Below are 115,343 nucleotides of genomic sequence, written 5' to 3' on the forward strand. Positions count from 1 at the left end.
CGACGACGGCTCGGGCGCCGGCCAGGAGGGTCCCGGCCCGGTCCGTACCGAGGGCGGAGAGGACCACGGAATCCCCGTCCACGACGGCGGCGACACTGGCCGCGTCGTGCACGTCGGCCGCCACCTTGCGCAGGTTCGGGGAGTCGGGCAGGGCGATCTTCTCGGGATTCCGCGCGATGGCGGTCACGGTGTGACCACGTCGCAGCGCCTGTCGAGTGAGGGCGATTCCGGTCTGGCCGGAGGCCGCGAGGACGGTGAGGTTCATGCCGAGAACGTTAGGGAGGCCATCACTTAACATCAAGTGCATATATCTGAATCGATGATTAACCCAGACGCAATCGCACACCAGGCGCGTGAGCGCGCAGCGACGCCCGGCCGTACCCCGGAGGGGGCTCCGGTGATGAGTTTTCACGCCCGGACCCGTCACACCTACGACGGGACACGACGAGGCGGAAGGATGACGTCATGAGGGCGGACATGCGGCTGGAGGAGCTGGGCGTGAACGGGCTGAGCGAGGTCGACGAGGCGGATTTCTCAGGGCTGGCCGAACGGCACCGGCGGGAACTGCACGTGCACTGCTACCGGATGCTCGGGTCGTTCGAGGATGCCGAGGACACCGTGCAGGAGACGTTCCTCCGTGCCTGGCGGCGGCGGGAAACCTTCGAGGGGCGGTCGACGTTCCGGGCCTGGCTGTACCGGATCGCCACCAACGCCTGTCTGGACCAGCTCGCCAAGAGCCGTCCGGAACCCGCGAGCGGCGGCGAGGTGCCGTGGCTGCAGCCCTACCCCGACCGGCTGCTCGACGAGCTGCCCGCCGCCGACGCCGGCGAGCCGGAGGCCGTCGCCCTCGCGCGGGAGACAGTCGAGCTCGCGTACCTGGTCGCGGTCCAGCACCTCGCGCCGCGCCCGCGGGCCGTACTGGTCCTGCGGGACGTGCTCGGCTGGCCGGCGAAGGACGTCGCGGAGCACCTCGGGGACTCCGTCAACTCCGTGAACAGCGCGCTGCAGCGGGCCCGCGCCGGCCTGCGGGAGCATCTGCCCGCCGAACGGCAGGACTGGACCGGCGGCGAACAGGACGCCGGGACACGCGAGTTGGTACGCCGTTACACCGAAGCCAGCGTGGCCACGGACATCAAAGGCCTCACCGCGCTGCTGCGCGACGACGTCCGCTGCTCGATGCCGCCCACGCCGGGCCTGTACGTCGGCCGCGACGCGGTGGTGAACGACTGGGTCACAAACGGCTTCGAGGGCATGAAGGGCCTGCGCGCCGTACCCACCTCAGTGAACCGGCAGCCCGCCGTGGCCTTCTACCTCTGGCAGAAGCAGGAGGGTGCGTACCTGCCGCTGACGATCGACGTCCTGCGCGTCACCGGCGGAGCGATCACCGAGATCACCACGTTCCACGACGACCGGTTCCCACGGCTCGGGCTGCCGCAGCGCCTGCCGGCGGACGGCACGGAGTAGTCCCGGCGTTCGGCGTCCCAGGTTCCTTCTCCCGGTCAGTTCGGGGGCTGCGTCGCTACGGCGGCATCCGGCTCGACGGGGTTCCTGCGGCGCCGGATGTGTCGTACGCACTCGACCACTCCGGTTACGGCGAAGGCGAGCCCCACGCCGACAGCGATGGCAAGGAACGTGTTCTCCTGGAAGAAGACGCCACCGACGTATCCGGACAGTGCCGTATAGGCACTCCACGTGGAGGTGGAGATCGCCACGTACAGCATGAACTTGCGCAGCGGATATCTCACCATTCCCGCCGTTCCCGTGGCGAGGTAGCGGCCGACCGGTACGAAGCGCGTGGAGACGAGTACGAAACCGCCGCGCGCTTCGAGTTCGCGCTCGAACCAGTCGTACGCCTTTCGGCGCTTGCTACCGACCGGCAGGCGCTTCAGTACGCGTTCCCCCGTCGAACGGCCGATGGAGTAGGGAACGAGGTCGCCGAGAAATGCGCCGACCGTCGTGGCGACGATGACGAGCACGATGTTCGTCTGCCCGGTCGCGCCGGCGACGCCTGCGATGATCACGACGGGTTCACTCGGGATCAAGGGGAGGAAAGAGTCGAGCAAGGACACCGCGATGAGTACGGCATAGAGTGCGGGCGACGCTATTAAGGACTCTGCGAGGTCTATCCAGTCCGGCATGTACGGCCTACTGCTTTCATCTGGTCGGAATTCCCTGGGCGACTACTTCCCGGATGCCGCCTTCCCCGGTGACGACTTCCGGATGACGACTTCCGGATGATGACTTCCGGGTGATGACTCCACCGGTGATCACCGATCACCTGTCAGGTGGCGGGTGCCGTGGTGAGCATCCAGTGGCTGAACGCGGCGTAGCGCTGCGCGAACTCGGCCGCGTCGCCGGCGCGTTCGACGGCCGCGGAATGCTCGCGCACCGCCGCGAAACGGGCACTGCGGGCATCCTCGTAGGCGGTGAGGCCTTTCCCGAGGTCGGCTTCGGCGCTGAGGCTGCCACGCAGGACGCCGACGTCCTCGATGCCGAGGGTGCCTCCGGAAGCGATGTGGGGCGACAGCCCGTGCGCGGCGTCGCCGACCAGAGCGACGCGCGCGCTCGTCCAGTGGGACAGCTCCGGGACCAGCATGACCTGGTTTTCCAGGATGGATTCCTCCGGCGTCTCGGCGATCATCGACAGGAGGTCGTCGTTCCAACCGGCCTCGGCCAGATTCCGCGCGCGTTCCAGTGCGCGTTCGCGCTTGCTTCCGGTGAGCGGTCCGGCATCGAACTGGTTGACCATCCAGACGGTCCGGTCACGGGCGACCTTCGCGTACCCGCCGCGGGTTCGGCGGTGGCCGACGGTGAGCACGGTGGCGTCCGCGCTCCGGTCGCCGGACGGCACGATCGCGCGCCAGGCGTAGTGGCCGGAGTGCGCGGTGGCGTCGCTTCCCGGCACCAATTGTCTGCGTACGTGCGAGTGGACGCCGTCCGCGCCGATCAGCAGATCCGTGCGAAGCGTTTCGCCGTCGGCGAGGTGCACGACGACGTCGGATCCGGTCTCGGTATATCCGCTCACGTGGGCGTCGAGGCGGATGCGGTCGCGACCGACGGTGTCGGCGAGAAGGTTGTTCAACTCGGGGCGCGGTACGAGGAGGAACTGGTGATCGCTGTCGGTGTAACCGGGAGCCCGGACCGGGTCGCCGACGGGATTGAAGAACCACGTGTTCTGTTCGATGCCCATGTCCCTGATCGCCGGGCCGATGCCGAGATGGTCGAACTCCCGCAGCGCATTGGCCCACAGACCGATACCGGCGCCGACGGCTCGAATGCGCGGTGCCTGTTCCAGCACTAGGACATCATGCCCGATGAGTTTGAGGGAGGCCGCAGCGGTGAGCCCTACGAGACCGCCGCCGACAATCACCGTGAATTTCTTGGACAACGTACTGACTCCTTCGCTTGACGGACGAGGGGGGCCGAATTCGCCGCTGGGCCGCTGGGAGTGGAGACTTCCCGGGGCGTGGCTCGACACTAGGAGCATTCACCGCTTGCTTCAAATGCAATTCAGGCAATGAGTCATTTACTCGGATGCATTTGGTGGCGGTGAACGCAACCCCCGAGGCACGCCACGGAAGCCGCTGCCCGGCGACTTGCGGGTGACGATGCGCTCTCACCCCGATCGCGCCGCGGGGAGCCGCCCGATCCTGTTCCGGATGACAGAGGACGGTGTCTACCGGTCGCAGTTCGTGACCGGCACGAGCAACGGCGGTCTGACGGCTCATCCCTGCGGGGACCGCTTCCGTCGGGAGAGCCGCATCTTCGGCGGCGCGTACGACGACGCCCCGCCCCAACAACGCCCCGTGTACGGCGCGTTGAACTACCGCCGCAGTCCGATCGGTGGTGGCACAGAGGTCGAATCCGCGGCCCGTCGTCTCCCGTGCCCGGTCGAATGGCATCCGGGGTTTCGCCTCAGCGTGGGCGAGTTACGACGTCACCCGGGCTACCGCGGACCGGAGTACGTCGGCCTGGGGGCAGAGGAGGACCATCGTCTCGGCGCCGGCCGACCGTGCGTGTTCGACCGCCACGCTGATGAGCGTACGGGCGATGCCCCTGCCTCGATGGGCGGGATGCACCAGCACACCGCCCAGCCCGGCGGCGCGGCGCGCCGCGCCGCGCCGCGCCGTCCAACGTCATGTCCCGCAGCAGCCACCCCGCGGAAGCGACCGGCCGGCCCGCGGAGACGGCCGTGAGGGTGTGTTCCCTGTCGGCCCACACCACGCTGCCGACCCCGTCCACCTCGAAGGGGTCGGGCAGGCCGTCGTGGAGCGCGGTTTTGCCATCCGGAGAAACGGGGCCCGGCGCGAGGCGGCGAAACGCCAGGTCCAGGCATGCTGCGCCCGCCTCGGCGGCGATCCCCCGCCCCTGGGTCCGCGGGTGCACGGCGAACCCGATGTCGACTCCGTGCCGGGCCCGGTTACGCAGTCCCACCCGGCCGAGAAACGTGCGCGTCGCGGCATCCCTGACCGCGAAGTCGCCGTAACCGTGTCTGCTCCAGTGGGCGACGTGGTCCTCGCACATGGCCCGGGCCGCGGACCGGCTGTCCGCCCGGCCGGTCGCCAGCCATCGCATGACACTGTCCTGGCTGACCACGGCTTCGAAGAGGTCGTCGCTGTCACCACGGCGGATCGGTTCCGTCACAAGCCTCTGGGTGCGCAGAACAGGTCCCTTTGTACGGGCCACTCGGCAACTCCTCTCGATGGAATCGATGGGGACGCGTCACGAGCTCGACAGCAGGTCCCGGACCACCGTGGGCTGCAGTGGGCCGGGGCGCCATGGTCCTGCGCGCCGACGAGGTACCCCGGAGTCGCGGTCTTGTACTGCGACAGTGCGGCAGGGGTCGCTGCCTGCGCGGTTCCGTGCTGGCGCGTGGTCGCCGTCGGCCACGCCTGCGGGTCACTCGTTGAGATGCAGCACGGCCGCGTCATGTGGATCTCAGTCCACCGGTTTGTTTCTGTACTGGGCATCCCACCGCGCTCACGCCTCAGGAGTCCCTCCGTGCGAGTTCCCCGCTTTACGCAGGCCCGCCTCCCTCTTGCCGCTCTGCTGGCCGCCGCCTGCATGGCTGCTCCCGTGCAGGCGCCGGCCCACGCCGTGGACGGTCCCGCAGGTCGTGACCGCGCGCTGCGGCAGCAGTTGCAGGACCTGACCACCGCGCCAGGCGGGCCTCCCGGAGTGATCGCCGTCCTCAAGCGCGGATCCCGTGCCGAGGTCTACCGGGCGGGCGTCGCCGAGACCGGCACCGACCGTCCGATCGAGGTCACCGACCACATGCGTATCGCCAGTACGGCCAAGGCGTACAGCGGCGCCGTCGCCCTCCGGCTCGTCGACGGCGGGGATCTGCGCCTGAACGACACCATCGGCAAGGTGCTCCCCCGACTGCCGCACGCATGGCATCGCGTGACGCTGCGGCAGCTCCTGAACCACACCAGCGGACTGCCGGACTTCAGCGCGGCCCCGGAGTTCCTGGCTCTGGTGACCGAGAACCCGCGCCGCCGTTTCGACTCCCGCCGGCTGCTGGACTTCGTGGCCGGCGAGCCGCTGGCGTTCCGTCCGGGGGCCCGGTACGCCTACTCCAACTCCGACAACATCGCCGTGGCGCTGATGGCGGAGGCGGTGACGGACCGGCGCTACGAGGATCTGCTCGACGAGCTCGTGTACCGCCCGTTGGATCTGCGCAGCACCAGCCTGCCGCAGGGTTTCCGGATGCCCGAGCCGTACATGCACGGCTACGACGTCACCGCGCAGAACGTGCCCGAGGACGTCAGCGAGGTGCTGGGTACGTCGGGCGTGTGGGCGTCGGGCGGGATCATCTCGACTCCGAAGGACATGACGGCCTTCGTCCGCGGTTACGCCGGTGGAAAGCTGATCTCCGACCGGACGCGCCGTCAGCAGCTGAACTGGGTCGACGGCGCGTCCGAACCCGCGGGTCCCGGCCGGAACAAGGCCGGTCTCGCCCTCTTCCGGTACGCCACCCGCTGCGGCGTGGTGTACGGGCACACGGGCAACTTCCCCGGCTACACCCAGCTGATCGCGGCCACCCCGGACGGCAAGCGGTCACTGACCGTCTCCCTCACCACCCAGGTCAACAAGTCGACCGAGCCGGAACTTCTGGAGCGGCTGCGGACCGTCGAGGAGAACTTCGTCTGCGCGCTGCTGCGCAGGCCGTGAGCGGACGCAGTGACGCGGCGCGACCGGCTTGAGCGAGCAGGTATCAGGTGCCCAGGTAGCAGGTGCCCAGGTATCAGGTGCCCAGGGGTCAGGTGCCCAGGGGACAGATGTCCTGGCGTCAGGTCGCAGGTGGGCCGCCGCGCCGGAAGAGGCCGCGCGTCGCGGTGAAGGCGAGGGCGAGCAGGCGGGGCCACGTGGGGCGGACGGCGTACCGGGCGAAGCGCGTCGACAGGTCCAGCCAGCCCCGTTTGCTCGTCATCAGCAGGTGGCCCGGGGAGGTGAAGCCGCTGACCACGATGGACTTCTCGGCGTTCTCGTAGCCCAGGAGGTTGCCGAAGTTCCCGCGGCCGGAGACGAACTCGCGGCCCTCCTCGTTGCCACCCCAGATGAGGTAGGGGTTCGTCCAGATCACCGGCGGCATCGTGTTGACGCCGACGGCGCCGTAGCGGAGGTCCGTGACCGCGCGGTCGACGGTGGCCGCGTGCGTCTTCCTGGTGTCCTCGTCGATGAGGATCGTCGCGGCGAGGGTTCCGAGGAGGTTCTCGTTGACGAACTCCGCGGCCGCGGGAAGGAACGTCCCGGCGTCGGGTGCGACGTCGAGCGCGACCTCGCTCATGACCTGGCAGAACGCCTCGTGGTCGAGCGCGAAGCCCTCGGTGCCGACGTCCTCGATCACCATGACCTGTGAAGCGGGGCGGCCGTCCACGGGCTGGATGAGCCGCCCGTCCGGGTAGGCGTCGCGGAAGGCCTCGAAGGTCTTGTCGACTCCGGGGTAGCTGGTGCTGGAGCCGGGCGTGAGGTCGCGCAGGGCGACGGTGATCGCGTCCAGTAACTGCCGCCGTTGCGGCCAGTGCCGGCTCGTCACCAGGGTCTGCGTCCGGCCGCAGATCGAACCGCCGCTGATCGTGACGATGGTGGCGATCTGGAGTGCCTGGTGCCGGATCTCCCGGTCCGTCCACGGACGGTCGCCGGGGACGACGACGCACGGGTTGTTACCACCGCACTCGGAGACCAGCTCCGTGTCCGTGGCCTTCATGATGGCTTTGGCGGAGGCGGTCCCCCCGGTGAAGTAGATCTTCGAGAGGCGGGGCTCGCGGGTCAGTGCGGGCCCTTCGGCGGCGGGGCAGAAGGAGGCCGCGTGGACGTCCACGAGCGGTTGCAGAACCTTCTCCCACACCCGGTCGGCGTCCTCGTTGAGGTGGTGGGGCTTGTGGACGACCACACAGCTGTCGACGAAGAGGGCCCGGACCATCTCGAAGGACGACGCGACGTTCCCAGCCCCCAGGACGGCGACGATGCCACCGGGCTTCGCGTACGGGTCCACCCTGCGAGGCTCTCCGACGACGCGCAGCACGTCGGTCCGGTCGCCGTTGAGCAGGCGGTCCTTCCCGCGCGGGGAGACCAGGACGTCGAAGCGGCCGTCCCCGGCCGGGGTGACCGCCAGCGGCTGGAGCGGGCGGGCGCGGACCAGGCCCTCGTACAGGTCGATGGCGGCCGCGATGTTCGCGGCCATCGGCACCAGGACCCGCTGGATGCTCGTGCCCACCTGGTGGGCGTCGGCCGGGTCGGCCGGGTCGATGCCCTTCGCTCGGCAGTCCGCCGACATCAGCTCGTCGAAATGCCGGTCGATGTTCGCCTGGACCAGGCGGAGCAGCCTCAGCCGCTCCGTCGGCGGCGTGGCCCGCCACCGGTCCGGGTCGACCCGGTCGACGGCTTCCGTGACCTCTGCGACCTCCATGACGTGCCCCTTCCCTCGGCCGGCGGCAGCATGACCCGTCCGGATACCGGCAATAGTGGACCGGCGGTACATTGAAATTAATGTACCGCCGGTCCACAGTCAATGGACCGGCGGTCGACTATTCTCCGGGGATGGCGACCTTCCAGCGGGCACGGAGCGACGAGCAGCGTGCGGTACGTCGGCGGAGCATCCTGGAAACCGCGGCCGGCATGCTGGACGAGATGCCGGTGGCAGCGGTGAGCCTCAACGAACTCAGCCGCCGCGTCGGGCTGGCGAAGTCCGCCATGACGCGCTACTTCGAGTCGCGTGAGGCGGTCCTGCTCGATCTGCTCTCCGAGGAGGCCACCCGCTACCGGGCCGATGTCACCGAGACGCTCCCCTGGTGGGCCGACCCGTCCGCGCCCGCTCCGGAGCGGGCGCGCCAGGTCGCGGCACGGCTGGCCGGCACGTTCGCCGCCCACCCGATGCTGTGCGAACTGCTGAGCGCGCAGCACGCGATCCTTGAGCACAACGTCTCCGTCGACGTCGCGGCCCGGTACAAGCGGTCCTCGCGCGACGCCATCCACTGGCTGGCCGAGCGGCTCCGCGACCTGCTCCCCGAACTCGACGACGAGCGGGCGCTGCGCGCCGCGCACATGGTCATCATCCTCGTCGGCGCCTTCTGGACCCGCAGCCGCCCCGCCCCCGCGCAGCTCGCCGCCTTCCAGGCCGACTCAAGTCTGGCGTTCATGCACCCGGCCTTCCCCGAGGCGTTCGAGGCCGCGATCGGCACCTTCCTCACAGGCCTCGTCGCCGAGAACGCCGACGCGGCCTGACGCGGCACCGCGCGTGCAGCGGTGGGTACGACGGCGTGTGCGACGGCGTGTGCGGCGGCAGGGGCCATACTGGTAAAGGCATTGATCTTCCACAGAACGGTTCCATGGCTAAGAACAGCAGCTCAGCGACGACCGTCCCCGGCACCGTGTGGCTGGCACGCGGGCGTCACCTCGGGGCCGATCCCGAGCAGGACGTGCGACGCAATCTCATCGCCCTCAAGGCGGCCGGGGTCCTCGACGACTTCCTGGACCTCGATCCCGTGGAGGCGTCCCGCTCCACCGTCCTGCACCCGCGTGAGGCGTCCGCAGCGCCCGGCCCGTCGGCCCGCCGGCTCTTCGAGGCCCGCTGGCGCGTGGCGGACGGCGTCATGGTGCGCGCACAGCTGACCACGTACGAGCATCGGGGCCGCCGTACGGACGACGAGGCGGTCAGCTGGGTCCTGGCCGCCGAGGCGGACCTGCCGTGGGACTTCCGATGGCCCTCGCCCGCCACCATGTTCTGGCCCGACAGCGACCGGGTCGCCTGGGATCACGACGCGGTGCCCGGTGTACGTCTGCGGGCGGCGAACCACCTGCCGACGGACGACAGCGAGCTGCGCCGCCACCTGCGGGACTGCACGCGCAACACCTGGTACATCCATGTCGTGGTGCACGAGGCCATGACGCCGGACGCGAGCGGGCAGCGGCCGGTCTCCGCGTTCCTGCCGCCGAGCCTGCGCCACCGGGTCGTCGAGCACCGGGCCACGCCTGCGCAGTCCGAGACCGCCGACTTCGCGATGAAACGGGAACTGGGTGTACGGATGCCGCGCGGCGGCGCCGTCGTCCTGCCCGTCCAGCCGCGGAGCCGGGACCACGACGCGGAGCATTTCAGCGTGCACACGGTCTTCCTCGACGGCTCCGAACCCACGGAACTCCTCGCCCTCATCGAGGAGTTCGCCGGTCTGCCGCGCCCTCTGCCCGACGGCGCCGAGCAGGCCCTGACGCAACTGCGCCAGGGCTGGCACCTGTTGACCCCGGAAGAGGAACTGGCCCACGCCCGGAGCATGGCCGTCAAGTACGCCGAGGCCCTCGACGCCATGACCAAGTCCTGCGACCTCTACCGCGAGGCGGCCGACGCGGCACAGGCCGCGCTGGCCGAGTTCACGAACGGCAACGGTACGCCCCGGTCGTCCGCCGCGGAGACCCCCAGGCCGATCAGCTCACCCTTCAACGCCATCAAGAAGGGACTCGACCGCCTACGGGACCCGAACAGACAGGACGTCTGACACATGAGCCGCGTCGTCGTGTCGTGCGGCACACCGGTCATGCCCGTCCGGTCGGTGGCGGCAGTCCCTGTCCGGCCATCCGCCGGCTCGCCGAGGCGGGGCACTCCTGAAAGACTCCGGAGGCACATCCATGCTTGCGTCCTGGTACGACGAACAAGGCCCCGCCGCCGATGTGTTGCGCGTCGGTGAACTGCCCGACCCCCACCCCGGCCCCGGCGAGGTCCGCGTCCGCGTCTCCGGCGTCAACCCGGGTGACACGAAGAAGCGCCGCGGCTGGCTCGGCTCCTCGATGCCGTACCCGAGGGTCGTCCCGCACAGCGACGCCGCCGGCGTCATCGACGAGGTGGGCGCGGGAGTCGACGCCCGGCGCGTCGGACAGCGGGTATGGGTCCACGGCGCCCAGTCCTACCGCGCCTTCGGCACCGCCGCCCAGTTCACCGTCGTACCCGGTCCCCAGGCCGTCCCGCTCCCCGGCCATCTCAGTGACGAACTCGGCGCGAGCCTCGGTATCCCCGGCATCACCGCCCACCGCGCGGTGTTCGCGGACGGCCCGGTCGACGGCCGCACCGTACTCGTGCACGGGGTGCTCGGCGGCGTCGGCTCCCTCGCCGCCCAGCTCGCCCGCTGGGGCGGCGCCACGGTCATCGGCACCGTCCGCCGCGGCGGCGATCTGGATCGCGTCGACCCGGGGGTCCTCCCCCACACCGTCGCTCTGGACGCGGCCGATCCCGCGGCCGAGATCCGCTCGTTCGCGCCCGAAGGCGTGCACCGTGTCGTCGAGGTCTCCCTGTCGGCCAACGCGGATCTCGACAACGCGGTCACCGCACTCGACGCCGTCATCGCCGCCTACGGCACCCACGCCGACCGCACCGAACTCCCCTTCTGGCCACTGCTGTTCAACAACGTCACCCTCCGCCTGCTCGGCAGCGACGACTTCCCCGCGGCGGCCAGACGGCAGGCCGCCCGTGACCTCACCGCGGCGGCCGCGGCCGGCGCCCTCACCGTCGACATCGGTGACCGTCACCCGCTGGAGGACATCGCCGAGGCCCACGACCGGGTCGACGCGGGCGGGCGCGGCCGGGTGCTGGTCACCGTCAGCCCTTGAGGCCGTACCCCGTACACCAGTTGCCGCGGGGGAAAACCAGGTGGCCTCGGGGAAGCTCCTGGATACAGTCGGGCAGTGCCTGAACTGACACAACTGCACGCCGACCACGCTGCTGCGGTCCTGGCCTTCGAGCTGGCCAACCGCGCCTACTTCGCGGACGCCGTTTCCGACCGCGGTGACGCCTACTTCGACGAGTTTGCCGACCGGCACAGCACCGCGCTGGCCGAGCAGGAGGCCGGCGTCTGCGCCTTCTATGTGCTCGTCGCCGACGACGGCTCGGTGCTCGGCAGGTTCAACCTGTACGACCTGGAGAACGGCACCGCGCATCTCGGCTACCGCGTCGCGCAGCACGTGGCCGGCCGTGGCGTGGCGACCGCGACCGTGCGGGAGGTGTGCCGACTGGCGGCGTCCCGGCACGGACTGCGCACCCTGCGGGCGGCCACCTCACATCGGAATGCCGCGTCCCGGGCGGTACTGACCCGTGTCGGGTTCGTGCCCGTCGGCCCGGCCGACCCGGCACACCTCGGCGGCAAGGCCGGCACCTGGTACCAGCACGATCTGCAGCCGCAGCGGAGCCCCGCCGACGGGTAGAAGGATGCGCGGCGGCCGCATGTCGTCATCTGTGGGACAGGGGACGATATCGCCATGGCGGACGGCACGCCGTCGGACCAAGCTGTTGGTGGCGGTCCAACCGGGTGCGCCGACAGGAAGTGGAGAGCAGCAGCATGTCGATCGATCTTGTTACGGCCGCGGGTGTGACGGTGCCCGCCACCCAGCTGGTGCGCGAGGCGACGGAACTCGTCCGGGACACCACCGACGAGCTCATCTACCACCACTCGCGCCGGGTGTACTTCTTCGGCAGCCTCCAGGGCCGCGAGCGTGACCTCAGCTTCGACGCGGAACTGCTCTATATCGGGGCGATGTTCCACGACGTCGGTCTGAACCAGGAGTTCCATGACAGCGGCCGTCGGTTCGAGGTGGACAGCGCGGCCGAGGCCAGGCGGTTCCTGCAGGCCCACGGCGTCCCCGAGGACAGCGTCCGCCGCGTCTGGACGTCGATCGCCCTGCACACCACCCCCGGCATCCCCCCGTACATGGAACCGGAGGTCGCGCTGGTCACCGCGGGGGTCGAGTACGACGTCCTGGGCATCGGGTACGACAGCATCTCCGCCGAGGAGCGCCGTGCCGTCGTGGCCCTGCACCCGCGCCCCGACTTCAAGCGCCGCATCCTGGACGCCTTCACCGACGGCATCCGCTCCAAGCCCGAGACGACCTTCGGCAATGTGAAGGCGGACGTGCTGGAGCACTTCGTCCCCGGTTTCGAGCGGGGAGACTTCGTCCGGACGATCCAGGACTCCGCGTGGAAGGAGTAGCCCGCCCTCGGCGCACGGTCGTCGTCGTGGCGTTCGACGGGGTGCAGCTCCTCGATGTCACCGGACCCGTGGAGGTCTTCACGACGGCCAACCGCTACGGGGGCGACTACGACGTGCGGGTCGTCTCGCCGACCGGCGAATCGGTCACCACCTCGTCGGGTCTGGTCATCGGGGCCGGCGAGCCGCCTGTCGGACTTTCTCGGCGCCACAGCACCCTGCTGGTCGCGGGACGGCAGGACTGGCGTGCGGCGGTGGCCGACACCGCCCTGGTGACCTTGGTGGCGCGGATGGCCGGACAGGCGGAGCGTGTGGCGTCGGTGTGTGCGGGAGCCTTCCTCCTCGCCGAGGCCGGGATCCTGGACGGCCGCCGCGCGGCCACGCACTGGGAGCTCGCGGCGCAGCTGGCCGCCGCCTATCCCCGGGTCCGGGTGGAGGACAACCCGGTCTTCGCGCGGGACGGGCATGTGCTCACGTCGGCCGGTGTCACCGCGGGCATCGACCTCTCGCTGGCCCTGGTCGAAGAGGACCGGGGTGCCGAGACCGCCCGCGCCGTGGCCAGGCAACTCGTCGTGTTCATGGCCCGGCCCGGTGGGCAGGCGCAGTTCAGCGCCCGGCTGACTCCCCGGCAGCCGCGGCATCCGGCGGTACGCCGGGTGATGGACCGCGTCACCGAGGATCCGGCGGCCGGCCATACCCTCACCGCGCTGGCCGCCGAGGCCGGGCTGAGCGGCCGCCATCTCGAACGGCTATTTCGCGCCGAGGTCGGTATGACGCCCGGACGGTACGTGGAGTCCGTCCGGGTCGAGGCCGCCAGGACACTCCTCGAAGCGGGTACCGGGACCGTCGAGGAGGTCGCCCAGCAGGCGGGATTCGGCTCGTCGGAGTCCTTGCGACGCGTCTTCCAGCGCGTCCTCGGTACCGCTCCGACGCAGTACCGAGCCCGGTTCCACAGCACGGCCGCACCCTGACAGCCGGCCCGGACACGGGATCTGCGCGGCCGCGCCCTTGCAGCCGCACCCGATCAAAGGATCTGCTCGGCCGCACCCTGACAGCCGGCCCCGGTCAGGGGCTCTGCACGCCGGGACCGTTGTCGCCGCTGAGGTTCCAGCCGTATTCGGCCTGCGCCGACGGCGTCCCGAGGTCCACGGGGTTGTGCGCGGCCGACTTCGAGGCCGTCAGGCCGGCTGCCGCACCACGCAGCAGCCATACCGCGCCGCCGTTCCTGACCGTGCCGAGGTCCTCCCCCGGCGCGCCCGCGGTGAGGTCCGCCTTCCCGTCACCGGTCACATCCAGCAGCCGGACCGAGCCGCCGAACACGTCGTTCTTCTCGGCGACCCCCGGCACGTTCGCGGTGTCCTGGTGGAACGCCTGCGCGCCCGTGCCGGTGAGCCCGCCCCTGCCGCCCTTGAGGAGCACCACGGAACCGGCCCTGGCGACCGAGCCGATCGCCTCACCGGGGACGCCCACGGCCAGGTCGGGGTACCCGTCGCCGTTCGCGTCGCCCGCGCTCAGGCGCGCACCGAAGGCGTCGTTCTTCTCACTCACGCCGGGCACGCCCGCGGTCTGCTGCGTGATGGTCTGCGTACGCGTCTGGCTGGGACCCGCGGCCGAGCCGTAATAGATCTTGACGGTCCCCGGGTCGTCGACCATCTCCGTGTCGCCGCCCGGGAATTCGCGGGTGGCGAGGTCGGCGTAACCGTCCTGGTCGAAGTCGGCGACGGCCGTGGCGGACGCGGAGGACAGCCGCTGCGGGACGGTGGACAGGCCGTCCTTCGTGCCTCGCCACAGCTTGCCGCCCTCGGCGTGGTTCTCGTAGACGTAGAACGTCGCGAGGTCCTCGATGCCGTCGCCGTCGAAGTCGCCGGCCGCGGTGGAGGAGATGCTGTTGTCCGTGCTGAAGGCCAGCAGCGGCTGCTTGCGGGCGGGGGCGCCGGTGCGGTCGAACGGGCCGTACAGCACGTCGCGGTAGTCGTAGTCGTCGCCGTTGCGCAGGAACAGGTCCGTGTGGCCGTCCGCGTCGAAGTCGCCCGCGGTGATGTCCTCGCCGACCTCGGCGTTCGCCGGGGCGCCTGCGACGCGGACGGAGTCCTGGCCGGAGATTCCCGTCCTCCGCCCCCACAGGACGATCACCGATCCGCTGATGTTGTCCTCCGGCCGGTACTCGCGGCTCGTCACGGCCAGGTCGGTCAGGCCGTCGCCGTCCAGGTCCCGGGGAACGAGCGCGTAGCCGAACGCGCCGTTGTCGGCGGGGGCGCCGGGGACACCCGGGGTGTCCTGGGTGATGACGGTGGCGTGGGCCGTGTCGAGGCCGTTCGCCGAGCCGTAGGTGATGGTGAGGTAACCGGCCCAGGCGTGGCCACCCACCGTGGCGCCGGGTGCGGCGACGGCGATGTCCTGGTAACCGTCGCCGTTGAAGTCCTCACGCACGGCGGTGGCGCGCTCCGCGGCGGACGCGGTGCCCGCGACGATCTGCACACTGAAACTGCCGGTCAGAGCGGCGACCACTGCGGTCGATACGGCCAGTCTGCGGATACCCACAAGTCCTCCTGGAAGCACGCGGCTTCGAGGCCGCTCACGGGTGACGTTCGCCTGTGAGACATGCGGGAACGGCCGATGGTTGCGCGGCGAACACGACGTGAACGGATGACACCGGTCACGCCGAGTCAGTGGGCCCCTGCCGGCAGGCGCATGTGGCTGAGCACAGCACATGTCCCAGGCCGTGTACGAGCAGAGACCGTGTTCAGCTCTGCGGTGCTGTGCGCTCTTCGTCGCGCGGTACGGCGTATCCGGGCACGGAGGGCCACCGCACGGTCAGGACGACGGACTCGTCCTCCGCGACCCAGGAGTGGTCCACTCCCTGGCCCCACACGACGTAGTCGCCCTGTTCCTCCAGCAGCACGCTACGACCGGGGAACTCCATGCGGAAGCGGCCCGAGACGAGCACGAGGAGAGCTGTCCGCACCTCGCCCTCCACCCACTGCGCCCGTTCCTCGCCCCGTGGGTGAACGCCCCACTTGACCTCCAGGGCATCGCTGTGGCGAGGGTCGCCGTGCTCCTTGAAGTGTCCGAGCAGCCAGCCCCGGTCCAGGGCCGCGTCCTTGCCGGCGTTGCCCACGTACACACTCTCTTCCATGCGCCCGAACGCTAGCAGCCGACGTCAGCGCGGCACGGGGTGCGGCCCCGGCCGGATCGGCCTCGCTCACCGGAGGGAGTCGACCAGCAGTCTCGCGGCCACCTCCGCTCCGTCGGTGTGGATCCTGGGGCCCAGATCCGCCGCCCTCGCCCGCGTCCCGGGTGCCAGGGCCGTCTTGACCGCGAGGGTGAGTGCGTCGTCGGTGAGTGTCGAGCCGTCGAGGGCCGCGCCGATGTCCAGGGCCGCCACCCGGCTCGCCCAGTAGGGGTTGTCCGCCAGTTGAAGTGGGACCACCACCTGCGGCACGCCCGCGCGGGCCGCCGTCAGCGTCGTACCGGCGCCGCCGTGGTGCACTACCGCGGCCACCCTGCCGAACAGCGTCCGGTGGCTGACCTCGCCGATGGTGAAGCAGTCGTCCCGGTCCTCGGCCACGTCCAGGTCCGCCCAGCCGCGGGAGACGAGGACGCGCTGCCCCTGTGCGCGGAGCTCCTCGACGGCCCTGCGGGCGATGTCCGGTGCCGGGCGCAGGCTGCCGAAGCCCACGTAGACGGGCGGTGCGCCGGCGTCGAGGAACGCCAACAGGTCGGCGGGGAGCGGGCGTTCGTCGGGCAGGCCCCACGCGCCCGTCTGTATCACGTCGAGGTCAGGGGTGTCCGGCCACCGGCCCAGGACCGGGTCCGCCGCCAGCCACGGCCGGTCGGAGTAGACGTGGTCGCGCACGTTGTCCACGGGTGACAGGCCGAGCGCTGCCCGGTGGCCGTTGAGTGTCTCGGCGAACTGCGCGTTCACCTGCTGGGCGTCCAGCTTCCACCGGGTCAGGTTGTCGGCGGTCTCCGGTTGGGGCCAGCCCGGCCGGGGCGGCGGCGCATGGTGCGGTGACGGCAGGTTGACCGCCGAATAGCTCGCGTACACATAGCGGATGCCCGCGGCCTCGGCCACGGACCGCGCTCCGATCTGTGCCAGGCCGGCCACCACGAGTGCGTCGCACCCTTCGACCGCCGCGGGCAGGACGTCGAACTGCGCGTCGACCAACTCGTTCCGGTAGCGGGACAGTTCGGCTGCCGGGGGCAGACTTGTCCCGCGCATCATGGCCCGCACGGGCGGCCCGACCGGGACCAGGCGCACACCGATGTCCGCCAGCCGCCGCACGAACTCCTCGTCCGGCGGGGCGCACATCCGTATCTCCACACCGAGCGCCTGTAACCGCACCGCGAGGGCCACCAGCGGTTCGACATCGCCGCGCGTCCCGTATGTGGACAACAACACCCGCATCGTGCACCCTCTTTCGCTCCGGCCTGCCACGCGTTCGGCCCATGCCTGCCCATGCGCATCCGTGGCCACACGGGTTTCACCCGGCACCGGTCGACGACGGCTCCTCGGCCCGAGGCGGGTGTGCGCCGCCGGGTACGGCGCCGTGGTGGCCGACGCGGACGATCCCGTCGCTCCACGCCCTCTCGCGCGGGACCGGCCCGATGGCTACCGTGATCGTCGGCGTGCCTTCAGACCGACGGACCGACGCCGGTCCTGGGCGCCCGTACCCGCCGACGCGTGCAAGGTTCCCTGTCGTCAACACAACCTGAGAGCGGCTCAATGCATAGACCGTCCGCGCCCGTCCCCGATGTCTCGATCATCTTGCCCTGCGCCGGATTCGGAACCCGCTTCAGAGCGCCCTACTCGAAGGAGCTGCACTGCCTGGCTCCCGGGGTCACCGTGCTGGACCGCAGCCTGGAGGCCGTCGTCGAACTGGCCAAGAGCGGACTCAATGTGCGCCTGGTCGTCGTGTTCGGGACGCACAAGCTGGACACGGTCAGCTATCTGACGCGCTACGCCGACACCCTTCAACTCGTCTTCGTCCACCAGGACCAGTCGTTCGAACCGGACCTGGACGGCGCGATCCGGTCCGCCCTGCCCATGACGCGGGGGCCGGTGGCCCTTGTCCTGCCTGACATCGTTGTCTCCGGTCCGGGAAGCGCCGGCAGTCTTTTTGCCGCCCTGCAGCAGGTGGAGGTGGCGGGTTGGAGTGTGGTGGCCGCCGAGGAGCGGGATCCCGACACCCTGCGGCAGATGGGCGCGCTGGCCCTGGTCGGGGGTGACGGCGTCACGACGGTCGCGGCGGCCACCGACAAGCCGGTGGATCCCGCGGCCTTCAACGCGTTCTGGGGCATGGTGGCGGTCACCGAGGACGAGGCACACCGCTTACCCGACGTCGTGCGAAAAGGGGCGGACAGTCCACTCGTCGGGGCGGTCGCCCTCCTGGTGGAGGGCATCGTCAACTACAACACCGTCGACGGCTGACACGCCGATGCGGCGGGCAAGGGCTCACGCCGTTGCCCGCCGCGGACGTCCGGCCGGTTCAGCTGTACGGGATGACCAGCACCGATGTGTCCGTGCCCGTCTGCAGTTTCGACGAGCCGTTGCCGATGGCGTTCCACACTTCGAGGCGTACGGTGCCGCCGTCCAGGTCGCCTGCCGTGCCCGTGGACGCCTTGAGGCCGCGCGCCTGCGTGTACTCCTCCCAGCCGGAGACCGGGTCGGTCGCGAAGTAGTTGTACGTCTCGGTGCGATCGAAACTGCCGTCGCCGGTCAAGTCGTAGCTGATCCGGGCCTGTTGGCCGAGTCCGACGGCGGTTCCCGCGTCCACCTGGAGCCGGAACGCGCTCTGGGCGCCGGGGGTGAGGGTGCCGTCCACACCACGGACCTCGTAGACGAGGGGCTGGTACGGGGTGCCGTCGTGGTTGGTGCCGCCGGCGGAGGCGATGGTGTCGCTGCCCGCCGTGCCGCCGGTCGCCGTGGTCAGTGCGCCGCCGGTACGCAGCTGGAAGGTGTTGCCGTTGCCGGTCGGCGGGTCAGGATCGGGGTCGGGATCCCCTGAGCCGGTACCGGTGCCGGTCGCGGTGGAACGGGCCGGTACGGCAAGGGTCTTGCCGTCGGAGAAGGTGACGGTACGGGCCGTCGATCCGTAGTTGTGGGCGGCGTACGTCCGGGCGGTGCCCTTGGTGAAGACGGCCGAGGTGGGGATGTCTCCGGTCACGGTGGCGTCCGGGGCGCCGACGGTGTCGAGGGTGTTGATCCAGTGGTAGGTGTGCGCCTTCGACTCCCCCTGTTCCGGGGTGTAGCCGGCGTTGCCCGCGTCCCACTTGGTCTTGGCCGCGCCCGGGTCGGCGAGGGACTGGAACTCCCAGAGGATGTCCCGCCATTCGACGGCCGGGCCGCCGTTCTCCCGTTCCATCTCGGCGATGTTGCGCCGGATCGCGGCCTTCTCACCGCCGAGGTGGAGCGAACCGCCGGTCACGGGAAGGACGTTGATGCCGTGGATCTCCTCGGGGTTGGCGGTCCACCAGGTCGCGTAGGCGGCGCCGCTGCCCCAGACCATGCCGGCCGTGTCCTTGGTGAACGAGGACGGGAAGACCTGCTCGTCGGCGTCGAACCAGTACTGGGCGATCGACTCCGACTCGGTGGTCAGCAGATAGGTGCCCAGGTCGCGCAGCGAGGTGTCGCCGGTGGCGGAGCCCCACAGGACGAGGGCCGCGCTGAGGTTGGTCGACTCGGAGGACGACTCCTGGTTGTTGCCTGCGGCGAAGCCCTGGTGCCCGGAGGCCCAGCTGTGGCCCGCGTAGACGTCGAAGCCGCGCAGGAAGGGGTAGGCGGTGTCGGTACGGCTGGGGTTGGCGGCGTCCCGTACGAGGGCCTTGACCATGCCGCCCCAGGCGGAGTCGGCGGCCCAGCTCTGGTCGTACTGGGCGACGATCGCCGCCGCGTACACGTAGTAGCTGTAGTGGAAGTGGTGGTCGTTCAGCTCGGTGTCGCTGCCGTAGGAGGCGGGGTAGCCGGTGAGCGTCTTCCAGTCCTTGTCATAGCTGAACTCGTTCGCGCCGCCTGCCGTGAACCAGTCCTGGAGCTTGCCCTTCATCAGTCCGAGGAGCTTGTCGCGGGTGCCGGTCTCACCGATCTGGTCGGCGAGCGGGACGAGTTGGGCGAGACGGCCGAGGGCCTTGCCGGTCCAGTAGGTGTCGGAGGCTCCGGAGAACGGGTCGGAGGCGTTCACGACCTCGTTCAGATAGCCGCGCAGCCTGGCCGTGTCCACGCCGCTCGACTTCGGCAGCCCCGGCAGTACGGCCGACGCCTTCTGGCTCGTGGTGAAGGAGGCCGACTCACGGACCTTCATGGTCCCGCGCGGCGAGACGTAGGTGTACGAGGTCAGGGCGTCCGTGGTGTTCAGCCACTGGTGGCGGTAGAGGGCCTGGAGCGTGCCGCGCTCGGTGCCCTCCTTCGCCTCGGTGGTGAGCGTGTAGGCGGCCTTGACGGTGCCACCGGCGTAGCTCCAGGTCGCCTTGGAGTCGGTGACGAAGCTGTAGGCGTACTTCTTGAAGGTCGCCAGGGCGTCGGTGGACGGCAGCACGGCGACGGAGAAGTAGTCCTTGGAGCCGAGGCCGGCGGTGACGGTGGAGCCGGCGACGTTCCAGTCGCTGCCGGTCGGCGCGAAGAGGGCGTAGTGGTGTCCGGCGACGGTGATGCCGAGGACGTTGCCCTGGTCGGCGAAGACGGCGGGCGCCGCGGCGGTGGTGATCTGGGCGTTGCCGCCCGTGCCCTTGGCGTATACGAACGGGGAGCCGTGGCCGATCGTGGTGCGCAGGGTGCGGGTGCCGTCGGACCACTGGGGGGTGACCGTCCAGTCGGACCAGCTGTCGGCCTTCGTGTCGGGCGAGTTGAGGCCGGTGAGCCCGATGGTGAGGTCGCGCTTGTGGGCGTACTCGTACTGGCGGCCGTCGCCGACGATCGCGGGGGTCGTCGGATAGCCGACGTCGAGGCCGCCGGACGCGGCCTGGTAGGTGAGGGGGTGCCCGTACATGGGGGTCGAGTACGGGTTGTCGCCGTAGCGCTGGAAAGCGAGGGAGGACCACCAGTCGTTGGTGGGGACGGGCTTGTCCTTGGCGGCGGCGGTCAGCTTGGGGGTGACCGGCGCTCCGGTGTTGGTGGTGGGCCCCGATGTGCCGGCGGGCCGGGTGTCGGAGTAACTGCCGGAACCGACGGGCACGGTGGCGGCTGCCGCTGGTACGGCGGCCGGGCCCAGGCCCACGGCGACAAGGGCTGAGGCCAGGAACAACCCGGCTGCCGGCCTGATGTGGGGGGGATGGCATGCGGCACCTCAAGTCTCGCGCGACGGGTGCCTGAGAGCGCTCTCAGGTGAGCGCAACGTAAAGCCTTTGTAATGGACGTGTCAATACGTTGAACACAACGGGTGCGGCATGGCAGTGGCGAACGTGTGGTGCGTTCGCATCTTGACGGGGTGACGACGGTCCGGAGGCGGCCTCAACCGCTCTTCCGCGCCGTACCCAGGTCCAGATCGCCGTACACCATGTGGTGGTCCGAGTACCGCGTCGGATGGACGCGGTGAGCGAGCGGACCGATGCCGCGCAGGAAGATGTAGTCGAACTTGCTCTGCCAGTCGGTGGTCGGCTTGCAGTCGCCGGAGTACGAGGAAGGCAGGCAGCCGGGGTCGACGTCCGTGGCCAGTTTCCATATCGGGGCGAGTTCGGGGGCGCTGGACACGGCGTTGAAGTCGCCGATGACGATCGCGCGGTCGTGGCGTTCGATCTCGGCGGCGAGTATGGCGGTCTGGCCTGCTCGGACCGCCTCCTGACGCCGTTGCGCGAGGTGGGTGTTGAAGAGACGGACGGACTGACCGCCCACGGTCGTGGTGACCGCCAGGTACCCTCGGTCCTCGGATCCGCCGTCCGGATACTCCTTGCGGACGACGTCGGTCATGGGCGCCGCGGAGAGAATTGCCTGCCCGAAGGCTCCCGGGCTCCACGGCAGCCCCCCGCAGCGGCCCCAGTTCTGCAGCACCGACCCGTATGCGACGTGATAGACCAGCCCGTGACGGCTCTCCAGATAGTCCCGGGTCCGCTCGACGTCGCGCACGCACGCCTCTTGCATACCGATGACCTGCGGGGCGTACCTGGCGATCTCCGCCGCGCGGTCGGCGCTGCTCTCGTCGCAGGGGTTGCAGATGTTCCATGTCATGACGCGGTTCGGTACGACGTCCGCGGTGGCCTCGCTCCGCAGCGAGTTGGCGAAGGGGCCGTCGACCGGCCCGCTGCGGCCGAGGAGGACCAGGCAGGCCAGGACCAGGACGCCCACGAGCAGACGCATGCTCCTCGTCAACACGATCCCCTCCTCGATGCGTACGTCCATGAACGAACACTTCCGTGAACGTGTACGTCCGTGAACGTCTACGTCCGTGAACGAGCGCGTCCACGAGCCTGTACGTCCATGACATTCGCCGTCTTCACGGACGAGGGTATTCGAGAAATTCGTGGACTTCCCTGGGCCCGTCGGCTCGGAAGCGGCTTCGCCGTGCGTGGGTAGGGTCCCCGGCATGGGTGACGACTGGCGGACGGACCGGATCGGAAGTGCGCTGCGGGGTGCGAATCCCACCGTTCTGCGGCGTCTCGAAGCGGGCTTCGCGGTGATCGGGGACGTTCAGTTCCTGCCGGGCTACGCGGTGCTTCTGACGGATGACGTGACGGTGGGGCGGCTGTCGGAGCTGCCGAGAGTGAAACGTATGGCGTTCTTGTCCGACATGGATCGCCTCGGCGAAGCGGTCGAGCGCGCGTGCGCCCGTCTGGATCCGGCTTTCCGGCGGGTGAACCTGGAGATTCTCGGCAATACCGACGCCTATCTGCATGCGCATGTGTGGCCGCGGTTCGCGTGGGAGCCGGCGGAGCACGTCGGCCGGCCGGTCTGGCTGTATCCACGCGAGAGGTGGAGCGACGAGCGGTCCGCGCTCGGTCCACGGCACGATGCGCTGCGGACGGTGATCGGCGAGGAGTTGGACCGGTCGGGGCCGGCGCGCCGACGCTGACGCTGACGCTGACGCTGACGGGGCGGCCTGATCACCCGGCCGCACACCCAATCCCTCTTCCCCACCGACCACTTCGCCTCGTCCGCTCGCCCCCGCGCAACCCACTTCACCGCTTCCGGTGACGCCATGACACCACGACACCTCTTCTCCGTGACGCCGGGCAACAGAGTGCTGCACGAGGTCTGGACAGGTTCCTGTGAGCGTGTTGTCATACCGCAGGCAGAGGGTTTCCAACGTTGGAAAGGCCGTACCCGAGCACCCCGTTACCCTGCTTCGGCAGTCGGACGCGGTGCGGCCTCAATGCGAGGAAAGGTTCGATGACACGACACGGCACCCGCCCCAGAACCAGGAACAGAGCCAGAGTCCGAGTGCTGGCGCTGTTCGCCATGGCGGCCCTCGTGCTGCCACCGAGCGGAATGCTGCCCGTCGCGGCGGCTTCGGAGTCGGCGAGCGGAGCTTCGTCCGCGTCCGCCGCCGAGCAGGCCGCCGTGGTGACGCACGGCCTCAAGGGCGAGTACTTCAGCATGTCGGCGCCCGGTGCCCGGGACTTCGCCGAACTCGGTGGTACGACGCTCGACCCGCAGATCAACTTCTCCGGTCTCACCGACACGTTCAAGGAGCTGACCGGCAAGACCGAGCACACCACCGCCCGTTGGACGGGCCAGATCGAGGCGCCGGCCACGGGTGACTACACCTTCTACGCCATCGGCGACAACGGCTTCCGCCTCTGGATCGACGACCAGCCCGTCATCGACCACTGGGTGGGCGACTGGGACAAGGAACAGACCAGCCAGGCCGTCAAACTGACCGCCGGCGAGAAGCAGTCGTTCCGGCTGGAGCTGTTCCAGGACACCGGCGGCGCCAACATGTACCTGCGCTGGTCGACGCCGACGCTGGCCAAGCAGGTCGTGCCGATGTCCGCGTTCACCCCGCCGGCCGACTTCGAGGTCTTCCCGGTGGAGTACACCGTCGCCGAGAACGGGACGCGGCTGCGCGCCCGGTTCGAGGGCAAGGTGGGCAGCCTCCAGGCGGTCAAGGACCATCTGAAGGTCGAGGCCGACACGACGGCCATGCCGATCAAGTCGGTCACGTCCGTCCCCGGGGACTCCTCCTCCGTCTACGTCAACCTGTCGGAGCCGATCCAGAAGGCCCAGCTGGTACGGGTCTCCTACGACGGTTCCGGCGGTCTGACGGTCGGTGGCAAGGCCGTACCGAAGGTCATCCGGTACGCGGAGAACGCCTCCACCCACCGTCTCACCACCAAGTGGGGCGACAAGGTCGACAAGAAGCACCCGCTGCCCGAGTACCCGCGTCCGCAGCAGAAGCGGTCCAAGTGGGAGAACCTCAACGGGCCTTGGCAGTTCAGCGCCGCCAAGGCGGGCGAGGAGCCGGTCTTCGGCAAGAACCTCGGTGAGAAGATCACCGTGCCGTTCCCGGTCGAGTCGCAGCTGTCCGGCCTCGAACGGCACGAGGACCACATGTTCTACCGGCGGGTCGTCGACGTGCCCAAGAGCTGGAAGGTCGGCAAGGACAACCGGTCGAACCGGCTCAAGCTCAACTTCGGCGCCGTCGACTACCAGTCCCGCGTCTACGTCAACGGCAAGAAGGTCACCGAGCACACCGGTGGTTACAACGCCTTCAGTGTCGACATCACGGATGCCCTGAAGGGGAGCGGCAAGCAGGAGATCGTGGTCGCCGTCACCGACACCGGTGGCGCGGACCAGCCCATGGGCAAGCAGTCCACGAACCCGGGCGGCATCTTCTACACGCAGACCTCCGGTATCTGGCAGACCGTGTGGATGGAGCCGGTCGCTCCCGCGGCGATCGAGAACATCGTCACCACGCCCGACATCGACACCGGCACCCTCGCGGTGACAGTGGACGCCGAGGGTGCGTCCTCCGCCGCCCGCGTCGAGGCCGTCGCCCGTGACGTCCACGGCAAGGTCGTCGGGAAGGTCAGCGGCGCGGCCGACAAGAAGCTGACCCTGCCCGTGGCGAAGCAGCACCTGTGGAGCCCCGACGACCCGTACCTGTACGACCTCGACGTGACGTTGACCGACGGCAGGTCGAGCGACAAGGTGCGCAGCTACTTCGGGATGCGGAAGATCGCCGTGGAGAAGGTGGGCGGCTTCAACAAGCTGGTCCTCAACGGCAAGCCGGTCTTCTCCCTCGCCACCCTCGACCAGGGCTTCTGGCCCGACGGTCTCTACACCGCGCCCAGCGACGACGCCCTCGCCTTCGACCTGGAGGCGCACAAGAAGCTCGGCTTCAACGCGGTGCGCAAGCACATCAAGGTGGAGCCTGCGCGGTGGTTCTACCACGCCGACAAGCTCGGTCTGCTCGTCTGGCAGGACTTCGTCTCCGGGAACATCACCAACGAGACCGGCCAGAAGGCGTTCGTCGACCAGGGCCGCGAGGTGATGAAGCAGCACCACAACTCGCCCGCCGTGATCGGCTGGATCGTCTTCAACGAGGGCTGGGGCGAGTGGAACCGCGAGGAGACGGGCCGTATCACCGAGGCCGTCCAGGCCGCCGACCCGTCGCGTGTCGTCAACGCCCACAGCGGTGTCAACTGCTGCAACTCGAAGGGTGACTCGGGCAAGGGCGACATCATCGACCACCACGACTACAACAACGACGACCCGCCCTTCCCCGACGACAAGCGGGCCGCCATGGACGGCGAGCACGGCGGCTTCACCCTCCGCTCCCCCGGCCACATGTGGCCCGGTGCGCCGACCGTGATCTACAGCGGTGTCACCACCAAGGCGGAGCTGACCCGCAAGTACGTCGAGAACACGGAGAAGTTCTACGTCGAGCAGGCCGGCGCCGAACTGTCCGGTTCGGTCTACACCCAGATCACCGACCTGGAGAACGAGCTCAACGGTCTCTACACGTACGACCGGCGCGACATCAAGATGGACGCCGCCGAGGTACGGAAGGTCAACCTCAAGGTGATCGCGGCCGGTGCCGCGGCCGGTACGAAGCAGAAGCTGAAGGGCGGGCACTGGACCCTCGACGAGGGCACCGGCACCACCGCCAAGGACACCGGGCCCGGCAAGAACCCCCTCACGCTCCGCGAGGGTGCTTCCTGGACCGACGGTGTCAACGGCAGCGCTCTGAAGTTCGACGGCCAGAAGCAGTACGCGGAGACCGCTGGTCCGGTGCTCGACACCAGTGGCAGCTACTCGGTGTCCGCCTGGGTCCGGCTCGACGGGATCCCCGGCAACTACGGCACGGCCGTCAGCCAGGACACCCGCGCCCTGGCCAACTCGTTCTACCTGCAGTACGGACACGGCAACTTCGCCTTCAGCACCCCGGGTGAACGCCGCGCCCAGGTGGCCGTCGCCGCGGAGACGGGGCGCTGGTACCACCTCGTGGGCGTCCGGGACGCGGCCACCAACGAGATCAAGCTGTACCTCGACGGGAAGCTCGCGGCGACGACCACGGGCGGCGCCGCCCTCGGGAGCACCGGCCCGCTGACGGTCGGCCGGGCCCACTGGGACGGCACGAACGTCGACTTCTGGAACGGCGCGGTCGACGAGGTCCACGCCGTGGACCGGGCACTCAGCGCCGAGGAGGTGAGCGCCCTCCACGGCGACGAGAAGCCGTAACGGACAGCGCGCACACCGGTTGTCCCTGCGACTGTCCTGGTGATGGTCCCGGTGATGGGAGGCTTCCTCCCGTCGCCGGGACCATCGCTGTGTGCGGCCGTACCAGGGGCACGGGGTCTCACGGAGTCACGCCGTCCCCCGCGTAGAGGTAGCCGCCCGGCCGGGCGGGGTCGGCGATCAGGAGCACCTGGTCGCCGGTGCGCGGTATACGCAGTTTGGAGACGACCGTCCGGAGCGCGACCGTGCCGGTGGCCGGGCCGGACGGCTGGACGACCAGGTCCACGACCGGGTCGAAGTTGACCAGCCTGCCGGTGTCGCCGATCGACACCACGACCGCGGGGATCGTCGGCACTCCCATCGCCAGCAACTGCTGCACGTTCACACCGGAGTTGTACGCGCCGATCGACTGCTGCACCTTGGCGAAGTCCTCGCTGCCGAGGAACGCCCGCGTCGCACGCCCGTAGAAACCCTTGCCCTCGGCCACCTGCCCCGCGATCTCGGCGGCCCGCTCCTCGCGGCTCCTGCGGCGCTTCCCGAAGATTCCCATGCTGTGTCTCCCCTTCTCTGTCCTGGCCCTGACCAGGACAGTAGGGAGGAGGGATCTCCTACCGATCCCAGGTTCGACCGCTTGTTCCACCACCACGTAATCTCGGGCCATGCCGTCCCCGAGCCAGTCGCCGCCGACCCAGTCGCCGCCGGCCGACGAACGCCGTCCGCGTGCCATGGTCATCGACCGTGCGTGGCGCGGTCTCGGCGCGCGGTCCGGCCTGGAATCGCTGAGCGGCCCCGGCGGCGCGCCGCTGACCCGGACCGTCAAGCTGATCGTGCTGCCGCTGATCATCAGGCCCGCGCTGCGGCCCGAGCTCGCCGCCGACTTCCTCGGCGCAGGAGAGACCGCTCAACTCGACTCCCTGATGAGGGAGTCGGGTGCCCTTCTGCACGCGACGGCGCAGTGGTTCACGGTGCTCAAGAAGACGCGGCGAGCCCTGGGGATCACAGCGGGCAACCCCCAGGATCTCTATTTCCAGCGCTGCTTCGAGCTGGCGACCGAACACGGGCCTCCCGCCGCCTCCGCCGGTGCGGACACGGTGGCGCGCAGCGTGGTCGAAGACATCGCGGACGCGGGCGGCGGGCGCACGGTGGAGGCGTTGAAGGAGTACCTCGACGACGCCGACCGGCGTACTCGTCTCGACGCACGGCTCGCCGCCGCATGGGATACCCGGTGGGCCGTCCCGAACGCCGACGCGGGCGAGTCGGCGTTTCACCTGGCAGCAGAGGTTCTCGATGCCGTCGCCAGGCCCGGATCGGGCACTGACGTGGGCACGGACGCGGGTTCGTCGGCCTGCTCCGCCATGCTGGCAGCCGGGCACGGGAGCCGGCTCGGGCAGGCCGTGCGGACCGGCACCGATGGGGTCTGGGGGCGTGCCGACCTGCCCGCGCACCTGGGGCTGAGCGCGCATCCCGTGCCGAACCGGCCCGAGGTCGGTCACGGCGCGTCGACCGCCACGCTCCCGGCGCCGTTCGACCGCACCCTCTTCGAGCGGCTCTTCACCGTGCTCCAGGCATCGGCGCACCGCGAGGAACTGCCGGCGGTGCCCGAACTCGTCCGGCGCGAGGTCGGCCGCAGCTGCGCGCCGCTCGGCCTGTACGACGAGAGCCTGCGCGTCGCCGTCGTCCTGGGGGGCCGACTCGCGGTGGGCCTCGATCCCCTGGGTCTCGATCAGCGGGGGCACCATCCGCTGGGCCCTGGGGAGACCGAGCCTGGCCGGACGGCGGCGCATCGCATCGTCAACAGCCGTTGGCAGCGGGAGGCTTCGGTCCTGCGGGCCCGCAGAATGACGGTCTCCTCCCGGCCCGACCCGGACGGCGGGCAGCTGAGCGCCCTCGCCCAGGACCTGCGCACCCCTTGGGTGGCGTACATGCGACGGCTGTGGGTGCGGCTGCACGGGCGCGATGTCCGTGACGCGGCGCTGCCCGACGCGGCGTCGGCCTGGACCGTGCTCGACGGGGTCGCCCGCTCGGTGATGATGGACCACCGCGCGAGGGTGCGGACGGCACTGCGCGCCCTGTCGACGAGCACCGCAACGGCGCGGGTGGCGGCGGCGCACGAGCCGAGGAGCGCATGATGCCGGGGGCAGGCGGCGGCACCGGCGTCCGTGTCACGCGGGCCGCGGACGGCACCGTACAGATCGCCGTTCCCGCCGCGCCGGGACCCGCGTTCGTCCGAGCCGTTCTCGATGTCGCCGGTGCTGTCCTGACCTGGCCGGTCCTCGGTACAGCCGCCCTTCCCGCAGCGGAGGTTCACGATCCCGGCCGGGCGCAGCAATGGCTGTGGGCGGTCTACGGCGAACGCACCGCTGCCGCCGTGCACGCTCTCGCGGCGGTGCCGCCGGGAGTCTCAGTCGATGTCGCGCCGCCGGAGTCGCCGGAGTCGGAGACCGCGCTCGCGGGGTACGCCGCCCGGCTCGCCCTCGGCCACTGGGCGGCCCGGTGGTGGCCCGCGTCGTACACGGACGGCATTCCCGCGCTCGAACCGGACTTGCTGGGAATGGAGTTGGCCGCGCTCACCCATCGCTGCCAGCAGCTCTTCGACGATCCCGAGGACCAGCCCGACGGTGATCCGGCCGAACTGCTGGAAACGCATCAGGCCGCGTTGGACTCACTGGTCCGGTGGTGGCAGGCGGCGCGGGAGTCCGCGTCCGGCCCGGTGCGGCAACTCGACGGTGTCCTACGGCTGATCGACGACGCGGCGGACTGCGCCGGAGTGGCGGGGGACGCGGTGCGCCGGCTCCGGTCGGCCCTGGAAACAGGTGCGCCGTACGACCCGCGCGGGTCGCATGAGCTCCGGACTCCGCTCGGCCTCGGCAGTCTGTTCGCCCGCTCCGGCGGCTACGCCCTCGCGGCGGGTGAACGGCTTGTCCCGGGCGGCCGGGTGATCGCCCGGGGTTCGGGGACCAATGACTGGCGCCGCTACCCGCCCGGTTTCGTCGACCCGTCCGAGAGCGCGGTGTCCTGGACCGTCTCCGCGGTCGGCGCCGGAAGAGTGATCGAGGTCGAGGCCGTCGCCGACGTCGCGGCGCCCGTCGGCGGCGTGCGACTCGCGGCGGAGGTCCGTGTGGAGGGCGGACCGCCGACCCTGGTGTCACTCGCCCGCCGCGGCGATGTGTGGGCGGGCCGGGCGGACCTCGATGTCCCGGCTTCACTGCCGCCGCGTACCCGTGTCGAGGTCGGTGTCCTGTTGCCCGGCTTCGACCCTGACCCTGACCCCGAGCTCGACCCCGAAGCCGACACCGAACCCGGACCGGGCCCCGGTACCGACGGCGCCGACGGGCGCGCCGACCGTGACGCCGTCCGCGCCCTCGCGCGACACCGGCTGGCAGCCGCGGCCCTGCCCGAGCCGCAGGGCACGTACCCGCAGCCGTTTCCCGCGCCCTTCCTCGCCGAGATCGTCGCCGCCGCCACCGCTGACGCAGGGGAGGACTTCTGACCCATGCGGAACGACGAACCGGACACCGAACCGCAGGACGCTTCAAGGCCGCAGCCCCAGCCGCAGCAACCCCCGACGCTGTACGGGGAGCCCTTCGACAGCGGCTTCGAACGCGCCGAGCACCACCAGCTGGCCCCGGACCTCCCCGCCGCACAGGCCGTCTACGCCGAACTGCTCGCCGTCGCCGAGTCGTTCGAGGACTCCCCCGATGTGCGGTTGCTGCGCGGACATCTGCTGTCGAACATCGCGGCGGTGCAGTTGACGGCCACGGATCTGCCCGGTGCGGGCGTCTCCGTCCAACGGGCCCTAGGTCTGGTGCGTGGTCTGGCGGACGTGCCGATGGGGCCGCGAGGCCGCCAGCTGTGGCTGGAGATCCTGCTCAAGACACTCAAGGCCGACGCCGAGCTGTCCCGCCGGACCGGCGATCTGGACGCGGCACTGGCGACGGTGGAGGAAGCGGCGGCCCTGCTGCCCGGGTTCGACGACCCCGAGGGGCTGCGCACCGCCGAGTTCGGCCTCGCCCGGGTGCATCTGCTGCTGGACCGCAGCGAGTGGGGCGCCGCCGAGGAGCTGGCCTCGGCGCTGCTGCCCACCACGCCCGCGATCGAGTCCCAACTGCTGGACTGCCTGGGAGTCATCTGCGCCTCGACCGGGCGGGTCCAACCCGCCGAGGACTGGTTCGCCCGCGCGGACGAGGGGTATCTGGCGCTGGGTGACACCTCCGGGCGTCAGCAGGTGATCTCGCATCGGGCGTACGCGGCGATGCGCGCCGGCGACCTCGACCGGGCGGAACGGCTGTACGCCGAGGCTTCCGCGATCTTCGAGCGGCAGGGCCGGTTCGAGGATCTGGCGGTCTGCGAACAGGCCCGCGCCTTCCTCGCCGAACACCGGGACGACCCCGGCAGGAGCGAGGCCCTGACGGCATCCAGTCTGGCCCGTTTCGAACAACTCGGCGCCATGATCGCCGCCGCCGACACCATGCTGCTCGGTGCTCGGCAGGCCTACGAACGCGGTGACATCGACGAGATGAAACGCCTCGCCCAGGGCGCCCGCGACGTGTACCAGGAGCGCGCACTGTACGAGCGCTGCGCCCAGGTGGACCTGATGCTCGCCAGGACCCTTGAGGACAACCTGAACCGGACGGACCACGGCGGCCACGAGCGGAGGTCGGTGGACACCGCGCTCTCGCTCGCCCTGCCCGCCGCGCTGGCACTGGAGGCCGCACGCTACGACTTCGCCGGCGCGCACGCGCGGAGCCAGTGGCTGCAACTGGCCGACGACGCCATGCGGTTGGCCTTCCGGCTCGCCCTGCGCCGCCAGGACCAGGGCCTGATCTTCGAACTGGTGGAACACCGGTGTGCGGGCGCGTCGCTGGTCCTGAGCCCCGCGGACCGTATGCCCCAGGACGTCTTTCCGGACGCCGCGATGAAGACGTACGCGCCCGCCGACGACGACAGCCCGATGGCGCTGGGCGGTGTGGCGGCCGAGGCCGCCGCCTCCGTCGGTCTGCGGGTCGCGCCGCCGCCGAGGGTGCGGATGGCGGAGGGGACGGGCCGTACAGCGCTGCAGGAGTACATCGAGGCGGCCGAGTTCCGCTATCACCGGCGGATCGTGAGTGAGGAAGAGGTGCCGTTCTGGTCGCCGACGAACTGACGCACCCGAACCCGCCGGTGGTCCAGGTCCGGCTGGCCGACGCCGGAGACCTCCATATGACATGGACGTGGGTCAGCGGGGTCCAGGGGTTCGGCACCGGGTACGCACCCGCCGCCGACGTGGACGAGGCGATCCGCGCGCTGGGTGCGGCACTGCCGGGCGTGGGCCAGGACGGGGTCGGAGGCGAGGGCGCGGAGGGGATGCGGCGCGCGTTCGAGTCCGGCGCGCTGGCCTCGTACGAGGAGGAGCGCCGCCTCGCCCGCCTGCTGGCCGAGGCGTTGTGGCCGCCGGGTCTGACCGACCAGATCCACCAGGTGTCGGCGCGTCTGGGCCGTCCGCTGATCCGCCTCCAGCCGTCACCCAGGGTCGCCCAGGTGCCGTGGGAGCTGCTGGCCGTGGGCGCTGTGAAGGGTGATGGCGATGTCCGGCTCATCGATCTCGCGGACATCGCCACGTCGGTGCCGGCCTCGCTGCGGCGGCCCGGCGCCGCCAGTTCCAGCTCAGCGACCCCGGACGCCGATACGGCCTCGGACGCCGTCGTCCTCGTCCTGGACCCCCGCGTGCCCGGTTTCCGTGCCGACTCCCAGCTCGGATCGGTTCTCGGACGGCCCGGTTCGGACCCCGCGCTGCTGTCGCTCGTACAGCGCCGCCTCGACACGGGAGCCGTCGTACCGCCCGTCGCCACGCCCGCCGAGGCCCTGCGCCGTACGGACCTGGACCGCGACTGGCTCAGCGAGGTGCTCCGCAGGGGCCCACGGCGGCTGATGTACGTGGGGCATGTGAGCGGTGCGCCGGTCGAGGGCGGCCGGAGCGAGGACGTCACCCTCCATCTGTGCTGCGGCCCGCGGACCACCGGACTGACCGAACCGGTCCGCGCCCACCGGCCGTTGTCGGCCAAGGACCTCCTGCTGGGTACGCTCCCGCTGCGCGCGGACGGCGTACCGGGAGCGCAGTTGTGGCCCGCACCGGAGCGCGTCGCGCTGATCGCCTGCGAGAGCGGCGGCGATCTCCGTTTCGCCGAGTCGTTCGGCCTGGCGTCCGCGATGATCCACAACGGGGCCCGGCTGGTCACCGCCACCCGCTGGGTGCTGCCGACCAGCTTCGCCTTCCACCGGCTGGCCGGTCTGCCCGAGGCGGTTCGTCCGCTCACGGACGTCGTCATCGCCGTCGACGACGCCCATGAGCATCCTGATCCCGTGCGGCACCTCGGTGCCTGGCAACGGGAGCAGCTGGACCGCTGGCGCACCGGCGGCAGGATCGAGCACGCGCCCCTGCTGTGGGCGGCCGTCACCTGCATCGTCAGGTGAGAGGGTCGAGGGCGTGCGTCGTCAGGTGACAGCCGGGGGCTCGTGCCTCGTCAGGTGACGGGCAGGAGGCCGTTGAGAAAGGCCGCTCCCAGCGCGATCGCGGCGATCCCGGCGAGCAGCAGACACATGACGAACCTGACCGCCGCCGCCCGCTCGCGGCGGTCGTGGTCGAGGTCGGGGGTGAAGACGGCCGGGTCGCCGGGCGCGTAGTGGATCGTGAGGTCGCGGTCGAGGGACAGAGCGGGCCGTGCGATGCCCTCCCGGCACAGCGCGGTGACGTGGACCCCCTCGCGGGTGGTGAAAGCGACGACGGGCGCGTGATTGACGATCTCGTCGCCCTCTCCGTCGGTGTGCACGTCCTTGGTCACGGCGACCACGCGGCCAGGAACGGCGACCGCCCCGTCCAGCAGAGCGGCGCGGGCGCGCGCGTGCTGCCGGTCCCGGCTGAGCGCGCCGACGACGAGCAGGAGCCCTCCGAGGCAGATGAGCCCGTCCGGCCAGCCACGCACGACGAACGCCTGGACGACCAGCCCCACGAACAGCAGGAGGAGCATGCAGTGCGGGCCGCCCAGCCCCCGCTCCTCCCCCGCCTTGTCCAGCATGAGGTGGAACCGCTCCGGGCGGCGGCGCGGATAGCGCACGGGGAACTCCTGGCCCACCCAGGCCGCCGCCACGACATGGCCGTTGCGTCCCGTGTGCCGCAGCCTGAACTCCCGCCCGGTGAAAGGGTCCTGGAAGGCGACGGTCACCGGGATCCCGGGCCTCTTGGAGTCGCCGTGGGCCGGCCGGTGCACCTCCACGACCCGCGCCGTCACCCACACCGCACGCTGGGGCCGCGTCAGCCGGGCGAGCGAGCACGCGTAGCCGACCAGGGCGGTGCCCGCGGGCACCGTCCACCACAGTTCGAGCGTCCCCTGCACATTCATCCGGCGACGCTCCCATCGCGGCGGCTCCTACCGATCCCAGGTCGGGCCGGGGCGTGACGCCTTCCGTGGTGGGCCGGCGACGACCGTTGATCCGTACGGCCAAGCGAGGTGATCACTCGATCGTGAGTTCCTGCCGTCCTCTGCCCGGTATGTCGTGATGCTGGGAGGAACGGCGTGCGACCGGCGCCGTCCGGATGTGCTGTGGGTGGGGAGTGGCGTGACGCGAGCGACAGAACGACGCGGGGGCCCGGACGAGCGGGCCGTCCTGCTGGTGGCGGGCCTGGCCGAGCTGACGGTGAGCACGGTGGGGTCGGCCCTGGGGGCCGTGCGGGGGCTGCTGCGGCGCTCGGACGCCGCGGAGCTGGCGGCGGAGGCCGAGCACGATCTGCTGGCGCGCGGGCGCCTGGTGCTGGACCGGTATGCGGCCGTGCCGCCGGCGCACCTGGAGATCCTCGCCCGGCGCGCGTCGGCCCGGCGGGCCTCCGATGACGTCTGACCGATCGGAGCCGGCCGCGTTCAAGAGCCGCGTCGACGAGGTGCTGCACGCCTACGTCGCCCAGGAGGCCGGGCAGTTGGCGGCGATCGATCCGGCGCTGGGACCGGTGGCCACGCAGGTGGAGGCGGCGGTCGCGGACGGCAAACGGCTGCGGGCGGCCTTCTGTTACTGGGGCTGGCGCGCGGTGGGACAGCCGGACAGCGACGCGCTGGTGCGGGCGGCGGCCTCCATGGAGCTGGTGCACGCCGCCGCGGTCGTGCACGACGACCTCATCGACGACAGCGCGTTACGGCACGGGCGGCCCACCGCCCACATCGCGCTGCGCGGTGCCGTACGCCGTCGCCCGCGGGGCGTCGCCGCCGCCAGGTCGCTGGCGCTGCTGGTGGGGGATCTGCTGATGGGACTGGCCGGGCAGCTGTTCGCCACCAGTGGGCTGCCCGCTGCCTATCTGGCGCGGGCCCGCCCGTTGTGGTCGGTGCTGGCCCGTGAGCTGATCGCGGGTGAGTGCCTGGAGATCCTGCGGACCGGCGACGAGCCGGACGTCACGGCGTCGCTGAAGGTGATCCGGTACAAGACCGCCAAGTACACCGTCGAACATCCCCTGTTGATCGGCGGCGCCCTGGCCGGGGCGGGCCAGCGGCTGCGCGAGGGCTACTCCGCGTACGGGCTGCCGCTGGGCGAGGCGTTCCAGCTGCGGGACGACCTGCTGGGCCTGTTCGGGGACCCGCGTCGGACCGGCAAGGCCAACGCCGACGACGTACGCGGCAGGCGTCCTACGGCCCTGCTGGCGGAGACCTGGCGTCTCGCCGGTGCCGACGACCGGGAGCGGCTGCGCGCCCTGCTGGGCCGGCGCGACCCGGACGGGGACGGCCTGCGCGCGGTACGCGAGGTGATGCTGCGGCTGAAGGCACCCGACCGCGTCGAGGCCATGATCACCGCTCGGGTCGAGGAGGCTCTCGGCGCGCTGGACGAGCTGGACGTCCCCGCGCAGGCGGCCACGGCCCTGACCTCGCTGGCCCACTCGGCGGCCGCCCGCCTCTCCTGACCCTCACGAGGACCCCTGCCCTCAGAAGGAGCCCTGCCATGAACCACACCGAGGCATCGATGGACGCCCTGCGCCGGTCCGGTGACGAACTCGCCGACGCCACCGTCGCCACACTCTTCGAACGCGGCGAGGTGGGCAAGTTCAACACCCTCATGCGGTACGTCTCCACCGTCGGCGCGCCGCTGCCGGACGGGCTGCCCGAGGTGGCCCGGGAGTACCTCCGGGAGACGAGCGCTCCGCCGGCCTGGGTCGACTGGGGGGAGATGGAGAAGGCCCGGTTGTTCTTCATCGACAACAACGTGCACATCTCCACCGCCCTCTCCTTCGCCTCCATGCCCGCCTGTTACGTCGTCCCGCACGTGGCGCAGCTCCTGTCGGCCGCCCACGGGCTGAAGTACCCGTCCAAACGGATGGCGGAGACCGGCCAGTTCACGGTCTACCTCATGCAGCCCGACGCCTTCGAGGCCGGCAGCCGCTTCATTCCGGCCGCCCAGAAGGTCCGCCTGCTGCACGCCTCCATCCGCCACCACCTGAAACGCGAGGGCCGCTGGGACACCGAGGCCCTGGGGACGCCGATCTGTCAGGAGGACATGATCGGCGGGCAGATGTTCTTCTCCATGCTGGTGCTGGACTCCCTGCACCGTCTCGGCATCCACATGTCCACGGAGGGGGCCGAGGCGTACTACTACGCCTGGCGGGTCGTCGGGGCGATGCTGGGTGTCGACCAGGAGGCCGTCCCCAAGTCCCTCGAAGAGGCCCGCCGGTTCCTCGATCTGTACATGGTCCGGCACATGGGTCCTTCCGAGGAGGGCGCGCACCTGACGCGGCAGCTCATCGACCTCTACGAGGAGGTCGTGCCCGGCACCTTCTTCGACCCGATCGTCTCCGCGCTGATCCGCCATCTCGTCGGCGACACCTGCGGCGACTGGCTCCAGGTGCCGCGCACCCCGTGGGACACGGTCGTCAAGGCCGTACCCCATCTCCTCGGCGTCCTGGAGACCATCGAGGACCGCTCACCGCTCGGCGCGTGGGCGCTGGACCGCCTCGGCCACCTCACCACGGTCCTCGAACTGTCCTCCCTCACCCGCGGACGCGTCATGCACTACGCCATCCCCGAACAGCTGAAGAGGGACTACGGAGTCTCCGACTCGGTACGCCGCGCCCAACGATGGGCCCCGCCCGCGGCGACGGTCCCCTACTGACCTGCCGCCGACCGCAGCGGCTGCGGCTGCGGCTGCGGCTCCGAGGGCGGGGGCGGGGTCGGTTCGAGGGCCGATTCGGGACGGGCGTCGAGCCGGGTGCGGAGTTCGGTGCGGAGTGGATCCGTGTCCGGGAGTGCCAACTCGTCGGTGAGGGTCAGGGCCCGTGTCCAGGCGGTGCGTGCGGCGTCGGGGCGGGCCGTGACGCGGTGGATGTCGCCCAGACACAGCAGGCCGGCGGCCTCGCTCTGCCGGTCGCCGGTCCGGTGGAAGAGGTCGACCGCCTGCCGGTAGCAGTCGACGGCCTGCGTGTGTCTGCCCAGATGATGCTGGATGTAGCCGAGGCTGTCCCAGGTGTGGGCCTGTCCGTTGAGGTCTCCGGTCTCCTGGGCGAGGTCGAGGGCCCGCCGGCAGTGGACGAGGGCCTCGTGGTGCTCGCCGAGCTGGGCATTGAGCCAGCCGATGTGGTTGAGGGCTGCGGACTGACCGGCCCGGTCGGCGGCGGCCCGGTAGTGCCTGAGGCTGTGTCCCGCGTGGTGGAGCGCCTGCTGGGGGCTGCCCTGCGCGGCGGACATCCGTGCGAGGTGCTGGTGGGTACGGGCCTGTCCCGCGTCACTGCCGAGTTCGGCGAACAGATCGAGGGCGCGCAGATAGTGGCCGCGGGCGTCCTCGCCGCGGTCCAGCCGGTCCAGGGCGAGCCCGAGTCCCCGGTGCGCGCCGGCGAGGCCCGCGCGGTCGCCCTGTCGGCGGGCCGCCTCCAGGGCGCTCGTCTGCAGGGCGGCGAGCACCCGCCAGTAGCCGTGCCGGTCGAGGAAGGTGGTGAGGGCCGCCGCCAGTTGCCAGCCGTGCCGGTCGAAGCCTTTCGCGCAGGCCCGCTCCACCGCGGCCGCGAGCACGGTGTGCTCCGCGGCGAACCAGGCCTGCGCCTGCTCGTGGTCCGCGAGTGCCTCGGGGGCGGCGCCCGGCCCGGCGGGTGGCAACGGGACCGGGTTGGGCCGCGGGGTCAGCAGTACGTCGGCGGTGTGGGCGGTGTGCAGACAGTGGTCGAGCAGCCGGCGCAGCGCGGTGTGCCGGTCCAGGTCGCTGTCGAGCGTGGCGACCAGTTCGGCGGCGTACACGCGCAGCAGGTCGTGGAAGGTGTAGCGGCCCGGCGCGTGTTCGGTGAGGAGGTGGCCGCCGACGAGTTCGGCCAGCAGGGCGACGGCGCGGCTCACCGGTATGCCGCCCAGCGCGGCGATGGCCGGCAGGGCCGCGTCGGGTCCGGGATGCAGGCCCAGCAGCCGGAAGAGCCTGGCCGCTCCGGGGCTCAGCGCCTCGTAGGACCAGGAGAACACGGCACGCACCTGGCTGGTGGCCTCCCCGCCGTCCAGGGCGTCGAGCCGGTTGTCGGCCCGGCGCAGTTCCTCGGCGAGTGCGGCGAGCGGGAAACGGGGGCGCGCCGCGGCGCGGGCTCCCACGATCGCGAGGGCCAGCGGCAGTCCCGCGCACCGTCGGACGATCTCCCCGACCGCGGCGCGTTCCGCGTTCACCCGGCTCGCGCCCAGTCGGCCGGTCAGCAGTTCCCGGGCCTGGCCGGACGTGAGGAGGTCGACGGTCAGCAGCTGGGCGCCTTCGGCCACGGCGAGGCCGGTCAGCAGGCGCCGGCTGGTCACCAGCGCCAGACAGCCGGGCGCTCCGGGCAGCAGCGGACGGACCTGCTCGGCGTCGCGGGCGTTGTCCAGCACCACCAGCACCCGCCGCCCGGCCAGCAGGCTGCGGTACAGGCCGGCCTGTGCCTCAAGGCCGACGGGGACACGTGCCGGCGGTATCCCGAACGCGTCCAGGAATCCCCGTACCGCCTCCGCCGGGCCCATGACCGATCCGGCGGAACCGAAACCGCGGAGATTCACATACAACTGTCCGTCGGGGAAGGCCGGTTGTGCCCGGTGTGCCCAGTGCACGGCCAGCGCGGTCTTGCCCACGCCCGCGGTGCCGGACAGCGCCGAGATCACCACGGCCGACGGCTGGACCGCCGCCGACGCGAGGACCAGGTCGAGTTGCGCCAGCTCGTCGCCGCGGCCCGTGAACCCCCGTACGCCCATGGGCAGTTGGGCGGGGATCGCTCCCGGCCACCGTGCTGTCACGGGCGGGGACTCCGGCGAGAGCTGCGGCGAGGGCCGTGTCGGGAGGGAGGTGTGGGGGCCGGGTTCGGCGGTCTGCCGGTGTGCCGTCCGCCGGGTGGGTGCGGGCGGGTTCGCGCGCAGGACGGTCCGGTGTGCCTCGCGCAGTCCGGGACCGGGGTCGGCGCCCAGTTCCTCGGCCAGCCGGCGTCTGACGGTGGCGAAGCGGTCCAGCGCCTCCGCGCCGCGCCCGGCCGCGTGCAGGGCGCGGATCAGGGTCTCGGCCAGGGGCTCCACCAGCGGGAACTCGTCGAGGAGATCGGTGAGCGGACCGATCACGGTGACGGGATCGCCGACCCGCGACTCGACGGCGGCCCATCCGACGGTGAGGTCCACGTACTGGCGCCGCCATGCCTCCCTCACCCGCTCCGCCCACTGGCCGCCCACGTCGGCCAGGGGTTCCCCGTGCCACAGGCGCAGCGCCTCGCGCAACAGGGCCGCGCGGTCGTCGTCCGTTCGTCCCGTCTCCCGGGCGCGGTCCGCCAGCCGGCGGAAGCGGAGCACGTCCACCTGGTCCGGGGACGCCTGCAGAAGGTAGCCGCCCGAGCGTCGCATCAGGCATAACTGGACGTCCCCGCCGTCGTTCGCGGTCTGCTCGCACAGGCGGCGGAGCCGGGCGATGTGCGCGTGCAGGGCCCGCCTGGCCCCGTCAGGAGGGCGCACTCCCCAGACCCGCTGGATGAGCACGTCGGCCGTGACGGGCCGGCCGGCGTCCACCGCCAGCGCGGCCAGCACGGCCCGGCGCTGCGGCGGTCCGATCTCCACGGCCCGCTCCCCCGCCACCAGCTCCACCGGACCCAGCAGTCTCAGTTGAATCACGAGTCCGCACCCCCGCACAGATCTGCCCCACACACCCCACGCATGGCTCTCGCTGGGCGACAACCTATCGACAACGTTTCCACCCACACACGCAGCCCACGCTGACGAATCAGGTCGGTGTCCCGTCGATGAGCGGCGGCGGTCGCCGAGGCTCGATCCAGGGGGAGGCACCATGACTTCTGCGGACACCGCGGACTCGACGGCGGCGGGTTCGGCGATCTCCTTGCCGCAAGGGGGCGGCGCTGTCAGCGGGTTGGGGGAGAAGTTCGCCCCCGACCTGTTCACGGGGACGGGCAACATGTCCGTACCGCTGTCGATACCCGCGGGGCGTCAGGGGGCGACGCCGTCGCTCGCCCTCGGCTACAGCACCGGCAACGGGAACGGGCCGTTCGGGCTCGGCTGGCAGCTGGGACTGCCCGGTATCTCGCGCAAGACGTCGCACGGCGTTCCGAGATACCGCGATGCCGCCGGGCCGGGGGACGACGACGCGGCCGATGTGTTCCTGCTGTCGGGTGCCGAGGATCTGGTGCCGGTCCTCGGCACGTATCCCGGCCGGGTGCGCTACCGGCCCCGTACGGAGGGGCTGTTCGCCCGGATCGAGCACGTCAAGGACGCGACGGGCGACTACTGGGAGGTCCGCGGCAAGGACGGCTCACTCAGCAGGTACGGGACACGGCGTCCGGCGGGAGCCACGGACAGCTGGCGGGATCCGGCGGTGACCGCCGACCCGCACGACGCGGGCCGCGTCTTCGGCTGGCAGCTCACCGAGACCGTCGACCCGCTCGGCAACCTGGTCCGCCACGCCCACCTCGCCGACGCGGGCACCGAGCAGGGCAGGTCGTGGTCCCGGCCGCTGCTCGCGGGCATCTCGTACGCCGACTACGGCGACCGGGCCGACCCCCGGTTCCTGGTCTCCGTGGACTTCGTGTACTCGTCGCGCCCTGACCCGTTCTCCGACCACCGGGCGGGCTTCGAGGTGCGGACGTCCTTGCGCTGCGACGTGATCCGGGTGACAACCCACGCCGTGGACGGGGTGGCACGGGTGGCACGCGAGTACCGACTCGCCTACCGGCAGGCGGAGTTCAACGGGGTGTCACTGCTCGCGAGCGTGACCGAGGTGGGGATCGACGCGTCGGGGGCACCCGCATCGGACCCGGCCTCGGCATCCGCTCCGGACCCGGCCTCGGCGTCCGCGGTGGTGCAGGAGGAGCTGATGCCTCCCCTGATCTTCGGGTACTCGGGCTTCGACCCGGGCGGACGCAGGTTCTCCGCGGTGACCGGCCCCGGCTTTCCGGCCGCCGCGCTGAACAGTCCCACGCTCGCCCTGGTGGACCTGCACGGCGCGGGCCTGCCCGACGTCGTGGAGCTCGGTCCGGCGGCGCGGGTGTGGCGCAACGCGGGCGGCGGGCGGTTCGAGGCGCCCCGCTCGATGGCCGCAGCGCCGCCGCTCTCGCTCGGCCGGCCCGGGGTGCGGTTCCTGGACGCCGACGGCGACGGCCGGCCCGATCTGTTCGCGCCCGCGGCGGGCGCCCCGGGCCCGGACGGCGGCCCCGCCGCGGGCTACTTCCCGATGGCCTTCGCGGGCGGCTGGAGCCGCCGCGGCTTCACCCGCTACCGCCGGTCCCCCGGTGCGGGCGTCGACGACCCGCAGGTGAAGCTGGTCGACCTCGACGGCGACGGGCTGACCGACCTGATGCGGTCGGGCACCCGCCTCCAGGCGTGGTTCAACGACCGTGATCCCCGCAAGGCCTGGCAGCGCACCGCGGTCGGCGCCGGCGGCCCGCCCGTCGATCTCGCCGACCCGCGGGTGCGGCTGGCCGACATGACCGGCGACGGCCTTCAGGACCTCGTGCTGCTGCGCAACGGGAACGTGGCGTACTGGCCGAACCTCGGGCACAACAGATGGGGCGCGCGGATCCAGATGCGCGACGCGCCCCGCCTGCCCGACGGTTACGATCCGCGCCGGGTGCTCCTCGGGGACGTCGACGGGGACGGCGCCGCCGACCTGCTGTACGTCGACAGCGGGCGGGTGCTGCTGTGGGGCAACCGGTCGGGCAACGGCTGGAGCGACACCCCGGTCGTCGTGCGCGGCACCCCGCGGGTGTCCGGCACCGACGTGCTCGAACTGTCCGACCTGTTCGGCACCGGGACGGCCGGGCTGCTGCTGAGCCGGTCGGCGGGGGTCTCCGGCGGGCCGCACGCGCGTTTCCTGGACTTCACGGGCGGGGTGAAGCCGCATCTGCTCACCTCGACGGACAACAGCCTCGGCGCGCTCACGCGGGTGACGTACGCGCCGTCGACCCAGGAGTACCTGCGCGACTTCGCCGACCCGGCCACCCGCTGGCGCACCCCGCTGCCCTTCCCGGTGCACGTGGTGACGAGGACCGAGGTCGCCGACCGGATCTCGGGCGGCACGCTGGCCACCGAGTACCGCTACCGGCACGGCTACTGGGACGGCGTCGAGCGGGAGTTCCGCGGGTTCGCGCTCGTCGAGCACCTGGACACGGAGACGTTCGGCGGGGCGACGGGAGCGGGTGTGCCGCAGGGCCACCACGCGCCGCCCGTGCTCACCAGGAGCTGGTTCCACTGCGGGCCCGTCGCCGCCGACGAGGCCGGCGACTGGACCGAACTCGACCTGCGCCACGAGTACTGGCAGGGCGACCCACCCATGCTGTCCAGACCGCCGGAGCAGCTCGCGTTCCTGGCGGGACTGCCACGGGCGGCCCGCCGTTCGGCGTTGCGCGCCCTGCGGGGGCAGGTGATGCGCACCGAGGTGTTCGCACGGGACGGCGGCCCGCTGTCCGACCGGCCCTACACGGTGACGGAGACCCTGTCGGGCGTACGGGAGGAATCGGCAGGGGAGGAAGTGGTCGAGGCCAGGGGCGAGGACTCAGCCGTACGGGAGGAATCGGCGGGCGGTCCTCCGGGCCGGGAGCGGGTGTTCTTCCCGTTCTCGCTCGGCACGCGCACGACGCGGTGGGAACGCGGCCCGGAGCCGATGACCCGGTTCGCGTTCCCCACCGGGTACGACGCGTACGGATGCGCCACCGGGCAGCTCTCCGTGCCGGTGCCGCGCGGCCGTGACCCACTGACCGTCGCCGGGCCGGACGAGACGCCCGAGCCCTACCCGGCCACGTACGCGACCACGGAGTACGCGCGCCGGGACGACGCCGAGCACTACGTCGTGGACCGCGTCGCGCGCACGTCGAGCCACGAGGTCGTCAACGACGGTCGGCTGCCGGTGCCGTCGCTGCGGGACGCCGTGGCCGGCGGGACACCGCCGTCCGGGGTCTCGCTGCGGGTGATCGGCCACACGCGTACCTACTACGACGGCGCGGAGTTCACCGGGCTGCCGCTGGGCACGCTGGGCGCGTACGGACTGCCGGTGCGCTGCGAGTCGCTGGCGTTCCAGGACGGCTTCCTCGACCTGCTGTACCCCGCCGACGACCCCCGGGCGGCCGGGCCGCGCCCGCCCTACCTGGCAACCGGTGACCAGGCCGACTGGCCGGCCGAGTATCCGGCCGCCTTCCGGGACTCGCTGCCCGCGCTCGCCGGATACACGCACTACACGGACACCGACGTGCCCGGCTCCCCCGGCGGCTACTACGTGACCACGCAACGGCACCGCTACGACACCCAGGAGCCGGGATCGACACCGCGCGGTCTGCGGACGGCCTCGCTCGACCCGCTCGGCGCGCGCAGCCAGGTCGCCTACGACCGGCACGCCCTGTTCCCCGTCCTCGGCACGGACGCCGTCGGACTCACCACCGCCGCGGAGTACGACCACCGCCTGCTGCGCCCGCACACGGTGACCGATCCGAACGGCAACGCCACGTCGGTGACGTTCTCCCCGGCCGGACTCGTCACCGCGACCTGGACCCGGGGCAAGAACGGCGAGGGCGACCGGGCGGCACCGGGGACGGCGATGAAGTACAACCTGCACGCCTTCCCGGGGAGCGGACAGCCGGCGTCCGTGCGCACCGTCAGGCGGGTGCACCACGAATCGCAGACCGGGATTCCCGCCGAACGCCTCGACGACGTGCTCGTGTCGGTGGCGTACTCGGACGGCTTCGGCAGGCCGCTGCAGACCAGGACACAGGCCGAGGACACGCTGTTCGGCGATCCGTCCTTCGGCGGGAACGTCATCCCGGGCGGCGACCTCGCGCCGACGGGCGACTCGACGGGCCGCACGAGGGCACCGGACAGCCCGGACAACGTGGTGGTGTCCGGCTGGCAGGTGTACGACAACAAGGGCCGGGTGGTGCAGAAGTACGAGCCCTTCTTCTCCACCGGCTACGACTACGCGCCGCCCCTGGACGCCCAACTCGGCCGGAAGAGCGTCATGTTCCACGACGCGAGCGGGCGGGTCGAGCGCACGGTGCACCCGGACGGCAGCGAGCAGCGGGTCGTCTTCGGTGTCCCGTCCGACCTCGCGGATCCCGACCGCGCCCTGCCGACGCCGTGGGAGTCGTACAGCTACGACGCGAACGACAACGCCGGCCGCACCCACGGCGACGCGGCCTCGGCGTACCGGACGCACTGGGACACCCCGTCGAGCACCGAGGTCGACGCGCTCGGCCGGGTCGTGCGCGCCGTCGCCCGCCGCGGTCCCACCGCCGCCGAGTGGCTCACCACGGCGTCGGTGTACGACGTCCAGGGCAATCTGCTCGGCATCACCGACCAGTTGGGGCGGGCCGCCTTCGCCTACCGTTTCGACCTGGCGCACCGGCGCTGGCGGGCGGACAGCCTCGACGCGGGCCGGCACGACAGCGTCCCCGACGCCCTGGGGCAGGTGGTCGAGGCCCGGGACAGCAGGGGTGCGCTCGTCCTGGGCGCGTTCGACCCGTTGCACCGGCCGAGCCAGGTCTGGGCGAGGGACGACCACGGCGGGAGCGTCTCCCTGCGGCAGCGCGTCTCCTACGGCGACGCCGGGACCGCCGACCAGCGGCCCGCGGAACGCGACGGCGCCCGTGGCCGCAACCTGCTCGGCCGGGCCGTCCGCCACTGGGACGAGGCGGGACACGCCGGTGTCGAGTCCGTCGACTTCAAGGGCAACGTGCTCCAGAGCAGTCGCCGGGTGATCTCCGACGCGGCTCTCCTGTCCGTCTACGACCGGGCGGCCTCCGACGGCTGGCAGGTGCGGCCGTTCCAGCTCGACTGGACGCCCTGGCCCGGCCAGACGCAGGCCCAGCGCGACGCGCAGCTTCTCGAACCGGCCGAGCACGTCACCTCCAGCGAGTACGACGCCCTGAACCGCCTCAAGCGACGCTTCCTGCCCGCCGACACGGAGGGCAGGCGGCACGTGCTGTACCACTCGTACAACCGGGCGGGGGCGCTGGAACAGGTGCAGCTCGACAGCACGGTGCACGTGCGGCGCATCGCCTACGACGCCAAAGGACAGCGGTCGCTGATCGCCTACGGCAACGGCGTGCTGACCCGCCACGCCTACGACCCTGACACGTTCCGGCCGACCCGGCTGCGCACCGAGCGCTACAGCCTGGTCGAACCCATGACCTTCCGGCCGACCGGGCCCGCGCTCCAGGACGTCGGCTACGCGTACGACCTGGTCGGCAATCTCACCGAGGTGCGCGACCGCACCCCCGGCAGCGGTGTCCCGGGCAACCCCGAGGCGGCCGCCGTCGCCGACCCGGTGCTGCGTGCCCTGCTGGCCGGCGGCGACGCGCTCGACCGGCGCTTCACCCACGATCCCCTCTACCGGCTGCTGTCGGCGAGCGGACGCGAGTACGCGGCCCCGCCGCAGGGGGAACCCTGGCCGGCCACGCCGCGCGGCACCGACGTGACCCGGGCCCAGACGTACAGGGAGACGTACGACTACGACGGGGCGGGGAACCTGCTCACCCTCACCCACGCCGGCGCGGGCGGCTTCAGGCGCACGTTCACGGCGGCGGACGGCGGCAACCGGCTGCGTCGCATGACGACCGGCACGAGCGGAACGAGCGGGACGAGCGGGACGACACCGTACGACTACACGTACGACGCGGGCGGCAACCTGCTGTCCGAGACCACGTCCCGCCACTTCTCCTGGAACCACGCCGGCCGGATGACCGCGTTCGCGACGCAGACCGCCGGGGCCGAACCGTCGGTGCACGCCCAGTACCTGTACGACTCGGCCGGTGCGCGGGTGAAGAAGCTGGTCCGCAGACAGGGCGGCGCGGTCGAGGTCACCCACTACATCGACGGGACGTTCGAGCTGCACCGCTGGGGCGGATCGCAGAGCGGCCGGAACAACCACGTCCACGTCATGGACGACCACCGGCGTGTCGCCCTGGTGCGGTTCGGCAGCGCCCGTCCCGACGAGGGCGGGCCCGCGGTCGCCTACCACCTGCCGGACCACCTCGGGAGCAGCACCGCCGTCCTGGACCAGACCGGAGCCCTCACCAACCGTGAGGAGTACACCCCCTACGGGGAGACCGGCTTCGGCAGTTACACCCGCAAGCGCTACCGCTTCACCGGTGCGGAACGCGACGAGGAGAGCGGTCTCGCCCGCCACGGCGACCGGTACTACCTGCCGTGGCTGGCGCGCTGGTCGGTGCCCGACCCGGCGGGGCCCGGGGGCGCGCTCAACCTGTACCAGTACTGCGCGGGCGCGCCGCTCCGGCTCGTCGACGGGTCGGGCCGTGACTTCACCGTGGTCGCCGACTGGGAACGCCGGACGATGGTCCTCGGCATGGTGATCGTGGTCTCCACCCCCCTTGAGGAGCAGCAAGTACTCAAGGCCAAGAAGGCGTTCGACACGGCGGCCCCGTTCACCGACCAGAACGGAATGACGGTCACCTTCGATGTGCGGGTGCGGCTCCAGGTCCTCAACAAGCGGGCCGTACCGGAACCCGGCACCGTGAACTACCGCGGCAACAGGTACCTCGCGGAGGCCAGGAAGGGATACACGCCCGAGCCCGTCGGGGACGACCGGGCGCGCCCCGGTGACACGTACGTAGGCGGGGTGACCAGGTTCGGGGGCGGGGGCGGGGGCGTCTGGATGAACAGGCACCGCCGCTACGGCGAGCTCGGAAACTCACCTGATCTGGTCAAGCACGAGATCGGTCACCTCTACGGCCTCGACGACAACCGCGCGGGCGCGACCGGCCGTTACTACGTCGCGGGCGGGGTGATGGACCCCAAGGAGCTGTCCGACGCGCACGGAAACGGTGACCCGACGGGCAAGGACCTCTTCTCCATCAGGAAGGAGGAGGTCTCCGCGATCGTCACCTTCCTCCATGACTACCGGCCCGAGATGCAAGACAGGAAGAGTCCCGGCTTCGTGGACCTGACGCCACAGGTCAGGTTCGTCAACAGCTTCGGTGCGACGACCTCCTACAGCAGCCTGGGCGAGGCCAGGGCCGCCTTCGAGAACGACCGGAGGACCGCCGAGGAGCTGCTCCGCGAGACGCAGGGAGCACAGGACCGTGCGAGGCAGATGATCGAAAGCCATTTCAACTCGTCGAGACAGCCCGCGCCGCAACCCTGACCGCCTCGGAGACGCCGGCGAGGCGTCGTCCCTGGGCCATTGCCGTTCCTCGACGAGAAGGAGAGAGCAGAAGTGACCGTTACCGTACAGATCACAGGGCCGGCCGCGAACGCGGTGGTGCGACGCACGGTCGTGGTGACCGCGCAGGTGAACGGGCTCGTCCCGCAGGGCGGTGACCACGACCCGTACGACATCCTCAACACGGTCATGGTGACCGTCGCCGGGCTGCCCGCGGTCCAGGCGACCGCTTCGGGCGGGGGCTGGACGGCCCAGGTGCCGTTGCCGGCGTCCGTCGCGCCGGGCACGCAGATCCCGGTCAAGGTGACCGCCAACTACCGTGCGATCGGCTGGTACGTCCCGTACCCCGAGCAGTGGCCCGACGTGTGGTCCGCCACGTCCACCCCGGTCAGCGTCTCCCAGACCGTCCAGGTGCAGGCGGCGTCACCACCGGTCTTCACCTGGTCGGCCCCCGCCGCGGGCAGCACGGTCGACCTGTTCGAGGGAAGCGGGCAGATCACCGCCCAGTTCGATGTCACCCGCGCCCAGATCGCGCCGCTCACCATCACCATCACGCGGGACGGCACGGCCATGCCCGTGACGTCTAGCGGTGTCGCCTCGTACCGGATACCGGTCAGTCTGCTGCCCATGCCGCTCGGGGCGCGGACCGTGACGATCACCTGCACGGATCCCGACGGCCTGACCGCGACGCAGACCCGCACGTTCACCGGCCGTGACGCCTCGCCGCCGAACCTGCAGGTCTCCCCCGTCACCGTGTTCGGTGACAGCGGGGGCGCCGCCACCGCGCCCCTGCAGGGGACGGCTCCCGACGCGCAGAGCGGTATGACGGGCGGCAGCGCCAAGGTCGAGTGGGCGCTGTCCCCCACCGGCACCAGGACCCTGGCGAAGCCCGGGGCGGGCGGTGACTTCAGGAACTGGACCGCGGACGTACCGCTGACGGGGTTCGGCGCGCACACCGTGCATCTGTGGGCGACCGACAACGCGGGCAACGTCACCGTCAAGGACGTACAGGCCACGGTGATCAGCTCGTACGTGCCCGAGTCCCTGGAGCAGCGGCTGGACGAACGCGAGTATCTCGCCGCGCTGCTGTCCTTCGCGCACGAGCAGGTCAACGTGCCGGGACCGCCCGCCGCGCCGCTGGACACCGCCACCCTGGTGGCGGCGCTCGGGCAGCCGCTCGACCGGCTCAGCCAGCCTCTGTCGGCCGAGGCCGACCTGGGCGGCCACGAGGTCAACCAGCTGCGGATACCCGTCGAGCTCCTGCGGGCCCGCATCGCGGCCACGAACACACCCACCACGCCCGGTTCAGCCCTGGAACAGGAGTACCGCGGCACGGCGTACGCGTCCCTGCTCGCCTCCGCCGGGACCTCGTACGCGGAACTGCGGCTGGCCAGGGGCGCCGATGCCACGACCCGCCGGGCGCTGGCCGACCGGCTCGGCATCCGGCTGCGCGCGACGACGCCCGACGAACTCGACCAACTGCTGGTCGACGGTCCCGCCCTCACCGAGGCCGGCCTGGAGGCACTGTTCGGCCTGCCCTCGACGACCGCGTCCGATCCGCTGCGTGTCCCCGGTGTGCCGCTGCTGCTCGGCTGGCGGCTGTCCGCCCAGTCGCTCGCCTGGGCCGGACAGGACCAGCACCCCGATGCGCCCAGGGCCTTCGAGGTGCTCGCCGATCCCGATGTGATCGACGCGGCCGACGTCGTCGACGGGCCGGCCGGCGAGCCCGTCCGCAAGCTGCTGACCGACCGGGCGCAGGCCCTCTCCGCGTACCGTGCGACGCTGTCCGCGCTCAGGACGGGCAGGACACCGGCGGCCGCCCTCACCGCGATGCTCACGCTGGCGCAGCCCGGCCTCGACCTGGCCGCCCTGGCCGCTCAGGACGCACAGGGTGCCGACATCGGCGGTGCCCTCGCCGCCCGGGGTCTGAGCCGGGACGGCTTCCTGTATCTCGGGCGGCTGAGCGCGCTGGCCGGCGCCGGAACGGTCACCACGGCCGAGTGGGACGACGGCCTGGTCGTCCTCACCGGTGCCTACAAGCGCCGGCAGCTGTACCCGGCCTGGCGGGCGGCGGAGTCGGGTTTCGTGCTCTCGCCGGACTTCTTCGTCACCGGCGGCGCCGGGCCCACGCCCGGCCCGTACCGTGCCGAGGGCGGGGCGCGTGCCGCCTGGCAGTCCGTGCTGCGTGCCAGGATCGCCCAGCGGGAGGCCCTGCGCGAGGCCGACGCGCAGGCCGTGGCCGACGCCGAGCAGACCGCGCTGCCGATCCTGCGTGACGCGCTGCTCGCCGACCTGGCCGCCACGACCATGGCGGCGGGCGAGGTGGGCGAGTCGATGTCGGCGCGGTTCCTCGTCGACATGCTCGCCGGCGGGACCCTGCGCACGACCCGTATCGGGCAGGCGGTCGAGAGCGTGCAGTCACTGCTGTCCGCGAAGCGGTCGGGGGAACTGGCCCCGGACCACCCCGCGGCCGGCTGGACGTTCAGGAACGGACCCGAGACGTTCGCCGCCGCCTGGGCCTGGCTGGGCGAGCAGGGCACCTGGCAGGCGGCCACCACGGCCTTCCTGTTCCCCGAGCGGCACCTCGACCCGGCCCTGCTCGTACCGAGCACCAGGACGATGACACCGGGCACGCCGACCCTGCCGCTGGACATCCTTTTCGCGCAGGTCAGCGGGCCGGGAGCCACGTTCACCGCCGGTACGGCAGTCAAGTTGGCGGCCGACTACCTCACGGCGAGGAGGATCTCCCTCCCCGCCCCGTACACCTATCTCGATCCGCAGCGCAGGGCCGCCCACCAGACCGCCCTGGCGAACGCGTCGAGCGGGATCGAGGCCGTGCCGAACACCGGGCACGCCGACAACAGGGAGATCTTCTGGGCCGTGCCGATGCTCCTCGCGCAGCGCCTTCAGGCGGCCGGGGACTACCGGGCGGCGCTCGACTGGTACTGGATCGTCCTCCCGTACGACCTCACCTCGCCGACCTCGATCTACAGCCGTATCAACAGCGAGACACTGTCAAGCCCCGATCTGACCTTCCCGGCCAACTGGACCGCCCATCTCGACCCGTTCGCGCTGGCGGACTCGGCGTCCGCGAAGCGTCCCAAGCCCCACACCCGGTACACCCTGCTGTCGATCATCAGATGCCATCTCGACTACGCCGACGCGGAGTTCACCAGGGAGACCGACGAGTCGGTCGCGCACGCCCGTACCCTCTACGTCACCGCCCGCCGGCTGCTCGGCTCTGCGGCCCTGGTGCCGCAGACACCGACGAACCTCGGCGAGCCGGCGCTGCCGGTCCCGGAGGTCCGCACCCTGCGCACCCGGGTGGACATGCAGCTGGCCAAGCTCCGCCAGGGCCGCAACATCGCGGGCATGCCGCGCACCCAGGGCCTCGCGGCCGCGACGGTGAGCCGGCCGACGCCGTACCGCTTCAAGGTGCTGCTGGAACGGGCCGGGCAACTCGCCGCCCAGGCAGCCCAGATGGAGGCCGGGTACCTCGCCGCCCTGGAGAAGTACGACGACCGCAACCTGCGCGTCTACGACGCCCTCAAAGCGGTCGATCTGAGCGCGGCGCAGGCCAGGGTGGCGCTGAGCCGGGTCGAGGAGGCCAACGACGCCGTCACCGCCGCCACGGCGCAGTTGACGAAGGCCGAGACGATGTCCGCGTCCTTCGCCGCCGCCCTCGACGCACCACCGAACAGGTACGAGCAGGACCTGCTCGACGACTACGGCGAGATGCGTGACATCAGGGACGCGATCACCGTGGCGGACACGGCTCTCGCCATCGCACAGGCGGCGTCGTCCGGAGCCAGCCTGATGGACGCGATCTTCAGCGGTGGCGCCCGGCAGGCCCTCGCCATCTCGATGAGTGCGACCGCGGCCGTCAAGGGTGCCTTCCAGATCCAGCAGAACCATCTGGAGGCGCAGCTGCAGGCCGATCAGCTGCGGGCCGGTATCGAACAGCGCAAGGACGAGTGGCGGCGGCAGCAGGTGGCCGCCCAGCAGGACATGCAGATCGCCGCCGCGCAGATCACCGTGGCGCACGACCAGGTCACGATCGCCGAGCGGGAACAGGATGTCGCGACGCTCCAGCACGACCAGGCGACGGCCACCCTGACCTTCCTCAACGGCCAGTTCACCAACGCCGACCTGTACCTCTGGATGAGCAACACCCTCGGCGGGGTGTACCGCTACTTCCTGCAGCAGGCCACCGCGACGGCCCGGCAGGCGCAGGCCCAACTGGCCTTCGAGCGGGCGGAACCCGCCCGGGTGCTGATCCGCCAGGACTACGGCCAGTCGCCGGCCGAGATGACCTCGAACGCCGGTCCCGACCGGCGGGGCCTCACCGGTGCGGAACAGCTCGCGCAGGACCTGGCCCGGCTCGACGAGTACGCCTTCAGCTCCGCGCGCCGGCGCCTGAACCTCTCGCAGACGTTCTCGCTGGCCCGGCTGATGCCGGTGGAGTTCCTGGAGTTCCGCCGTACGGGCACACTCGCCTTCGCCACCCCCACGGCCCTGTTCGACAGCGACTTCCCCGGCCACTACCTCCGGCTGGTCCGTCAGGTGCGCACCAGCCTCGTCGCGCTGGTACCGCCGGACCGGGGAATCCGCGCCACACTGCACTCCAACGGCATCTCGCGGGTCACCACCGGCCGGGACGGCACGTTCCAGGAGGTCGTGGTGCGCAGTGATCCGGGGGTCGTCGCCCTGACGTCGCCGGTCAACGCCAGCGGGGTGTTCGAGCTCGACGCCCAGTCGGACATGCTGCTGCCGTTCGAGGGCAGCGGTGTCGACACCAGCTGGGAGTTCCGGCTGCCGCCCGCCGCCAACCCGCTCGACTACTCCACCATCGTCGACCTGCTGGTCACGGTGGACTACACCGCCGCGTACGACGACACCTACCGCGAGCAGGTGGTCACCCGCCTCAACGCCGACCGGGAGCGTGGCGCCGACTGTGTGTTCAGCCTGGCGAGGGACTTCCCCGACCAGTGGTACGACCTCAACAACCCGGCCGACCCCGCCGCGAGGCCGGTCACGCTCCCGCTGCGTGACGTCGACTTCCCGGCCGGGATCGAAGGGCTCACCACCGCGGCGGTCGCCGTTCGGCTGTCGGGCGACGCGCCGGTTCCCGACACCGCGATCTCCCTGACCCGCGGTGCGACCGGCGGTACGGCGACGGCGACCAACGGCCTCGCGGGCACCCGGCGGGGCAACGCCGCGGCCTGGAACGGACTCCTGGGGGCCGGCCCGGCCGGCGACTGGCGGCTGAGCTTCGACGCGGGCGCCAGGACGTTGTTCGAGTCGGGCGCACTCGACGACATCCTGCTCGTCGTGAGCTGGACGGGGGAGGCACCCGCCTGGACGCTCTGACCGGCCCGTTTCCCGGTGACCACGGCGCACCCCCTGCCCTCCCTGGTCAGGGCTCGATGTTCTCCAGGTCCTGGAGGAGGCCCGGCCGCTCCGGTTCCCAGCCGAGTGCCTGCCGGGTACGGGCGCTGGAGGAAGGCTGGTCGGTGGCGAAGATCGGGCCGAGCGGACCGTACGTCTCCTGCGGTACCGGCTCCACCGGCAGGCCGAGCCGTCGGCCGATGACCGCGGCGATGTCGCGCACCCGGTCGCCCTCGTCGGCCACGGCATGCCAGGCGGAACCGGCCGGCCCCCGCTCCAGAGCGAGCCGGAAGAGGACGGCCGCGTCGAGTGCGTGCACCGCGGGCCACCGCTGTGTGCCGTCGCCCAGGTAGCCGGAGACTCCGGTCCGGCGCGCGGTCTCGGTCAGCAGGCCGGCGAACCCGCCCGCCCCCTGATGGTGCACCGTGCGGGGCAGGCGCACGGCCGTGCTGCGTACCCCTCGTGCGGCCAGGTCCAGGATCGCCATGACCGTGCGACCGCGACCGCCCACCGGACCGTCCGTCGGCAGCGGGTCGGCCTCGGTGGAGGCACGGCCCGGCACCCACGGCGTACCGGAGACGGTGACGAGGGGGCGGTCGCTTCCGGCGAGTTCCTCGCCGAGGGTGGTCAGAGCGGTGGTCTCCTCGGCGACCGCCGCGGCGAGGGCTTCGGGACTGCTGAAGTCGTTGCGGAACGCCAGGTGGATCACTCCGTCGGTCCGGGCGACGCCGGTCCGCAGGACGTCCAGGTCGGCGAGACCTCCCCGGAGCGGCTCGGCGCCTGCCGCCTCGGCGGCCCGCTCCGACGCTTCGGAGCGGGCGAGCGCAAGGACGGTGTGACCGTTGCCGAGCAGTTCGGCGACGACCGCGGTACCGATCAGGCCGGTGCCGCCGGTGACAAAAACGCGCATGGAACTCTCCCGCAAGTGATGGGACTCTTGTCCCATCACTGTACAGGTTGATGGGACAAGAGTCCCGTCACGTATGATCGGCGCATGGGTCGATGGGAACCGGGCGCACGCGAACGCCTCGTCATGGCGGCTGTCGATCTCTTCATCGAGCAGGGATACGACGCCACGACGGTCGCGCAGATCGCCGAGCGCGCCGGAGTCACCAAGAGCACGTTCTTCCGGCACTTCCCCGACAAGCGCGAGCTGCTGGTCGCCGGGCAGGAGACGCTGAGCCGGCTGCTGACCGAGGGCATCGCCGAGGCGCCCGGTACCGCCAGCCCGCTGGAGGCGGTCGCCGCCGGCCTTGAGCGGGCCTCGGGCGCGATGGGGCCCATGAACCGCGAGCTGGCCCCACGGCTGAAGGCGGCCGTGGCCGCCAGCACCGAACTGCAGGAACGCGACGTCCTCAAGAGCGTCAGCCTCGCGGCCGCGATGGCGGCGGCCCTGACCGCCCGCGGCGTCCCGGGCCCGACAGCGGCCCTCGCGGGCGAGCTGGGCATGCTGGCCTTCAAGCGTGGGTTCGCCGAATGGTCCGAGGGCGACCGTGACGCCGAGGACGAACTGGCGGGACACACCCTGGCCGCGCTCGACGAACTGCGCGCGGCGAGCGCGACGCTGGGCTGAACCGGGCGGGCCCGAGCCCCGGGGCCCGCCCCCTTGTGCACGCCCGGGTCGCGTCCGGCCCCGCGAGGGGGCGACGACCGACAGGCGCGCGCCAGAAGGCGATTACGAGGTCAGCCGGGTGAGGACCGCGTCGATGACCAGTTCCGTCGAAGCCACCATGTCGACCGCCGCCGGGTCGAGGAGCCACTGGATCTGGAGGCCGTCCATGACGGCGATGATCGCGTTGGCCGCGATCAGCGCGCGCTCCGCGTCCGCCTCGCCGTCGCCCAGTCGGCACGTCTCGGTGACAGCGTCGGCGACGAAGCCGCGCAGACCGGCGTAGCGGCTGCGGAAGTAGTCCTGGGCCGGGTGGTCGTCGGTGACGGACTCCGCGGAGAGCACGGCGTAGAGCCGGACGATGCCCTCGCGTTCGGCGTTGCGCCGGGCGGTCTCGACGAGGTGGTGCAGGAACCGCAGCCCTTGCGGACGCTCGGTGCCGAGTTGCTCGATGTCCGTGTCGTCGCGCAGTTCGAGCACGCTGGTCAGCAGCAGCGACTTGGAGCGGAAGTAGTGCAGGACGCCTGCCTGGGTGAGGCCCGCCCGCTCCGCGATCTCCGCCAGGGAGGCGTTGTTGTAGCCACGCGCCGCGAACGTGTCCATCGCGATGTGCAGGATGTCCTGCTGGCGCTGCCGGGCTTCGGGGCTGCGGGGGACGCGGGGCCTGTCACGGGCCCCGCGAGTGGCTCGGCCTACCGACTGGTCAGTCACCCGCTCACCATACGCTCCGCCGCCGGGCTCACGAATGATCTTGCCTGGGCTTCGCGCATGGTGACGCAGACCACTTACTAAGTGTTTAGTAGGTGTGCTTTCATGGCGCCGTCGTACCGCCTCGCCACGCCGGCCCGGCGGCACGCGTGCACTACCCCTTCGCACCCCGGCCGTTCCGCCGTCTCCCTGACAACGCGGCGGGACGGCCCGGGTCCCCCACGCGTCATCGACCGAAGGAGAGCCGCACCCGTGTCACACCTCCGTCTCCGAAGAATCCGTTCATCACGGGCAGGGGTCGCCGCCGCGCTGACCCTGACCCTCGCCGCCGCCGGGCTCGGGCTCACGGGCGGCGGCACCGCACACGCCGCCGACCCGGTCGCCCAGGTCTGGGTGACCACCGGGGACGGGGCCCGCAAGCTCAGCTCCGACGGCACCCTCACCTTCAACGGCTCGCCGCAGGGCACCGACGTGCGCATCGACGGCAACCAGCGGAGCCAGCGCTACACGGGCGCCGGCGCCTCGGTCACCGGAGCGTCCGCGCGTCTCGTACAGGGGCTCCCCGCCGACCGGCGCAACGAGCTGATGCGCTCCCTGTTCTCCACCTCTGGCGACGGAATCGGCCTGTCCTACCTGCGCCAGCCGCTCGCCAGCACCGACTTCGACGCGTCCAACAGCCCCTACTCCTACGAGGACACCCGCGGGCAGTTCTCCATCGACCGGGACAAGGCGGAGATCATCCCCGTCGTCAAGCAGGCCCTCGGCGTCAACCCGTCCATCCGGTTCATGGGGACGCCCTGGTCACCGCCCGCCTGGATGAAGACGAACAACTCACTCAACGGCGGCAGCCTGCGGACCGAGAACTACGGCGACTTCGCGGACTACCTGGTCAAGGCGATCAAGGCCTACGGCCAGGAGGGCATCACCCTCACCGACCTCACGGTGCAGAACGAGCCCGAGAACCCGACGAGTTATCCCTCGATGTCGATGAGCTCGGCACAGCAGGCCGACTTCATCCGGGTCCTGGACCAGCGGCTGACCGCGGCCGGGCTGCCGACGAACCTCCTCGCCTTCGACCACAACTGGGACCACCCCAACTACCCGCTCGACGTGTTCTCCCGTACGAACGGGATCAGCCGGGTCATCGGCGCCGCCTTCCACTGCTACGCCGGCAATCCCACCGCCCAGCAGCAGGTTCAGAGCACCGGCAAGCGCGTCTTCTTCACCGAGTGCTCCGGCACCGACAGCGACAACACCGCCAACACCTTCGCCGACAGCCTGCGCTGGCAGGCCGAGAACCTCGTCGTGCAGAACATGCGCAACGGCGGCGAGACCGTGGTGACCTGGAACCTCGCCCTCAACCAGAGCGGCGGCCCGCACCAGGGCCTGTGCGGCACCCGGTGCAACGGTGTGGTGGAGATCGCCAACGGCAACGTCACCCGGGGCGCGGAGTACTACTCGCTCGGCCACATCAGCAAGTTCGTCAAGGTCGGCGCCACCCGGATCGGCTCCACCAGCCCGGGAGGCGGCATCCAGAACGTCGCCTTCCAGAATCCGGACGGCACCCGCGTCGCCTACGTCGTGAACACCGGCGGCACGCAGCGGTTCTCCCTCACCGACAACGGCCGCTCGCTGGCCTACACCCTGCCGGGCGGCGCGGTCGCGACCTTCGTGTGGAACCCGTCCGGGAGCGAACCGACCGGTCCGATCGACACCAGTGCCTGGTACCGGGTGACGAACACCAACAGCGGGGCCTGCCTCGACGCCACCGACTGGGGCACCGCCAACGGCACCCTGCTCCAGCAGTGGTCGTGCGGCGACGGTGCCAACGAGAAGTGGCAGTTCCGCTCCACCGGCGACGGCTACTACCAGGTCGTCAACCAGCACAACACCAAGTCCTGGGACGTCGACGGCGGCACCGGCGCGACCGCGGACGGCGTCAAGGTCCACCTGTGGGACTACACGGGCGGCACCAACCAGCAGTGGCGTGCCGAGTCGGTGGCCTCCGGGACGTACCGCTTCGTGGCCCGGCACAGCAACAAGTGCCTCGCCGTCGACGGATCGTCCACCGCCAACGGCGCGAAGCTCTCCCAGCAGACCTGCTCCGGTTCGGCGGCCCAGTCCTTCCGGCTGACCTCCTGATCCACCGCCCGGCACAGCGGGCGACGGCCACGTACGGCCGAGCTGAGCGTTCAGGCGGTGACGACGGCACGAGCACACCGTCGCGGCGAGGCCCGTACCGATCTCACGGTACGGGCCTCGCCGCACGTCCGCGGCTCCCTCCGCGTTGCCTCCGATCTCGCGAACTGCCTGCTCATCCCTTGTTTCCCGGCAGCGCGCACCGCGGGCAACAGGAAACCCGTCGACCCCGGTCGAGCAGAGAGGCAACTCTGTGTGCATCAGCACAGGGCGTGTCCTGCTGAGGGGAGATCTGGGCCCATGAGACGTGCGCTCATGTCTTGGTGCGCGGTGGTGGCGATGGCAGCGACAACCGCGACCGGTTGTACGGACGGTACCGGCGGCGACGGGAACGACGAGGGGCGCGACCGGACACAGCGGACCACGCGGACCCACCCCGCGGCGTTGACCTGGCAGCAGGAGGTCCGCGTCGCCGACGCGCTGCAGCGTCTGACCAAGCAGTGCATGGGCCGCCACGGTTTCGCCTACTGGGAGGACCTCGGGCTGACGCTGCTGGAGAGCCGTCCGGTGCGCTTCGTCCAGGACGACGTGGCATGGGCTCGTACGTACGGGTACGGCAGCAGGATCGAGGCGAAGAGTGCGCGGGTGCGGGAGAGCAACCCCAACGGAGCGTACCGGCAGGGCCTTTCCTACTCCCGGCGCGCCGCCTTCGACGTCGCGCTGGACGGTGGCGACAGCGCCCGGATGCTGACCGCGTCGCTGCCGGGCCGCGGGGAGATCCGCAAACGTATCGGCGGCTGCACACAGGAGGCCGAGCGCACGCTGTACGGGGACCCGGCCGAATGGTTCCGCACCAGCAAGACCGCTCTGGGCCTCAGCTCCCTGTACGGGAAACAGCTCATGGAGGACCGCCGGCTCAGCGCTGCCGTACAGGCCTGGTCCCACTGCATGAAGAAGGCGGGGCAGCCCTACGAGGACCCCCAGGCAGCCCGTGACGCCGTCCGGGCGGAAACCGGCCGGCTCGGTCCGGCCCACTCCGACGACGCGTTCACCGGCGAGCGCGCGACCGCCGTCGCGGACGCGACCTGCGCCCGCCGGGTCTCACTGCGGGCCGTGGCCACCGAACGCGAGACCCGTTACCTGGACCGACTGCGCGACCGGTACGGCGAAGACATCGACGCCTACCGGCACTTCGGCCGACGGGCCTACGAACGAGCGGTGCACATCGTCCCGGAACGGGACTGACGTTCGTGCCCCGGCCCCATCCACCACGCACCGCTGCCGGACGACCGGGAGAAGTCCGGAGTACCGGCACCGGCGCACCTCCACCCTGCACCACCGACACAACAACGAGGGAGAACATCATGCGCAAGTTCACCGTCACGGCGGCGCTCCTGGGGCTCACCGCCCTGGGCCTCGCCGCCCCCGCCACCTCGCACGCCGCCGGGAGCGGCGTCGCCGGTCCTGTGTGCGACAGCAAGTGGGGTGCGCGCAACGGCAACATGTACGCCTGGGACGCCTTCGACTGTGCGGGCTCCCCCCTGATCGTCGCCTCGGGGAACAGCGCCAACTGGGGTGGCGCCAACGACAGGGCCTCGTCCGTCATGAACCGCGGCTTCACCGGCAACCTGTCGATCGTCAAGTTCTACTTCCTGGAGAACTACACCGAAGGCCACACCTGCCTCTACCCGGGCGAGTTGTACGCCGACAACCTGTCCGACAACTTCTTCACCACCGGACCGACGGTGAACGACAACATCAGGTCGCACCAGTGGGTGAACGGCGGCTGCGGGGCCACCCTCACCTGATCCGGCCGACCGGCACGGGCGGTCCGCGGCCGACGGTCCCGGACCGCCGACGGATGGTTTCGGACGGGGGTGTTCACGCCACACCGGGGAAAGACTTGGCTGTCCCGGTCGCCACGGAAGTAACCTTGGCTGTCGCCGTCTCACGGCCGTACTGCCATGGGGGACACCGTGGGAGATCCGCAGCGCGGACATGAATCCGATCAGCAGAACGACCGGAGCCGGAGCGCGCCGACCACGCCCTCCTTCTCCGCGCAACTCAGACGCCTGAGACAGGAACGCGGCCTGTCGCTCACCGATCTGGCACGCCGGACGCACTACAGCAAAGGCTATCTGAGCAAGATCGAGACCGGCACGAAACGCGTGACCGTCGATGTCGCCCGCCTCTGCGACCAAGCACTGCGCGCAGACGGCGAGTTACTCAAACTGGTGCAGCGCGCGCAGGGTGAACCGTCCCCGGACGGCAGCACCGGTGACCGGATCGGCGCGGCCGAACGCCGGTCCGGTGGAGCGTGTCCCTACCGCGGCCTGTCGGCGTTCACACGACAGGACGCGGACTGGTTCTTCGGCCGGGAACGTGCGACGGCCGCTCTGGTGGAACGCCTCTTCGAACGGGTCGGAAACGGCCCCCTGACGCTGCTCGCCCCCTCGGGCGCGGGCAAGTCGTCCGTACTCAACGCCGGTCTCGTGCCCGCTCTGCGGCGCGGCGACTTCCCGATGCTGGGCGCCGACCGGTGGCCGCTGGTGACCCTCACTCCCACCTCCCGGCCGCTGGACGAGCTGCTGGAACGCATCGCGAAAGCGGTGGGTGAGGACCTCGGCGTCACCGCGGAGGAAGCCCGTCGCGACCCCGACGCGGTGCGGCACTCCTTACGCGCGAGGTCGGAGGCGACGGCTTCCGGGGACCGGCCACCCGCGACCTGGCGGCCGGTGGTGATCGTCGATCAGTTCGAGGAGCTCTTCACCCTCTGCTCCGACGAGAACGAGCGCCTTTCGTTCGTCCGCGTGCTCAGCGCCCTGTCGACCTCCCGGCCCGCGGACGGCACGTATGTCCCCGCCGTCGTGGTGCTGGGCGTGCGCGCCGACTTCACCGGCGACTGCCTGGGGCTCCCCGACCTGGTCCCGGTGTTCGCCGACGGGCTGTTCGTCCTGCCCCCGATGTCCGTGGCGGAGCTTCGCGAGTCGATCACACGCCCGGCGGAACTCGCCGGTCTGACCCTGCAACCGGGCCTGCTCCCGCTCCTGTTGCGCGACGCCGGGCTGCGCGAGGAAGCGGGTACGGACCCGCGCGGAACGCCGCACGACGGCGGTGCGGGAGCCGACGAGACACCTTCCGGAGCGTTGCCGCTCGTCTCCCACGCCCTGCTGGCCACCTGGGAACGGCGCGAGGGCGACGTGCTGACCGTCGCCGGATACCAGCGGGCCGGCGGGATCCAGGGCGCCATCGCGCGGACGGCCGAGAACGTGTTCACCCGGCTGTACCCCGCCGAGCAGAAGACGATCCGCCGCATCCTGTCCCGACTGGTGTTCGTCGCGGACGAGGCCGGGGCGACCCGCCGCCGGATGAGCAGGGCTGCCTTGATGGAGCAGTTCGCCGACGCGGACGGCGCGGAAGGGGCTCTCGACGCCTTCGTGCGGGCACGGCTCATCACTCTCGACAGCGACACCGTCGAGATCGCCCACGAGGCTCTGCTGCACGCCTGGCCGCGGCTGCGCGAGTGGATCCACGCGGACCGGGCCGGACTGCTGCTGCACCAGCAACTGGCCCATGCCGCAGCCGAATGGGAACGTGAGAACCACGACCCGTCCGCCCTGTACCGCGGCACCCGGCTGGACACCGCGCGTTCCTGGGCGGACGAGACCGACGGCTGGAGCCGGCTCGGCCCCGGCGAGACGGCCTTCCTCCGGATGAGCCGGGCCGAGCAGGACACCCGCCGGAAGCAGGCCAGGCGCCAGGTCCGGCTGCGCCAGTCCCTGCTGGCCACCCTCGTCGTCCTGCTGGGACTGGCCCTGACCGCCGGAGGCGTCGCCTACCAGCAGCGTACGGGTGCCCTGGACCAGGAACGCGTCGCCCGGTCCCAGGCGTTGGCCGTCCGGTCCGCCTCCTTGGCCGGGGGACAGCCGGAGGCATCGATCCTGCTCGCCGAGCAGGCCTACCGGACCAGCGCCACCGCCGAGGCACGGGGCGCATTGCTGAGCACCCAGTCCCAGCCCTTCTCGGCGCGGCTCAACGGCCACCGGGGGCCGGTCAACTCGGTGGTCTTCACACCGGACAACCGGATGCTGGCGACGGGCAGTTCCGACGGCAAGGTCACGCTGTGGCGAGTGCGCGACCGCCACCCGATCGCCTCGTTCTCCGCCTCCGGGCCCGTCCGCGCGATCGCCTTCAGCCCCGACGGCCGCACGCTGGCAGCCACGTCGACGGACGGGCCGGTGAGCCTGTGGGACACCGCCGGCCGGCGCCAAAGGGCGGTCCTCCCCGACAGCACCGGAGCCGCCCGGTCCGTGGCCTTCGATCCGCGCGGGCACGTACTCGCCGTCGCGGCCCCGAACGGCACGATCTCCCTGTGGGACACCGGGCAGCCGCACCGGAGGATCGTCACACTCGCAGGGCACGAGGGGCCGGTCCACACCCTGGCCTATGCTCCCGACGGCCCGAGCCTGGTCTCCGCCGGCGCCGACCGCACCGTACGGCTGTGGGACACCGACCGCGGCCGGCCGCGCGCCGTGCTGAGGGGACACACCGACGAAGTACTGGGCGCGGCGTTCTCCCCCGACGGCCGCAGGGTCGTGTCGGGAGGCACCGACCGGACCGTGCGGCTGTGGGACGTACGCAGTGGGCGGCTCCGCGCGACGTTGTCAGGGAGCAGCGACGACATCAACGCCGTCGCCTACACGCCCGACGGTACGACCGTCGTGGGCGCGGTCGGTGACGGGACGACCAGGCTGTGGGACGCGCGCAGCAGCCGACAGACCGCCGTGCTGGTCGGCCACACCGACTACGTCATGGGGGTGGCCATGACGTCCGACGGCGCTCTGCTCGCCACGGCCGGCTTCGATCAGTCCGCTGTCCTGTGGGACCTCGAAGGCCCGGTGCTGACGGCCCGTCCGTTCACCGAGGTGTGGCAGGCCCAGTACAGCCCCGACGGGAAACTGCTGGCCACCGCCGACGCCGACCACACGGTGCGGCTGTGGGACGCGAGCAGACGCCGGCTCGTGGCGACCCTGAGGGGACACACCGAGACGGTCTTCTCGGTGACCTTCGCACCCGACGGGCACACCCTCGCATCGGCGGGCTCCGACGGCGCGATCCGGCTGTGGGACGTGGCCCGGCGCAAACACCTGGCGACTCTGACCGGCCACACCGGGCAGGTCTTCTCCGTGGCCTTCGCACCCGACGGACGCACCCTGGCGTCGGCCGGTGCCGACCGCACCGTACGTCTGTGGGACGTGACCCGGCGCTCGTCCGTCGCGACACTGACCGGCCACGAGGACTTCGCCAACGATGTCGCCTTCAGCCCCGACGGCCGGACCCTGGCCAGCGCCGGCGACGACCTGACGGTACGGCTGTGGGACGTCTCCGCACACCGCCGGATCGGCACGCTCCACGGCCATACGGGGGCGGTGCGCAGCGTGACCTTCGCCCCTGGGGGCCGGACCCTGGCCAGCAGCGGGAACGACGGCACGATCCGTCTCTGGAACGTTCGTGAACGCCGCTCGGACGCGACCCTGACCGGACACACCGGCTCCGTCCGCGGGATCGCCTTCTCCCCCGACGGCCGTACGTTCGCCAGCAGCGGCACCGACCGCACGGTTCGGCTGTGGAACGTCGCCGGGCGACGGCAGTGGGCGACGCTGACGGGGCACACCAACTCGGTGTGGAGCGTGACCTACGCCCCGGGCGGGCGCACCGTGGCCAGCAGCAGCACCGACGGCACCGTACGCCTGTGGGACCTCGACCCCGCGGCGCGGCTGGCGGAGATCTGCCGACTGCGTGCTGACATCGGGGACGACGCGCGGCGAACGCTCCTGCCCGGTGTCCCTCTCTCGGACGGGCCGGCCTGCTCGGCCCCTCCCGGCTGACGGACGACTGCCCTGTTCGGACGGGGTTTCCCGGTGTTTCCCGTTGCCCATGGGAACGGGGAGACGCCCGGACCTCGACGGGCGGGCGGTGCGGTGCCCAGGCTGTTGAACGGCTGCTTCCTTGCCACGTCGTCGACGCCGACAGAATACGGGGGTTTCGGCATGGTCCGCCGAACCGGTCTCATCCGCACACTCGTCCTGTTGCCGGCCCTCTTCCTCTGGACGCCGGCGGCCGTCGCCGCCGCGAGCCCTCCCGCCTCCGCCGAGCGGGAGACCGCCGCATGCGGCCCGCTGGCTCCCGGTGCCTCCGCGGCCGCCGAACGCGCGATCGCCGCCGCGTGCGCCGAGGTCGCGGCAGGCACCTGGTACACGTGGGGAGGCGGCCACGGCGCCCAACCCGGTGCCACCTACGGCCAGATCGACCCGACCGACCCGGACAGTGCGCACGACCCCGAGCGGCTCGGCTTCGACTGCTCGGGCCTCGTCCGTCACGCCTACGCCAGGGCCGCCGGCTCGGACATCCTCAACGGCGTCGCCAGCTCGCAGTACTACACGCACCGCGCCGCCGACCGCTTCACCGCCGCCCAGGGACTCGCCCCGCTGCTTCCGGGCGATCTGCTCGCCTGGGGCACCTCGAAGGACCTCCACCACATCGCCATCTACCTGGGCGCGGGCAAGATGGTGGAGGCCAAGGAGTCCGGTACGAAGCTCATGGTCAGCGATGTCCGCCTGAACAGCGATTACTTCGGCGCGGTCCGCGTCGAAACCGGGACGGTCACCGGTCATGTCCACCAGACCTGGGGAACCGGCGTCTGGACCAAGGCCGAACCCGCCATCGCGGCAGCCAGGGTGTACGCCTTCCCCCACTCCACCACGATCCGTGTCCAGTGCCAGAAGCACGCCGAACGGGTCACCGCCGAGGGCTACACCAACGACGCGTGGTCCTATCTGCCGGACTACAAGGCCTGGGTGACCAACATCTACATCAAGGGGCCGGCGTGGCTCGACGGGGTGCCGGCGTGTCCCACACCGACGCCCGGGGCGTGAGCCACTGCGCCTCGTGGACCGTGGCGACGGCGACCGGTGGTGACAAGAGTCAGCCGGACCTCGTCGCCCTGAGGAACCCCTCGGTCTCGTGCGGTTCGCCGGAGCGCGCGCGTCGGCGGGTACGCCGTGCCGCCTGGGGTACCGGCACTCGCCCGCGGGCCGGTAGTACATTGAGCCGGAACGGGCGTTGCAGCCCACCCGGCAAGGGCGTCAGGCGGCCAGGCGGCCGCAGAGCAGGTTGCCCGGTTCTGCGGGATCGTCGCTGATCCAGAACTGGCGCCACAGCAGCGCGAACTCCTCGCGGCTGAGGTAGCCGTCACCGTTCAGGTCGAGCAGTTCGAAGACGCCCGTCATGTTCACGGACCGTCCGTTCCAGGTCTCGACGAGGTGGCGGTGCTCCTCCGGTGAGATACGGCCGTCACCGTCGGCGTCCACCGCGTCGAAGACGGTCTCGGCGGTCGCGGTGACATCGGCGACCATCGCGGGCAACCTGTCGACGAGCAACAGCAGTTCGCCCAGGTCGACCGCCCCGTCGCCGTCGGTGTCCCCGACTTCCAGCAGCGCCGCCCACCAGCCCATCAGCAGCGCCTCGACCCGCGCGCGCAGTTCCGTCCCGGCGCCCACACCCGGCAGCTCGCTCCAGCGTGCGACGAGCGCCCTGAAGTCCTCCTCGCGCAGGCGGCCGTCGCCGTCCGCGTCGAATGCGGCGAACATCTCCGTGAGCTTGCGCTCCTGAAACGCACTGGCCATGAGCAGCCTCCCCAGCCACGAACCCGAAACCGAACCAGAAAGCCGAACCTCGCAACGCCCGATCCCCGAAGCAGCGTTGAAAGTCCTACAAAACAGGCGACAGCGGTAACTGTAGGGCGGAACGTGTCACCAGCCCCACGGGCACATGCGCCCGAACGCTCACCCGTTCGCCGCCCGTCGGCCTGGCCCGTTCCCTCCGGCGTCTTCGACTGAGTACTCCGGCCCGAGTCGACTGAGTAGGTCGTCCGATGCCCTGCCGAGCGGCGGCTGCTGAACTGTCGTCATGACCAAGGACATGCCGCCCGCCCGCCCCCTGCGCTCCGCCACCCGCACCGCTGCCACCACCGGTTCGGCGCTCGCGGTCGTGATCCTCCCCCTGGTGGTCGGAGCCCTCGCCTCACGGGCGATCGGAGGTGACCCGATGGCTTCGGTCAACGCCATGATGACGGGCGGGGGAGAACGCGCCCGGCTCTCCCGCAGCCAGCTCCGCACCTACCGCGGCCGGGCGCTCTCGACAGCGCGGAACGCATGGGACAGGTCGCCTCGGTTGACCGTTCGCAAGCCGCTCCGGCCGCGGCGGCCCCTCCGACCGCTCCGACGCACTCTCGCCGAGACGGGCGGACCGGTCAGCGAGTGAGAGCCGCCGGTTCGAGCAGGTGTCCGGCAGCGACGCGCCAGACCGACACGACGGCCTGGTGTGTGACCGCGTTCGCCGCCTCGATCCCGGTGGGCAGCTGCAGCGGCGCACCCACGTGGACGTGGAGGCGCGGGCGGCGGGCCGGTGCCGTCAGGACGCCCGCGATGTGCTTGGCACGGCTGCCGGACGCGACCCGGCGCGCTCCGGCCTGACCGATCGGAACGACGGGGGCGCCGGAGGCCAGGGACAGTCGCGCGGGGCCGCTGCGGAACGCTTCGGGCGCGGCCTCGGCGGCGTCCGTCCGGCGCGGAAGCCGCCCCTCGCCGTAGATGAGGACGTGGCGGCCCGCAGCCAGCGCTGCCGCAGCGGCGTCCAGGGAGTCCGCCGCCCGCGAGGTACGGCGGTGTACGGGAACATGGCCGTCACGGTCCAGGAGGTACCGCAGGACGGGTACGCGCCACAGTCCGGCGGTGGCGAGGACGACCGGTTCGATGTCCATGGAGCGCAGGGCGGCCAACACGATGGCGGGGTCCGCCGGCGAGGTGTGGTTGGCGACGAGGACGGCCGGCGCCTGGAGGGTGGTGACGTCGGTGGAGGTCGTCAGTCGCCCGAAGGCGGGGACGACGGCGGCGGCTAGGCGACTGAACACGCAACTCCTGCGTTCGGGCGGCGGATCGACGGTGAAGCGATCGATGGTGAAGCGATGGGATTCATCATCGTCCCGGGACCGTCCGAAGCCCTGAGTCGACGTACTCATCCGGTCCGTCGTTGCCGTACTCACCTGCGCACATGCTCACGCCCCGACCTGCTCACCGGCCGTCTCAGGACGCCTGTCCCGTCAGGCGTACGCTGTCAGCCCTACGGACACGGCCGGCCGTACGAAGACAGCCGGGAACAGAGCCAGGAACACCGCCAGGGGGAGCACTTGAAGGCTGAGGCGACGCAGATCTGGGACTCGGCACTCGACTCGGTCGTGGTCTACGCACAGGGCGCGCTCTGTCGGCGCGTCGCGCGGGGCGGTGTGCCGCCGGACGGCAGGGTGCGGATCACCGGGCTGCCCCGGGCGTTGGGCCCCGGCTCCCTGGCGGCCCGCGTCGTCGGTGCCTCCGGGGTGCGGGTGGTCGAGGCGCGGGTCGAGGTCGACTCCGTACCCAACGACGGTCCTGCGCCTGATGAGTTGGAGCGTGAGGTGGAGCGGCTGCACGAGGAGTGTGCGGCAGTACGGGCGCGCCGGGACCGGCAACTGGGCCTCGTCGAGGAGGTCCGGGGACTCCGTCCGATACCGCCCGCCCCCGACCCCGAGCGCGACGACCCGCCCCGTCCCACTCCGGTCGACGCGTGGCTGGAACTGTCCGACTTCGTGGACGCGCGGCTGGCCGATCTGCACGCCCGGCTCGACGCGTCGGAGGAAGCGCTGCTTCATGCCGAGCACGACCTGAGCGTCGCGGTGGACGCCCTCGCCCGTTCCTCCACCGACACTCCCCCGGCGCATGTGTCGACCACGGTCTCGGCCCTGGTGACCCTCGCCCGCACACCTGACGGACAGGCCGCGGAGCAGGACACCGACGTGGAACCGGAACCGGAAGTGGAAGTGGAGCTGGAGTACGAAGTGCCCGGCGCCGTCTGGATCCCCGCCTACCGGCTGGACCACCGGCAGGGCGACGGCAGCGGTCGGCTGGTGCTGCGCGCCTCGGTGGCCCAGCGGACCGGCGAGGACTGGAACTCCGTACGCCTCTCGCTGGCCACCGCGGACCTTCGCCGCCGCACCGATCTGCCCAGGCTCCGTTCGATCCGTATCGGCCGTCGTCAGCCCGCTCCCGCGCCGTCCGGCTGGCGGGAGCCGCCCGCGGGGCTGTCCGACCTGTTCACCGGGTACGACGTCGCGGCGCCCCGCACCGCGGCCCCGCGCACCTCGGCCCGTGGCACCCGTCCGGCCGCCGCGCGGAAGGCCGCGGTGATGCCGCCCATGGCCGCCGGGGCGGTCGGAGCCGTTCAGGCGTACGACACCGGGCCACACGCCTCCGCCGTTCACGCACCACAGCCACCACAGCCGGCACCGGCACCGCAGGAATACGGTCCTGCGGCACCGCCACCGGTACCGGCACAGGCGGCCTACTTTCCCGCGCCGCCCATGCCTCGGGCGGCCTACGGCGCCCCGCCTCCCCCGGCTCCCGGCAGCTCCGGCTCGTCCACCGTGCCGCCGTCGGCCCCCGGTGGCCCGCCGGCCCTCGCGGCACCCGTAGCACCCGTGGCGCCCAGCGGTGCGATGCCGGCCGCACCACCCGTCGGCCCACCGCACCCCAGTGGCGCCGAACTCGACTACGCCGCCCTCGTCCTGGCGGGTCCCGAGGAACAGGCCGGTCGCCGAGGCCTGCTCTTCCCGGACTCGTCCTTCGACCCGGTGGCCACCGAGCGGCGCCGCGACGCCGAGTCCGTGGCATCGCTGCCGCTGCCCGGCCACGCCGTGCGGCCCCGTGAGTCGGCGGGCTCCTTCGACCACCGCTTCGACGCGCACGCGCGCACCGACATCCCGTCGGACGGCACCTGGCACACGGTGACCATCACCGAGATCCCGGTCGGCCTGCGGACCGAGTACCTCTGCGTGCCGTCCGTGGAAGAGACCGTCTACACGACACTGGTGCTCTCCAACGCCACCGATCAGGCGCTGCTGGCCGGACCGGTGGAGGTCACCGTCGACGACGACTTCCTCCTGACCACGGCGCTCCCCACGCTCGCTCCCGGCGGGACGCGCAGGGTGGGGCTCGGGCCGGCGGAGGCGATCCGTGTCACGCGCCGTACGGAACTGCGCGAGTCGTCCTCGGGGCTGCGCAACACCACCACCGTGCTCGACCACCGCGTCCACGTGGAGCTGGTCAACCGGCTGGCACGGCCCGTCGCAGTCGAGGTCCGCGAGCGCGTACCGGTCACTTCCGACCCCGACATCCGCATCGACGAACGGGCGGACTGGACCACCCCGGAGGAGGGCGCGGGGCCCGACACCCTCGCACCCGGCACCCGCGTCCGGCGGGTGGAGCTTCCGGCCCAGGGCTCCGCCACGCTCGACGGCGGCTACGAGATACGCATCCCGGCCGGCAAGGCCCTGGTCGACGGCAACCGCAGGAGCTGACACACCCCATGTCCACGGATGCGCAGCCGATCGCTCTGCCCGTCACCGCCGTCACCTGCCTGGAGGACCGCTCCCTCGTCGAACGCGGCGCCGTCCTCGATCTCCGGCCCGGCGTCCAGCGGCTGCGGCTCGGCCCGGTCAGCGCGCTGGCCGTCGACCGCTCGCTCCACGCCGAGCTGACCACCGGGCACCCCGCCACGGTCCTCGACGCCCGGATCGTACGCACCTGGGAGCCGCGCGGCCCCGGGCCGTCCCCCGCCCACGACTCGGCGCTGCGCCGACGTGTGCACCTGCTGGAGGAGGAACAACGCGACCTGGGACGGGTACGCGATCGCCTCCTCGTCCGTCTCGATCTGCTGGAGCGGCTGGTCGCCGACCTGTTGCGGGAGATCGGCCGGAGCGCGGGCTCCGGCGCCGCCGACCGGCCCCGGTGGACCGGCGAACTGGACCGCACGGACACCGAGCGCGACACGTACGGTGAGCAACTCCGCGCCACGGAAAGCAGGTTGACGGCCGTCGGCGTCGAACTCCGCGAGGCGCGACACGTCCTGCACCTCGCGGAGGACAGACCCACCGAACTGGTCGGTCATGTCGAGCTGACCGTGGAGGCCGAGACCGCCGGACCGGTCGGGTTGCGCCTGAGCCATCTCCTGCCGTGTGCGCTGTGGCGACCTGCCTACCGGGCCGTACTCGACGGCGGACGTCTGACTCTCGAAACGGACGCGATGGTCTGGCAGCGGACCGGCGAGGACTGGTCGGACGTACGCCTGACGCTGTCGACGGCACGCTCCGCGCTGGCCACCGAGCCGCCGCGACTCGGTCAGGACAGGCTGACCCTCCGGGACCGCTCGTCGGCCGAACGCCGCACGGTCGACGTCGAGTTGAGGGAGGAGGAGATCGGGGACCTCGGTCAGGCCCCGGTGCTCGGCCAGTCCTTGGCGCTCGGCCTCCCTGGCGTCGACGACGACGGTGAGACGCGGGTGTTCCGCGCTGCCACGCCGGTGTCCGTCCCCGGCGACGGCCGCGCCCACCGGGTACCGCTCTCCGCCTTCACGACGGCGGCCGGCACCGAGTACGCCTGCTCGCCCGAACTCTCCCCACTGGTCACCCAGGTGGTGCGGTTCGACAACCGGTCCGGGCACGCCCTGCTCGCGGGCCCCGTCGACCTGGTCCGGGGCAGCGGCTTCATCGGCCGCGGAACGCTGGAGTTCGCGGCTCCGGGGGCACCCGTCGAGCTGGCCTTCGGCAGCTCGGACGACTTCCGGGTGGTCCGGCACACCGAGGAGTCCCGTACCTCCGCCGGACTGTCCCAGCGCACGGTGGTCACCCGCACGGCGCGCCTGCACCTGTCCCACTTCGCCGGCCCGGGAGATCACGACGAGCGCGCCGTCGTCCTCCGGGAGCGCGTCCCCGTCTCCGAGGTCTCGGGAGTCGAGATCCGCGTACGTACGGACGACTGCTCCCCCGCGCCCGACGTCCTCGACGCCGAGGGCATCGCCCGCTGGAACGTCACGGTCCCTCCCGGCGGCCGCCGCACGGTGACTCTGGTGTACGAGATCTCGGCGAGCAGCAAGGTGACGGGCATCTGACCGGGCTGCCGACCGGGCCTCTCGCACAGGCCGGGCCCCGGGAGCGAGTGGCCCTCGGGAGCAGGTGGCCCCCCGGGGGCGAGTGGGACGCCGTTCTCCCGCTCCCGAGCGGCCCTCCCGTGCCGATCGGCGCTCAGGCCGCCGCCCGGTCGGGCGGGAAGGGGACGGGGTAGGGCTCGGCGAAGTCCGCGGAGCGGCTGACCTCGCGCCACTTCTGATCCTCCTCAAGAAGCCGCCTGTCGAGGCTGATGGACCCTTCGGCCGCGTTCACGCCGAGCGGCAGGTGGTCCGGGATGTCGTGGCGCTTGGCCACCCGGACGAGGATCTCGGCGGCGCGGACCGGGTCGCCCGCCGGCCCCTCGGCTGTCTGGCGGACGCGTGTGTTCATGGCTCCGACCGTCTGCGCGTACGCCTCCGGGACAGCGTGGACGGCCATCGAGGAGCCCGCCCAGTCGGTGCGGAAGCCACTCGGCTCGACGACGAGCACCTTGATCCCGAGCGGGGCCGTCTCGGTGCGCAGCACGCGGCTGAAGCCGTCGATCGCGAACTTCGCCGCCTGGTAGGAGGCGATTCCTGGACTGCCTCCCACCCGGCCGCCCATGGAGGAGATCTGGACGACCAGGCCCGCCTTCTGCTCGCGCAGGATCGGCAGGGCGGCCTTGGTGACGTTGTACACGCCCCAGAAGTTCGTCTCGAACTGGGTACGGAAGTCGGCGTCCTCCGTGGTCTCGATGGGCGACACGTTGGCGTACCCGGCGTTGTTCACCAGGACGTCGATGCGGCCGAAGTGCTGTATCGCCTCGCCGAGCGCCGAGCGCGCGGCTTCGGGGTCGGTCACGTCCAGCCGGATCGGCCGTACCCGGTCGCCGAAGTCCGCGACCAGGTCGGCGAGTTGCTCGGGGTCGCGGGCGGTCGCGGCGACGAGGTCGCCGGCTTCGAGGGCCGCACGGACGAGGGCGCGGCCGAGGCCGCGTGAGGAGCCGGTGATGAACCAGGTCTGTTGCATGCACTTAGCGAAACACTGTTGCGCTAATAACGCAACCGCGTTCCGCTAGGATCGTGTGATGACCCCCTCGGAGTTCCAGCGCGCACGCTCCCCCGAAGCCAAGCGGCTGCGCGAGGCCGCCATCCTCGACGCGGCCCGGGCCCTGGGGGCCGAGCACGGCATCCGGCAGGTCACCCTCACGGACATCGCCGCCAGGACCGGGATGCACAAGTCGGCGCTGCTCCGGTACTTCGAGACGCGCGAGGAGATCTTCCTGCGGCTCACCGCGGCGGGCTGGCAGGAATGGGCCCCGGCCCTGTCCGCGAGGCTCCGGGAGATCGAGGAACCCGGTCCGGCAACCGTGGCGCGGGCGTTCGCGGCGACACTGGCGGAGCGCGGGATGTTCTGCGACCTGCTCGCCCAGGCACCGCTCAACCTGGAACGCAACGTCTCGGTCGACGCGGTGCGCGAATTCAAGCTCGCCACGCTCGCCGCCCGCGAGGACATTTTCACCGCCCTGGACGAGCAGTTGCCCCTGCTGGACCGCGCCGGCGCCCTCGACGTGATCGCCACCGCCGTCGCACTCGCCGGCGCGTTCTGGCAGATCGCGACACCGGGCCCGGAGATCGCCGAGCTGTACCGCAGCGATCCCCGCCTGGCCCACGCCGTCCTTGAGGTCGAACCCCGCCTCACCCGCATCCTCACCGCGACCATCAGCGGCATGACGGCGGCACCCGCCGCACAGCACCTCCGACCGCACTGAGCCTCCGACGCTGACGGCACCCCGAGCCGATCGTTATGATGTTCTGAATCGCTCAAACGAACATTCGGGGTGGAGCACAGTGCGGGAACCGGTCGATCGCAGGCGTCAGCGCATTCTCGCGGCGGTCCAGTCCCGCGGGGCCGCACGGGTCCGGGACCTCGCCGACGAGTTGCAGGTCTCGGTGGTGACGGTGCGCCGGGACGTGGAGGAGCTGACACGCGAGGGCAGACTGCGCCGCGGACACGGCGTGGTCCGTTCGACGCTGCCCGCGCAGGAGATCCCCGCGAGGGACCTGGCGCACGGCGACCGGGTGGCCGTCGTGGTGCCGGAGCGGCACTCGTACCTGACCGAGACGCTGCACGGCGCCCGCTCGGCGCTGGAGGAGGCCGGGATGCGCATGGCCCTGCACATCGCCCCCCAGGTGGCCGGCGCCGAACGCCCGCTGGTGGAGCGGGCGCTGGCCGACGGTGCCCGCGGTCTGCTGCTCGCGCCCCGCTGGCACACCCTGGCCGCGGAGCTGGCCGACCACGGCTGGCTGGCCGAGCTGGAGGTGCCCACGGTGCTGATGGAGCGCAGGCCGCGGCAGGGCAGCGTGGCGCACACCCTGGACTCGGTCTGCTCGGACCACTGGTACGGCGCGCACCTCGCCGTCGAGCACCTGGTGGGACTCGGTCATCGGCGGATCGTGTTCGCGACCCGCGAGGACAGTCCGACGGCGCGCACGCTGAGGGCCGCTTTCACGAGCATCGGAGAGACCCATCCGCTGCTGGAGGAGTGGGCGTGGACGCTGATCTCCGCGCAGGCCGGACGCGAGGGGCCGTACACCGCGGACGAGACGGTGGATCTGCCGCGGCTGCTGCGCCGGGTGCGGGCGACCGCGGTGGTGCTGCACAGTGACGTGGACGCTCTGATGGTCGTCCAGCGCCTGGCGGACGACGGGGTGCGGGTGCCCGAGGACTGCTCGGTGGTGGCGTACGACGATGTGGTGGCCGCGCTGGGGACATCCCCCCTGACCGCGGTGTCCCCGCCCAAGGCGGAGGTCGGCCGGGCCGCCGCCGAACTGCTGACGCGACGCCTCCGTGAGGGCGGGCAACAGCCCGCGCGCCGCGTCGAGTTGCTGCCGCGGCTGATGGTGCGGGGCTCGACGCGACGGGCCGACGGCACGCACGGCACGGACGAGGGCGGCGCCTCAGCTCAGCGAGCCTCAGACGAGTGAGCGTTTGAGCGTTTGTTTTTCTTCTGATCGATCTATTGACCGTTTGGGTCGGCAGCATTGAGTATTCCCGTGTCCCGAACAGTCGTGTCCGCAGGGACGCGGACACGCAGGAGCCGCGGGAGGCGCCCATGCCCGGACGACCCGATCGTCGTTCCGTGCTCGCCGCGATGGCCGCCGTACCGCTGACAGGAGCCGTGGGCGCCTGCAGCGGAGGGAACGGAGCCTCGTCGGCCGGCACGGGCCGCACCACACGCATCACCTTCTGGTCCGCCCTGCGCGGCAGCCAGGAGGTGGTCGACGCCTTCAACCGCACGCACAAGAGCGTGCAGGTCGACTTCCAGCAGATCCCGTCCGGCGGGCAGGGCGGCTACGCCAAGCTCAGCAACGCCGCACGGGCGGGCAACGCGCCCGATGTCGCGACCATCGAGTATCCGCAGGTGCCGGGGTTCGCCATCGACGGGGTCGCCCGGGACATCACCGATCTCGTCAGTGACTCCCTGCGCCGCAAACTGCTGCCGCAGGCGCTCGCCCAGACCACCTTCGACCAGCGGGTGTTCAGCGTCCCGCTGGACGTCGAGCCCATGGTGATGCACTACCGCACCGATCTCTTCGACCGGTACGGCCTCCAGGTGGCGCGTACCTGGGACGAGTTCGCCGAGCAGGCCCGCGCCGTGCGCCGCAAGGCGGCCGACCGTCGGCTCGCGCTGTTCCCGACGGACGGGATGACGCAGTTCGCCGCCTACGCCTGGCAGGCGGGCGCCCAGTGGTTCGACACCTCGAAGGGAGCCTGGAACGTCTCCCTGGCCGACGCGCCCTCCCGGCGCGTCGCGGAGTACTGGCAGCGGCTCATCGACCGCGACGACGTGTTCGTCAACGCCGTCGAGAGCCGCCAGTCCGACGCGCAGATCGGCAACGGGCTGGTCCTCACCCGGCTCAGCGGCGCCTGGGACGCCGGCGCGCAGATGAACGCGCGGCCCGGACAGAAGGGCCAGTGGCGCATCGCCCCGCTCCCCCAGTGGGACGCCGGCAGCCCCGCCGTCGGCACGCACGGCGGATCGACGTTCGCCATCACCAAGGACAGCCGCAGACCCGAGGCCGCGATGGAGTTCATCGAGTGGCAGGTCTCCCACCCCGACTCCCTGCGCGCCCGCCTCTCCAGCGGCACCAGCAGCCAGTACCCGGCGGCCCTCGACCTGGTCTCCGTGGGCCGCAAGGCCTTCGACCGGTCGTACTACGGCGGGCAGGACATCTACGGCCTGTACGAACAGGAGGCGGAGAAGATCGGCGAGGGCTGGCTGTGGGGGCCGCGGATGAGCGCCACCCAGCGGGTCATGCAGGACTCCTTCGCCCGCGTCGGCGGCGGCCAGGGCTCGCTGACCGAGTCCCTGCGCACCGCGCAGGAGGGCACCATGCCCGACCTCAAGGCCCTGGGCCTGTCCACCACCCAGCGCTCCACCTGAGCCGACGAGAAGGCAGGTGACACCGCATGACCACCACCGCTCAGCCCCGGGTGCCGACCGACACGTCCCGCGTCGGCGACCCGGCCCTCTCCCCCGCCGGCCGGCGTGCCCGCCGGACCGCCGGCCGCCGCCGGTTCGGCGCGGTCGTCGTCCTCATGGGGCCGTTCTTCGTCCTGCTGACGACGGTCTTCCTGATCCCCGTCGGCACGGCCGTCTACCTCAGCTTCTACAGCGACGACCAGCCTGGGCTCGGCTTCGGCCCCGAGAACACCGTCTTCGTCGGACTGCGCAGTTACGCGGCCGTCCTGAGCGACCCCACGTTCCTCGGCGGGCTCGGCACGGTCGCGCTCTACTGCCTCATCTACATCCCGCTCATGGTCGTCGGGGCGCTGGTCCTGGCCCTGCTGCTGGACTCCGGGGTGGTGCGGCTGCGGGCCGTCGCGCAACTGGGCCTGTTCCTCCCGCACGCCGTGCCCGGCCTCATCGCCGCGCTGATCTGGCTGTACCTGTACACCCCCGGCATCAGCCCGATCATCGACCTCTTCGCCCGCGCGGACATCACGATCGACTTCCTCGGCATCCACGCCGTCATCCCGTCCATCGTGAACATCGCCCTGTGGAGCAACCTCGGCTACAACATGGTCGTCTTCTACGCCGCCCTGCAGGCCGTGCCCCGCGAGGTGATCGAGGCCTCCGTGGTCGACGGCGCGGGACCCGTGCGCACGGCGCTCCAGGTCAAGACACCGCTGGTGCGCGCCTCGATCGTCATGGTGGCGATCTTCACCCTGATCTGGGCGCTCCAGCTCTTCACCGAGCCGATGCTGCTCAGCCAGTCCTCGCCGATGATCAGCTCCCGCTTCTCGCCGAGCATGTACATCTACGACGCGGCCTTCACCCGCAACAACTACAGCCTGGCGGCGGCCGCCTCGGTGGTCCTGCTGGTGTGCACGATCACCCTGTCCTACGGCGTCACCCGCTTCACCAGCCGTGCCGACGCCGAGGAGGCCCGATGAGCACCACCGACAGTTCCTTCCTGCGCCCTCGTCTGCTGGGGCGGGCGACGGTCAACGTGGTCGTGGCGGTCTCCGTCCTCTACACCCTGCTCCCCGTGCTGTGGCTGGTGCTGGCCGCGAGCAAGAACCGGGACGCCCTGTTCAGCAGCGACCTGCTGTCCGTGGGCGGCTTCTCCCCCGTACGCAATCTCCAGGACCTGTTCGCCATGGACGGCGGCCTGTACAGCCGCTGGTACCTCAACAGCCTGCTGTACGCGGTCCTCGGCGCCGCGGTCGGCGCGCTGCTGAGCGTGGCCTGCGGGTACGCCTTCGACAAGTACCGCTTCCAGCACAAGGAGAAGCTGTTCGGTCTGGTCCTCGCGGCGGTCATGGTGCCGCAGACGGTCCTCGCGCTGCCGCTGTACCTGATGGCCTCCGAGGCCGGTCTCGTCAACACCTTCTGGGCCGTGTTCATCCCGGTGCTGTTCAATCCGTTCGGCGTGTATCTCGGCCGTATCTTCAGCCGGGGGTACGTGCCCGACGAGGTGCTGGAGGCCGCGCGGGTGGACGGGGCCGGCGAACTGACCACGTACGTGCGGGTGAGTCTGCGGATGCTCGGCCCGGGTCTGGTCACCGTCTTCCTCTTCCAGCTGACGGCGATCTGGAACAACTTCTTCCTGCCCATGGTGATGCTGTCCGACCAGGACCTGTATCCGGTCAGCCTCGGCCTCTACCAGTGGAACAGCTCGGCGTCCGTGTCGCCCGAGTACTACTCCGTGGTGATCATGGGATCGTTGCTCGCCGTGCTGCCCCTCATCCTCGCCTTCGTCCTGCTCCAGCGGTTCTGGCGCAGCGGGCTGACCGCCGGAGCCGTCAAGTGACCTCGCACGCCCCCTCCCCGAGTGGCCCCGGGCCCGGTTTCCGGCCCCGCGCCGCCCTGGCCATGTCCCAGGACGCCGCCGCGGCCGTCCTCGACAGCGCGTCGCTCGACGCCTTCCGCCGGGTCTGCGACCTCGCCGCTCCACCGGTGCTGGACGATCTGTCGACGCCACGGGCGACATCGCTGCTGGCCGACGTCGACCTGCTGATCACCGGCTGGGGCTGCCCGGTCCTGGACGAGGAGGTGCTGCGCGCGGCACCGCGGCTGCGGGCCGTGGTGCACACGGCGGGCAGCGTGCGCGCGCATGTCACGGACGCGTGCTGGGAACGCGGGATCGAGGTGTCCTCCGCCGCCGCGGCCAACGCCCTGCCGGTCGCCGAGTACACCCTCGCCATGATCCTGCTGGCCGGCAAACAGATCCTGGAACGCGGCCGGGACTTCAAGGCGTCGAGGAGGAGGGACGACTGGCTGCGCACCCCTGACACCATCGGCAACTACCGCAGCACCGTCGGTATCCTCTCCGCGTCGCTGATCGGCCGCCGGGTCGTCGAGCTGTTGCGCCCGCACGACATCGAGGTCCTGCTCCACGACCCGTACGTGAGTGACGCGGACGCGGCCGAACTCGGCGTGCGGCGCGTCGAGTTGGCGGAGCTGTTCGCCCGCTGCGACACCGTCAGCGTGCACACCCCGCTGCTGCCCACCACCCGGGGCCTGGTCGGCCGCGCCCTGATCGACTCGATGCCGGCCGGGGCCATGCTCATCAACACCTCCCGGGGAGCCGTCATCGACCAGGAGGCGCTCACCGACGCCGTCCTGGCGGGCCGGATCCGGGCGGTGCTGGACGTCACCGACCCCGAGGTGCTGCCGCCGGACCACCCCCTGTGGGACTGCGAGAACGCGCTCATCACCCCTCATCTGGCGGGTTCCCAGGGCAACGAGTGGCGGCGGCTGGCCGACCTCGCGCTCGCCGAGACCATCCGCTGGGCGTCCGGCACCGGATTCCTCCATCCCGTACGACGCGAAAGGCTGGCGTTCCTGGCATGAGCATCCGCATCCCCTTCGAACTCCCCCCTGAGGACCGTGCGTCGAGCCCGTACACCGGTTACACCCGGGCCCACTGGGAGGCCGTCGCGGACGGTCTGCTGGCAGCCGCGTGGCAGTGGGGCACGCCGGGCCGGGCCCTGCTCGACCTGCCGGGCCGGCCTTCGCGTTCGGGAGTGCGCTCCGACGGTCTGGAAGGCTTCGCCCGGACGTTCCTCGCGGCCGGCTTCCGGGTCGCGGGCGCCGGTGGCGAGGACCCGCACGGCTGGCTGGAACGCTACGCCGACGGGCTGGCCGCAGGCACCCTCTCCCCGGGCCGCGACGACACCGAGTCCTGGCCGCTGATCCTCGACCACGACGTCCAGGGCCAGCCCATGGTCGAGTCGGCGTCGGTCGCCCTCGGTCTGCGGCTGACGGCGCCCTGGCTCTGGAAGCGTCTCGACGCCGGCGTGCAGGACCGGGTCGAGGAGTGGCTGCGCGGCTCTCTGCGCCACGTGCCCGCCCCGAACAACTGGTACCTCTTCCCCTACACGGTCGCCGGTTTCCTGGAGTCGGTGGGCCGCGGCGACGCCGAGACGGCCGCGGTACGGCAGCGGGCACTGGAGCTGATGGAGGGCTGGTACCGGGGCGGGGGCTGGTACGCCGACGGGGACGGGCGCGCCTTCGACCACTACAACGGCTGGGCACTGCACCTGTACCCGGTCCTCGACGCCCACCTCGGCGGCGACGCGGCCCTTCTCTCCCGATACGGCGACCGGCTGCGCGAACACCTCGACGGCTTCGGGCTGATGTTCGGCGCGGACGGGGCGCCGATGCACTTCGGCCGGTCGCTCGCCTACCGCTTCGCCGCGTCCGCCGCCGTCGGCCTGGGTTCCCTGACCGGTCACACGCCACTGACTCCGGGTGCCTCGCGCCGCCTGGTCAGCGGAAGCCTGCAGCACTTCCTCGACCGCGGGGCGCTGACCGACGACGGTCTGCTGAGCCTCGGCTGGTACGGGCCGCACGACGCCACCCTGCAGACGTACTCCGGACCGGCCTCGCCCTACTGGGCGTCGAAGGCGTTCGTCTCCCTCCTCGCCCCCGCGGACCACCCCCTGTGGAGCGCCACGGAGGAGCCCGCGCCGGTGGAGGAGACCGACCGGGTACTGGCCCTGCCCGCACCCGGACTGCTCGTACAGTCGACTCGGGCGGACGGGATCGTACGGCTGCACAATCACGGCAGCGACCATGTACGGCCGCACGAGCCCGAGTCGGCCGACGGGGACGATCCGCACTACGGCCGGCAGGCCTACTCGACCCGGACCGGCCCGACGGCGTCCGGGAACACGGCGGACAACCACCTGTCGGTGGAGGTCGGCGGCCGACGCAGTGTGCGGCGCCGGATCCACCCGCTCGGCGCGGGACACGGCGACGGCTGGGGCTGGGCCGCTTCGTGGCACCGGCCCGTCTTCGTGGGCGGCCCGCCGATGGTTCCGGGGCTGCGCGTGGAGAGCGTGACGGTGGTGCGGGGGCCGTACGAACTGCGGGTGCACCGCGTGGTGGGAGCGCCCCCGGGGGCCCGCCTCACCCACACCGGGTGGGCGACCGGGCCGCAGGAGCCGCTCGTCTCGGCACTGCACGGGCTGCACGGCTGGAGCTCCGAGCCGGAGACGGTCCGGGCGCCGCAGGGCACCGCGTACGTGCCGTGGGCGCAGCTGCCCCGCCTGGCCGGCGAGACGGACGGCACCTCCGTGCACGTATCCCTGGCCGCCCTCACCGGCGAACCGGGACCCGGCCCGCTCGCGGAGGCCGTCACGCACGTGGTGGCCGACGCCGCCGGCGTCGAGGTGGTGTGGGCGGACGACGGTACGCGTACACGGGTGTCGTTCGAACCGGTCCGGGTGACGCACAGGAGGAGTTAGCTCCCCCCGTGCACCGGCCGGTGCTCCCGTGCGCCGGGGTGCGTGGCCGGATTCCCTCCGCCGTCGGGGGCACGAGGCCGCACGCTGGGTATTCCTCTCCCCAAGGATGGCTTGCGGCGTTGGGGGGACTGGCACTGTGGCACGCCTGTCGTGGACGTCAGGACCGCCCCGCTCGTCCTTCTCCCGCAGACGGCACACCGTGCGGCGGCTGCGGGACCAGGGGCTCTACGGGCCCAGGTTCCGTGACGTCCTGCCCGCGCTCGCCGGTGCGGTCGTGGTCGTCTGCGCGGTGGCCGCCGGGCTGGCGGTGGGGTACCGCGTGGGCGGGCCGGTCGTTCCGGTCGTCGGCGTCTCCGTGCCGGCCCTCGTCGTCGCCGTGGAGATCCGGCGCCGGCGGCCGGGCGCACGTCGTCGGCGCGGGCGCTACACCGCGGACGAGTTACGTGAACTCGACGTGCAGGGGCTGGCGTTGGCCGTCGCGCGGATGTTGCGGCGGGACGGCTGGCGGGTGCGGCTGCTGCCTGCGCCGGACCGGCCCCGGCTGTACGCGCGGGACTCGGCGGGCCGGCAGCTCGACGTGGCGTTCCGGCCGGTGGCGGAGCCGCTGCCGGACGAGGCGCTGCCGGACCCTCGCACCCGCCGTCATGCGGACGGGCCGCGCCTCCAACTGGTCGTGCACCGGGGTGTTTTCAGGGACCGTGACATCCGATGGGCCCAGCGCCAGGGGGACACCCGGCTCGTGAACGGCTCCACGCTCGAACGCTGGGCGGAGGGGACGGGCTTGAACGAACTGTTCGACCCACCCTTGTGGGACTGAGTCCCCGGCCATGACCGCTCTCCATCCGTCTGCACCCCGGCGGGGGTGACCCGCGCAGTTCCCCGCGCCCCCAAAAAACGGGGCGGCGCACCAGCCCACCCACCTGCGGCCCGGTAGGGGTGACCCGCGCCGTTCCCCGCGCCCCCAAAAAACGGGACGGCGCACCAGCCCACCCACCTGCGGCCCGGTAGGGGCGACCCGCGCAGTTCCCCGCGCCCCTGGAAGACGGGGCTGCGCCCCGGTCTTCCAGCGCCGAGGACGACGACCAAAAAACGCCGCCCCGCCCCACCGCCTTTCGCCCCTCAGGGGCGCGGGGAACTGCGCGACCAGCCCCCACCGGCCCGCCGGACGAACGACGAGGAGCCGGACCTCAAGGGGCGCGGGGAACTGCGCGGCCAGCCCCCACCGGCCCGCGGACACCCTCAGGGGCGCGGGGAACGGCGCGATCGGCCCCCGCCGGGCCATCGGGCCGCCGGACGAACGACGAGGAGCCGGACCCAAAGGGGCGCGGGGAACGGCGCAAACGCCCCCACCGGCCGCAGGGCCACCGCACGGCCCGTCGTCGTGCCGGCGCAAGCTACCGGCATACTCAGGACGCGCCCGCACCCGCGGACGCGAGAAGCAGGAGGTAGGCGATGGTGTCGACACCGGGGGCAGAGCGGGCAGAGCCCCGGAAGGTCACGATCAACGACGTCGCCAGGTCCGCCGGAGTGTCCCGGCAGACCGTGTCACGCGCACTCAACGACAAGGACGAGATCGACGGCGACACCAAACAGCGCGTCCTGGACGCAGCCCGCGCCCTCGGCTACCGGCCGAGCCGGTTCGCCCGGGGCCTGGTCCGCCAGGACACCATGACCATCGGCCTGGTCATCCCCGATCTGCTCAACCCGTTCTTCACGGAGGTCGCCGCCGCCGCCCTGGAGGCCGCCAGAACCCGCGGCTGGCATGTCGTCGTGTACGACACCGCCGACCGCGCGGAGGAGGAGCGCGGCACACTTCAGGTGATCAGTTCGCAGGTGGACGCGGTGATCGGCTACTTCAGCTGCCCCGAGAGCGAACTGGAGGCGTTCACGCGCGGCATGCCGGTGGTGCTCATCGGCCGCGAGGGCAGGTCGACCCGGTTCAGCTCGATCCGGATCGACGGCCAGGAGGGCGTCCACGCAGCCGTCGCGCACCTGGTCGCGAAGGGCCACTCCCGGATCGGCATGCTGGACCATCACACGAGGGCCGAGCCGAGCATCCGGCACACGTGGTTCACGGCAGCCGCCACGGCCCACGGGATCGACCCGGGCGCGGTGGTCGGCGCGGACCAGACGGCCGACGGCGGCGGCTCGGCGCTCCGGGAACTGCTCTCCGCGCATCCCGGCGTCACCGCGGTCTTCACGTTCAACGACATCATCGCGATCGGCGCCCTGCGGGAAGCCCGCCGGCTCGGCAGGAGCGTCCCGGAGGATCTGGCTGTCATCGGCTTCGACGGACTGCAGCTCGGCGCACTCGTCGAACCGCCGCTCTCCAGCGTCGCCCTCGACACCCGACGCCTCGGCGCGCTCGCCATCGAGCAGGTCGCACGGCTGCTGTCCGAGCCGCCCCCGCTCGCGATCACGGACCTGGTCGTACATGCCGAGCTGCGGCTCAGCGGGTCCGCGTAGCAGACTGTTCGGCGACGCGTCCGGCGATCCGTTCGACGGCCTGCTTAACACGCCGGTAACGCGCGAGACCCGAATGTCTTGACATTGAACCGCGCCGAAGCGCAGACTTCCGACCACTTCGCATTGCACTTCGCGACGTTTCTCCGAGCTTCTCCGTGAGCGCTCCCGTGAGCGTTCACGGGAGCGCTCACAAGTACCTGAACAGCGTTGCGTCCCGTCCCTTCCACCCATAGGGCAGTCCGCCCGAGGGATCAGCATCGAGCCGCCTAGCACCGTCGCTAGCCGTTGTCTGGAACGGAAAATATGAGCAACACAGTCACGCGCATCCGCCTCGCCGTCGTCGCCGCGGCCGCCGGTGTCCTCGTACTCGCCGGATGCTCGTCGTCCGACTCGTCGGGCAGTTCGTCCGCGGCTTCCTGCGAGCCCGCCAAGGGCAAGGTGACACTCCAGTACTGGAACACGGTTCCGGGCATGGACGACGTCGTCGCCCTGTGGAATAAGAAGAACCCGGACATCCATGTCGAGACGAAGAACATCTCGAACGACCAGTACGGCACCCTCGGCAACGCCCTCAAGGCCGACAAGGCGCCGGACCTCGCCCAGGTCGGCTACGACCAGCTGCCCAACCTGCGCACGCAGAACGCCTTCGTGGACGCCTCCGACTGCTCGGCCGCCGCGAAGGCCAAGTCGAAGTTCGTGCCGTGGACGTGGTCGCAGACCAGTTTCGGTGACACCGGCGTGTTCGCCCTCCCGCAGGACACCGGCCCGATGGCGCTCTACGTGCGCAGTGACATCTTCGAGAAGTACGGTGTCGCGGTGCCCAAGACCTGGGACGAGTACGCGGCGGCCGCCCAGAAGCTGCACAAGGCCGATCCGGACCTGGACATCACGTTCTTCGACCCGAACAACGCCGAGTGGTTCAACGGGCTCATCTGGCAGAACCAGGCCAAGATGTACGGCTACTCCGGCGACAAGTGGCATGTGACCGTCGAGTCCGAGCAGAGCAAGCAGGTCGCCGAGTACTGGCAGAAGCTGATCTCCGACAAGCTCGTACGCACCGACCTCGCCAACGGTTCGACGCAGATGTACGCCGCGTACCAGAAGGACCAGATCGCCAGCTACGTCGGCGCGGCCTGGGGCTACAGCATGTTCCGCGACAACCTGCCCAAGCAGGCCGGCAAGTGGAGCATCGTTCCCATGCCGACGTGGGGCACGAACGGCGCCTCCGGCGACTGGGGCGGCTCGACCGTCGCGTTCATGAAGGGCGGCAAGCACCTCTACGAGTCGGTCGAGTTCAACACCTGGCTGAACACCGACCCCGAGGCGCTCGCGCTGGAGAACAAGCTGGGCGGCCTCTACCCGGCCGCCAACGCAGGGCTGCAACTGCCCGCGCTGTCCAAGGGCGTGCCGTACTACAACAACGAGAAGATCTTCGATGTCTTCGCGGACTCGTCCAAGAACATCGACACCAGTTTCACCTGGGGCCCCACCCAGAAGACGGTGAACCTCGCGCTCCAGGACGCGATGGCGAAGGCCGCGGCCGGCGACGGCACCCTCAGCGACGCGCTCTCGGCCGCCCAGAGCGCCGCGGTGAAGTCGATGAAGGACCAGGCGATCCCGGTCACGGCAGGCAAGTGAACGCGACATGACCGACCTCGCTGCCCGCACGACGCGCGTGGTGACACCTCCGAAGGGCCGCCGCCGTCTCCCCGACGGCGGTGGCCCCCGGGCCGGCACCATCACCGCGTTCCTGCTCCCCTTCTTCCTTCCGTTCGTGCTGTTCTACCTGGTACCGGTCGGCTACGCGCTCTGGCAGAGCTTCCGGGCCGTGCACCGCACCGGCGGTCAGTACGGCACCTCGTACACGAGCTTCGGCGGCTTCGAGCAGTACCAGAAGGTCTTCGAGAACACCGAGTTCTGGTCCAGCATCGGGCGCATCGGACTGTTCGGTGTCGTACAGGTGCCGGTCATGCTGTTCGTCGCCCTCATCATGGCGCTGCTCCTCGACACCCCCCTGCTGAAGCTCAAGTCGGTCTTCCGCATGACCGCGTTCATGCCGTACGCCGTACCGGGTGTCATCGCCGCGATCATGTGGTCGTACCTCTACTCACCGCAGCTCAGCCCCGTCGTGGACCTGCTGAACGGCATCGGTCTCGACCCCGACTTCCTCGGCCCCGGAGCCGTACTGTGGTCGGCGGCGAACATCTCCACCTGGCTGTGGACCGGCTACAACATGCTCATCATGTACTCGGCCCTGCAGTCGATCCCGCAGGAGCTGTACGAGGCCGCCAAACTGGACGGCGCGAGCAACTGGGCCATCGCGTGGCGCATCAAGGTGCCGATCATCGCCCCGTCGATCGTCCTCACCACGGTGTTCTCCATCATCGGCACGCTGCAGCTCTACGCGGAGCCGGCCGTGCTGCGGCAGATCTCCTCCAACATCTCCAGCACGTTCACGCCGAACATGCTCGCCTACGCGGTGGCGTCCGGGAACAACTACCAGCAGGCCGCGGCGATCTCGGTGGTCATCGCAGTCATCACCTTCGTCCTGAGCTTCGGATTCATGCGCCTGACGTCGAAGAGGGCCGGCCTGTGAGCAACGCACGTGTGAACCGTGAGAGCCGGGGCAGCCGCACGGCGGCCATGGCCCTGATGCTCCTGCTGGCCATTTATTTCCTGCTGCCGATCTACTTCCTGATCGTCGCGGCCACCAAGCCGCAGGGGGACCTGGCCACCACGAACGGGCTGGCGTTCTCGCACTTCAACCTGTTCGACAACCTGCGCGTCCTGTTCACCCGCAGCGACGGCATCTTCGGGCGGTGGGCCGTCAACACCGTGATCTACGCGGTGCTGGGCGCGGCCGTGGGCACGCTGATCTCCGCGCTGTGCGGGTACGCGCTCGCCAAGTTCCGTTTCCGCGGGCGGGAGTTCCTCTTCTCCGTCATCCTCGGCGGTGTCCTCGTCCCCACCACCGCGCTGGCGCTCCCGCTGTTCCTGCTGTTCTCGGCGACCGGGATCGTCAACACCTACCTCGCGGTGTTCCTGCCCAGCATCGTCAGCCCGTTCGGCGTCTACCTGGCCCGCATCTTCGCCAACGCGGCCGTTCCGCAGGAGCTGATCGAGTCGGCTCGGCTGGACGGCGCGGGTGAGTTCCGCACGTTCTTCTCGGTGTCGTTCAGACTGATGACACCGGCCCTGGTGACCATCTTCCTGTTCCAGTTCGTCGCCATCTGGAACAACTTCTTCCTGCCGATGGTCATGCTGCAGAAGGAGTCCCTGTTCCCGATCACCCTCGGCCTGTACCAGTGGAACGGCCAGACCGCCCGGGCCCCGCTCCTCCAGCAGTCCGTCATCACCGGCTCGCTGGTGTCGATCGTGCCGGTGATCATCGTGTTCATCCTCCTGCAGCGGTTCTGGCGCACCGGTCTCGCGGCCGGTTCACTGAAGTGACCGACCGCGCTTCATCCCCTCCCGCCCGTACAGAAGGTTTCTGCCGCCATGAGCAACTCCGCCGTCTTCGTGCCCCATTTCCACTGGGACCGGGAGTGGTACGAGCCGTTCCAGGTGTTCCGGCACCGACTGGTCACCGCCCTCGACACCGTACTGGAGACGGCCGAGTCGAACCCTGACTTCCGGTTCACCGTCGACGGGCAGATGGCCGCGATCGAGGACTATCTGGAGATGCGGCCGGAGAACCGCGACCGGCTCGGCGCCCTGGTCGGCGACGGCCGGATCGCCGTCGGGCCGTGGCTGATCCTGCTCGACGAATTCCTCTGCTCCGGTGAGACCATCGTCCGCAACCTGCAGATGGGCTGGGCCGCCGCGGCGGACCTCGGCGGCGCGATGCCGGTCGGCTATCTGCCGGACATGTTCGGCCACGTGGCGCAGATGCCGCAGATCCTCGCGCGCGCCGGGATCGAGCACGCGGCCCTGTGGCGTGGCGTGCCCGGTTCCGTCGAGGGGCACGCCTTCCGCTGGCGCGCGCCCGACGGCTCCGAGGTGCGCACCGAGTTCCTCTTCGACGGCTACGACAACGGCCTCGACGTGCTGCTGGTGCCCGACCGGATCGGCCGCGCGCTCGGCGACTACGCGGAGATGACGGCCGACCGGTGGGGCACCGACCCGGTCCTGGCGATGGCGGGAACCGACCACAACGCACCCGACCCGCACCTCGCGGCCTGGCTGCGGCAGGCGTCCGGCGAGGGACGCGCCATCACCATGGCGACCCTCGTCGAATACCTCCGCGAGCATGTGCGCGGCGAGGTGCCGGCCGTCGTCACCGGGGAGTTGCGCAGCCACTCACGCGGCAACATCCTCCCGGGCGTGCTCTCCGTACGGCTCGGCCTCAAGCAGCGGATGGCCCTCGCCGAGCGCACGGTCGACCACGCCGAGCGCATGAACGCCCTGTGGTCCCGGCGCGACGACACGCGGTTCCTCGCCCTCGCCTGGCACAAGATCATCGAGTCGACCGCGCACGACTCGGTGGTCGGCTCCGGCACCGACGAGACCTGCGACCAGGTCGCCGCACGCCTCGCGGAGGCCGCACAGACCGCGCGCGCCGTCCGGGACGCGGCACTCGCCGAACCCGCCGCCCGGGTACCGAGCGACGGCCATCTGGTCGCCAACCCGCTGCCGTTCGGGCGCACGACGCTGGTCGAGGTGGATGTCGTCGCCCCGCCCGCCGGTACGCGTCTGGTCGCGACCGGAGCCGACGGCTCGGCGCACCCCGTGCAACTGGTCTCGGAGGCGCCGACGGTCCTCAGCGACGAGCGCATGGACGCCTCACAGCTCGAACGCGTGCTGCGCCGTATCCACCGCCGTGAACTGTTCGGCCGCCTCATCGACCACTACGACCTCAGCCCCGGTTCGCTCGTCTTCCACCTCGCCGAAGTCCCGGCCGGGGGACCGTTCGACCTGCTCATCCTGCGCAAGGAGGTCGCCGCCGCTGCCGCCGCGCATCCGGGCGAGTGGCGGGTACTGACGCTGGAGGAGCCGCGGGCCACCGCGCTCGTCCCCGTCGAGGTCCCCGCGTCCGGACTGACCGCGTTCCGGGTCGAGCCGCACGAGGACACCGCCGGCGCATCGGGCCCGTACGCGCCCACGCGGACCTCGTACGCGACGGCGACGGATCGTACGCTCTCCAACGGTCTGGTCGAGGTCGCGGTCGCCGCGGACGGCACGCTGGACATCGTCGGCGCCGACGGGACCGTGCTGCGCGGTGTCGGTCGTCTCGTCGACGGCGGTGACCGCGGTGACAGCTACAACTACGCTCCCCCGGCGCACGACGTCCTCGTCCAGGACCCGGTGCAGATCACCGTCGACGTCCTCGAAGACGGCCCGCTGCGGTCACGGCTGCGGGTCACCCGCTTCTACGCCTGGCCCGTCGCCCTCTCCGGCGACCGCGACCTGCGCGACGGACGGACCGTGCCGACCCCGGTGGAGACACTGGTGGAGGTACGGGCCGGTGAACCGTTCGTGCGTGTCTCCACCTCGTTCCTCAACCAGTCGGCGGACCACCGGCTGCGCTTCCACGTGCCGCTGCCCGAGCCGGTGACCACGTCCTCGTCCGCCGGACAGTTCGCCGTCACCGAACGCGGACTCACCGCCGAGGGCGGCTGGGGCGAGTACCCGCTGCCGACCTTCCCCGCCAGTACGTTCGTGTCGGCGGGCCCCGCCACGGTCCTGCTCGACCACTCCAGCGAGTACGAACTCGTCGGCGAAGGCACCGAACTGGCCATCACACTGCTGCGGGCGATCGGCTCGATCAGTGTCAACATCCATCCGCTGCGCGACGAGCCCGCTGCGAGCGAGATCCCCGTGCCGGGTGCGCAGGATCTCGGCATGCGCGTCGAGAACCGCTTCGCCGTGGTCCCGTCCGCCACCGGCTGGCGCGGGGCGGACGCGGTGGCTCTCGCCGAGGAGTTCCGGGGCGAGGTGCTCGTCACCCGGGGAACCGGGACCGCCGGAGGCCAACTGCCGCCGCAGACCGTCGGGTTGCGTGTCGACGGGCAGGACGTCCTCGTGTCGAGCATCCGCCGTGTCACCGACGACGAGGCCGGGAGCGGCACCGAAGTACGGCTGACCGCCCTGCGCGACAGCGCGTCCACCGTCCGCGTGACGGGTGCGTTCTCCGAGGCCACCACCGTGGATCTGCTCGGCCGGCCCCTCTCCCGTACCGAGGCCGTGAACCAACTCGAACTCGAACTCGGGCCATGGGAGATCCGCACGGTCGTCCTCCGGTAGGACCCCCTCCGCCAGAGGGCCCCCTCCGCCAGGGGACCGTCGACACACAGAAAGAGTTGTGACCTTTTGTCCACCGTGCCCTTCCCCCATGTCTCGGACCTGGTTTCGGACCTCGCACCAGGGCGTGGCGCGCTGCGCCCGGCGCGCTCGTGGCTGCGCTCCGACGCGCCCTCGCTCTCGCTGAACGGGCGCTGGCAGTTCCGGCTGTCGCCGACCGCGTCCGGACCGGAGGACTTCGCGGCCGACGGCTTCGACGACCACGGCTGGGACAGCATCCCCGTGCCCTCCCACTGGGTGCTGGAGGGCGACGGGGCCTACGGCCGGCCGATCTACACGAACATCCAGTTCCCCTTCCCGATCGACCCGCCCCACGTCCCGGACGAGAACCCGACCGGTGACTACCGGCGGCACTTCACGGTTCCCGCCGACTGGGCGGAAGCCGAGCGCGTGGTCCTGCGCTTCGACGGCGTCGAGTCGCTGTTCCGGGTGTGGGTCAACGGCACCGAGATCGGCAGCGCGAGCGGCAGCCGGCTCGCCCACGAGTTCGACGTCACCTCCGCGGTGCGCACAGGCGACAACGTCATCGCCGTACGGGTGCATCAGTGGTCGGCGGCCAGCTATGTCGAGGACCAGGACCAGTGGTGGCTGCCGGGCATCTTCCGCGATGTCACGCTCACCGCCCGGCCGGTCGGGGGGATCGAGGACGTCTGGCTGCGGACCGGCTTCGAGCAGGATTCCGGGCGGGATGAGGGGCGGGGCGCGGGGCTGGTCGAGGCGGAGATCACCGCCGGCGCCGCCGCGTTCCCGGTCACCCTGCGCATCCCCGAACTCGGCGTCGAGCGTGTCTGGGCCGCGCCGGGCGACGTGGCGCCGTTCGCTGTCCCGGGCGTGGAGCCCTGGTCGGCCGAGGTGCCCCGCCTGTACGACGCCACCGTGTCCACCGCCGCGGAGAGCATCGCGCTGCGGGTCGGTTTCCGCACGGTCGGGATACGCGGCGACCAGTTCCTGGTCAACGGCCACCGCGTCGTCTTCCACGGCGTGAACCGGCACGAGGCGCATCCCGAGCGTGGCCGCGTCTTCGACGAGGAGCACGCCCGCGAGGACCTCGCCCGCATGAAGCGGTTCAACGTCAACGCCATCCGCACCAGCCACTACCCGCCGCACCCCCGGCTGCTCGACCTGGCCGACGAACTCGGCTTCTGGGTCGTCCTGGAATGCGACCTGGAGACGCACGGCTTCGAGAAGCTCGACTGGGCGGGCAACCCGAGCGACGACCCGGCATGGCGTGAGGCCTACCTGGACCGCATCCGGCGCACCGTCGAACGCGACAAGAACCACCCGAGCATCGTGATCTGGTCGCTCGGCAACGAGGCGGGCACCGGCGGCAACCTGGCCGCCATGTCGTCGTGGGTCCACGCCCGCGACCCGGAACGCCCGGTGCACTACGAGGGCGACTACACCGGCGAGTACACGGACCTCTACTCGCGCATGTACGCGTCGGTGCCGGAGACCGAGCAGATCGGCAGCGACAACGCACGCTCCACGCTGCTGAACTGCACTCCCGCGCAGAGTGCACGGCAGCGTACGAAGCCGTTCCTGCTGTGCGAGTACGCGCACGCGATGGGCAACGGGCCGGGCGCGTTCGACCAGTACGAAGCACTCGTACGGCGGTATCCGCGGCTGCACGGCGGCTTCGTGTGGGAGTGGCGCGACCACGGCATCCTCACGACGGCTCCGGACGGGACGGCGTACCACGCGTACGGCGGTGACTTCGGTGAGGTCGTGCACGACGGCAACTTCGTGATGGACGGCATGCTGCTGACCGACGACGTCCCCACGCCCAGCCTCCATGAGTTCAAGGCGGTCGTGCAGCCCGTCGAGTTCACCTTCGAGAGCGAGGGTGACGGTGACGGTGACGGCCGGGACCACGGCAAGGTCCAGGGTCACGGTGAGGTCGTGGTCACCAGCCTGCGGCACACCGCCGACACCTCCGACCTGCGCTTCCGCTGGCGTGTCGAGCACGACGGCATCCCCGTGGCCTCCGGCGTGTTGGACGTCCCCGCCGTCGTGGCGGGTGGGTCGGCGCGGGTGCCGCTGCCCACGGTCTCCGTCGCCCACGACGCCGAGACGTGGCTGACGATCGACGCGGTCCTGGCGGCACCGACCACCTGGGCACCCGCGGATCACGTGCTCGCGTCGGCCCAGCTGGACTGCTCGGCACCTCGTCGCGTGCCCGCTGTCCGGTCGCGGGCCGCTTGGCTCCCGGGCGACGGAAACCTCTCGCTCGGCATCGCCGAGTTCACCGGTGGCTCGCTGACGCGCCTGGCCGGACGCGAGGTGAGCGGGCCGCGACTGGAGCTGTTCCGCGCGCCGACCGACAACGACGAGAGCCCGTCCGACGGGGTCGAGGAGAGCGACGCGAGTATCGCCGGGGTGTCCAACGCCGAGCTGTGGCGTCGTGACGGTCTCGACCGGCTGACGACACGGCGGATCTCCGTGGCACACACCGCGGACGCCCTGCGCACCGTCGACAAGGTCTCCTCGGCGAACTCCGCGTCCTGGGTGACGGTGGAGTCCATGTGGTCGGTCGAGGACGGTGACCTGGAACTGCGCGTGGAGATCGAGCCCTCGCGCGGCTGGCGGACGGTGTGGCCTCGCATCGGGATCCGCTTCGAGCTGCCCGACGGCACGGCTGCCGTCGACGGGGCGGACTGGTTCGGTCTGGGGCCGCTGGAGTCGTATCCCGACAGTCTCCGCGCGGCCCGCACGGGCCGGTTCTCCGCCACGATCGCCGACCTCTCGGTCGATTACGCGCGCCCGCAGGAGACCGGGCACCGTTCCGGGCTGCGTCGGCTCACACTGGCGAACGGCGCGAGCGAGGTGCTGCGCATCGACGCTCTCCCCGACACGCGCGGGCGCCGGCCCGGCTTCACGCTCAGCCGCCACACCCCCCAGGAGATCGCCCTCGCACGTCACCCCTTCGAGCTGGGCGACTCGACGACGAGCCACCTGATCATCGACGCGGCCCAGCACGGGCTCGGCTCGCGCTCGTGCGGACCGGACGTGTGGCCCGAGTTCGCGCTCCGCCCCGAAGCGCGCACGATCAGGTTGCGGATAGCGGCGACGGGTTGAGATTCCGGCGCAGCCCACCGTCACGCGGTGGGCTGCGCCGGAACCCTGGGGATCAGCGCCGGAATCCTGGGGATCAGCCCGTTATCGAGTCCAGTTGTTCGGCGGCGGGCCGCAGCGCCCACAGGTCTCCGCCCGGCGGCTCCTCCAGCAGTGGCACGGCCCGCCTCGCCTCGCGGTCGCCGGCGTCCGCCGCCGCGTGGACGACGTCGCTCGCCGCGAACCGGCGGAATTCGAGTTCCGGGTGCGGCCAGGCGACGCGTCCCGTGGCCGCCGGAAGCAGATAGCGCACGGCCTTGAACAGGCTCTGGCCGGCCGGCCCCCGGTGGCGCCACAGGTCCACGCCGACGTGCTGCCCGATGGCGGCGAGTCTGGTGTACGCGACGAGGTCGAAGGTCGAGTAGTGCCAGCTCCTGGTCCGGGTGAGTTCCTGGGGCTGGCTTCCGTCCGCCGCGATCTGGGGGTCGATGCGTGTGACGGCCGCGTCGCGTACGGTCCGGCGGGCCAGGTCCGTCTCGCCGGTGGCGGACGCCAGACCCGCCACCAACAGGTCGTAGAACGTGCCGTGGTTGTTCGCCGCCGCCGCTTCCTGCCGGCCGAAGTCGCTGTTCGTCAGCCAGTCGAGGAAGTCGCTGTTCCACTGCCGCATGCCGACTCGGTCCGCTCTGCTCCAGGCGGGCGCGCCGGACTCAAGGATCGCGACGGCGTCGAGGACCGCCGTGTAGGACTGCGAGAAGTCGATGATGCCGATGGCCCGGCCGTCGTACTTGCAGGGGATGAACTGGGCGTGGTCGAGATGCGGGTTCATCCGTGTGGCCGATGCCAGGAACCAGGTCCGCAGGACCTGTGCGGCCTTCTCGGCGTACTGCCGCTTTCCCGTGTAGTGCCAGGCCAGCGCGAGGTCGTACGACGAGTCGAAGACGTTCTCCAGATCCAGCCGGTCGGTGCCCGAGTCGACCTCGGGATTGCGCTCGCCGTCCCGCTGGACGTACGGGCAGCCCCAGGGGTTGTCGGCGGTCGGCGATCGGCTGGGCCACCAGTAGGGGGCCTGGCTCAGATAGTCGTGTGCATCGCCGCTGGGCGCGGGCCTCGGCTTGTCGACGACGGTCCACGGGCCCTGGTCCAGCCACTTGTCGGCTCGTCCGGTCAGATACGTGACCGCTCTGCGGAGTTGGGGGTCGCCGTGCCGGAGGCGCACCTTGGTCTGCTGGAGCCGTCCGCCGTCGAGGACGACGGTGTGGGGCCGCGCGGCACTTGAGTGATCGGTCCGTGCGTGCACAGTCCCTGTGTGCGCAGCCCCCGGGTGAGCGGAGGCTGCGGGGGCCAGCAGGCCGACGAAGAGAGCCATGGACGTCAGAACGGCGAGACGGCGAACTCGTTTACCCATCGATCCTCGTTCGTGTAGGCGAATGAAGTTCATGGATGGAGACGATGTGAGGTTAGGGGCGATGCCCGGAGTTGGCAATGGGGCTGCGCGGGCCGGTGGTTGCGGCCCCGGGAGCCCCGCGGGCGCGCGGCTGTCACGCCGGGCCGCTGCCAACTGCCCCTTCCGCCGGATCTCTTGACACCCCGCGCTCCCGCCTCAACACTCCGTCACGGGAGAGTGGGAGAGCGCTCTCCCGACGATCTCCCGGTCGAGCGTCCCGCGCCACGGGCCGCCCCGCACAGTTCCCCCCATCGACGTCCTCAGGAGGTCTCCATGCCACGGAGATCGCAGCTCGTCTCAGGAAGCCTGATCGCCGGCGCCCTACTGCTGACCTCGCTCGGTCTGGGCGGTGTCGCCGCCACCGCCGGCACTCCCCCACCGCCGGGCGGCGCGACAGCGGCGTCCAGCACGCACCGAGCAGGCCACATGGGCACCATGGGCCACACCATGGCGGCGTCGACCGCCGCCTCCCCGGAAGACCCCGACGGCGACGGTTACATCCCGGCGAACCCGCCGGTGACCGGCGTCTCGCCGTCCACGAAGGAGCCGCCCCACCGCTACTTCCACGAGTTCCAGGCCAACTGCTCGGTGAGCCACACCAAGCCGGACGACCCGATCGTGTATCCGCAGCAGCCGGGCAAGTCCCACGACCACACCTTCATGGGCAACCGGTCGACGAACGCGAACAGCACGACGTCCTCGCTCGACGGGGCCACCACCACCTGCAACGCGCCCGGCGACCGGTCCGGCTACTGGATGCCGACCCTCTTCAAGGGCGACCAGCCGGTGTTGCCCGTCGGCCCGCAGGTCATCTACTACAAGGCGGGCGTCACCGACTACACCAGCGTGCGCCCCTTCCCCAAGGGCCTGCGGTTCCTCGTCGGCAGCCCTACCCAGAGCCGGGAGGAGTTCCGCGGGCACCGCGGCTTCGTCGAGGGCTGGGAGTGCGGCGACAGCTTCTTCAACGTCGACTTCCCGACCAACTGCCCCAGCCGTCCGGACGTCAAGCTCAACATCCGTTTCCAGGCGCCCAGTTGCTGGGACGGCCGGTATCTGGACACACCGGACCACAAGAGTCACATGGCCTACCCCGTGGTCAACCCCGGCACGAACAACAACATCTGCCCCACGAGCCATCCGGTCGCCCTGCCGATGGTCGAGTTCAAGATGGCCTGGCCCGTCAACGGCGATCTCTCCCAGGTGAAGCTGGCCAGCGGACCTAGCTGGTCGTTCCACTACGACTTCTTCAACGCCTGGGACGCGCCGACCCTGAACGCGCTGGTCGGCCACTGCCTCGTCGGTGGTCTGCAGTGCGACGCGCGCGGCTACGACCAGACGCACCCCGAGGCCGGAGCGGCGCTCGACGAGAACTACGAACTGCCCTGAGCGAGCCGCGCCCTGTCTCGTACCGGGCGGCCGGGCCGGACCACCCCGCCACGGTCCGGCCGCCCCCTCCACCCCCACACCGGAGACCGCATATGAGCCCCACTCCCACCCGCACGCGCCGGATCGCGGCGCCTCTCACCGCAGGGCTGCTGGCCGCCGCAGCCCTCTCCCTGCCCGCGCAGCAGGCGCACGCCGCCGGCAGCGTCGTCAGGGTGACCGGCTCCCAGGGCAACTGGCAGCTGACCGTGGACGGCAGCCCGTACCAGGTCAAGGGCCTGACCTGGGGTCCGGCCGTGGCCGACGCCGGCCGGTACATGCCGGACGTCAGATCCATGGGCGTGAACACCGTCCGCACCTGGGGCACCGACGCCTCCAGCAAGGCCCTGTTCGACTCCGCGGCGGCGAACGGCATCAAGGTCGTCGCCGGGTTCTGGCTGCAGCCCGGCGGCGGTCCGGGCAGCGGCGGCTGTGTGAACTACCTGACGGACACCGCGTACAAGAACCAGATGCTCGACGAGTTCCCCAGGTGGGTCCAGGAGTACAAGGACCATCCCGGTGTGCTGATGTGGAATGTCGGGAACGAGTCGGTGCTCGGCCTGCAGAACTGCTACAGCGGTGACGAGCTCGAACGCCAACGCAACGCCTACACCACCTTCGTCAACGACATCACCAGGAAGATCCACGGGATCGACCCGAACCACCCGGTCACCTCCACCGACGCATGGGTCGGCGCCTGGCCCTACTACAAGCGCAACGCGCCCGACCTCGACCTGTACGCGGTCAACGCCTACAACGCGGTGTGCGACATCAAGTCGGCCTGGGAGCAGGGCGGTTACACCAAGCCGTACATCGTCACCGAGAGCGGTCCTGCGGGCGAGTGGGAGGTGCCCGACGACGCCAACGGGGTCCCCCAGGAGCCCACCGACCAGGCCAAGGCTGCCGGATACACCAAGGCGTGGGGGTGCGTCACCGGCCATCGGGGGGTCGCGCTCGGCGCCACGATGTTCCACTACGGCACCGAGTACGACTTCGGCGGGATCTGGTTCAACCTGCTGCCCGCAGGACAGAAACGGCTGTCGTACTACGCGGTGAAGCGCGCGTACGGAGCCGACACCTCGCGCGACAACACTCCCCCGGTCGTCTCCAGCCTGTCCGTCGAGGGTGACGCGGGCAAGGTGCAGGCCGGGCGTGACCTGACCCTGGCGGTCGGCGCGAGCGACCCCGACGGGGACGCGATCTCGTACGAGGTCCTGGACAACAGCAAGTACGTCGACGGGGGCGGGCAGCTCACCCCGCGGCCGCACACCGATCTCGGCGGGGGCCGGCTCAGGGTCACCGCGCCCGACCGGCCCGGGGTCTGGAAGATCTATGTCAAGGCCACGGACGGCAGGGGCAACGTCGGCGTCGAGACGCGCTCGATCCGTGTGGTGCCGCCGGTGGCCGACGGCACCAACCTCGCGCTGAACAAGCCTGCGACCGCCTCCTCATACCAGACGGGCGGCGGCGACTGCCCCTGCACCGCCGCGGGCGCCGTGGACGGGAAGAACGACACGCGCTGGGCCAGTGACTGGAGCGACCCGCAGTGGCTGCGGGTCGATCTCGGCACGCGGAGCACGTTCAGGCACGTGCAGCTGGTCTGGGAGACCTCGTACGCCAGGGCGTACACGATCCAGACGTCCGACGACGGTCAGAGCTGGCGGACCGTGCGCGAGGTGACCGACGGCAACGGCGGGGTCGACGACTTCGACGTGTCGGGCACCGGCCGCTACGTGCGCGTCAACGGCACCGCGCGCGGCACCGGTTGGGGCTACTCCCTCTATGAGTTCGGCGTCTACGGCTGAGCTGCGGGGTGACCGGCGCCGTAGGTCGGTCCGCACCCCGGGAGCATCCTCGGGAGAGCGCTCTATCCGGTTCACGACGGGTGCCGTTAGGGTGCGGGCATGAGCAGACAGGCCCCGACCCTGGAGGATGTGGCGCGGGAGGCAGGCGTCTCCCGCGCCACCGTCTCCCGCGTCGTCAACGGCGTCCGCAACGTCGACCCCGCCATCCAGGAATCGGTCCGCCAGGCCATCAGCAGGACGGGTTACGCGCCCAACCAGGCGGCCAGATCACTGGTGACCCGGCGTACCGAGACCGTGGCGCTCGTGGTGTCCGGCGCGGGTGACGTCTCCGAGGAGGAGCAGAACGCCTTCGCCGCACGGGTGGTGACGGATCCGTTCTTCGGCCGGGTGGTGAGCGGGGTCGTGGGCCAGCTGCGTCCGCGCTCGATGCATCCGGTGCTCATGTTCGCCGAGACCGACGAGGCACGGCAGGACGTCGTGACGTATCTGCGGCAGGGCAGCGCGGACGGGGCCCTCGTCGTCTCGACGCACGCGGACGATCCGCTGCCCGCGCTGCTGGCCGGGGCGGGGCTGCCCGCCGTGCTGTTCGCCCGGCCCTCCCGGCCCGTCGCGCTCAGCTATGTCGACCTCGCCCACCGGGACGGCGGACGGCTGGCCGCCGAGCATCTGCTGGGTCGCGGCTGCCGACGCGTCGTCACCGTGTCCGGCCCGCTGGACGTGTCAGCGAGCCAGGAACGGCTGGCCGGGTTCCGCGACACGATGGCCCGCCATGGTCACGCGTACGTCCCGCTCGCCCAGGGCGGCTTCACCGTCGACAGCGGCATGGCGGCCATGACCGAACTGCTCGCCGAACACCCGGACGTGGACGGGGTGTTCGCCGCCAACGACCTGATGGCTCAGGGCATCTGCCAGGTGCTGCGGGAGCGGGGGCGGCGGGTGCCGCACGATGTCGCGGTCGTCGGGTTCGACGATTCGAGCGTGGCGGTCACCTGCCGGCCACCGCTGACCACCGTCCGCCAGCCGGTCGAGGACATGGCGGCGGCGATGGCCCGCCTGCTCGCCGAACACATCGGGGGCGTACGCACCGAGCCGACGTCGATCATCTTCGACCCCGAGCTGGTGGTACGGGAATCGGCGTAGGGCCGGTAGGGCTGTGGCGCCGGGCGGGGTCAGCGGCGAGGATGTTTTTCCGGCAGCCGGCCTTTGGTGGCCGGCCTGTGGCGTCGGCAGTCGGCAGTTGCGACCCGAGGAGTCCGTGATGGGTTCACACGCGGCCCCGCACCATCTGAGGCCTCCCTTCCTGCTGGTGTCCGTGACGGTCGTACTCGTGGCCGCGTTCCTGTGGCTCCCCCGCGCCGACGGCGCGCCCGCGAGGACCGACGCCTGCGGTTCGACGGCCGTACGTCTGCCCCGCGGTGACTGTGGCCCCTTCTGGCAGGTCCTCGCGGAGGACTTCAACGGCGACCTTGTACCGCTCGGTTCGTTCAGCGACTGCGATCACCACGCCGACACCTCAGGCGCCTACTTCGGAGGGCTGCGCGGCACGTTCCGCGACAACTGGTGGGCCTATCCGACCGGTTGGCCCGACACGGCCAGGAGCCGGGGCCGCGAGGTGGTGGGCGTGTACCACCCGGAGGACACCGTGAGCGTGGGTCCCGCGCCGGACGGCGACGGACGGATGTTCATCCGGATGTGGCGTCCGGCCGACGGCGGTCCCGTGCACTCCGCGGCAGTGGTGCCGCGTGCGGTCATGGACATGACCTACGGGAAGTACTCGGCACGTATCAAGGTGACGAAGGCGGCGCCCGGGTACAAGTCCGCCTGGCTGCACTACGGCGGCGGCTGCGAGATGGACCACCCCGAAGGCGAGTGGACCGGTCCGCTCTCGTCCTTCCACCACCCCTGCGGGGGCGGTGAGCAGGGCTACTTCCCGGGCAGTGACGACTGGACCGACTGGCACACGGTGTCCACGGAATGGACTCCCGGCCATGTCCGGTTCTTCGTCGACGGCCGCGAGACGGGCCACGACACCCGAGGCGTGCCGGACGGTCCGCTGTCCTGGGTGATGCAGAACGAGAGCGCCCTGGAAGGGCCCGGGGCGGCGCCCGGCAGCAGCGCGCAGATCGACATCACGTGGGTGGCGGCGTACGCGTACGGGTGGAAGTGATGTGCGGCCCGCACCTGAGCAGCGAAGCGCGCAGGATGTTACTTGCTCAGTCGAACCGCAGGATGCGTGGGGCGAAGGTGCCCTCGGGGCCGTCCGCGCGGCCGACCGACCACACGGTCTCCGTGCCCGGCACGGTCGTCGCCCGGAGCGTCCAGGATTCGCCCTCTCCGGCCACCGCAGGTTCGCCGTACCCGGTGAACGACTGGCCGTTCCAGGCGAGGAAGTCCGGCCCGGGGACGAGCGGCGGGGTACTGCCCGGCGGGCCCCACTTCTGCGAGCGGGCCACCGAGACCCAGCCCAGCGAGCCGGACGCGGTGGCCGCCAGTGACTCGACGGAGCCGAAGTCGGTGGGCACGGACACCGTGTTCCACGTCTGTCCGTCGAAGCGGACGAGCAGGGGCGGAATCGGCCGGCCCGGCGGACCGCCGACGAATCCGGCCGTGCCACCCGCCCACACCTCCGTCGGCGAGACCGCGAGCACACTGCCGACCGCCGACCGCGGGAAGCCGTCCACGACCGTCTGCTGCCATGCCTGACCGTCCCAGTGCGACACGGTCGCGCCCGGGACGCCCGCGCCCGCGGCCCAGACGTCGTCCGCCGCCAGGATGTGCAGGCCGTACACGGACCCGGGCGGCACCGGCACGTCCTGCCAGCCGCTCCCGTCCCGGCGCAGCAGTGCCTGCGCGCCGCCCCGCGAACCGATCAGCCAGGTCTCGCCCCCGCCGGCGACGGCCTTGGTCGGCACGACCCCGCTCGGCAGCCTGCTCTCGTTCCAGGCCTTGCCGTCGTACCGGAGCAGACGGGCGCCGCCCGCCGAGTCGCGGCCCACCGCCCACACCGCGTGGGGAGAGGTGCCGGCGACGGACAGCAGCTCTCCCTGCCAGCGGATCCCGGGCAGGTCCTGGCGCTGCCAGGCGGTTCCGTCCCAGCGCAGCATCAGCGGGAAGCCCGGCGCCTCACGGCCGACGGCGTCCGCGCCCACGGCCCACGCCCGGTCCGGCCCGAACGCCACGGCCTCGTTCAGTGCGGCCTGCGGGCGGACCTCCGCCGGGACCGGAACGTGCTCCCAGGACCGCGGGTCCGCGGCGGCCGACGCCATGCCTGTCATGTCTGTCATGCCGGCCACGACGGTCATGGTGACGGCGAGGACGGCGACAAGAAGTCTGTGTGCCCTGAGAAGTCTGCGGGGCACGGGAAGTCTGTGGGTCGCGGAAAATCTGTGGCGCACGGGAAGTCTGTGGGTCATGGTCAGCCTCCCAGCCGCTCGCTCATCAGGTTCGGTTTCGAGCCGTATATCTCGACGGTCCCGAAGGACAGCAGTGCTGATCCCGCCCTCGCCAGTGCCCGCGGTCCGACGTCGATCGCGTTCGTGCGCTCCGGTCCGTAGGAGAAGGTCGTGCGGCTGGCGTCCACGCGTGCGTACTTCGACCGGAACGCGCGGTCGCTGCGCACCGGCAGCCACAGCGCGCCGTCCGGACCGCGCACCATGGCCTCGGTGTAGGTGTCGCCCAGCGGCGGGTGGGAGGTGCGCCAGGCGTTCCCGTCGTCGTCCGAGGTCATCAGATAGGTGCGGGCCACCCCGTCCGTGTACTGGCTGCCGCCTATCGTGGCCCGGCCGGACGGTTCGAGCAGGATCGTGTGCACGTTGCTGTCCGGCGGCAACGGCACCCGCGCATCGCGCCACGCCGTGCCGTCCCAGCGCAGGACGGTGGTACCGGTGTCCGTGTCCGCCCAGGCCCAGGCGTCGTCGGCGGTACGGGCGGTGATCCCCATCAGGTAGCGCACGCCGTCGGGGGTGGACTGTGCTGTCCAGCCCGAACCGTCGTGGTGCAGCACCTTCAGCCCGGTGTCGTCCTCGCCGACCACCCACGCGGCGCCCGGTACCGCGGTGAAGTCCTGGTACGTCCACAGGGTCTGCGGCAGCGGTACGGCACTCCACGCTCCCGCCGACCGGCGCAGGATCTCTCCGGCACCGTCACGGTTGTGGAAGATCCACGCTTCCCTGCCGACGAACTGCACCTTGCCCAGCCAGCCAGACTCCCCGGCGCCGGGGAAGGTCGTGTCCCGGTTCCACGCCGTGCCGTCCCACCGGTACAGCATCGGCCGCAGTCCTTCGGCGGTCTGCTCGTACCCGGTGGCCCACGCCTCGCCCTGCCCCCGGGCGGCGAGATCGGTCACGGTCACCGGCGGGGCCGCCGCCGGCACCGGCAGCACCGACCAGTCCGGCGTCACCGCCACCGCCGCTGTCGGTGACGTCAGCGCGGCACACGCGAGCACAAGGCAGACAACGGCCGCACGAAGACTGTTCACGAGCCCCCCAGAGTCACAAGTGCCCCAGAACGTGAAGATCGGCCAGCTTAGGGGCGCTCCCGCACCCCTGAACAGGCGGCAACCGGCCGATCCGGCGGATCCGGCCTATCCGGCCTATCGCGGGTGGACCTGCCGGGGGAACCGCCGGAAACTGGGCTTCTCGGGCGGCGGAGCAGGGCGACGCCCGGGCAGTGCGCGAGGACGTGAAAGGATCCCCCTATGTCTACCAACGTCTTCTTCGACATCACCATTGACGGCGACGCCGCCGGCCGCATCGTCTTCAACCTGTACGACGACGTCGTCCCCAGGACGGCGCAGAACTTCCGTGAGCTCGCCACCGGCCAGCACGGCTACGGATACGAGGGCTCGGGCTTCCACCGTGTCATCCCGGAGTTCATGCTCCAGGGCGGCGACTTCACCCGCGGCGACGGCACCGGCGGCAAGAGCATCTACGGCGCCAAGTTCGACGACGAGAACTTCAAGCTCAAGCACGACAAGCCGTTCCTGCTGTCCATGGCGAACTCCGGCCCGAACAGCAACGGCTCGCAGTTCTTCGTCACCACGGTGGTCACCTCGTGGCTGGACGGCAAGCACGTGGTCTTCGGCGAAGTGGTCGAGGGCTCGGACCTGGTGAAGAAGATCGAGTCCCTGGGCTCGCGTTCCGGTTCCACCCGCGCGAAGATCGTGATCGCCGCCTCGGGCATCGTGGAGAAGTAGCGTCCGTGCCCCGGGCGGCGGGGCCGCCTGCTCGACCCGGGCTGCCCGGGTCGAGCGCCCGCCCCTCGACCCGGGGCCGCACGACCCGCGACTCACCCTGCGGCCGGAAGCTCGGCGAGTCAGCGCGGGGGCACGGTGAGAAGGGTGCGGTAGGTCGCGGTGTCCTCGGGTTCCCCGACAGGACGGCCCTCCGCCTCGACCCAGGCGTGTGCGGCGAACGGCGAGGTCCGTACGCCGGTGCACCAGGTGGGCCAGGCACCGCCGAGACGGCACAACAGCGCCGTGGCCAGGGAGCGCTGGAGGCAGTACCGCCCCGAGCACAGCGTGCTGACGGCGGTCACGTCCTGGCGGGCCCGCAACGCGCGCGCGTAGTCGGCGGGCGCGGCCCCGCGGTGTGCCACTCGCAGCACGGCCCGGATACGGCGGGGCGGCAGCCGCGCGAGCAGCCGGGCCGCGGCCACGGCGGTGTGCGCGGCGAGCCGGCGCCCGAGCGGTGGGCGGCTGCCATCGGTGTCGAGGACCTGTCTCATGGCGTGCTCACCACCAGTCCGGCGCGGGTGAGACCCTCCAGCAGAGCCGCTACATCGGCCGCCGCCCGCTCGCGGTCGACGGGCCGGGTGGCGGCGAGCCGGTCGGCGACCTGGCTGGGGGCCGCGCCGCCCAGGAGAGCCTGGACGACGGCCGCGCCGGTGCCGTTGAGCTGCCAATAACGGCCGTCACGTTCGTCGAGCAGGACCATCCCGTCCTGCGTGGGGCAGCAGACGACGTCAGTGCGCAGCTGAGTCAATGAGGGGCTCCTGGTACGGATGGCGTGGGGTGCGGAGATAGCCGGGTACGGGGTGGACGGCCACGTCGCGCAGCCACGCCTCGACGCCCAGGGCGTTTTCCAACTCGGCACCGCCGCCGGTCTGAAGGCCGGGGCTGAGCAGAGCGCGTCGCAGCCCGTCCTCCTCCGCGACGCCCGCGGCGACCAGGTGCGACGTCCCGGCCCATACGGCGAGTTGGCGCCGGTGCTCTCTGATGCCGCGGTACCACTCGATGTCACAGTGGTCCTTGGTGGTGCGCAGCAGGAGGTGTTCAGGCACCAGGCCCGCCATGGCGGCGGCCAACAGGGGCTTGTAGGACCAGGGGTGACCCGCCTCGTGGGAGCGTACGGACAGGCAGGCGTCCAGCACCGTGTCGTCGCAGAAGGGGCTGTCCGCCGGCAGTCCGTCGGCCGCGGTGTCGTCGTTGATGAGGCCGGCGATTCTTCCTGCCTCGCGCATCTGGTGGATCCAGGCGTGCCGGGAGAAGTCGGTGGCCAGCGGGACCGTCTGCTCGGCGGCGGAGCGCAGCAGTGCGGCGAACTGGTCGACGGCCCGTGTGCTCGCCCACTGCGGAAGGGTCGGCCGCGGCCCCCACGTCTCGCATGCGGGAAGGGGAACTGCGGCTTCGCGGAGCCTGCCCCTCGCCGTGTTCAGCCAGTGCGGATAGGAGCCGCCCCTCAGCAGCACGCGTGCGGTCGCGCCCAGCGGCCAGCGCCGTTGCGCTCTGAACCCGGCCGTGTGCCGTAGCGCCAGTGCGGGATCGCGGCGCAGCAGGGCATGGATGTAGGAGGCGGGGGGCACGACGGCGTGGTCGCCTCCGTGTCCCGTGAGGCGCAGTGCGGCTCCCCGGGCACGCAACGCGCGGGTGATGTGCTGCTGGATCTCCCGGTCCCGCAGTGCGGGGGAGGGCTCTTCCTGGGGGTCCCGGCGGCGCTCCGAGCCCGCGAAGCAGGGGGGAAGTGCGGCGGACGGGAAGACCAGGGATTCGACGTCGGGCAGGTGGTCGGCCGCATACCGGGCGTAGTGCTGGTCCTCGTTGCCCAGTGCTTCCCAGTGCAGGGTCGCGGTGACGAGCGATGCGCCGGCCTCGGCGGCCAGGAAGCACAGGGAGGTGGAGTCCATGCCGCCGGACAGGTCCGCGCCGAGCACCTGCCCGGGGCGCACCCGCAGGGTGACCGCGTCACACAGCGCCTTCCGCAGCGCGAGCGCCGCCTCGGCCAGCGGCAGTCCGGCCTCCGGTGCCTGCCACCACGCGACGGTTCGGCAGTTTCCCCCGGGTTCCAGGTGCAGTGCGTGACCCGGTGGGACGGTCTCCACTCCGCTCCACATCGCCGCGCCCGCCAGTGGGTGCGGCAGCGGGGAGGCAAGGCGGGCGGCGAGTTGGGCGGGGTCCGGCCCGGCGTCGGTGAGCCAGGCCAGCGTGCGCGCCCGGTCCGCGCACACCGTCACACCGTCGACCACGGCCCGGTGGACGCGACAGGCCCCGGAGGCACTCCCGCGCACATAGCCGCTCCCCTTCAGTGACGCGAGCACATGGAAACTGCCGTGCACGCCACGCAGCGCCCCCTCCACGTCCGCGACCGTGCTCACGCCCTTGAGACGAGCCTGCAGATCTGTGGTGGTCGCCGAGGACGTACCCACCACGGCCAGCAACCGCCCGCCCGCCGACGCCACCACCATCCGCTCCGGAGCCCAGTCACCCAGCAGCCACGGCCGCCCCGACGGGTGGCGCACCACCCTGCCGACTCGCGGCCTCAACCGGGTCAGCAGACCGGGTGGCAGTTCCTGATCCGGAACCACGATGAACCAGCTCCGCGAGGTACCACTCGCCATGCTCAGCACTCAGCTCCTCAGGCCTGCCGCTCGGCCCGGATCCCCCGGCGCCCCAGCCCAAGGGCCAAGGCGACGGGACGATCTCGGACTGCCCCGCGGTAGCTGCCGGTTCGGACCGGTCAGCACCAGTAGTATTTGTTGTACGCACCTTCGGCACATCCCGTGAACGAGGAACCCTGAGTGGCTTCGGCGAACTCGCCCGCCTCGGCCAGCAGCGGCGGCTCGTAGACGTCCTCGGACTCGATGTTCGCCAGCGCTTCACGCACGGCACTCACCTCCATCGGATCGGGAAGCGGAATCTCCATCTCCCCGTTTCAGTAAGGCAGGTTGCGTGCAGCCTGACCAGGGACACCCGAGCCGGTCCACCCGTGTGAGGTACCGGCGCGTGAAGCACGACACCAACCGGAACGCGCCCCGGGCGCAGCGCCGCCTTCTCAGCTCGATCATTGGCGCCGGTCCGGACGGCCCCGTGCGTCAGCGGCGGACCAGCACCGTGTGTGTGACGGCCGGCGAAGCCACCATCTCGGACACCCGGTAGCCGTCGATGCCGTCGCCCAGATTGTCGAGCAGCCGTTCCCCGCGTCCTATGAGCATCGGCGCGATCACCAGGTGGAGCTCGTCGATCAGCCCGGCGCGCAGGTACTGCTGGATGACTGCCGCGCCGCCGCCGATCCGGACGTCCTTGCCGCCCGCGGCGTCGACGGCGCGCTGGAGCACCGTCTCCAGCGGGTCGTCCGTGAAGTGGAAGGTCGTTCCGCCGGCCATCTCCAGCGCCGGGCGCGGATGGTGGGTGTGCACGAAGACGTCGTGGTGGTAGGGCGGGTTGTCGCCCCACCAGCCCTTCCAGGACTCGTCCGCCCACGGCCCGCGCTGGGGTCCGAACATGTTCCGCCCCATGATCGTGGCCCCGACGTTCCGCTCGCTGCGCGTGAGGTAGTCGGCGTCGATCCCGGTCTTCCCGGCGGCGGACTCCTCCGTCGCGGCGACGAACCAGCTGTGCAGTTCGTCGCCCCAGCCGACGCCGTCGCCGAACGGGGCGTCCAGGCGCTGGTTCGCACCGGCCACGAAACCGTCGAGGGAGATGGTCACATTGTGTACGCGGACCTTGGACACGGCTTTCACCTCTCGTGCTGATGTCGGTCTCTCACTCCTTACGTCGTACGGAGCCCGCTCGCATCGACATCCCCACGCACCTTTTCCAGGAATCCGCCCCGCCCCCCCCCGGATATGGGGCAGCCGGTCACAGCAGGCGGCGGATGTCGCCGCGGACCCGGTAGAAACCGCCCGCCGCGGGGTGCAGGGCGTCCACGACGTAGCGGGCTCCGGGCTCTCGTATCGTGCGCGGGAACTGGACGTTCCAGGAGTGGTCGTAGCCGTCCGACACCACGTGGACGCGCAGGCGGCCGGTCGTCTGCACGCACTCGACCACGATCGCTCCCGCGGGGGCCTGCGAGACACTGGCCAGTGCGGTCACGGCTGTGGCCGGTGCGTAGGTCGGCAGCGCCGCGGCGAGCTTGACGTCCCGGGCGACCGGGACCGTGCCCTGCTGGGCCGCCGCGATGGCCGCCTCGCTCGCGTCCACGCACACCAGCGAGCCGTCCGTGGTCACCAGGTAGAGCCGCTCGTCGCGGTACTGCATCGACAGCGCCGAGCCACCGCCGGTGCCCAGCTTCCACAGGCGCGTACCGTCCCGGTCGAAGCAGTACACCGACGAGGACGCGTCGCCGGCGAAGACGAACCGGCCGCCGGGCGAGGTGGCACATGAGTAGACCGCGCTGTCGCAGGCGTAGGTGGCCTCGACCGTGCCGGTCGCCTTGGACAGCCGCTGGACCACCCGGTGCGCGGTTCCCGCGAACACGGCGTCCTGCTCCTGCCAGCCGAACAGGACCCCGCCGCGGGTCGGCGTGTGCCACAACTCGCCCGTCCCGTCAGGCGCGTACGCGCTCACCCCGCTCTGGTGACCGTGGTAGACGGCCCGGTCGTCGGCGCGGACCATCCAGCCGTGCTCGCCCTGGCTGCGGCGCGCCCACTGGTGTTCGTCCTCGTGGTCGATGACGGTCAGCCGGCCCTCGCGGTCCGACACGTTCAGGACGCCCTCGTGGATGTCCAGCCAGAAGATGTCGACGTCCGCCGCCACGTCGTACGCCGCGAACGGCAGCTTCGAGGACAGGTCGTACACCCGGCCGTCGTCGCAGCCCGCGTAGATCCAGAAGTCGTCGGCGACCAGGCACTTCACACCGTCCGGCAGGCTGAAGCGGGCCAGGACGCCACCGTCGTGGTCCAGGGTGAAGACATCACCCGCCTGGTTGCCGACCCAGCAGCGGTCGTCGTCGACGTGGATGCCGAACGCCGACGACCCCGTACGGAAACGCCACAGCACCGGGGCGACGGACCGCGCCGTGGAGGGGGCCGAGGTCACCTGGCGCCGGGTCACCGCACGGGGCGCGCGCTGTCCGGCGATCGCCGGGGCGTATCCCTTGCGGACCTTCTCCCCCACCTTCTTCGCGGCTGCGGCGCGCGCCTTGTCCACCGTGGGGAACGTCGTCGTCTGGGTCTGACCGGCCGCGCCTATCCGTCCGTACCGCACCGTCACCACCAGCCCGTCCACGGCCACTTCGTAGAACTTGTGCGCAGCACCGTCCTCCTGCGACAGCTCCAGATACGTCGTCGACGCGGACCCACTGGACATGACAGACCCCTCCCCAAAACGGGCCCCGCGGTCTCTCCGGCGGGTCCCACTGCTCACACCGTAGAGGCCGGCACTGACACTCCGACGATCAGGCCGGTACATCGGCCGGGGCGCCGGCCCGTCCGTCCTCGGGACGACGGCCAGGTGTCAGCTGTCCTGCTGGTCCGGCGCGTCCGCGTCGAGCTTCGCGAGGTGGTCCTCCCAGCGTCGGCGGCGCTGGTCCGGGGACTGTTCCCACCAGGGTGTGCCCCGTTCCCCCAACGCGACCTTCGCGTGCTGCACGCGTGCCCGCGCCAGCCGCTCGGCCGACGCGTCGTCGGCGGTGGTCGCCGAGCGCACCGCACGGCGGGCCGCCATGAGATGACGTCGCAGACGGGCCGCGACGTCCTCGGGCAGGGAGGGGTCCGTGGCCCGCCATTTTCGCCCGTTGATGACGACGTGGTGTCCGTCGGGAGTTTTCTGCGGCTCGTCATGCGCGTTCACAAACGCAATTCTGTCCGTACGTCGCCCGGACCGCGCGGCAGGGCCACCGGCCGCCGCCCGTAGCCCGCCGCCCGTACCCCGCCAACCGCACCCCGTCGTCCGGCGCCGAGCGCTGTCACGGCAGGATGGGTCCATGAGCGTAGTCAAGATCAACGTGCTGACCGTCCCCGCCGAGCAGCGGGAAGTTCTGGAGAAGCGGTTCGCGTCCCGCGCGGGCACCGTCGAGAACTCCGACGGCTTCGAGTGGTTCGAGCTTCTCCGCCCGACCGAGGGCACCGACAGCTACCTCGTCTACACCCGGTGGCGTGACGAGGAATCCTTCACCGCGTGGATGGAGGGGAGCATGAAGGCGGCCCACCAGGGCGGCGGCGCGGAGGGCGGCGAGCGGCCCAGGCCCGCGGCGAGCGGTTCCACGCTGTGGTCCTTCGAGGTCGTGCAGCAGACACCGCCGCGCAGCGCGTAAGCCCGCGCAGCGCGTAACTGCGCGCAGCGCGAGCCCCCGGCCCCGTCTGCCGTCGGCCCGAGGGGTCAGCGGCATCCGCGGACGGCGGCTGCGGGCCATCGACGGCCACCGACAGCCGCCGTGCGGACGTGACGTGTCCCGAAAGGATGAACGTCATCGTGTCCGGGCGTGTCTTCGCCGTCGGACCAGCACTCTTGCAGACGACCAGGGCACTGCCGTTACGTGTGCGGACGGTGGTGCCCCTGGTGTGTGTCGGCGGCGCCGTCCGTGGCGGGCGGGGGAAGCAGGGGTGCGCAGTGGAGCGGCAACGGCCGACCTCTTTACGGGACCGGGCCCGCTACCGGTTCGACACGACGCTGGCCCGCAGCACGGGGATGCTGGTGAGCTGGCTGGTCCTGTCCTGTCTGGCGGTGGTGGTGCCCGTCAGTGCGCTGGTGGTGTGGACGGACCCCGGCTCTCCGCGTTCGCTGTCGGGCCGTCTGTCGGCGGTGTGGCGGACCAGCGCGGAGACGCTGCGGCTCGGCGCGCCGACCGGTGCACCGATGCGGATGGCGCTGTCGGTGCTGCTGGGGATCGTCGCGCTGCTGTGCGTGTCGACTCTGGTGGGAGTGATCACCACCGGCCTGGGCGAACGGCTGGCCGAGTTGCGGCGGGGCCGCTCGATGGTGCTTGAGCAGGAGCACGCGGTTGTCCTGGGGTGGTCGGAGCAGGTGTTCACGGTGGTGGGTGAACTGGTCGCGGCCCGGGGCGGCGCCCGGTGTGTGATCGCCGTTCTGGCCGACCGTGACGTCGCCGAGATGGAGGAGGCACTCACCGCGTCGCTGGGGCGCGGCTCCGCCGTCCGGCTGGTCTGCCGGAGCGGTTCACTGACCACGGTCGACAACCTGGCCCTGGTCACTCCCCGGGCCGCCAGTTCCGTGCTGGTGCTGCCCTCGGAGGCCCCGGACGCGGACAGCGAAGTCGTACGCGTTCTGCTGGCCCTGCGGGCGGTCCTCGGTGACGAGACCGGTCCGCCCGTCGTCGCTGCCGTACGCGACCGCCGTCAGCTGCCCGCCGCCCGGCTCGCCGCAGGCGGACGCGGCACGATCGTGGAGACGGACGCGACGGCGGCGAGACTGCTGGTGCAGTCGGCGCGGCGCACCGGGGTGGGTGAGGTTCTGCGCGACCTCCTCGATTTCTCCGGCGCGGAATTCCATCTCGTGGATGTACCGCCCGCCCTCCGGGAAGAGCCCGCGGGCTCACGCTTCGGGGATCTGCTGCTGTGTTTCGAGCGGTACGGCGTGGTGGGTCTGCTGGGTCCGGACGGGCGTCCGCGGCTCAGCCCTCCTCCGGACACCGTCGTCGGCACGGAAGACCGGCTCATCGTGATCGCGCACGACGGTGTGCCGCAGGCGCCGGTCGACTGCCGTGCGTACGTCGACCCGGCCGCCTTCGCGGCACCGCAGCCCGAACACACCGGGCCTGTGCGGGTGCTGCTGCTCGGCTGGAACCGCCGTGCGCCCCTGCTGGTGGAGGCACTGCGCGACAGCGTCCCACCGGGGTCGGTACTCGATGTCGTCGTCGATGAGACGCAGCCGGTTCCCGTCCAGGACCAGGCGTGTTCCCCGGGGGCCACGGCTCGGCTGACCGTCTCCTGCCGAAGCGGTGAACTGCTGCACCCGGAAAGCCTCAAGAACCTGGATCTCTTCGCGTACGACACGGTGATCGTGCTCGGGGCGGACGCCGTGGACGGGCCCGGGCACCCCGACGACAGGGTCCTGGTCACCCTGTTGATGCTGCGGGAGCTGGAACTGCGGGCGGGCAGGACCCTGCCCGTGGTCGCGGAACTGGGCGACCACCGCAACCGAGCCCTCGCGCCGCTGGGCCCGGCATCCGATGTCGTCGTCCGGGGTGAGCTGACCAGTCTGCTGATGGCCCAGATCGCTCACAACCCGCATCTGGCCGCCGTGTTCGGGGAACTGTTCGCGGCACACGGCGCGTCGGTGCATCTGCGCCCGGCCCACCACTACACGCCGCCCGGGTGCGAGGCGTCCTTCGCGACCGTCGTGGCGGCCGCCCGGGACCGGGGCGAATGTGCCGTCGGCTACCGCCGCACCGATTCGGAGGCGGGTACCGGTCCCCGTCATGAACTGCGGCTCAGCCCCGCCAAGGCCGAACGCCGGGTGTGGAACGAGGGGGACGAGGTGGTCGTCGTGGCGAACGACTCCGCCGGGCCCGGCCGGCCGCCGGGCACTCTCGACGCGGTACCCGGCATGCGCCACGACCGTGGGGACGACCCCGCGCTGTCCGGCGGATCACCCGGACGGCAGTCACCTCACGACTGCCCGGCACAGGACCGGACGCGGGGAGTGGACGGCACCACGGGGTGACATGCCCGTGCCCCGGGACAGGGTCCAGGGCTCCCGAGAACGTACGCACCGCACGTACCGCACGTACGCAGGCGTACTGCTGGGCGGGACGCGTCGGTGGCCCCCGGAACAGGTGTTCCGGGGGCCACCGACGTTCAGCTGTGAGATCAGGCGGGCGTGATGTTCTCCGCCTGCGGGCCCTTCTGGCCCTGCGTGACGTCGAAGTTCACGACCTGGCCCTCCTGCAGCTCACGGAAGCCGGAGGCGTTGATGTTCGAGTAGTGGGCGAAGACGTCCGGGCCGCCACCCTCCTGCTCGATGAAGCCGAAGCCCTTCTCGGCGTTGAACCACTTGACAGTTCCCTTGGCCATGCTGGTGCCTTCCAGTCGATATCGGACCCACACCACGTGAGCCCGGAGGTGATCGCCCTGGTCCTGCACTGCACAGCAAAATGCCCGCACCGGAGCGCGGGCAGGTACTGCGAACCACGACATCTGGGGATGACGCTACACGGCGAAACCGGCTACCACCAGAGAGCAACATGACAAGATCCCGAACCATGTACGGCTCGGAGCGTCCGCACCTGCGAGGTGGTGAGCTCCGCCTGCCGTGTGAGCGCCGTGCCCACCTACCCGGACCTGCGCAGCAGCCACTGTCCGAACGTCCGCCGTGCGGGCCGCACCACCACGCGGCCGTGGGCCTTCTGGCCGACCAGTTCCACGCGCAGAACGACCGGGGTATCGGGATTCGCGGGCGTCCGACGGTACTTGACCCTGCAGTGCACCAGTTGCAGACCGTCCATGTCGACCACGATGCCCGGCATCGTGACCAGCGTCAGGGTCTTGCCCGTCATGGCCACGTCGATCCGCAAGGTGTCGTGCGTGATCACCGCCTCGGTGAAGTCGAGGGTCACCTCGCAGAAGGTGACTGCCAGTTCCAGCCTCCGGGGCACCACCCAGCGCCCCACCCGCTCGACCGCACCGCTGAAGACCTGCTCGATCCGCACCACGTCCTTGGCCTCGACGCCGGTCCCGCCGACCGTGGCCACCGTGGGCGGCAGGTCGGCGGTGAGCGTGGCCAGTTCACCCAAGGTCCGGGCGGACAGGGCGACTTCGAGGCGCTCGTCCAGCTCGTCAGCGGTCAGCAGGCCGTCCCCGGCGGCGATACGCAGCACGTCCACCACCCGGTCCCGGTCCCGGTCCGCGTGCGAGGCACGCAGTGCGGGCGACGAACCGGGGCCGGAGTGCTCCCCCATGGGTGAAATCTCTTCCGGCATGCTTCCGTCCTGGTCCGGTCGAACGTCTCCGTGCGACGCGGTCAGCGACGCGGGAGAAAGACTAGCGCTATATCGCGACATGAATCCGAGCCGGGCTCCTCACCGCGGGACAGTGGTCGGCGCCGGTCCGCGTCATGCGCCATCCATCATGCCGAGGCGCCGTCGCGGCAACAACCGCGTCCCGCAGCCGGTTCGGCCGCCCGCCGCCCCGACCTCCGCCGCCCCGCCCTCCACGGCCGCGTGCCGCATACCGCATAGCGCTTGCCTCGTCCCGCTTGCCTCGTACTACGCGTCGCGTGGGACCCGGGTTCCCCCGCCGGGTCCCACGCGGTCTCGCGATCCGGCTACGAGCCCGGCCCGGCCGGTTTCGGCTCGATCCGGAACAACTCGCCGCCGATCTGGCCGATGAGCCCCCGGTCGTAGGGCATCAGCTCAGGGGCGATCCCGGCTTCCACCGGGCTCTTCGGCACGTCCACCGCGCCGCGCCAGCGCACCGCCCCGCTGTCCAGGTCGAGACCCACCAGGTGACCGGACGGAGCCAGGTAGTACGCCACCCGGCTGTCGAGATCCACCACGGCGGCCGAGGGCAGCTCCCGCATGGTGGGATCGCCCGACTCCTCGCGCAGCTTCAGCCCCAGCGCGTGCGACCACAGCCGCCGGCCGTCGTCGGCGGAGTACGCGATGACGTTGCCGTTCCTGCCGTTCACCAGGATGATGCCGTCCGCGACCGTGCCCATCGGCAGGCCGTCGACGCGGTGTTGCGACACCTCGCCCGAGCCGAGGTCGACGCGGGTGAGGGTGGCGGGCCCCGCGTCACCGAAGAACTTCTGTCCGCCGGCCATACCGCCCAGCAGTACGGCGTCCCCGTCGGTGCCGATGTAGGCGGTCGGGCCCTCTACGGTCGCGACCGTCTTCGGCGTGCCGGTCTCCGGGTCCAGCCGCACGACGGTGCTGCGCTGCGGGGCCTTGTCACTGTCCGGCGAGCACATCAGGTAGGGGACGCCACCGATGGCCGTCCGGTCGCAGTCGGCCTTCTTCCATGAGTACGTCCACAGCGACCGGCCCGTCCTGTCGTCGAGCGCGACGACGCTCTTGAAGGTCGGGGAGTTGGCCAGGATCCCGCCGTCGAATAGCACCGCGGACGAACGGTTGCGGCTGTCGTCGGCCAACTCGTGCTTCCACAGGACCTGTTGCCCTTCGACGTCGAGAGCGACGAGATCTGTACCGGCCCGCGAAGCCCCCGGCTCGTGATCGGCGTACGTGTACAGCACGCCGTCGCGGACACCGGGGAGCGACCCCGCCGGGGAACGGCCGCCATTGACGTCCTTGGCCTTCTGCCGCCACTCGACCTCTCCGGTACGGGCGTCCACGCCGATGCCGTCGAACTCGACCCCACGGCAGTGGACGGCGCCCGTACCCGTGGCGCAGGCGTCCCAGGACGTGCCGGGCAGCGTGGTCTGCCACAGGAGCCTGCTCTCCTTGCTGACCCGCGTGGACGGTGGCTGCGCCCCGTCGCCCGGGCCGGTGGCGAGGACCGCGCCGAAGGTGATGCCGGCGACGCCGAGGACCGCTCCGGCGGCCCGCGCGAGGTTACGTCGCCGATGGCGGCGCACGATGCGGTCGGCGACGCCGGCGGGGGCGCCGGAGTTGTCGGGGGTCCACTCGTGCAGGACGTCCCGGATCACGCGGTCGAGCTGGTCGCCGTTCATGTGTGGGCTCCCTTCGGCAGGTTGCTGCTGGGGACGATGGCCGCGGTCCGGTCCGGCGTGTCCAGCTCCGGTGCGAGACGGCGCAGCCGGGCCAGTGACCGGTGGGTGGTGCTGCGCACCGTGCCCACGGAGCAGCCCAGGGCGGCCGCCACCTCGGTCTCGGAGAGGTCCTCGAAGTAGCGCAGCACCAGCATCGTGCGTTGCCGCGGGGTCAGCCGGGCGAGCGCCTGGCCCACGGTGATCCGCAGGTCGGCGGCGGACGTGCCGTCGGCGACGCCGAAATCCGCCGGCGGTGTCGCGAACGTCGGCTCGCGATGCGGGCGGCGCAGGCGCCACCGGCTGATCTGGTGCCGGTACATCACCTTGCGTACGTAGCCCTCCGGGTCCTCGATGTGCCGCCAGCGGCTCAGCGCCTTCATCAGGGCTGTCTGCACCAGGTCCTCGGCCTCGTGCCGGTCGCCGCCGGTGAGCAGGTTCGCCAGGCGCAGCAGAGTGCTCCACCGGCTTTCGACGTAGTCCCGGAATCTTTCGTGGTCCTGCGGATCCATGGGCCCTCCCCTTCTCTGACGCACCCAAGGACGCGCGGACCCCTGAGGATCTATGCCTCCCGGCTCCGAGTTTCTTTTCGTGCGCGAAGCGTGAAGGACGTCAGGGGCGCAAGCCCAATGCTTCCTTTCCACTCGATCGGGTGATCCTACGGACAGGCATATCGTTTCTGCGTGCCCGTCGCGCCCTACCGTGCGAGTGAGGCGACCTGGACCCCGTGAGCCTGCAGCAACAGATCAGCGCGGCCTCCGCATTGCCGTGCCGCAGTGTACGGAGACCCGGACGACGCTCATGGTGAGGCCCTCATGCCGCTGCACGATTCCTGTCCTCTGCCCCCTGCAGATCTGCCTGGCGCCCATGCTCGTTGCTTTGCGCTCGGCAGGGCCACGGTGGTCGAACTCCACGGGGAGATCGACGTCTTCACCGTCGGCAAGATCACCGCGGACCTCGACAGCGCGACCGGGCAGCCCGTTCCGCACGTCATCGTCGATCTGCGGCCGGTGTCCTTCATGGACTCCAGCGGTCTGCACCTGCTGAACCGCGCCCATCGCCGTGCCCGCGCCCGCAGCGGCGGTATCCAGCTGGTCAGCGACCAGCCTCGCATCCGGCAGCTGCTGCGGCTCACCGCACTGGACCACATCCCCCTCTCGGCCACCCTCGACGACACACATGCCGTCACGGCCCGTCGGTAGACCGGGCCGTGACGGCATACGCCTCCTACTGGCAAACAAGTCCCTCTCTCGGCACCCTGGCGGCGCACGGGGCGGACGCGTCCGCATCCCCACGGGCCGAACACGTCCGCATCAGAGCCCGCCACCGGCCCGGGGAGCAGGCTTCCGGCCCTTCGGGCCTCGTGCCAGCACGTGGACGAACAGGATCGCCATGACCGCCGCGCCCGCCCACATGGCCTGCTGCCAGCCGTCGACGAAGGACTCCTGGGCGGCCCGTACCAGCGCCTGCGCGTGCGCGTCGGACCCATCGGCTGCCGTGAGCGCGTTGGTGACGCCCTCACGGGCCGGTCGCCCAGCGCGCCCAGGGGCAGGAGCAGCGCGGCCAGCGTGATGGTGTACAGGTTGATGAACCACAGGACCTCGGTCTGCGAGGCGTCGAACGCGACGGTCAACTCCGGCTGGGCGACGTTCAGTCCGGACACCGAAGCGATGACGGCCATGAGCGCGACGCAGACCGCGGCGAGAACGGCCCGTCGTTGTCGTGGGTCCTGGATGGTCGGGTCGGGAGCCTGCGCTCCCGAGGACAGGTTCGTACTCATGGGATTCCTTCTCACGCGGCTTCTTCGGCCAGGGCAGGGGGCGCGGCGACGTCGGGTGTGTGGCTCAGGGGCGTCGGGTGGCGCGTACGACGACGTCGTGGAGGGGGACTGCCCGGCTGCCGCGGCCGGTGAGCGTACGAAGGTGCTCTTCGGCGGTGGCGATCTCCCACTTCGTGCCGTCCAGGCGCGCGGTGACGGCCTCGGAGGTGGCCGACGCCTCGGCGGGAGGGTGGTGTCCGTGGCCGGTGGGGCCCGAGACGTGCAGGTGTCCCACGATGAGGAGCGTGCCACCGGGGGCGACCCATCCGGCGATGCGGTCGTAGAACTCCAGCTGGGGCATCGCCGGGTGGGCGTAGTGGGTCATGACCAGGTCGAACTGCGCGTCCGGGTGCCAGCTGCCCAGATCCGCCTCGACCCACCGCACGCTCTCGGGGGCCCCGCTCGTCGCCGCGCGCTCGGCGGCCCGGGCGAGGGCCTCGGACGAGATGTCGGCCGCGGTGACGCGCCAGCCACAGGAGGCGAGCCAGATCGCCTCCGCACCACTGCCGCACCCCGCGTCCAGGGCCGTGCCCGGTGTCAGGCCGCCGGTCTCACGCATGAGGTACGGGTTCGGCGGGTTGCCGCCCATGGACGCGGGGCGGCCGGCCGGTCCCTGTTGCCAGTGCCGCTCCCAGTACTCCTTGTCGAATTCGTGTGTCGCCACTACACCCTCCATGTTCCTGACGCCCCTCTGCGGGCGCGTTCCTCGGTTCGTGCGTCAGCACGTGCCTCACAGTGCGGAGAGGTGGGGCCATTCAGCAAACGTCTTTGCCGAATGGCAAAATGGCGGCATGGACGAAGCTATCGACCGCACGCTGGACGCCGTAGGACCGAGGCTGAAGCGTCTTCGGCTGAACAGGGGCGTCACGCTCACCGACCTCGCGGCGGAGACCGGCATCTCCACCAGCACCCTGTCCCGGCTGGAGGCGGGCCTGCGGCGCCCCACGCTGGAGCAGCTGCTTCCGCTTGCTCGCGCCTACGGGGTGACCATCGACGAGCTCGTCGACGCGCCGCCGACGGGCGATCCCCGGGTCAATCTGCGGCCCATCCCCTGCGGTGACGGCTCGGTCGTCCTGCCGCTGACCCGCAGGCCCGGCGGGATCCAGGCCTACAAGTTCGTCCTGCCGACCGGGAACGACGACGCCGAACCCGACCTGCGTACCCATGAGGGCTACGACTGGGTCTACGTCCTCAACGGAACGCTCCGCCTCGTCCTCGGGGAGCACGACCTGATCCTCCGGGCCGGGGAGGCCGCGGAATTCGACACGCGCACCCCGCACTGGTTCGGGGCCACCGGCGCCGGCCCCGTCGAATTCCTGAGTCTCATCGGAAGACAGGGCGAACGCGCACACGTCCGGGCCGCACCGAAGCAGGTCCCGGCCGAGTGAACCGAGTGAGCCGA

The 115,343-nt window shown here is 71.3% G+C and carries 86 protein-coding genes and 3 pseudogenes (1 of these 89 cut by a window edge); 53 read left to right on the forward strand and 36 right to left on the reverse strand.

Annotation, left to right across the window (positions count from 1 at the left end; translation table 11 throughout):
* On the reverse strand, nucleotides 1-265 hold the 5' portion of the coding sequence (locus C6Y14_RS14505) for an NAD(P)-dependent oxidoreductase (protein WP_107017068.1). The gene continues 344 nt to the left of window position 1, outside the view; 265 of the gene's 609 nt are visible here — the first part of the coding sequence; it begins with the start codon at nucleotides 263-265; its stop codon lies beyond the left edge, outside the window.
* A gap of 200 nt (nucleotides 266-465) precedes the next feature.
* On the opposite strand from C6Y14_RS14505, the gene C6Y14_RS14510 reads away from it, so the two are divergent.
* Nucleotides 466-1,464 (forward strand): RNA polymerase subunit sigma-70, encoded by a 999-nt coding sequence (locus tag C6Y14_RS14510; protein WP_107017069.1) that lies wholly within the window; start codon nucleotides 466-468, stop codon nucleotides 1,462-1,464.
* Between the two features lie 35 nt (nucleotides 1,465-1,499).
* On the opposite strand, the gene C6Y14_RS14515 is transcribed toward C6Y14_RS14510, so the two are convergent.
* Complete coding sequence (locus tag C6Y14_RS14515) at nucleotides 1,500-2,138, reverse strand: DedA family protein (protein WP_107017070.1); 639 nt, start codon at nucleotides 2,136-2,138, stop codon at nucleotides 1,500-1,502.
* Nucleotides 2,139-2,281: 143 nt separating this feature from the next.
* On the reverse strand, nucleotides 2,282-3,388 hold the full coding sequence (locus C6Y14_RS14520) for an FAD-dependent monooxygenase (protein WP_107017071.1): 1,107 nt from the start codon (nucleotides 3,386-3,388) through the stop codon (nucleotides 2,282-2,284).
* A 220-nt stretch (nucleotides 3,389-3,608) separates the two neighbouring features.
* Between C6Y14_RS14520 and C6Y14_RS14525 the strand changes: the two are divergent.
* Nucleotides 3,609-3,980, forward strand: a pseudogene (locus C6Y14_RS14525) (DUF3626 domain-containing protein); the annotation flags it as partial.
* On the opposite strand, the gene C6Y14_RS45860 reads toward C6Y14_RS14525, so the two are convergent.
* Together C6Y14_RS45860 and C6Y14_RS45865 are read right to left on the reverse strand one after the other, a co-directional pair.
* On the reverse strand, nucleotides 3,930-4,085 hold the full coding sequence (locus C6Y14_RS45860; protein WP_159074251.1) for a GNAT family N-acetyltransferase: 156 nt from the start codon (nucleotides 4,083-4,085) through the stop codon (nucleotides 3,930-3,932). The pseudogene C6Y14_RS14525 and the gene C6Y14_RS45860 sit on opposite strands and share 51 nt — an antisense overlap.
* A gap of 283 nt (nucleotides 4,086-4,368) precedes the next feature.
* Nucleotides 4,369-4,686, reverse strand: a pseudogene (locus tag C6Y14_RS45865) (GNAT family N-acetyltransferase); the annotation flags it as partial.
* A gap of 378 nt (nucleotides 4,687-5,064) precedes the next feature.
* Here C6Y14_RS45865 and C6Y14_RS14535 point away from each other — a divergent pair.
* Nucleotides 5,065-6,174 (forward strand): serine hydrolase domain-containing protein, encoded by a 1,110-nt coding sequence (locus C6Y14_RS14535; RefSeq protein ID WP_225891118.1) that lies wholly within the window; start codon nucleotides 5,065-5,067, stop codon nucleotides 6,172-6,174.
* A 118-nt stretch (nucleotides 6,175-6,292) separates the two neighbouring features.
* On the opposite strand, the gene C6Y14_RS14540 is transcribed toward C6Y14_RS14535, so the two are convergent.
* Nucleotides 6,293-7,912: an aldehyde dehydrogenase family protein gene (locus C6Y14_RS14540; RefSeq protein WP_107017073.1), complete on the reverse strand. Its 1,620-nt coding sequence runs from the start codon at nucleotides 7,910-7,912 to the stop codon at nucleotides 6,293-6,295.
* Between the two features lie 131 nt (nucleotides 7,913-8,043).
* Between C6Y14_RS14540 and C6Y14_RS14545 the strand changes: the two genes are divergently transcribed.
* The 6 genes from C6Y14_RS14545 (at nucleotide 8,044) to C6Y14_RS14570 (ending at nucleotide 13,438) form a co-directional block, all read left to right on the forward strand.
* On the forward strand, nucleotides 8,044-8,727 hold the full coding sequence (locus C6Y14_RS14545; RefSeq protein WP_107017074.1) for a TetR/AcrR family transcriptional regulator: 684 nt from the start codon (nucleotides 8,044-8,046) through the stop codon (nucleotides 8,725-8,727).
* 104 nt (nucleotides 8,728-8,831) lie between these two features.
* On the forward strand, nucleotides 8,832-9,992 hold the full coding sequence (locus C6Y14_RS14550) for a hypothetical protein (RefSeq protein ID WP_107017075.1): 1,161 nt from the start codon (nucleotides 8,832-8,834) through the stop codon (nucleotides 9,990-9,992).
* 130 nt (nucleotides 9,993-10,122) lie between these two features.
* Nucleotides 10,123-11,097 carry an NADPH:quinone reductase gene (locus tag C6Y14_RS14555; RefSeq protein ID WP_107017076.1) on the forward strand — a complete coding sequence of 325 codons (975 nt, stop codon included), beginning with the start codon at nucleotides 10,123-10,125 and terminating at the stop codon, nucleotides 11,095-11,097.
* A 75-nt stretch (nucleotides 11,098-11,172) separates the two neighbouring features.
* Nucleotides 11,173-11,688 (forward strand): GNAT family N-acetyltransferase, encoded by a 516-nt coding sequence (locus tag C6Y14_RS14560; protein WP_107017077.1) that lies wholly within the window; start codon nucleotides 11,173-11,175, stop codon nucleotides 11,686-11,688.
* Nucleotides 11,689-11,822: 134 nt separating this feature from the next.
* Nucleotides 11,823-12,470, forward strand: a complete 648-nt coding sequence (locus C6Y14_RS14565) for an HD domain-containing protein (protein ID WP_107017078.1) — start codon at nucleotides 11,823-11,825, stop codon at nucleotides 12,468-12,470.
* Complete coding sequence (locus C6Y14_RS14570) at nucleotides 12,458-13,438, forward strand: GlxA family transcriptional regulator (protein WP_107017079.1); 981 nt, start codon at nucleotides 12,458-12,460, stop codon at nucleotides 13,436-13,438. Before C6Y14_RS14565 ends, C6Y14_RS14570 begins: the two co-directional genes overlap by 13 nt.
* A 94-nt stretch (nucleotides 13,439-13,532) precedes the next feature.
* Here the strand turns inward: C6Y14_RS14570 and C6Y14_RS14575 are convergent, their stop codons facing one another.
* From C6Y14_RS14575 to C6Y14_RS14585, 3 genes are all read right to left on the reverse strand, one after another.
* Nucleotides 13,533-15,008 carry an FG-GAP and VCBS repeat-containing protein gene (locus C6Y14_RS14575; protein WP_225891076.1) on the reverse strand — a complete coding sequence of 492 codons (1,476 nt, stop codon included), beginning with the start codon at nucleotides 15,006-15,008 and terminating at the stop codon, nucleotides 13,533-13,535.
* Nucleotides 15,009-15,210: 202 nt separating this feature from the next.
* Nucleotides 15,211-15,603 carry a cupin domain-containing protein gene (locus tag C6Y14_RS14580; protein ID WP_107017081.1) on the reverse strand — a complete coding sequence of 131 codons (393 nt, stop codon included), beginning with the start codon at nucleotides 15,601-15,603 and terminating at the stop codon, nucleotides 15,211-15,213.
* Between the two features lie 66 nt (nucleotides 15,604-15,669).
* Nucleotides 15,670-16,875, reverse strand: a complete 1,206-nt coding sequence (locus C6Y14_RS14585) for a glycosyltransferase (RefSeq protein WP_107017082.1) — start codon at nucleotides 16,873-16,875, stop codon at nucleotides 15,670-15,672.
* A gap of 318 nt (nucleotides 16,876-17,193) precedes the next feature.
* Here C6Y14_RS14585 and C6Y14_RS14590 point away from each other — a divergent pair, with 318 nt between their 5' ends.
* On the forward strand, nucleotides 17,194-17,898 hold the full coding sequence (locus C6Y14_RS14590; RefSeq protein WP_107017083.1) for a glycosyltransferase family protein: 705 nt from the start codon (nucleotides 17,194-17,196) through the stop codon (nucleotides 17,896-17,898).
* Nucleotides 17,899-17,956: 58 nt separating this feature from the next.
* On the opposite strand, the gene C6Y14_RS14595 is transcribed toward C6Y14_RS14590, so the two are convergent.
* Nucleotides 17,957-20,680, reverse strand: coding sequence for a glycosyl hydrolase (locus C6Y14_RS14595; protein ID WP_404828790.1), 2,724 nt, complete (start codon nucleotides 20,678-20,680; stop codon nucleotides 17,957-17,959).
* Between the two features lie 233 nt (nucleotides 20,681-20,913).
* Nucleotides 20,914-21,798, reverse strand: coding sequence for an endonuclease/exonuclease/phosphatase family protein (locus C6Y14_RS14600; RefSeq protein WP_107017085.1), 885 nt, complete (start codon nucleotides 21,796-21,798; stop codon nucleotides 20,914-20,916).
* Nucleotides 21,799-21,982: 184 nt separating this feature from the next.
* Here C6Y14_RS14600 and C6Y14_RS14605 point away from each other — a divergent pair, with 184 nt between their 5' ends.
* Nucleotides 21,983-22,468: a diadenosine tetraphosphate hydrolase gene (locus C6Y14_RS14605; protein WP_107017086.1), complete on the forward strand. Its 486-nt coding sequence runs from the start codon at nucleotides 21,983-21,985 to the stop codon at nucleotides 22,466-22,468.
* 317 nt (nucleotides 22,469-22,785) lie between these two features.
* Nucleotides 22,786-26,079: a LamG-like jellyroll fold domain-containing protein gene (locus C6Y14_RS14610; RefSeq protein WP_107017087.1), complete on the forward strand. Its 3,294-nt coding sequence runs from the start codon at nucleotides 22,786-22,788 to the stop codon at nucleotides 26,077-26,079.
* Nucleotides 26,080-26,197: 118 nt separating this feature from the next.
* On the opposite strand, the gene C6Y14_RS14615 is transcribed toward C6Y14_RS14610, so the two are convergent.
* Entirely contained in the window at nucleotides 26,198-26,626 is a 429-nt protein-coding gene (locus tag C6Y14_RS14615; RefSeq protein ID WP_107017088.1) for a hypothetical protein, read from the reverse strand.
* Nucleotides 26,627-26,735: 109 nt separating this feature from the next.
* On the opposite strand from C6Y14_RS14615, the gene C6Y14_RS14620 reads away from it, so the two are divergent.
* The 4 genes from C6Y14_RS14620 to C6Y14_RS45015 are packed head-to-tail and all read left to right on the forward strand — an operon-like array spanning nucleotide 26,736 to nucleotide 32,526.
* Nucleotides 26,736-28,205 (forward strand): hypothetical protein, encoded by a 1,470-nt coding sequence (locus C6Y14_RS14620; protein WP_107017089.1) that lies wholly within the window; start codon nucleotides 26,736-26,738, stop codon nucleotides 28,203-28,205.
* Nucleotides 28,202-29,566 carry a hypothetical protein gene (locus tag C6Y14_RS14625; protein WP_225891077.1) on the forward strand — a complete coding sequence of 455 codons (1,365 nt, stop codon included), beginning with the start codon at nucleotides 28,202-28,204 and terminating at the stop codon, nucleotides 29,564-29,566. The genes C6Y14_RS14620 and C6Y14_RS14625 overlap by 4 nt, the downstream gene beginning before the upstream one ends.
* 3 nt (nucleotides 29,567-29,569) lie before the next feature.
* Nucleotides 29,570-31,219, forward strand: coding sequence for a hypothetical protein (locus tag C6Y14_RS45010; protein WP_225891078.1), 1,650 nt, complete (start codon nucleotides 29,570-29,572; stop codon nucleotides 31,217-31,219).
* A 56-nt stretch (nucleotides 31,220-31,275) separates the two neighbouring features.
* Nucleotides 31,276-32,526: a CHAT domain-containing protein gene (locus C6Y14_RS45015; RefSeq protein WP_225891079.1), complete on the forward strand. Its 1,251-nt coding sequence runs from the start codon at nucleotides 31,276-31,278 to the stop codon at nucleotides 32,524-32,526.
* Between the two features lie 50 nt (nucleotides 32,527-32,576).
* Here C6Y14_RS45015 and C6Y14_RS14635 read toward each other — a convergent pair whose 3' ends face one another.
* Nucleotides 32,577-33,452 (reverse strand): DUF3592 domain-containing protein, encoded by an 876-nt coding sequence (locus C6Y14_RS14635; RefSeq protein WP_107017091.1) that lies wholly within the window; start codon nucleotides 33,450-33,452, stop codon nucleotides 32,577-32,579.
* A gap of 217 nt (nucleotides 33,453-33,669) precedes the next feature.
* On the opposite strand from C6Y14_RS14635, the gene C6Y14_RS14640 reads away from it, so the two are divergent.
* Genes C6Y14_RS14640 through C6Y14_RS14650 form a run of 3 tightly spaced genes read left to right on the forward strand, consistent with a single transcriptional unit; the run spans nucleotide 33,670 to nucleotide 36,195 of the window.
* Nucleotides 33,670-33,948 (forward strand): polyprenyl synthetase, encoded by a 279-nt coding sequence (locus C6Y14_RS14640; protein ID WP_107017092.1) that lies wholly within the window; start codon nucleotides 33,670-33,672, stop codon nucleotides 33,946-33,948.
* Complete coding sequence (locus C6Y14_RS14645; protein WP_107017093.1) at nucleotides 33,938-34,993, forward strand: polyprenyl synthetase family protein; 1,056 nt, start codon at nucleotides 33,938-33,940, stop codon at nucleotides 34,991-34,993. The genes C6Y14_RS14640 and C6Y14_RS14645 overlap by 11 nt, the downstream gene beginning before the upstream one ends.
* Nucleotides 34,994-35,031: 38 nt before the next feature.
* Nucleotides 35,032-36,195, forward strand: a complete 1,164-nt coding sequence (locus C6Y14_RS14650) for an oxygenase MpaB family protein (protein WP_107017094.1) — start codon at nucleotides 35,032-35,034, stop codon at nucleotides 36,193-36,195.
* Here C6Y14_RS14650 and C6Y14_RS14655 read toward each other — a convergent pair.
* Nucleotides 36,189-39,170: an AfsR/SARP family transcriptional regulator gene (locus tag C6Y14_RS14655; protein WP_225891080.1), complete on the reverse strand. Its 2,982-nt coding sequence runs from the start codon at nucleotides 39,168-39,170 to the stop codon at nucleotides 36,189-36,191. The two genes, C6Y14_RS14650 and C6Y14_RS14655, sit on opposite strands and share 7 nt — an antisense overlap.
* A 172-nt stretch (nucleotides 39,171-39,342) precedes the next feature.
* On the opposite strand from C6Y14_RS14655, the gene C6Y14_RS14660 reads away from it, so the two are divergent.
* Nucleotides 39,343-46,656, forward strand: a complete 7,314-nt coding sequence (locus C6Y14_RS14660; RefSeq protein ID WP_107017095.1) for a SpvB/TcaC N-terminal domain-containing protein — start codon at nucleotides 39,343-39,345, stop codon at nucleotides 46,654-46,656.
* A gap of 72 nt (nucleotides 46,657-46,728) precedes the next feature.
* On the forward strand, nucleotides 46,729-52,044 hold the full coding sequence (locus C6Y14_RS14665; RefSeq protein ID WP_107017096.1) for a Tc toxin subunit A-related protein: 5,316 nt from the start codon (nucleotides 46,729-46,731) through the stop codon (nucleotides 52,042-52,044).
* A gap of 46 nt (nucleotides 52,045-52,090) precedes the next feature.
* Here the strand turns inward: C6Y14_RS14665 and C6Y14_RS14670 are convergent, their stop codons facing one another.
* Nucleotides 52,091-52,972: an SDR family oxidoreductase gene (locus C6Y14_RS14670; protein WP_107017097.1), complete on the reverse strand. Its 882-nt coding sequence runs from the start codon at nucleotides 52,970-52,972 to the stop codon at nucleotides 52,091-52,093.
* Nucleotides 52,973-53,056: 84 nt separating this feature from the next.
* On the opposite strand from C6Y14_RS14670, the gene C6Y14_RS14675 reads away from it, so the two are divergent.
* Complete coding sequence (locus C6Y14_RS14675; RefSeq protein WP_107017098.1) at nucleotides 53,057-53,635, forward strand: TetR/AcrR family transcriptional regulator; 579 nt, start codon at nucleotides 53,057-53,059, stop codon at nucleotides 53,633-53,635.
* A gap of 102 nt (nucleotides 53,636-53,737) precedes the next feature.
* Here C6Y14_RS14675 and C6Y14_RS14680 read toward each other — a convergent pair whose 3' ends face one another.
* Entirely contained in the window at nucleotides 53,738-54,382 is a 645-nt protein-coding gene (locus tag C6Y14_RS14680; protein ID WP_263973074.1) for a TetR/AcrR family transcriptional regulator, read from the reverse strand.
* Nucleotides 54,383-54,631: 249 nt separating this feature from the next.
* Here C6Y14_RS14680 and C6Y14_RS14690 point away from each other — a divergent pair, with 249 nt between their 5' ends.
* The 5 genes from C6Y14_RS14690 (at nucleotide 54,632) to C6Y14_RS14710 (ending at nucleotide 63,453) form a co-directional block, all read left to right on the forward strand.
* On the forward strand, nucleotides 54,632-56,521 hold the full coding sequence (locus C6Y14_RS14690) for an RICIN domain-containing protein (protein ID WP_199854737.1): 1,890 nt from the start codon (nucleotides 54,632-54,634) through the stop codon (nucleotides 56,519-56,521).
* 336 nt (nucleotides 56,522-56,857) lie between these two features.
* Entirely contained in the window at nucleotides 56,858-57,763 is a 906-nt protein-coding gene (locus tag C6Y14_RS14695; RefSeq protein WP_225891081.1) for a hypothetical protein, read from the forward strand.
* Nucleotides 57,764-57,882: 119 nt separating this feature from the next.
* Nucleotides 57,883-58,326, forward strand: a complete 444-nt coding sequence (locus C6Y14_RS14700; RefSeq protein WP_107017102.1) for a hypothetical protein — start codon at nucleotides 57,883-57,885, stop codon at nucleotides 58,324-58,326.
* Between the two features lie 156 nt (nucleotides 58,327-58,482).
* Nucleotides 58,483-62,406 (forward strand): nSTAND1 domain-containing NTPase, encoded by a 3,924-nt coding sequence (locus tag C6Y14_RS14705; protein ID WP_225891082.1) that lies wholly within the window; start codon nucleotides 58,483-58,485, stop codon nucleotides 62,404-62,406.
* A gap of 162 nt (nucleotides 62,407-62,568) precedes the next feature.
* Nucleotides 62,569-63,453 carry a C40 family peptidase gene (locus tag C6Y14_RS14710; protein WP_107017103.1) on the forward strand — a complete coding sequence of 295 codons (885 nt, stop codon included), beginning with the start codon at nucleotides 62,569-62,571 and terminating at the stop codon, nucleotides 63,451-63,453.
* A 210-nt stretch (nucleotides 63,454-63,663) separates the two neighbouring features.
* On the opposite strand, the gene C6Y14_RS14715 is transcribed toward C6Y14_RS14710, so the two are convergent.
* Nucleotides 63,664-64,203 (reverse strand): EF-hand domain-containing protein, encoded by a 540-nt coding sequence (locus C6Y14_RS14715; RefSeq protein ID WP_107017104.1) that lies wholly within the window; start codon nucleotides 64,201-64,203, stop codon nucleotides 63,664-63,666.
* 283 nt (nucleotides 64,204-64,486) lie between these two features.
* Here C6Y14_RS14715 and C6Y14_RS44520 point away from each other — a divergent pair, with 283 nt between their 5' ends.
* The gene (locus C6Y14_RS44520; RefSeq protein WP_199854738.1) at nucleotides 64,487-64,840 is read left to right on the forward strand and encodes a hypothetical protein; all 354 of its coding nucleotides are present in this window, start codon (nucleotides 64,487-64,489) and stop codon (nucleotides 64,838-64,840) included.
* On the opposite strand, the gene C6Y14_RS14725 is transcribed toward C6Y14_RS44520, so the two are convergent.
* Entirely contained in the window at nucleotides 64,830-65,489 is a 660-nt protein-coding gene (locus C6Y14_RS14725) for a lysophospholipid acyltransferase family protein (RefSeq protein WP_107017105.1), read from the reverse strand. The two genes, C6Y14_RS44520 and C6Y14_RS14725, sit on opposite strands and share 11 nt — an antisense overlap.
* 276 nt (nucleotides 65,490-65,765) lie before the next feature.
* On the opposite strand from C6Y14_RS14725, the gene C6Y14_RS14730 reads away from it, so the two are divergent.
* Together C6Y14_RS14730 and C6Y14_RS14735 are read left to right on the forward strand one after the other, a co-directional pair.
* A complete protein-coding gene (locus C6Y14_RS14730) occupies nucleotides 65,766-67,967 on the forward strand; it encodes a DUF4139 domain-containing protein (RefSeq protein WP_225891083.1) in 2,202 nt (733 codons plus the stop codon).
* A gap of 8 nt (nucleotides 67,968-67,975) precedes the next feature.
* Nucleotides 67,976-69,556: a mucoidy inhibitor MuiA family protein gene (locus C6Y14_RS14735; protein ID WP_107017107.1), complete on the forward strand. Its 1,581-nt coding sequence runs from the start codon at nucleotides 67,976-67,978 to the stop codon at nucleotides 69,554-69,556.
* Between the two features lie 133 nt (nucleotides 69,557-69,689).
* On the opposite strand, the gene C6Y14_RS14740 is transcribed toward C6Y14_RS14735, so the two are convergent.
* Nucleotides 69,690-70,562, reverse strand: a complete 873-nt coding sequence (locus C6Y14_RS14740) for an SDR family NAD(P)-dependent oxidoreductase (RefSeq protein ID WP_107017108.1) — start codon at nucleotides 70,560-70,562, stop codon at nucleotides 69,690-69,692.
* A 58-nt stretch (nucleotides 70,563-70,620) separates the two neighbouring features.
* Between C6Y14_RS14740 and C6Y14_RS14745 the strand changes: the two genes are divergently transcribed.
* From C6Y14_RS14745 to C6Y14_RS14810, 14 genes are all read left to right on the forward strand, one after another.
* Nucleotides 70,621-71,304, forward strand: coding sequence for a TetR/AcrR family transcriptional regulator (locus tag C6Y14_RS14745; protein ID WP_107017109.1), 684 nt, complete (start codon nucleotides 70,621-70,623; stop codon nucleotides 71,302-71,304).
* A gap of 79 nt (nucleotides 71,305-71,383) precedes the next feature.
* Nucleotides 71,384-72,520, forward strand: a complete 1,137-nt coding sequence (locus C6Y14_RS14750; RefSeq protein ID WP_107017110.1) for a substrate-binding domain-containing protein — start codon at nucleotides 71,384-71,386, stop codon at nucleotides 72,518-72,520.
* A 128-nt stretch (nucleotides 72,521-72,648) separates the two neighbouring features.
* Nucleotides 72,649-73,980, forward strand: a complete 1,332-nt coding sequence (locus tag C6Y14_RS14755) for an ABC transporter substrate-binding protein (RefSeq protein ID WP_107017111.1) — start codon at nucleotides 72,649-72,651, stop codon at nucleotides 73,978-73,980.
* A 26-nt stretch (nucleotides 73,981-74,006) separates the two neighbouring features.
* Nucleotides 74,007-74,993, forward strand: a complete 987-nt coding sequence (locus C6Y14_RS14760) for a carbohydrate ABC transporter permease (protein WP_107017112.1) — start codon at nucleotides 74,007-74,009, stop codon at nucleotides 74,991-74,993.
* A complete protein-coding gene (locus C6Y14_RS14765; protein WP_107017113.1) occupies nucleotides 74,990-75,853 on the forward strand; it encodes a carbohydrate ABC transporter permease in 864 nt (287 codons plus the stop codon). The genes C6Y14_RS14760 and C6Y14_RS14765 overlap by 4 nt, the downstream gene beginning before the upstream one ends.
* 62 nt (nucleotides 75,854-75,915) lie before the next feature.
* Nucleotides 75,916-76,896 carry a hydroxyacid dehydrogenase gene (locus C6Y14_RS14770; RefSeq protein WP_107017387.1) on the forward strand — a complete coding sequence of 327 codons (981 nt, stop codon included), beginning with the start codon at nucleotides 75,916-75,918 and terminating at the stop codon, nucleotides 76,894-76,896.
* A gap of 2 nt (nucleotides 76,897-76,898) precedes the next feature.
* Nucleotides 76,899-78,794, forward strand: coding sequence for a DUF2264 domain-containing protein (locus tag C6Y14_RS14775; protein ID WP_107017388.1), 1,896 nt, complete (start codon nucleotides 76,899-76,901; stop codon nucleotides 78,792-78,794).
* A gap of 136 nt (nucleotides 78,795-78,930) precedes the next feature.
* Complete coding sequence (locus C6Y14_RS14780) at nucleotides 78,931-79,611, forward strand: hypothetical protein (protein ID WP_107017114.1); 681 nt, start codon at nucleotides 78,931-78,933, stop codon at nucleotides 79,609-79,611.
* 635 nt (nucleotides 79,612-80,246) lie between these two features.
* Nucleotides 80,247-81,260, forward strand: coding sequence for a LacI family DNA-binding transcriptional regulator (locus tag C6Y14_RS14785; RefSeq protein ID WP_107017115.1), 1,014 nt, complete (start codon nucleotides 80,247-80,249; stop codon nucleotides 81,258-81,260).
* Nucleotides 81,261-81,563: 303 nt separating this feature from the next.
* Nucleotides 81,564-82,898, forward strand: a complete 1,335-nt coding sequence (locus tag C6Y14_RS14790; RefSeq protein ID WP_107017116.1) for an ABC transporter substrate-binding protein — start codon at nucleotides 81,564-81,566, stop codon at nucleotides 82,896-82,898.
* A 7-nt stretch (nucleotides 82,899-82,905) separates the two neighbouring features.
* Nucleotides 82,906-83,856, forward strand: coding sequence for a carbohydrate ABC transporter permease (locus C6Y14_RS14795; protein ID WP_107017117.1), 951 nt, complete (start codon nucleotides 82,906-82,908; stop codon nucleotides 83,854-83,856).
* A complete protein-coding gene (locus C6Y14_RS14800) occupies nucleotides 83,853-84,710 on the forward strand; it encodes a carbohydrate ABC transporter permease (RefSeq protein WP_107017118.1) in 858 nt (285 codons plus the stop codon). Before C6Y14_RS14795 ends, C6Y14_RS14800 begins: the two co-directional genes overlap by 4 nt.
* Before the next feature lie 48 nt (nucleotides 84,711-84,758).
* Nucleotides 84,759-87,503 (forward strand): glycoside hydrolase family 38 N-terminal domain-containing protein, encoded by a 2,745-nt coding sequence (locus tag C6Y14_RS14805; RefSeq protein WP_107017119.1) that lies wholly within the window; start codon nucleotides 84,759-84,761, stop codon nucleotides 87,501-87,503.
* A gap of 75 nt (nucleotides 87,504-87,578) precedes the next feature.
* A complete protein-coding gene (locus tag C6Y14_RS14810) occupies nucleotides 87,579-90,635 on the forward strand; it encodes a glycoside hydrolase family 2 TIM barrel-domain containing protein (protein ID WP_199854750.1) in 3,057 nt (1,018 codons plus the stop codon).
* A 73-nt stretch (nucleotides 90,636-90,708) separates the two neighbouring features.
* On the opposite strand, the gene C6Y14_RS14815 is transcribed toward C6Y14_RS14810, so the two are convergent.
* Nucleotides 90,709-92,019, reverse strand: coding sequence for an alginate lyase family protein (locus tag C6Y14_RS14815; RefSeq protein ID WP_107017120.1), 1,311 nt, complete (start codon nucleotides 92,017-92,019; stop codon nucleotides 90,709-90,711).
* Between the two features lie 312 nt (nucleotides 92,020-92,331).
* On the opposite strand from C6Y14_RS14815, the gene C6Y14_RS14820 reads away from it, so the two are divergent.
* The 4 genes from C6Y14_RS14820 (at nucleotide 92,332) to C6Y14_RS14835 (ending at nucleotide 97,452) form a co-directional block, all read left to right on the forward strand.
* Nucleotides 92,332-93,444, forward strand: coding sequence for a DUF1996 domain-containing protein (locus tag C6Y14_RS14820; RefSeq protein WP_107017121.1), 1,113 nt, complete (start codon nucleotides 92,332-92,334; stop codon nucleotides 93,442-93,444).
* Nucleotides 93,445-93,536: 92 nt separating this feature from the next.
* The gene (locus C6Y14_RS14825; protein ID WP_107017122.1) at nucleotides 93,537-95,285 is read left to right on the forward strand and encodes a discoidin domain-containing protein; all 1,749 of its coding nucleotides are present in this window, start codon (nucleotides 93,537-93,539) and stop codon (nucleotides 95,283-95,285) included.
* A gap of 99 nt (nucleotides 95,286-95,384) precedes the next feature.
* The gene (locus C6Y14_RS14830; RefSeq protein ID WP_107017123.1) at nucleotides 95,385-96,425 is read left to right on the forward strand and encodes a LacI family DNA-binding transcriptional regulator; all 1,041 of its coding nucleotides are present in this window, start codon (nucleotides 95,385-95,387) and stop codon (nucleotides 96,423-96,425) included.
* A 118-nt stretch (nucleotides 96,426-96,543) separates the two neighbouring features.
* On the forward strand, nucleotides 96,544-97,452 hold the full coding sequence (locus C6Y14_RS14835) for a glycoside hydrolase family 16 protein (RefSeq protein WP_107017124.1): 909 nt from the start codon (nucleotides 96,544-96,546) through the stop codon (nucleotides 97,450-97,452).
* A gap of 46 nt (nucleotides 97,453-97,498) precedes the next feature.
* Here the strand turns inward: C6Y14_RS14835 and C6Y14_RS14840 are convergent, their stop codons facing one another.
* The gene (locus C6Y14_RS14840; RefSeq protein ID WP_107017125.1) at nucleotides 97,499-98,587 is read right to left on the reverse strand and encodes a hypothetical protein; all 1,089 of its coding nucleotides are present in this window, start codon (nucleotides 98,585-98,587) and stop codon (nucleotides 97,499-97,501) included.
* Between the two features lie 113 nt (nucleotides 98,588-98,700).
* Complete coding sequence (locus C6Y14_RS14845; protein ID WP_107017126.1) at nucleotides 98,701-99,762, reverse strand: hypothetical protein; 1,062 nt, start codon at nucleotides 99,760-99,762, stop codon at nucleotides 98,701-98,703.
* A 219-nt stretch (nucleotides 99,763-99,981) separates the two neighbouring features.
* On the opposite strand from C6Y14_RS14845, the gene C6Y14_RS14850 reads away from it, so the two are divergent.
* Nucleotides 99,982-100,479, forward strand: a complete 498-nt coding sequence (locus C6Y14_RS14850) for a peptidylprolyl isomerase (protein ID WP_107017127.1) — start codon at nucleotides 99,982-99,984, stop codon at nucleotides 100,477-100,479.
* Between the two features lie 119 nt (nucleotides 100,480-100,598).
* On the opposite strand, the gene C6Y14_RS14855 is transcribed toward C6Y14_RS14850, so the two are convergent.
* The 7 genes from C6Y14_RS14855 to C6Y14_RS14885 form a co-directional block, all read right to left on the reverse strand.
* The gene (locus C6Y14_RS14855; protein ID WP_107017128.1) at nucleotides 100,599-101,009 is read right to left on the reverse strand and encodes a lasso peptide biosynthesis B2 protein; all 411 of its coding nucleotides are present in this window, start codon (nucleotides 101,007-101,009) and stop codon (nucleotides 100,599-100,601) included.
* Nucleotides 101,006-101,266: a lasso peptide biosynthesis PqqD family chaperone gene (locus C6Y14_RS14860; protein WP_225891086.1), complete on the reverse strand. Its 261-nt coding sequence runs from the start codon at nucleotides 101,264-101,266 to the stop codon at nucleotides 101,006-101,008. The genes C6Y14_RS14855 and C6Y14_RS14860 overlap by 4 nt, the downstream gene beginning before the upstream one ends.
* Nucleotides 101,247-103,118: an asparagine synthase-related protein gene (locus C6Y14_RS14865; protein WP_159074252.1), complete on the reverse strand. Its 1,872-nt coding sequence runs from the start codon at nucleotides 103,116-103,118 to the stop codon at nucleotides 101,247-101,249. Before C6Y14_RS14865 ends, C6Y14_RS14860 begins: the two co-directional genes overlap by 20 nt.
* Nucleotides 103,119-103,237: 119 nt before the next feature.
* Nucleotides 103,238-103,384, reverse strand: coding sequence for a lasso RiPP family leader peptide-containing protein (locus tag C6Y14_RS14870; protein WP_159074253.1), 147 nt, complete (start codon nucleotides 103,382-103,384; stop codon nucleotides 103,238-103,240).
* A 208-nt stretch (nucleotides 103,385-103,592) separates the two neighbouring features.
* A complete protein-coding gene (locus C6Y14_RS14875) occupies nucleotides 103,593-104,231 on the reverse strand; it encodes a dihydrofolate reductase family protein (protein ID WP_107017132.1) in 639 nt (212 codons plus the stop codon).
* Between the two features lie 127 nt (nucleotides 104,232-104,358).
* On the reverse strand, nucleotides 104,359-105,807 hold the full coding sequence (locus C6Y14_RS14880) for a WGR domain-containing protein (RefSeq protein WP_107017133.1): 1,449 nt from the start codon (nucleotides 105,805-105,807) through the stop codon (nucleotides 104,359-104,361).
* A 147-nt stretch (nucleotides 105,808-105,954) separates the two neighbouring features.
* On the reverse strand, nucleotides 105,955-106,290 hold the full coding sequence (locus tag C6Y14_RS14885; protein WP_107017134.1) for a hypothetical protein: 336 nt from the start codon (nucleotides 106,288-106,290) through the stop codon (nucleotides 105,955-105,957).
* Nucleotides 106,291-106,423: 133 nt separating this feature from the next.
* Here C6Y14_RS14885 and C6Y14_RS14890 point away from each other — a divergent pair, with 133 nt between their 5' ends.
* Nucleotides 106,424-106,753, forward strand: a complete 330-nt coding sequence (locus C6Y14_RS14890) for an antibiotic biosynthesis monooxygenase family protein (RefSeq protein ID WP_107017135.1) — start codon at nucleotides 106,424-106,426, stop codon at nucleotides 106,751-106,753.
* Nucleotides 106,754-107,049: 296 nt separating this feature from the next.
* Entirely contained in the window at nucleotides 107,050-109,122 is a 2,073-nt protein-coding gene (locus tag C6Y14_RS14895) for a CASTOR/POLLUX-related putative ion channel (protein WP_318658055.1), read from the forward strand.
* A 146-nt stretch (nucleotides 109,123-109,268) separates the two neighbouring features.
* Here C6Y14_RS14895 and C6Y14_RS14900 read toward each other — a convergent pair whose 3' ends face one another.
* From C6Y14_RS14900 to C6Y14_RS14915, 4 genes are all read right to left on the reverse strand, one after another.
* Entirely contained in the window at nucleotides 109,269-109,472 is a 204-nt protein-coding gene (locus C6Y14_RS14900; protein ID WP_107014587.1) for a cold-shock protein, read from the reverse strand.
* A gap of 257 nt (nucleotides 109,473-109,729) precedes the next feature.
* Nucleotides 109,730-110,377 carry a DUF1707 SHOCT-like domain-containing protein gene (locus C6Y14_RS14905; protein ID WP_107017136.1) on the reverse strand — a complete coding sequence of 216 codons (648 nt, stop codon included), beginning with the start codon at nucleotides 110,375-110,377 and terminating at the stop codon, nucleotides 109,730-109,732.
* A 344-nt stretch (nucleotides 110,378-110,721) separates the two neighbouring features.
* Nucleotides 110,722-112,086 carry an outer membrane protein assembly factor BamB family protein gene (locus C6Y14_RS14910; protein WP_107017137.1) on the reverse strand — a complete coding sequence of 455 codons (1,365 nt, stop codon included), beginning with the start codon at nucleotides 112,084-112,086 and terminating at the stop codon, nucleotides 110,722-110,724.
* Entirely contained in the window at nucleotides 112,083-112,634 is a 552-nt protein-coding gene (locus tag C6Y14_RS14915; protein WP_107017138.1) for a SigE family RNA polymerase sigma factor, read from the reverse strand. The genes C6Y14_RS14910 and C6Y14_RS14915 overlap by 4 nt, the downstream gene beginning before the upstream one ends.
* Before the next feature lie 387 nt (nucleotides 112,635-113,021).
* On the opposite strand from C6Y14_RS14915, the gene C6Y14_RS14920 reads away from it, so the two are divergent.
* Nucleotides 113,022-113,324, forward strand: a complete 303-nt coding sequence (locus C6Y14_RS14920; RefSeq protein WP_263973075.1) for an STAS domain-containing protein — start codon at nucleotides 113,022-113,024, stop codon at nucleotides 113,322-113,324.
* Nucleotides 113,325-113,435: 111 nt separating this feature from the next.
* Here C6Y14_RS14920 and C6Y14_RS14925 read toward each other — a convergent pair whose 3' ends face one another.
* The 3 genes and pseudogenes from C6Y14_RS14925 to C6Y14_RS14935 form a co-directional block, all read right to left on the reverse strand.
* Entirely contained in the window at nucleotides 113,436-113,717 is a 282-nt protein-coding gene (locus C6Y14_RS14925) for a hypothetical protein (protein ID WP_199854740.1), read from the reverse strand.
* A pseudogene (locus C6Y14_RS45020) lies at nucleotides 113,648-113,902 on the reverse strand (MFS transporter); the annotation flags it as partial. The pseudogene C6Y14_RS45020 and the gene C6Y14_RS14925, both read right to left, overlap by 70 nt.
* Nucleotides 113,903-113,966: 64 nt before the next feature.
* A complete protein-coding gene (locus tag C6Y14_RS14935) occupies nucleotides 113,967-114,605 on the reverse strand; it encodes a class I SAM-dependent methyltransferase (RefSeq protein ID WP_225891087.1) in 639 nt (212 codons plus the stop codon).
* Between the two features lie 127 nt (nucleotides 114,606-114,732).
* Here C6Y14_RS14935 and C6Y14_RS14940 point away from each other — a divergent pair, with 127 nt between their 5' ends.
* A complete protein-coding gene (locus tag C6Y14_RS14940; RefSeq protein WP_107017141.1) occupies nucleotides 114,733-115,329 on the forward strand; it encodes a helix-turn-helix domain-containing protein in 597 nt (198 codons plus the stop codon).
* The last annotated feature ends 14 nt before the right edge of the window (nucleotides 115,330-115,343 follow it).

The organism is Streptomyces dioscori, from assembly GCF_003024195.1.
Taxonomy (GTDB): domain Bacteria; phylum Actinomycetota; class Actinomycetes; order Streptomycetales; family Streptomycetaceae; genus Streptomyces; species Streptomyces dioscori.

What these genes read in the sequence shown, in the direction of transcription:
- C6Y14_RS14510 (WP_107017069.1), top strand. Translation starts at nt 466, where the DNA reads ATGAGGGCGGACATGCGGCTGGAGGAGCTGGGCGTGAACGGGCTGAGC.
- C6Y14_RS14515 (WP_107017070.1), bottom strand. Translation starts at nt 2,138, where the DNA reads ATGCCGGACTGGATAGACCTCGCAGAGTCCTTAATAGCGTCGCCCGCA.
- C6Y14_RS14535 (WP_225891118.1), top strand. Translation starts at nt 5,065, where the DNA reads ATGGCTGCTCCCGTGCAGGCGCCGGCCCACGCCGTGGACGGTCCCGCA.
- C6Y14_RS14540 (WP_107017073.1), bottom strand. Translation starts at nt 7,912, where the DNA reads ATGGAGGTCGCAGAGGTCACGGAAGCCGTCGACCGGGTCGACCCGGAC.
- C6Y14_RS14545 (WP_107017074.1), top strand. Translation starts at nt 8,044, where the DNA reads ATGGCGACCTTCCAGCGGGCACGGAGCGACGAGCAGCGTGCGGTACGT.
- C6Y14_RS14550 (WP_107017075.1), top strand. Translation starts at nt 8,832, where the DNA reads ATGGCTAAGAACAGCAGCTCAGCGACGACCGTCCCCGGCACCGTGTGG.
- C6Y14_RS14555 (WP_107017076.1), top strand. Translation starts at nt 10,123, where the DNA reads ATGCTTGCGTCCTGGTACGACGAACAAGGCCCCGCCGCCGATGTGTTG.
- C6Y14_RS14565 (WP_107017078.1), top strand. Translation starts at nt 11,823, where the DNA reads ATGTCGATCGATCTTGTTACGGCCGCGGGTGTGACGGTGCCCGCCACC.
- C6Y14_RS14580 (WP_107017081.1), bottom strand. Translation starts at nt 15,603, where the DNA reads ATGGAAGAGAGTGTGTACGTGGGCAACGCCGGCAAGGACGCGGCCCTG.
- C6Y14_RS14585 (WP_107017082.1), bottom strand. Translation starts at nt 16,875, where the DNA reads ATGCGGGTGTTGTTGTCCACATACGGGACGCGCGGCGATGTCGAACCG.
- C6Y14_RS14590 (WP_107017083.1), top strand. Translation starts at nt 17,194, where the DNA reads ATGCATAGACCGTCCGCGCCCGTCCCCGATGTCTCGATCATCTTGCCC.
- C6Y14_RS14600 (WP_107017085.1), bottom strand. Translation starts at nt 21,798, where the DNA reads ATGGACGTACGCATCGAGGAGGGGATCGTGTTGACGAGGAGCATGCGT.
- C6Y14_RS14605 (WP_107017086.1), top strand. Translation starts at nt 21,983, where the DNA reads ATGGGTGACGACTGGCGGACGGACCGGATCGGAAGTGCGCTGCGGGGT.
- C6Y14_RS14610 (WP_107017087.1), top strand. Translation starts at nt 22,786, where the DNA reads ATGACACGACACGGCACCCGCCCCAGAACCAGGAACAGAGCCAGAGTC.
- C6Y14_RS14615 (WP_107017088.1), bottom strand. Translation starts at nt 26,626, where the DNA reads ATGGGAATCTTCGGGAAGCGCCGCAGGAGCCGCGAGGAGCGGGCCGCC.
- C6Y14_RS14620 (WP_107017089.1), top strand. Translation starts at nt 26,736, where the DNA reads ATGCCGTCCCCGAGCCAGTCGCCGCCGACCCAGTCGCCGCCGGCCGAC.
- C6Y14_RS14625 (WP_225891077.1), top strand. Translation starts at nt 28,202, where the DNA reads ATGATGCCGGGGGCAGGCGGCGGCACCGGCGTCCGTGTCACGCGGGCC.
- C6Y14_RS45010 (WP_225891078.1), top strand. Translation starts at nt 29,570, where the DNA reads ATGCGGAACGACGAACCGGACACCGAACCGCAGGACGCTTCAAGGCCG.
- C6Y14_RS45015 (WP_225891079.1), top strand. Translation starts at nt 31,276, where the DNA reads ATGACATGGACGTGGGTCAGCGGGGTCCAGGGGTTCGGCACCGGGTAC.
- C6Y14_RS14635 (WP_107017091.1), bottom strand. Translation starts at nt 33,452, where the DNA reads ATGAATGTGCAGGGGACGCTCGAACTGTGGTGGACGGTGCCCGCGGGC.
- C6Y14_RS14645 (WP_107017093.1), top strand. Translation starts at nt 33,938, where the DNA reads ATGACGTCTGACCGATCGGAGCCGGCCGCGTTCAAGAGCCGCGTCGAC.
- C6Y14_RS14650 (WP_107017094.1), top strand. Translation starts at nt 35,032, where the DNA reads ATGAACCACACCGAGGCATCGATGGACGCCCTGCGCCGGTCCGGTGAC.
- C6Y14_RS14660 (WP_107017095.1), top strand. Translation starts at nt 39,343, where the DNA reads ATGACTTCTGCGGACACCGCGGACTCGACGGCGGCGGGTTCGGCGATC.
- C6Y14_RS14670 (WP_107017097.1), bottom strand. Translation starts at nt 52,972, where the DNA reads ATGCGCGTTTTTGTCACCGGCGGCACCGGCCTGATCGGTACCGCGGTC.
- C6Y14_RS14675 (WP_107017098.1), top strand. Translation starts at nt 53,057, where the DNA reads ATGGGTCGATGGGAACCGGGCGCACGCGAACGCCTCGTCATGGCGGCT.
- C6Y14_RS14695 (WP_225891081.1), top strand. Translation starts at nt 56,858, where the DNA reads ATGGCAGCGACAACCGCGACCGGTTGTACGGACGGTACCGGCGGCGAC.
- C6Y14_RS14700 (WP_107017102.1), top strand. Translation starts at nt 57,883, where the DNA reads ATGCGCAAGTTCACCGTCACGGCGGCGCTCCTGGGGCTCACCGCCCTG.
- C6Y14_RS14705 (WP_225891082.1), top strand. Translation starts at nt 58,483, where the DNA reads ATGGGGGACACCGTGGGAGATCCGCAGCGCGGACATGAATCCGATCAG.
- C6Y14_RS14710 (WP_107017103.1), top strand. Translation starts at nt 62,569, where the DNA reads ATGGTCCGCCGAACCGGTCTCATCCGCACACTCGTCCTGTTGCCGGCC.
- C6Y14_RS14715 (WP_107017104.1), bottom strand. Translation starts at nt 64,203, where the DNA reads ATGGCCAGTGCGTTTCAGGAGCGCAAGCTCACGGAGATGTTCGCCGCA.
- C6Y14_RS44520 (WP_199854738.1), top strand. Translation starts at nt 64,487, where the DNA reads ATGACCAAGGACATGCCGCCCGCCCGCCCCCTGCGCTCCGCCACCCGC.
- C6Y14_RS14735 (WP_107017107.1), top strand. Translation starts at nt 67,976, where the DNA reads ATGTCCACGGATGCGCAGCCGATCGCTCTGCCCGTCACCGCCGTCACC.
- C6Y14_RS14740 (WP_107017108.1), bottom strand. Translation starts at nt 70,562, where the DNA reads ATGCAACAGACCTGGTTCATCACCGGCTCCTCACGCGGCCTCGGCCGC.
- C6Y14_RS14745 (WP_107017109.1), top strand. Translation starts at nt 70,621, where the DNA reads ATGACCCCCTCGGAGTTCCAGCGCGCACGCTCCCCCGAAGCCAAGCGG.
- C6Y14_RS14755 (WP_107017111.1), top strand. Translation starts at nt 72,649, where the DNA reads ATGCCCGGACGACCCGATCGTCGTTCCGTGCTCGCCGCGATGGCCGCC.
- C6Y14_RS14760 (WP_107017112.1), top strand. Translation starts at nt 74,007, where the DNA reads ATGACCACCACCGCTCAGCCCCGGGTGCCGACCGACACGTCCCGCGTC.
- C6Y14_RS14765 (WP_107017113.1), top strand. Translation starts at nt 74,990, where the DNA reads ATGAGCACCACCGACAGTTCCTTCCTGCGCCCTCGTCTGCTGGGGCGG.
- C6Y14_RS14770 (WP_107017387.1), top strand. Translation starts at nt 75,916, where the DNA reads ATGTCCCAGGACGCCGCCGCGGCCGTCCTCGACAGCGCGTCGCTCGAC.
- C6Y14_RS14785 (WP_107017115.1), top strand. Translation starts at nt 80,247, where the DNA reads ATGGTGTCGACACCGGGGGCAGAGCGGGCAGAGCCCCGGAAGGTCACG.
- C6Y14_RS14790 (WP_107017116.1), top strand. Translation starts at nt 81,564, where the DNA reads ATGAGCAACACAGTCACGCGCATCCGCCTCGCCGTCGTCGCCGCGGCC.
- C6Y14_RS14795 (WP_107017117.1), top strand. Translation starts at nt 82,906, where the DNA reads ATGACCGACCTCGCTGCCCGCACGACGCGCGTGGTGACACCTCCGAAG.
- C6Y14_RS14805 (WP_107017119.1), top strand. Translation starts at nt 84,759, where the DNA reads ATGAGCAACTCCGCCGTCTTCGTGCCCCATTTCCACTGGGACCGGGAG.
- C6Y14_RS14815 (WP_107017120.1), bottom strand. Translation starts at nt 92,019, where the DNA reads ATGGGTAAACGAGTTCGCCGTCTCGCCGTTCTGACGTCCATGGCTCTC.
- C6Y14_RS14820 (WP_107017121.1), top strand. Translation starts at nt 92,332, where the DNA reads ATGCCACGGAGATCGCAGCTCGTCTCAGGAAGCCTGATCGCCGGCGCC.
- C6Y14_RS14825 (WP_107017122.1), top strand. Translation starts at nt 93,537, where the DNA reads ATGAGCCCCACTCCCACCCGCACGCGCCGGATCGCGGCGCCTCTCACC.
- C6Y14_RS14830 (WP_107017123.1), top strand. Translation starts at nt 95,385, where the DNA reads ATGAGCAGACAGGCCCCGACCCTGGAGGATGTGGCGCGGGAGGCAGGC.
- C6Y14_RS14835 (WP_107017124.1), top strand. Translation starts at nt 96,544, where the DNA reads ATGGGTTCACACGCGGCCCCGCACCATCTGAGGCCTCCCTTCCTGCTG.
- C6Y14_RS14840 (WP_107017125.1), bottom strand. Translation starts at nt 98,587, where the DNA reads ATGACCGTCGTGGCCGGCATGACAGACATGACAGGCATGGCGTCGGCC.
- C6Y14_RS14850 (WP_107017127.1), top strand. Translation starts at nt 99,982, where the DNA reads ATGTCTACCAACGTCTTCTTCGACATCACCATTGACGGCGACGCCGCC.
- C6Y14_RS14855 (WP_107017128.1), bottom strand. Translation starts at nt 101,009, where the DNA reads ATGAGACAGGTCCTCGACACCGATGGCAGCCGCCCACCGCTCGGGCGC.
- C6Y14_RS14865 (WP_159074252.1), bottom strand. Translation starts at nt 103,118, where the DNA reads ATGGCGAGTGGTACCTCGCGGAGCTGGTTCATCGTGGTTCCGGATCAG.
- C6Y14_RS14880 (WP_107017133.1), bottom strand. Translation starts at nt 105,807, where the DNA reads ATGTCCAGTGGGTCCGCGTCGACGACGTATCTGGAGCTGTCGCAGGAG.
- C6Y14_RS14890 (WP_107017135.1), top strand. Translation starts at nt 106,424, where the DNA reads ATGAGCGTAGTCAAGATCAACGTGCTGACCGTCCCCGCCGAGCAGCGG.
- C6Y14_RS14900 (WP_107014587.1), bottom strand. Translation starts at nt 109,472, where the DNA reads ATGGCCAAGGGAACTGTCAAGTGGTTCAACGCCGAGAAGGGCTTCGGC.
- C6Y14_RS14905 (WP_107017136.1), bottom strand. Translation starts at nt 110,377, where the DNA reads ATGCCGGAAGAGATTTCACCCATGGGGGAGCACTCCGGCCCCGGTTCG.
- C6Y14_RS14910 (WP_107017137.1), bottom strand. Translation starts at nt 112,086, where the DNA reads ATGAACGGCGACCAGCTCGACCGCGTGATCCGGGACGTCCTGCACGAG.
- C6Y14_RS14915 (WP_107017138.1), bottom strand. Translation starts at nt 112,634, where the DNA reads ATGGATCCGCAGGACCACGAAAGATTCCGGGACTACGTCGAAAGCCGG.
- C6Y14_RS14940 (WP_107017141.1), top strand. Translation starts at nt 114,733, where the DNA reads ATGGACGAAGCTATCGACCGCACGCTGGACGCCGTAGGACCGAGGCTG.